The organism is Sphingobacterium sp. JB170 (genome assembly GCF_900163865.1).
Taxonomy (GTDB): Bacteria; Bacteroidota; Bacteroidia; order Sphingobacteriales; family Sphingobacteriaceae; genus Sphingobacterium.
Map to the genome: position 1 here is coordinate 1 of NZ_FUKU01000057.1, position 115,343 is coordinate 115,343.

Here is a 115,343-nt window from a genome sequence, read left to right on the forward strand (position 1 = left end):
CAAATAATAGAACCGAAATCCGACTATTCGATATACCTTAATCCTGCTGTTCAAAACCGTCCCTCCCTCGCGGAGTGGTGCAAAGGTAACAAAACATAAACCCTATTTCCAAATCAAAAGCCAAACATTGTTTAACAACAAACGCAAGAACCTGAAAACCTGAACAATATTTTTCTGAAAAACACGTGCTAAACAGGCAATCTAGTGTCGATCTTTACCGGTCCTGCTTAATATTAGGCAAAAACCCTGTGACCGCTCCGATCAAAGGAAGGAAAGCGCACACCTGAAAAACATACGTTATACTCGTCTGGTCTGCCAGCCAACCTAATATTGCGGATCCAATTCCGCCCATTCCAAAGGCAAAACCAAAAAATAAACCAGCGATTGTACCGACACGACCTGGAACTAGGTCCGTCGCATAGACCAAAATAGCAGAAAAAGCGGAGGATATAATAAAACCAATGATTACAGCAAGTACAACCGTACCGGTAAGCCCAACATGCGGTAGCATCAGCGTAAACGGGGCGGCCCCCAAAATCGATACCCAAATAATTAATTTACGACCGTAGCGATCTCCTAAAGGACCACCCAATATGGTACCTCCGGCAACCGCAGCGAGAAATGCAAACAAATAGTATTGCGATTGCTGAACGTCGACTCCAAATTTCTCAATCACATAAAATGTAAAATAACTCGTCATCGAGGCCATGTAAAAATACTTCGAAAAAATAAGCACTAGAAGAATGCCTATCGAAATCGTAATTTTTCGTTTACTTAACAATGGGCCATTAGATTCTACGCGTGCTTTATCTTTCCTTAAATGAACATTCCTACCATACCACCTACCAACGAGAGATAACATTGCAATTCCTAGTACAGCAAATAAACAAAACCAACGAATATAGCTTTGCCCATGTGGAATAATAATCAACGCAGCCAGAAGTGGCCCAATTGCACTACCAGCATTCCCTCCTACTTGGAATATAGATTGGGCCAGACCTTTTTTACCTCCCGAAGCGAGTTGGGCAACACGCGAGGCTTCGGGGTGAAAGATCGACGAACCGATTCCAACCAGCGCTACAGCACATAGAATCATTAAAAAGCTAGGTGCTAATGACAAGAAAAACAACCCTAGTAATGTAAGGGTCATCCCTAGTGCCAGAGACATCGGACTTGCCTTTTTATCGGTATAATGCCCAACAAATGGCTGCAAAATAGATGCCGAGAGTTGAAAAACCAAGGTAATAATTCCGACCTGTGTAAAACTTAAGTTAAAACCATTTTTTAACATCGGATATATTGAAGGAATCACAGATTGCATGAGATCGTTCAGCATATGGCCAAAACTAATTGCAAACAGGATACTATAAACAGTAGCGTTAACGCGTGGATTTCCGGATGTAGGTATTGGTGTTGATGTTTTCATATTAAATAGAAAGAAACGGTTTAGGTGGGTTAAATATGTTCAATAATTGACCCTAGAGCGGTCCGGGCTCGTGCGACATCACTATCTTTAATCGCGTTGTAAAGTTCTTCGTGCGAGCCGTGCGTCTGAATAAACACCGAAGTATCAACGTAGAGTTGAATAAAAGCACGCTGCATATGCTTACACGATTCGCTATACAATTCAGCCAAAATACTATTTCCGCACGCATTGGCAATTTGTTGGTGAAACTCGATATCTGCGGCTATGCATTGTGGAAGCTCACCTGCATCCGCTCTGCGTTTTCGCTGTGCCAAGCAGCTACCAATATTCTCTACATCAGCAGATGTACGGTTCAAAGCAGCTTTCTCCACTATACGTCCTTCTAGCAGATAACGTACTTCAAGCAATTCATCCAAATTAGCACCGCGGAACGCACGAGTCAACTCTTCGCTCCCTTCGTTACTCAAGACAAAAGTTCCCTTACCTTGACGTGCCTCGACGTAACCGCCGTTGGCTAAAATCCGGATTGCCTCTCGCACACTCGAACGGCCCACCCCAAAGATATGCATGAGCTCCGGCTCAGTTGGAAGTTTTGCATCCAAAAGATAGACACCGCCCCTTATTTTTTGCCGAATACGAGTAGCAACCTCTTCGGCTAGTGATGTTTTTTTAAGCATAATAATTCATCTGATGACATGATGAATTGCGAAGGTAATACAATACTTTGAAAAAATTGTATCAGTCCTAGATAATTTGGTGAGACTCTTTAATAGTGTTCATCACGAAAATACTTTTTGTTTGTCCAATGCCATCAATCTCAGAAAGACGATTCACAAAAAAATCATGAAAATCATCCATGCTAGGCGATACAATCTTCAATACGAAATCAAAATCTCCGCTAATATTATGAAACTCGAGCACTTCTGGAAGTGCTTCAACGCCTTTAATGAATTGCGATGCAATCTTTTTGTTATGTACACTTAAGGCAACCATAACCAGAACCATCAATCCCTTATTTACTAACCGGCGATCGACCACAGCTATGTATTCTTTTATTATCCCATGTGTTTCCATTCGCTTAATCCGTTCGTGTGTAGGTGTGGAGCTCAGATTAATTTGTGCAGCTATTTCTCGAACGCTTAATTTGGCATTACGTTGAACGAGACGTAAAATCTGTTGATCCTTGTCATCGATGAGATAGTTTGTGTTTTCAGTTTGTTCTTTATTGATCATATCATTTAATATTAAAGCAGAACGAATTTCTAAAAAAGGTCTACATAAACATTCATTTGTCCTAAAAATAAATAAAAATACAAAACGTATGACTATTAAAAGTAATTTTGACGGAAAAATTGGGAATGACAACATCACAAAATAGGATTTTAATTTTAGCGTCGGTAGGTACCTTTGTTGAAGCGTTAGATATCGCAATTATCAATCTTACTATCCCAGCCATCCAAGAGCAATTTGCCATTGACAACGATACGGTTCAATGGTTGCAAACATTGTACGTCCTGTTTTTTGGAGGATTTTTGATCATCGGAGGAAAACTGACCGACCAGATTGGTCGTCGCGCAATGTTTCTTTGGGGTTCCTCCATATTCTTACTTGCTTCCCTTGGCGCCGGTCTTGCTAATGAATTTATCAGCTTGGCTGTATTCCGAGCATTACAAGGATTAGGAGCTGCCTTACTGATGCCGGCATCACTCGCACTAGTTACCCATACTTTCCAAGAACCCAAAGCGCGTAGCCGCGCAATAGGTATATTCAGTTCATTTGCGGCGATCGGCTCAGGAGCCGGGCTATCCGTGGGTGGGCTCATTAGCACGTACTGGAGCTGGCATTGGGTCTTCTTAATTAATGTCCCAATACTAGGACTCACTCTACTAGCCGCGTTAAAGTTTTTACCAAAAGACATCAAACTCACCACGAACAACCCAAGCGATATCTTTTCAGGAATTATATTGGTTCTAGCACTATTATTATTGACATTCGGATTGCACGATCTCATCCACTTTGAAGAGCGCCCATACATCATAACGGGTTGTTTCATTGTTTCGATATTACTAATTAGCATATTCATCCGTAGACTACATACGCATGAAACACCGTTAATTCAACCGCAGATTTTTAATAATACTTCGCTAATTATATCTAACATCTCATTCTTTTTACTTGGCGCGTTGTTTATTGGATTCTTGTTTTTGGTATCATTATTACTCCAAAAAGACTTAAACTACAGCGCTGCATCTGCGGGACTTATGCTCGTGCCTTTTAGTATTCTCTCCGCTTTGATTGCAAAATTTGCTATTCCAACAATTACAGATCGGTTTACGACTCCACAAGTCGGTATTTTAGGAATGGGTTTTATGTTCGCTGGGGCCGCGGCGTTGTTCACTTCGATATACGTCATTCCAGCGCTACCCTTCGTATTACTTGGCGCAGCATGCATCTCGGGGATTGGAATGACCTTATGCTTTACAAGCCTTTCTGTACTAGGCGTAAAAGATGTTGCAAAAGAGAATTATGGAATCGCTTCGAGCCTAACAAGTACAACTTACTTTCTCGGGGCGGGTATCGGGCTTTCCATTATGACCTTGGTTGATAAATTAATACCATCAAATCTTGCCGCAAGTCCAGTAAGTTTAATCGTGCTAGGAAGCTATGCAATGTTTGGAATTGGACTATTAGTATTTCTAAATTATAGCGATAACCGAAAAATATCGCCTGCGCCTTCGCCGGTAAAGCAAGCTGTGTCATCACAGAAAACATCGTAAATGAGAGTAATGCGCATACAACCATATTGCACTGAACTCTTGAAATTACGCTCGAAATACAATATTTGCCGTTTATCTCCGGATACAAGAGAAACCTCGAATTCCATTCATTAACCAACTAGACGTATCCGTAGTGGCATTCGAGCTAGCCGCACTTATTCAATAAGATGTCAACTATGGTAAACACTCTGTCTATTATTTTAGACAGATACCAACCAAACCAGAATAAACACCGCATTGCCGAGTGGAACGATGGAATGTATGGCGTTTAATCAATAAGTAAAGTATAAAACCCGATAAAAATAAATTCAAACAACAAAAAAAGTATTTGCAATATTTCGCGTTCAAGTTTATACACAACGCAATATAACGCATTTGTGTGTTTTTGACACTAATAAGCATCCCTAATCGTATTATGAACCTTTATTCGGAATCCCAAGGCCTACAAATAAAAAATGAAGGAAATTAAAACGGCGCTAAAAAAAGAAGCCCCAAGTCGAGCGACTTGGGGGCTTCTAAACCAATTATTAACCTAAATTATGAACTAGAAAACATCCAAACACTGTGCCAAACAAACTCTAGCAACCATAATTTTTAAATTCTCTTCTAGGGAGTCGGCTATCTTGACAACCACCAACGCGCTAAAAAACAAACCGTTAAGCCTCTTTGTAAGAATATACGTTATAAGGACATAAAACTTTAGAACATAAGAACGCAACCAACGAACCCACAGCGAGTGGAAAGATCAACGCATATCCGTTGGGGGCAGCACTACACATTAAAAAAATAGCCGTACACGGCCCATGAATTGCACCTGAAAGTGTTGCCGCAGCACCAATTAAAGCAAAATTTATGATCAGAAATTCCGTTCCAAAATAAGAGTTGCATAGATAAGCGAACAAAATGCCTAAAAATGCACCGGCCACAATACTCGGCGCAAAAACGCCTCCATCACCACCCGCACCTAATGTCAGCGATGCCGCTAAGGGTTTCAAAAATATAAGAAGTGCGAGGGTTACGGGAACTGCCGTTACAATTTCCGTTGTAGTAAAGGAACTTAACATACTAGCAAGACCATGATAACTATCTCCATATAGCGTAGGAAAAAACAGAATCAGCACTCCTACTGATATTGCACCTAAGTTCACCCGAATAAAATTGCTTTCTATATGCGCAAACCAAGTTTTACAATGTATGACGATTTGTGTGAAATAAGTTGCAAGTAACCCACCAAGCACACCAAGAATGAGCATGTACGGAATGGCTTTCCATTGCCATTTCTCGGCAGGCATACTAATCAAAAATGTGTGATCAAAATAATGCACGAAAACAAGCGACAAGATAGCCGCTACTGTACAACTAAATATCACCGTCTTTTGCATCCTTTTTGCTATGACTTCCATTGCAAATAACCAACCTCCAATAGCACTTCCAAATAAAACAGTAACGCCAGCAACCACGCCAGCGCATATCAACTCCTTTTTAAACGCAAGAGGCGACAATCCTCTTTTATAGGCTTGATTCCCAACGGTCGCAGTTGCGACCACAGTAGACACTTCTATCCCGGTGGAACCGCCAAAAATTACCGTTAAAAAACCGTTAATGTAATGCGAGGGAATTTTAAAAAATGGAAGGTGATCTTTTCGCGTCTCAAGTGTCGTATAGATTTCTTTTATTCCTTTATTTTTCCGATTGCGAAATACATATTTACGCAAAAAATAGATTGCTGTAATTCCCACTGAAGGAAAAATAATAAACAGCAGAGAATTTCGACTACTAACCTCGTTAAATAAGAAATGTTGGGCATACTCGGTGATATGTTTAAGAGAGAATGCTAGTAAGCAGCAGAGTATTGCTACAAGTAATGAAGCTACAGTGAGTTTTGTGTAGCTATAAAAAAGAACTTTCCGACGCATGATTAATACAGTTTGCTCGGCAAAGGTAAGACAAATGCACCCAATAATGGAATATTCCAATATAACTTTGAGCAGATTACATTAAAGTGAACAGCTTCTACTAATGAATAGGTGATCACTTGGAGAGAATGGACCTAACGTGCATTTGTAAGTTAGGTATTATTTCTTGGTCAAACCATGGATTCTTCGATCGCCATATAAAATTTCGCGGCGAGGGGTGCGGTAAAGGAAAATAGTGCGGCAAATATTCCTCCCAGTTCAGTACGGTCTGCGTGAGATTTTTCCTACGATCCTTCTTTAAATAATAGGCTTGCGCATATTGCCCGATTAGAAGCACCAATTCGACTTGTAATAATGATGAAATAACGGCACCATGCCATTGTGGAGCGCACTCAGGCCGCGGCGGTAAATCCCCTTTACCAGCTTTGCCCGGGTAACAGAACCCCATCGGCAAAATCCCAAAATTATCGGTATTATAAAACTCTTCATTTGAAACGCCTAGCCACCGCCGTAACTCTTTCCCACTTAGATCGTCCCAAGGTATGCGCGATTTATGCACCCGTAAGCCCGGAGCTTGTCCTATTATCAGTATTTTAGATCGTTCACCAACTGAAAATACGGGGTTTGCGCCGCAAGGTAGTCGAGATTCGCAAATTCGGCACTGCCCAATCTCTGCAACCAGCTTATCTAATTTCTGAAACATTTAACGTTTAAATTACCTACAAAAAACGACTCTAAGTTAGCCATCATTCTTACAATTCAAAAAAATCAGTCATAACAAACAGCACACAAAATATGTAATAAAGTGTTATTAGGCGCTCGCAACCAGTATTAAGAAGTATCTTTCAGTTAGTTTGAAATTAGGAAAGGAGTTTTTTAAAGTAAAAATGCTCTAAAAAACTCCTTTAATTAAGGTGTATGTTTAATTTACTTTTACGTCATACAACGTTTGATGTATGCTTTTGAGTGTCGCTTCAGGGATCTTAATAACCTTACGATCGTAAGTCATAAGACCATTAGTTTCCACCTCTACATCCGTAGTTTGTGTATAAACAGCTCCTGATAGTCCACGAGAAATCAACGCCGCTACATTCCCAATTACCTCTTTGTAACGATTTTGCAATTCCTCTGGATTCTTAAATGATTGGTAACCCCAGTTATCCTTTTGTTGCCATGTATGTCCATCCACAGGAAGACCTAATCCACCAAACTCGCCTAAAACAAGCGCATACTTATCGCCGAACAGTCTTGCATCCGGCATCGCTGCATCTGGATAGTTGTGGATATCAAGAATATCTCCGACGAAAGCAAAGTTCCCACCACTGGCACTATTAATTACGCGTGACGGGTCATACGCCATTGTCCATTCCGTAATTTCTTTTGTTTTAAACTGTCCCCAAGCCTCATTGAATGGCACCCATACAACGATACTAGGAAAATTATGTAAAGCATCCATTATCGCTTTCCATTCTTTACGGTAATAACCTTCGGATTCCGCAGAACGTTCTTTATCGTGAACACCATTAGTAACTTTACCGGGTTGCATATCCCAGTTATTTCCACCCAAATCACCGGATGGCATATCGGCCCACACTAATATACCTAGGCTGTCGCAGTGTCTGTACCATGTCGCAGGCTCCACTTTAATATGTTTACGTATCATATTAAAACCCATTTCTTTGGTTTTAACAAGATCAAACTTCAGCGCTTCATCAGAAGGTGCCGTATGTAAACCATCGGGCCACCACCCTTGATCTAGCGGGCCGTATTGAAATAGAAACTCATCATTCAATGCGAGGCGCATAATACCCTGACTATCGGCTTTGCGCTCTATCTTACGCATCGCGAAGTAGCTATCCACTTGATCGACAATTTTACCCTTGCGCAATACCTTCACAGCTAAATCATATAGCTTGGGGCTTGATGGGCTCCACAGCTCCGCGTTCGGAACTGAAAGCTTGGCCGATTCCGCCGCATTTACGGTAATTTCAGAAATTTTCTTCCCTTGATCATATGCCTCAATAAGGAGCTGATCTCCTGATTGAACGGATTCTACGTTCGCAGAAATCTCGAGAACTCCGGCATCAACATTTGGTGTTTGCTTGGTCGATGCGATATAAGTTTCTGGAACATTCTCCAACCAAACTGTTTGCCAAATCCCCGTAACTGGCGTATACCAGATGCCGTGAGGGTCGTTAATTTGCTTTCCGCGCGGCTGAGGGCCATCACTTGTTGGATCCCATACGCGAATAGCAACCTCTTGCTTTTTGCCTTTCTTTATAGCTTGCGTTATATCGAAAGAGAACGGGTCAAATCCACCCTCATGCCGACCGATATGCTCCCCATTTACATAGACATCACATTGCCAGTCAACAGCGCCAAAATGTAATAAAACGCGCCCGCCTTTCTTGTTCTTCTTGCTCAGCTCAATCTCGCTATTATACCACAAGGCCTGATCTTTATTTACGGATTTACCCACGCCCGAGAGTGCCGATTCTACCGCAAAAGGGACTAAGATGTCGCCATCCCAGCTCGTGGGTGTTTCGCTTTGATCTTTGGCTGTAATTTTATACTTCCACAAACCATTGAGGTTTTGCCAATTCCCTTGTCTCTTAAGTTGTGGTCGCGGGTACTCCTGGTGAACGTTGTTGGGATCCAACTGTTCACCCCAACTCGTGAGAATTTTATCACCTGCAGGCTTCCATTGCTGGGCGAAGGTGACCGAAACGGAAGCAGCGATCACACACGCCGCTAACATTGTTTTTTTCATCATAGTCTAGTTATTATATATTTATTTAATTTTACTTTTACTAACGGGCCGAAATTTTTGCGGTTTTAACTCACGATCGAGCATTGCCTTTAGCGTTAAAAATGCAGGGTGTTTTTCATCCCAAATATTTTCCTTCTCAATCAGGCCATTTCTATAGTCAAATAACTCGTATTGTGGTTTATCAGACTGATCTATTTTCTGCCACGCGACAAGCCGATACCGATCGGTGCGTATCGCCCGCCCTAATTTCCCACCTCGTGGAAAGCAGTGATATACGTAGTGGCGCGGTTCCGATGCGTGCCCCTTTAAAAAAGAAGCATAGCTTACCCCATCGATTGGTTGGGGCACAGCAAGCTCAGGCAGCCCGCAAAACTCGGTCAAAGTTGGAAAGATATCGACAGTTTCAATTAAGGCATCGATCTTTTTCCCTTTCAGCTCTGGTACGCGTATCATAAGCGGGATTCTGTTTGCTAATTCATGGTTCACATGTTTTGTCCACATCCCCATCTCCCCCAAAAGATAACCATGGTCTCCCCAAATTACAACAATAGTTTTACTATCCAGACCCGTTTCCTTTAGTTGATGTAGCAATTTTGCTATTTGCTCGTCTACGTAGCTAACCCCGGCATAATAGCCATGAATTAATTTTCTTGTCAATGAGTCGGGAAAGGGATCCGCTTCATTTGCGTTAGGAATTGACAAATATTGCGAAATTTCACCATCACGCTTCACCGCGAAGGGGAGCGAATTAACGGGATTGGTTTGCTGGCTGGGCATCGGGATATCATCTGGGTTATATAGGTCCCAATATTTCTTAGGCACCGTAAATGGTAAATGGGGCCGCGCAAAACCGACCGCTAAAAAGAAAGGCTTCGCGGTCTTAGAAAGTTCCGCCAGACGAGACACCGCTTCATTGGCAACCCGGCCGTCAGCGTAGGCCTCATCAGCTATATCTAAACACTCCCAAGGCGCTCCCTTTGGCAATACGGAAGCCTCTTCCCAAGAAGCATTTTCAAATAGCGCCTCTTCGCGCGTGGGTCCGCATCTATTTTTTGCAGCATATTCAACTACATTATCGTAGAAATGCGGCGCTGACCAAGACTGTTCATCATTATATGTTCCATGACCTACATGAAAAACTTTGCCTATTGCGGCCGAATAGTAATCATTATTTTTAAAATTCTCGGGCATGGTTACCGCATCGGGGTAGTAATCTCGAAAAGCGCGTCCAAAATCATAAAGACCCGTAGATGTTGAACGGGCGCCAAGTAGTAAGTTGTAGCGCGAGGCGATACATACGGCTTGATTGCTATATGCCCGGTCGAATACTTGTGACTCTCCCGCCAAACGATCCATCGCCGGTGTTTTGGCAAACTCATCATCATAGGCTCCTATTGTTGGACGTAAGTCATCCACGGCAATAAACAGCACATTATACTTCTTTTGTGCCATAACATTACCGGCAATAAAAAAGATAAAAATCAACAAAGAAACTCGTTTGTTCATTACAATAAAATTCAAACCAACGCGCAAGTTATTTAATTTTCTCAGGTTGCAGGTCATACACCGCTTCGGTAATGCCGCTAGGCTTAACTGCTACACGAGCAAACAAAGCACTCGAGGACGCTAGTTGGTCTGCAATATTAATAGATATTGTTAACATTCCAGCCTCTTTTTCCTCACTATTTTGTCTCGCTGTAAAATGTCCCATATCGACAAATTGGGTGTCATTAACCAGTAAACTTACTTCCTCCGGATCGCGTGTTTCATCAAGCTGCTCGATCGTGAAAGTAGCCGTAAGCACATCTCCCTGCAGCACGTATTTCGTGCCGGAAATCACAAAGTATGGTTCAATGTGAAAATCAACATTTGTGTCACCATTTACTTGAACCTCCATCGTATCTGTTGCATGTTTCCATGGACCATTGCCAGGTACGCTAATCAATTTATAAGTACCGTCAAAAAGCGTTGCTTTAAAGGAGCCATCTTGGGTAACATACACATCAATCGGCGTGCGTAAGGCGTATCCATCTTGCCAAAGCTGCAACCGTACAGAATTATTCGTCCCGCGCACGCCGATAGGGTCACCATTATATACAACCTTCCCAGAGAGTGTAGAAGAGGGAGAATCGTAATTATCTTTCCCACAAGACACCAATAGAACGCAAAACGTTGCGAAACGAAATATATTTAAAATCGATTTTTTCATAATGCTATTGATAAGGATTTCTGACCAATTTCGGGTTTTGGTTTATCCAATCTTGATCGATGAAGTTATAGTAATTTTGAAAACGGAAATATCGCGGATATAAGGTGTGGCTGGCTTTTCGTTTTTCAAACACCCATTTGTCGTGATTGGCAGTGCCCGGTGCGTATATCCGGTAAGGAAATAATGCGTAATGTGTCGCCGTTGGCGTATCTTGGCCGCCCCATACTTGGTGTGCTATTCTCCAGCGCTTAAGATCCCAGTAACGATGATCCTCGAATGCAAATTCAACACGGCGCTCCTGAATAATATCGTCCAAGGTAACACTCGTTAATGGACTTATTCCCGCGCGCTCGCGAATTTGATTAATATAGCCCGCTACTTCAGTCTGCGACTTGCCAAGCTCTAGACCTGCTTCAGCAGCGATCATTAGAAATTCGGCATAACGGAAGCGTACAAACCACATATCGCTCCCCCGACCACGCGTTGATGCATCGCGGTTCTCCTCCACAAATTTACGGATGTTAAAACCGGTTTTATTAACAAACTGATCGTTAGATGTCGTTGGACCGTCTTCACTCGTTAAGAGTCCCATCGTCGGATCTTCGGCACCCGGTATACCCGTTTTGACGCGCCACTGCCCATTATCCAAGTAGCGAACGCCGGCTTGATAGGTTATTGTCGTACCCAGGAAATCTGCCCCAGAATAAATAACAGTTCCGTACAACCGAGGGTCTTTGTTTGCAAATACATCTTGTGGATTATCGTAATAGATATATTCTCCGGAAGGGTCTTCTAGTTTTAGTGCGCCATTTCGATCATCGATATATTCAAAATCTTCAACCAGATTTAGAATCGGCGTTACGATATTGGCATCAATATCTCCACGCACTGAAGATGCAATTACATTATTTGCAAACATATGCGTCTGACCAGGATAAATAAAATCCCGTGCCCATATCACTTCGTTGCTGGACTTACTACTAATAGCCTCATAAAAATTACGCCCTTTGTCCTCATTTTTATCGTAAAGCGCATAAGGACTTTGCTGTATGATTTCTTGAGCAGTTTCATAAGCGATTTGAAAAAAACCGTTTGCTTTATCCGCTGGTATTCCAACCTCACCTCCACTCGTTTTTACCTCAGGCGTCCGGTAATTATACTTAGCGATCGAACCGGCATACAACGCAGCGCGTGCTTTTAATGCTAAGGCAGTCCATTTGTTTGCCCGGGCGGAATTGGTATTAGTTGCTTCCGACATTATCTCTGCAATTGCACTACATTCCTCTATTATGTAGTTATATGTCTCTTCCTCTGTCGCGCGCGCAACCTGAAGAGACTCCGGATCTGTTCCTTGTTCATAGTCGTATATTTCATCTCCTACTAGCGGCACACCACCAAGGCTTCGAACCATATTAAAATACGTCCAAGCACGAATAAATCGAGCTTCGCCTTCGTATTTCAACTTGGTTTCATCGGCCAATGTCGACCCTTTCACGCCATGTATAAACTCGTTAACGTTTCGTACTAACCGGTAATCATAAACATACCATAACGAATCCGTATATGTTTGCATATTGTTTGGTCCTCCAGAAGAGAACCCTGCCTCGTCGAGTAATGCAAATGATCCTGGATCCGTTAAATTCTGGGACCAATCCATACGCCCGTAATAATTAGCCAAAACAGATAAAATCATTTTCTCATCTGAATAAACCTGTTCCTCGCCGAGAATCGATTCTGATTCGCGATCCAAAAATTTGGAGCATGCTGATATCCCAACTAGCATCCCAAGTATTAATATATATTTAATTGCGCTCTTCATGGTTAAAATGTTATGTTTAGACCAACATTCACTACTCTATTGGTCGGATATTGAATTCCCGATTCGCTTGTGAGTTCCGGATCAATCTTCATTTCGCCGAGGTTATCGATGCTGAACAAGTTCTGCATCATCGAATAGACGCGAAGGTTTTTTATTCCCCAGCGTTCTGTTAACTTTGAAGGTAAGGTATAGCCGATTTGTAGATTTCTTAATTTAAGATAGGTCACATTTTCGACCCAGAAGTCACTATGCCAATAGTTACTATGATTTTGATTGCCCCGAATCAAAGTTGGAAACTCTCCCGGGATAAGTTCACTATTTGGATCCGTTATATCGCTAAGCATCCACTGGTTTTCCATGTAATAAGCTGCATTATTCCCTCCATCATGGAAGGGCAGCATCCCTTCAAAATTTGCGCGGTAGGACGCAAATGAGGCGCCGGTAAAATCCATAGCCACGTCGAACCCTTTGTACTGGACGCCCAAATTCAAAGCAAAGTTCAAGTACGGAAGACCAACATCTCCTTCACCCTCACCCTGATCACCCTCTCGATACCCGATAGGACGTTGATCCAACTCATTAATAACCTTGTCTCCGTTAACATCATCGTATTTTATATCTCCTGGTCGAAGTGTTGTATTACCTTGTCTATCGTTGTCCACATCGTAGTTTTGAATCTCTTCCCAATTTTGAAATTGACCTATTGCATGGTATCCCCAATTAATATAGGCATAGCGGTCGGTAATCGAATTACGATATGTATCCCACGAATTTCCAAACCGCGGCTTATATTGTCGTCCATCCAGCTGTCTCGCATAAGTGAAATTCCCACCAACAAAATAATTAACCTCGTGTATATTACTGCTCCACTTGATGCTTCCATCCACGCCACGGTGCACATCGGAATTTAAATTTTCATAAGGGAGTCCAAACCCAACTTCTTCAGGAATGAGAATATCGTTACGCGAGGCTGGCAGTCCGGTACGTTTACGATTAAAATAGTCCACGGCTCCGGAAAGCTTCCCGCCGAGTAGGGCAAAATCAAGTCCGACGTTAAAGCTGTTTGCGCGTATCCAAGAGAGAGTTTTAACGGGCAACCCGCGCGGCTGCGACCCCACCACGTAGTTACCATCGATAGCCGCTCCACCAGTATTATACGTATAGCCCGGCATAAAGCCAAATGCGTAATAATCCCAGTCGTCCAGATTGTCGTCGCCTAGCACCCCGTAGGACGCCCGTAGCTTCAGTTCACTGAAAGTGTTTCCCACAAAGGAATCGGTGATAAACGATTCTTGTGCCAGGCGCCACCCAGCTGAAACCGAAGGAAAGAACCCCCATCGGCTTCCGGGAGGAAATTTCCACGAGCCGTCGTAACGACCAGCGAACTCGACAAGGTATTTACCGTCGTAATCATAATTTACTCTCCCGGCAAAGCCAGCTCGTGCCTGCGTGTTCAATCCGTCGTCATTAAATTGGTCCATCGTTTGAAAATAGATTAGGGACAAGCGGTTTGAGGCGGGGCGATCATGCATCCAAAACCCTGGTTCTTCACGCGTAATCGCTTCGGCTGCCACGAGCGCGGTCAGGTTATTCTTCCCGAAACTTTTCGCATAGTTCAGCGTACCCTGGTAACTAATCTCTTCAATTTGGCGAACATCACGCTCGCGCCACGGGTTGTCCATGCTAAATACGACGGGATAGGTGTCGGTTTCTTCATCGTAACCATACAGTTTGTAAGTAAATTCCTGATTATCCATTCGCTTATTCGACAGATAATATCCTACAAGTCCACGAAGCTTCAGATCCTTGGTAATTTCATATTCAGCATTAAAATTCAATTGCATCACACGAAAGGCTTCGGTATACTCACCTGAAAGATCGTAGTTTAGCATCCCAAAGTTAGTCTCCGTGTTGGATGCGGTACGTGCGGGATACAATGGGTTATCGTTAGCAAAGGGACGTGCTGTGGGCAGATTACGATAGGTCGCAAACAATGCTTGCCACGTATCATCGGCCCCTGGCACTCCCGGCTGTCGACGCTTTTCGATACGGCCATTGAGATTCGCTCCAATCTTCAATCGATCGGAGATATCCGCTTCAATATTCATTTGTACGTTTGTACGGTTGAATCCACCGTAGTTCCGAATTATTGATTTTTGATCGAGATGACCGGCACTAATGTAGTAATTGATATTCTCCGACCCACCGCTGGCTGCACCAGAAATATAGGTCTGCGGACTCGTTCCTAAAATATAGTCGTACCAATCAAATGGACGATATCCTTTTTCGGTCCCTTCTTCCCATTTTTGAAGATCATCCATCGTATACTGCGGATCACTCACACCCAAGATGGCGTCCGATTGAATATAGCTCTTTATATACGTTGTAGCACTTGCCGGCCGTGGGTACCGAAACATATTTTGCCAACCGTAGTACGAATTGATCGAGAATTGACTCTGCTCTCCCCGCTTACCTTTCTTTGTGGTGACCACCACTACGCCGTTGGCCGCGCGGACACCATATATTGCGGCCGAGGCATCCTTGAGAACCGAGATTGATTCGATGTCGTTAAAATCGATGTTATTAAACTGTCCGGCATCCTTTTGTACGCCGTCAATTACGTAGAGCGGATCCCCCATGTTACGAATATTGATACTTGTCGATGCTCCGGGACGGCCGTCTGCCATTCTGCTGTTTACCCCCGCAATCTTACCAACAAGAGCACCCGAGGTCGTTGTTGCTACCGAACGAGATAAATCATCGGCCCCAACCGAAGAAATCGCGCCGGTGACCGATTCTTTCTTTTGCGTACCGTAGCCGACGACTACGACTTCATCGAGGCTCGCATCCTGGGACTGAAGGATTACCTCAATCTTATCGCCCGAAGGGGTGACCTGTTGAGTAACAAATCCGACCGACCGAAATACAATTACCGCGTTCGGCTCCGTCAAGGTCAACGTGAAATTGCCGTCAACATCGGTCGTCGTCCCCGCGGTCGGGTGATCTTTGGGCTCTACAGTCACGCCTTGAAGCGGTTTCCCAGAGGCGTCCTTAACCGTCCCCTGTAGATTTTGTTGCTCCTGCAAAATAATCTTTGATGCTCCATACCGGACGGGGGAAGCAATTGCCGAACTTGCAACTCCTGTCACAAACAAGCCGCAGAGCAACATACTGGGTAAGCGCCAAGAATGAATTGAAGTAACTCTCATTAGGTAAAAGTTTAGTTGTTTATAATCGATATCCAAAGTTAATTCTCTAGGCAGGCAAAATATTCCCAAAACGTCTCAATTTATCGCCAAATTGTATCACGCATTTTTAACCATCAGGTGTCATTGATTCTTAAAACCCGCGATGCTGGCTGCATGTAGCAGTTACAGCTGTATATTGCCTCATAGAATAGAATAATAACGCTCGCGTGCCATCTATCAATCGGAGCCGTTGTTAACCAAAATGTAGTATAGAATGTTTAATTTGCTGCTTATAACATCCGTAAACAGGAACTGACTGAAACAAAAACATCGAAATGCATCACCTGATAGGAACAAGAACCAGAAACAAGCGCCTATGGTCCGCTATACCCGACTTATTGTATATTGTTTTGTTTATCTGCGGACTAAGTAACAATGCACAATCAAATACACCAGCCCTTTATTTTCAGAAATACGGTGTTGATCAAGGTCTTTCTAATAACGCCATTCTTTGTAGCGTACTGGATAAAGATGGTTTCTTATGGTTTGGGAGCAAAGACGGATTGAACCGTTTTGATGGTTATGAATTCAAACATTACTACGCCTCGGCAGATAGCCTAACGGGTTTAGGTAGCAACTTCATTCATGCGTTGCACGTAGATCAGAAAAAGAATATATGGGTAGGAACCGACCAAGGGATGTATATTTTTTACCCACATTTAGATTCCTTCCGCCCTTTTCGCGGAGGCCAACAGGGGGAGGTTCTAGACATCACCGCTGACAAGCAGGGACAGGTTTGGTACATTGCTGAAAACAAACTATTTAGTTATAATATGCAAAACGACACGATCGTTCAACATAGCCGTAGGTCCGACTTGACCGCCTCTGCGCTATCGCTCGATGAAAACGGGACGCTGTGGCTCGGGGCACTAGGGCTCATAAAGAATGTGACTACGGGAAAAGTATACCCGCTAGATGATGCGACGCGCGGGGATCAATGGATCGAAGACATTTATACGGATCAACAAGGTATCCTATGGGTTGGAACGACAAAAAATGGCTTATATAAATTCGATCCGAAATCCGAGAAGATCAGCAACCCTTTACCCCGGCTGCCGATCGGTCAATTTTATATACGCGACATTATTCAATCGGATTCCCAAACGCTATGGATCGCCAGTGAAAGTGGTCTCATTGTTTACAATAAACAAAACGGAAGTTTCCAGCAGCTGCTCCACGAGGATGATCACCCTTGGAGTCTGTCGGATAATGCTGTATACACGGTCTGCAGCGATCAGCAGGGCGGAATCTGGATAGGTACGTTTTTCGGGGGGCTAAATTATTACCATCCGCAGCATAATGTGTTTAGAAAATTCTTCCATCGCTACGCCAGCTCGTCAATATCGGCGCACGCTGTACGCGAGTTTGTGGAAGATCGGCAAGGGAATATGTGGATCGGATCGGAAGATAATGGCCTAAGCCACTGGAACAAGAAGACAAATAAATTCACGCAAGTCCGGAACATCTCGCACAGTAACGTCCACGGTTTGTGCTTAGTGGGTGACACGCTGCTTGTGGGCACCTTCGATCAGGGCATGGACTGCATCGATGTAAACTCGGGACAGCGTATCGCTCATTTTGAAATCGCTAATGCAGAGTATGGGCTGGGAAGCAATTTTATTGTACACATTCTGCAAACCCGCGCAGGTCGAGTTTTTCTGGCTACCGCCCATGGGCTATATGAGTTCATTCCCGGATCGAACAAATTTATTCCAATTCGCCAAGTCCCCGACCATATATTTTATACTTCAATTTTTGAAGACAAGAAGGGAAAGCTATGGCTATCAACCTGGCGGGATGGACTTTTCACGCTAGACCCGAAAACCGGACGATCGGAAGTGTTCACCCACCAGACCAACAACTCGCTATCCTTAAATAGTAACCGAGTCAACCGTGTCTTTCAAACTAGAAATGGTGATATATGGATCGCGACCGAAAATGGACTTGCCCGCTGGAGCAGCGATGGAAAGCCTATTCGCCGAATCACCACCGACGATGGGTTACCGAGCAACCTTATTTTAACTCTCCAAGAAGATGATTCAGGAAAACTATGGATTAGCACTAGCAGAGGCTTGGTATGTATGAATCCGAACACCCTGCGCATGCAAACTTTCACGAAATCCTCGGGACTATTGAGCTTGCAATTCAACTACAATTCGAGTTTCATCGATCGTCAAGGGAACTTCTATTACGGATCAGCAGGTGGATTTATTCGCTTTCACCCCGACTCTCTTTCGGCATTCTATCCCTCGAAAATAAGATCTAACCTTCTAATTACCGGAATTAGCGTGCTGCAACGTGAATTGCGCGTGGGAGCAGCGGGGTCAAAAATAGCGGAAGCGGTACCATACCTCGCGAAGTTAAAATTACCGCATGATGAATCAACCATAACATTGGATTTCTCAGCGATGAACTATGTATCTGCTAAGGAAGTACAATATAAATATATGCTAGGGGGTTACGATTTGCAGTGGACCACACTCAGAGGGAGCCATACGGCACACTTCACAAAAATTCCACCCGGAAACTACACCTTCCGTGTACAAGCCTTAAATAGTGTGGGGGAACCTATTTCCGATGAGCGGACCCTGGCGATACAAATCAGCCCGCCCTTTTGGGCAAGTATTCCTGCCTACATTTGCTATTGGTTATCGGCCGGCTTCTTAATTTACTACCTAGCAAACTCTTTCGACCGAAAAATAAAAGAGAAAAACAGACGACAATTAGAGGCCGCAACTGTGGAACGCGAACGCGAACTTTATCAAGCGAAAATGAACTTCTTCACCCAGATAGCGCACGACATTAAGACGCCTCTGACGCTAATTAAGGCTCCCCTAGAGCGGCTTATCTCGCGCGGAGAGGCAAATGAACGTACCGAACGCTTATTAAACACGATGCATCGCAATACCGAGCAGCTTGTTGAACTAACGAACCAGTTATTAGATTTTCGCAAAATCGAAAGTAGCGAACACAGTTTAAGCCTTTCAACGCACGATCTATCCTACTTTGTAACCGAACGCTTAAAAGATTATCAACCTGCATTTGAGCAGCGAGAACTATTACTCTCTTACACCGCTAACGAGCCGCTTATCGCCCGCGTGGATATCGAAGTGGTCGAGAAAATTTTCGACAACTTGATGACCAATGCCTTAAAGTATGCCGGGCGCAAGGTATGGGTGGAGCTCTCGTATGAAAAGCAAACCCAAGCATTTAATATTCAAGTTACAAATGATGGTCCCCAGTTAACGAATGAGTCCATCGGACTAATTTTTAAACCATTTCATCGAGAAGCTAATGCGCCAGGCATTAAAGGTGTTGGCCTCGGTCTAGCCCTCGCACATTCTTTTGCGCAACTGCATGGTGGAACATTAAAATTTCTAGAAAATTCAGAAAAATTGAATATATTCGTTCTGCGCATACCAACCAATGGGATCTATGATTAATATTATACATAACAAGCCGACGATATTGGTAGCAGATGACCATCTTGAGATTTTAAACTTTATTGCCGATGATTTGGGCGATGAATATCATATTGTTAAAGCTACCGACGGCAGAAAAGCACTTAAACAGTTACAAATACAAGATATCGATCTCATTGTAAGTGACGTGATGATGCCAGACATCGACGGCTATGAACTATGTGCACGCCTCAAGGAAGACCCCAAACACAACCACATCCCCTTTATCATCCTTACGGCAAAAAACAGTCTACAGTCTAAAATTGAAGGACTGGAATATGGCGCAGATGCGTATATCGAAAAACCATTTTCGCCGAGCTTTTTACAAGCTCAAATTGCAAGCCTATTACGTAATCGTCGCAATATGAAGGCACACTACCGAGAAAGTACTATACAGCCACTCGCATTGGACCCGACCGAACTTAACAAAGCTGATCAAGACTTCTTAGATAAGCTCAATAGCTTTATTCTAAAAAACATCAATGAACAAAGTCTATGCGTAGATTTTTTGGCCGACCGCATGCACATGAGCCGACCGACATTGTATCGGAAAATAAAAGCACTATCGGACTTATCTCCCAACGAGCTCATTAATCTTACTAGGCTAAAAAAAGCCGCTATCCTTCTACGTGAAGGTAACCACAAGGTATATGAGGTCTCCAGTATGGTTGGATTTAGTTCCTCCTCACACTTCATTCGAAATTTCCAAAAACAATTTGGCGTCAGCCCTAAAGGCTGGGGCGAACAGCACCGAGAATTTCATATTATTTCCTAGCGACGTTCTTGGAATATGTATAAAAGGTAAAATGCTTTTATTTTATAATCTTTCCACTGCGCGCGGGAATTTAAATCGGTAATACCCGCGATTTCCAAGAAAATATATCGACATTTCTAATATTGTACTATGCAATAGTTTTGCTAGATTAGGTCAACTTTTTATTTTTGTAAAAAACAAACTATCACGATCAAAATTTTATGGACGAGCTTATCGCCTATTTATCTGGTATATCACCGGTATTGGCTGCTTTCTACGCAACTGTATTTACTTGGGCCCTTACCGCCCTAGGCGCCGCTGTCGTATTTCTCTCAAAAACCATGAATCGCAATTTCATGGACACGATGTTAGGTTTCACCGGAGGGGTAATGGTTGCAGCTAGTATATGGAGCTTATTAATTCCCGCTATCGACCTCACGCCTGGCGAAGGCTTCAGCCAAGTGGTACCTGCTATTATCGGATTTTTAATGGGAGCGGGTTTCCTTTTTATGCTCGATAAAGTCCTTCCACATTTCCACGTAAATTTCCAAAAAGTCGAAGGCGTGAAATCCCCGTGGCAAAAAACGACACTACTCGTGCTCGCTATTACGCTACACAACATTCCCGAAGGCTTAGCTGTTGGAGTTCTTTTTGGCGCCGTTGGCGCAGGCATTCCTGAAGCAAGTATCGGTGGAGCTGTTGCTTTAGCATTAGGTATAGGACTTCAAAATTTCCCTGAAGGGATCGCTGTCGCTATGCCGCTCCGTCGTATGGGGATGTCACGACGAAAGAGTTTCTTTTATGGACAAAGCTCGGCACTGGTCGAACCCGCAGCTGCTGTGATTGGAGCACTGGCCGTCGGCTTTTTCACACCAATCCTGCCCTATGCATTAGCTTTTGCCGCGGGCGCAATGATATTCGTGGTGGTTGAAGAAGTCATCCCTGAGGGGCAACAAAATGAAAACTCCGACTGGTCAACATTAGGATTTATCGGCGGATTTATTGTTATGATGACCATGGATGTCGTGCTTGGATAAACAGTTAATCACGACTCGTAGATTGGACATATTTAAGCAAAAAAAATCCTGAAGCGGGGAACTTCAGGATTTTCTTACTAACCAATTATTAATTAACCTAAATTATGAAAAAAATTACTCTTACTGTATTCTTACATCTAAAACGGGGCTCACAGCACAATATTATAAACGAGCCCTCCCTTTAACATATTTTAACAGACTAAAGCATGAATTATCGCTACATGCTACATGCAACAAGCCTGTAAAAACGGGCAATTGGCGATATTAATAATACACAAGCGAGCGTGTCATTTTAGGGAATCAAGGTAAAAAGAATGTGAGATCAATTTAAATTGCTAGCCTTCGGAGAACTATCCCCCCCCTCACAGCGCAGCATCATCAAATGCTCTAAAAACGGCACAAGTACGCTACTATCCCAAAAAATGTATTTTTTGTTCCCGGCTTTTAAAAAAAATATATAACTTTGAGCCCTGTTCCCCTCCCCGGGGAGCATAATTTTCATAAGCATATAATGGCCGCTCAGCACGGCCATTATTATTTTTTAAGAAAAAGTTTCTCTTCCTGTTTAAACAACCTCAATTTTTATGTCACAGAAATATATGACAAAAATAGCAACTGGATCAGCAAAACAATGGACAAAATAATCGTTATTCCAACCAGCTTCGATTCAATAGGAATGTTGTTATATTTCTTTATAATTCTTGTTAGCATCTTATTTGTTAAGCTAAGCTATTTGTTCGAAAGTACTGTTTTACTCGCACTATTCCTGGTCCATACTTTCATAGCGTAAAAATACAAACATTTATTTAAATTTCATAAACTATTGAATGCGTTCTCTACAAATTAAAAAGAATTATTAAGATGTTTAAACACCTTAAATCGTAAATAAATCAATATAAACACGCAAACTAAGCCTCTTAAAATCTACAAAAAACGCCAAACAAAAAAAACACACTAACTTATTGATATAATTACATTTATAAGTATTGAACCCAAAAAACACACCGACTTCTATATTAAAAACAGATCTTCGATAATTTTTAGAAATATGCAAGTAATTAAGAGACTAATATTTTATAATCAAATACTACGGATATAAAAAACACAAATTTAACACCAATACAAAAGAAAAAATCAGAAAACGCAAATTATACCAAGAAACCGTAAGTTGAACGTGGGGAATAATGCTGCCGATTTGAAAATGTATGCACCCACACTCTCAAATCGGCATTAGAGAGCACGGGGCATCCACTTTTCTTAACTAAACAACAAATATGAAAAAAGCAGACTGCACCTTGCAGCCTTCGTTCCTTCCAAAATTAAAATACTACGCGTGTGAGGAGATTTGGTTGTTCCAATCCACATAGGTTTATTATTTTGTAGCTCTTAAAAAAACAAACCATTTTATGATAAAATCGTATTTATTTAAGTATTTCACTACAACATCTATAAAGATAGTATTTACTTTTTATAAAACAAATACCATAAGATAGATTTTAATCAACAATGTAAAATTCCCTAAAAAACATGTTTATACATATGCATTACCAACTGCTTCATATTCTAATAGCGGATATCGAGCTATAAATTTTCGTTTCAATCCTATAATAATTAAATTTACGGATATGAAACTTATCATCTTTGATTTAGACGGAACGTTAATCAACACATTAGAAGATTTAGCAAATAGCGGCAACTATGCCCTCGCCAAGTATAACCTCCCTACCCACGTGGGCGCGCAATACAAACATTTTATCGGGAACGGTATCGATAAATTAATTGAGCGCATCCTACCGATCGAGGAAAGAAATCGTGAAAAAATCGCGCTGGTCAAGGAAACATTCATCGCACATTATAACAAGCATGCGCAAGACACGACCCAGGTTTATCCAGGCATACTCGAGCTGTTAACCTACCTTCGTGAAAACAACTTTAAAATTAGTGTCGCTACAAACAAATATCACGATGCCGCCTTAACGCTGGTAACCAAATATTTCCCGACAGTGGATTTTGACTTGGTATTGGGCCATCGCGAAAACTTTCCAGCGAAGCCTGATCCGGCAATCGTAGAGCAAACGCTCCAAACCTTAGCGATAAAAAAAGAAAACTGCTATTATCTTGGAGATTCGGATGTAGACATGCTTACCGCCGGCCGAGCTGGCGTTAAAGCGATAGGCGTTACATGGGGATTTAGATCGGAACAAGAGCTCCGAGAAAGTGGTGCTGATTTTATCATCAACTCTCCACAAGAACTACACAAAATCATAAAATAGTTATCCACATACCTAAATTATGATACCCAGCTTATTTACAGGTAACTACGGGATTAAAAGCACATATCTATAGGGGCTTCGTGTCGTTTTTACACTACAATATGGTCAACTTATTTTGGTATTCCATTACAAATGGCGACATTTGTGTCATCATAATTTAGGTTTATAATTGGTTAGTTAAAGGTTTTCATTCTCCCCGTTTGAAAACCTTTTTTTATGGTTATACAGCGCCATTAAACAAACAAAAACGGACCCTAAGGCCCGTTTTCGCTAACTACATCTATGAAAAAAATCAACTTATTATACATTATAATACTGCTCCCATCCTTTTGCAGGAGGAGGCCCAACTAATAAACTATTTGCAAATCTGTCATTGACGATTTCTTTGCGCACAGGATCGAATGTTATTTTCGCATTTAATCGCTGCGCTAGTACTCCTAGGCAGAAAACCTGACTTAACGGTCCGGCTATATCAAAAGACGACCTGGTCTTTTCTTCCCCCTTACACGCTTTTAGGAAGTTAGCGAAATGGTTTGAAGGTGTTTCAGGAACTTCTGGAAGTTTTCCGGCCAACGCATTCGCCCGTTGCTCTGGTATAATCGAAAGTGTACTTGCATGCGAACCACCTTTAAATGTCAAATCTTTGGAATAGATTATTTTACCTGGATTGAGCTTCGCAGGTTCAATCTCACCAGTACTCGGTGCAGGAATATTTGGATCTAAACCAGAAACACCGTACCCCTCTGGAATTGGCGGCAAATTATCAACACCATCATACCAGTTAATATCGACCGCTGGCATATTTTTACGCTTTGGAAAATGAAACTTCAGTGTCGAAGACATCGGAAAGAAAAAGGAATTGTGCCCTTCCAAATAAGTCGCATCAATTTGTGTTGGCAATCCTAGAGCAAGAAACTCATGGGCTGTATCTAAAATATGTGCCCCCCAATCCCCTAATGCACCCATTCCAAAATCGAACCAACAGCGCCATTGCCCATTCACAAAATCTTTGTTATAGTCATGCCCCATGGTTTGCATTTGCCATATATCCCAGTCTAAAGTCTCTGGAATTCGATCTGGATACGGGAACCCTTTTATATTTGTATCCCATCCGTGCCAGCGCCGTGCGATGTTCATATGTGCATCGATACGATGAACATCTTTTATAATGCCCGCCTCTTGCCAAGCTTTAAATTGAAAATAATTGGCTTCCGAATGTCCCTGATTTCCCATTTGTGTAACTACTTTGGGGAATTTTGCCGCCTTTTGCATCATCAGCTCTACTTCAAAGAAAGTCCGTGCCATTGGTTTCTCCACGTAAACATGTTTCCCTTGATCAATCGCCGTCATCGTGATTGCAAAATGGGAAAAATCGGGTGTTCCAACGGTCACCGCCTCGAACTGGTTACCCATGGTGTCGAACATCTTACGGAAATCTTGAAAATGTGGCGCATCGGGAAACATTTTAATAATTTCTTGCGTATGAGGTGCGTCCATATCAACATCACACAAGGCGACTATATTACACAGACCTGTCTTATATAGGGCTTTTATAATCTCTCCTCCGCGAAAACCAATACCGATACAGGCGAGATTTACGCGTTCATTGGGTTTTGCCATCGCAACTTTACCGAGCGCTGAATTAGCTAATAGTGTCGCTCCCCCCAACATCGCTGTACGATTGATAAAGCTTCGACGTGATAAATAATGGTTCATGGTTTTTAATCGTTTAATTTTTCGGTGCTATTTCAGTTTTTTTACTTTTATACTACGGAACGAAACTTGGTCTCCATGGTCTTGAAGAAGAATATGACCTTGCTTCGCTTCACCGAAGTTCTCCCAATCTTTGTACTTACTGATCGCGACAATGTCTTTATATTCTTTACTTCCTCGTTGATAGCTAACCATCAGTTCTCCATTTAAGTAATGTTCTACTTTATTATCTGGCGTGACGACAACCCGACCTCTATTCCATACTCCGATTTTGCGGCGTGGGCGTTTGTTCCGATTGGAAGTAATTAAATCGTACAAAGAGGCGAGTGTGCGGTTACCATCACGCCCCATTTTAGCATCGGGGTGACGTTCATCATCTAAGACTTGATATTCAAGCCCAATTGCTGACCCCTTTGTTTTCTCTTGAAGCGTTACAAAATATTTCACACCACTATTGGCTCCTTCAGTCAGTTTAAACTCAAAAGAAAGATCAAATGCTGCATACTGATCTTGCGTGATGATATCGCCGCCGTTTGTGGACTCTGCTCCGTCAGACTTCTCCACGCGAATAACTCCATCTTCGACGGTCCATCCTTTTTTCGGAAATTCCCCAGTTTTCACGCCTTTCCAGCCTTTAGACGTTTTTCCGTCGAAAAGTAGCTTTACGCCCGATTGTTTTTCGGTAGCACTCAGTTCATTCTCCTTTAAGTTAACAATATATACGTCTTTAGGAAAAGGCGTAGCTTTCAGGTTTTCGGTTTGAATACGAACGTCTTTAAAATACACCTTCTTGCCATCAAGCTCATCTGGAATACTGTGCACTTGGAGACCGATAAACCCCTCACGATCTATGGTATCGATAACATACGCCGTGGGAACGCCATTTAAGAAAGTACGCATTTCATCGCCAATAGCTTCAATTCGTACGTGATTGTATTGCTCAGGCTTATAAGCTGTTTTCGCATTTTGATTTAAATCTAATGGATACAGCCATAGTCGACGTGCTTCGTCATAGATTCCGCCAGACCAGGCACGCGAAGAGGGATCAATTTCGACTTGTCGGCCAAACACCCTACCTAACCCATTATTCCCTGCCGGGTCTATATGGCTTCTTGTTTGTACCCCGGAATTAGTTTTATCCCCTTCGAGCTTCACTTCAAGTTCTAATATAAAGTCGCCGTAGTCTTTTTCTGTAATTAAAAACGAATTAGGCGTCCCTTTTGTCATCCGACCAACGATAACACCGTCTTCGATGGTGTAGGGTGCTTTCCCTCCCACAGACTTCCATCCATCCAATGTTTTACCATCGAAAAGATTCGTCCAATTAGCGCTCGATTTTTGCGCCGATGCTGGAACCAACAGTGCAAGCACCATTCCTGCAGTGGTCACAACCTTAACAAATGCGTTCAGATTTTTCATGTTTGATTATGTTGTGTTTAAATTAGTATTATTCCCTTTATTAACAGTCCTCGGTCTATACGATGAAACTACAGCATATCTGATGCGTATTATTATCCAAGCCGGCGTCCGTTAAAAAAACCTAATGTTTCTGGTTTATAAATACGACTGAGTCGCTTATACAATAATATCGATTATTTAATGTGATAACGACAGAAAGCACGTATAATTACGAAAACGTTTTAGTATTTAGCAAGCAAAAAACAACATGCGAAGATGGGAAAAAAGCTCGGCCGCCAAATAAATAATAGCTTATATTATGAAAGAGAGATTGGAAAAGAATTCGAGTAGGATAGTCGAAAACACCGATAGAGAGTCAAATAAGGCTTTTGTAAAGAAACGCTCGTCTGTGAAGGCAGAAGCCCGCCCATCAACTCTACAGTGGGCGGGTAGTCACTATTTATCCAGTGTGATACGCATATTGATATAGTCTTACGACTTTTCGACTGGTACTTGCTGCCCGTCTAACTGACTAAACACTGAATTTTGAGAGACAAATTCGGGCACAATACCTTTGAGGCGACGGACAAGCTCGAGTGCGTTTGAGTCCGCACTACCATGCTCACTCGCAACATAATCACACAACCCTTCAAGCCGGATTCGCTTTTCAATGATGTCCGCTGAGGAAACCTTTGCGATCATAATTTTGGGGTGATGCGTCTTTATTGTATTTTCGTTGTTAGCCAATAATTCCTCATAGATTTTCTCGCCAGGACGTAATCCAACGATCTTGATATCGATTTCTTGTGGATATCGGTATCCTTTTAGCTTAATCATTCGCAGCGCTAGATCCATGATTTTTACAGATTTACCCATATCGAATACAAAAATCTCACTGCCTTTACCCATTGCTCCTGCTTCCAACACAAGCTGGCATGCCTCCGGAATGGTCATAAAATAACGAGTAATATCCGCATGGGTAAGCGTTAACGGGCCACCCCGCTCCATTTGTTTTTCAAAAAGCGGTATTACCGACCCGTTGGATCCTAATACATTACCGAAACGGGTAATGATGAAACTAGTCGATGAACGTTCTGAACAGGAATTGATATAAATCTCTGCAGCACGCTTGGTCGCTCCCATAACGTTTGTTGGGTTCACCGCTTTATCGGTAGAGATCATCACAAACTTATAGACATTGTGTTCCATGGCTAGATCTGCCATAATACGACTACCGTATATGTTTGTCCAGATCGCCTCGTAAGGATTCGACTCCATCAGCGGGACATGTTTATAAGCTGCGGCGTGGAATACCACATCTGGCTTATACTTTTCAAATATTCGGCGCATAAAAATCTTATCGCGTACGTCGCCAACGATAAAATGGGCCTGATCCGGATTTGATGTATGAATGGTTTGTTGCACGTCATAGAGGGCGGACTCGGCCTGATCCAAAAAAACGATTTTACCGTATGGCAGGGCCGCGATTTGACGCGCAAGCTCACTGCCGATCGAACCAGCCGCCCCTGTCACTAGGATCGCCCTTCCTTTCAGCTCCTGCTCGACAACAGGATTGTCAAGCTTAATTGGTTTTCTACCTAATAGATCTTCTATTCGAAGCTTACGAATCTGCCGTCTACCACCACCACTGAGCAACGAACGCCCCGGCTGCATGATTTGCAGTTCCAAATCTAACTTCTGGAAGTGGTCAGTCACCCGTGCAAGTCGTTCTGGATCGCTATTTTCGACTGCAATAATCACTTCATCGACATCATGCTTTTTTATATAAGCTTCGTCAATACCCGATATGTGTACGATCGGTAACCCACGCGAATTTTTACCGATGCGATTCTTTTTATCTTCAACAAACGCAATGACCTTATTCTTAGCCCGGATATCATCTTGCAACATCGCAAAGGCAACAAGACCGGGGCGCGAAGCCCCAAATATCAATACATGCTTACTTTTACGTTTCGTAAAAAAGAGCATTTCATAAATCTGCCTATAGGCGACCCTCGCTGCAACTAGAATCACCATAGTGAAAAAACCGTGCGTGAAGATCAGTGAATAAGAAAGGTGAAGATATTGCGCCCCGATAGAACCGGTTGGAATCAGCGAGCGCAAAACAAGGTTAGCCCCAAAGAGCATCATGCAGGCAAGCCAGATCGTTTTGAATATTCGTGTGGCTTCACTAAGTCCCGTGTGACGAACGATATCTTTATAGGTCTTCATCCATAGAAATGCAAAGAGATAAGCAACTAAAATGACGATTGATTTTTTAACCATCAGTTCTACATTGAAATTCCCTGCGAAACTATTTACGATAAAATGTGATGCTAGGTAACAGCAAAACACGATTATCATGTCGATTAACAAGATTACCCACCGGGGATTATCTTTCCGCAACTTTCTTTTCAACAAGCTTAAATCCATTTGTGGATAAACGTTTTTATATATAGATTAAAATATTAACCCTACTAAATAATATAGTGTTAACTACGAGAACAACTATCTTGCCACCTTATCTTTTGTTTATTCTGCAGAAAACAAGGCCTGTGGATATGCACCCTGCTCGACAAGTTTTGCTAATTGCGCCATAACATAAGGCTTATCTTCTGGATAAGTTACTCCGAACCATTGAGCGTCAGTAGGAATTAGCTTAAAATCTGCCGTCCCATCGTGAACCATATTGTCTGGAATAGAGGGAATAAAATACTCGGCTTTAGGATTATCTTGGTTCTGCGCTACAAAATTCGGAAATCCAGCTTTTGCAACATCAAGTACAATCGGATGAAAGCCCCAGAAATTCATGGAAACGGGGGTTGCGTCTTCCAACGGGTACTCTTGTTCATCTTCCTTATAAACAATCTGTCCATCCTTACCACGATAGATATTTGTACGTTCGGTTACGCTAAGCATATGCCCGTTCTCGTCTACCTGACATACACCACGTGAAACATATCCAAAATCCGACAACGTATTACCGACACGAAAACCAACCAATGCCATTTTTTTATCACTCACTTCTGTGGTGAGGAAATCGGCCATCTTTTTAAAAGCGTCATATCCATAGAAATCGTCGGCATTGATTACGCAGAAAGGACCGTCGATATGCTCAGCAGCACTCATTACAGCGTGCGCCGTTCCCCACGGCTTCTGACGTTCGATAACCTTGTCAATACCGAATTTCGTTAAATCAAAATCTTGAAACGCATATGCGAGCTCAATTTTTCCTCGCAATTTATCTTCAAATAGGTCCTTCATTACTTCTTGGTATTCTTCACGAATTACAAATACCACTTTACCAAACCCAGCTTTTATAGCATCAAATATTGAATAGTCAATTATCCGTTCGCCATTAGGACCAAACCCATCTACTTGTTTTGCTGATCCATAACGACTAGCAAGGCCTGCGGCTAATATTACTAATGTCGGTTTATTCATTACTTATATTTATTTTTTTTGATTAATAATTACATTTCGATCACTTGCGACACAGTGTATCATATAAGATACAATCCGTCCTAAATGTTCCGCACAACGTTAGGTTAAAATTAGGGATAGATTTCAAACGAGGCTTTGCAATGTGACTAATTGTACAATAACAATCATTGACAAGAGGAACACTAACCATAACGATCGCTCAACAAATGGTATATTGTTATATTTATGTATCAATTTATTCATCTTCATTATCTGTATATTGTCTTTTCATCTACGCGACTCCCATTAAGAAAGTCTAATCGAATGTCCCTATTTTGGCAATAAGTATGCCGAAACATTGTAAATTTCCACCTTTTAATGTTATCGGAATATTATTTTTTTCACAACAAATTGCGCTTTGGTTTACAAAGATAGCAAAAGGAATAAATATCACAGACTCGAGATAAACATCTTTGATTTGTAAATAAACGTTAAAAAAACACTAATTGTGTAAATAAAGTGTCACAAATAGCAATTGCGTGCGAAAACAGCGCACAAAACGCTTATATTTGAACTATCATAATTTAGGTTTATAATTGGTTAGTTAAAGGTTTTCATTCTCCCCGTTTGAAAACCTTTTTTTTTGTGAAACAATGCTCACACACGACTAAACTCTCTTTAAGAACACATATCGCCCCTTTTTCGTGTTTTTGGAGGCAAACAAACCTCCAAATAACATTTTATAAATCACGTGTCGCTATAATCCCATCCATACTCCTGAAGAACTATGTTGTACGTACCGTTTGGTATACCAAAGCGATTATTCAGGATTATCGTCTTTTTGCAGCAAATATCGATAGATCAATCCTCCTACAACCGCACCAGCTATTGGAGCAACCCAAAACAGCCAAAGTTGGCCTAATGCTTCTCCCTGCACAAAAAGTGCCTGTGAAGTAGAACGTGCGGGGTTTACAGAAGTATTCGTAATTGGTATAGAGATCAGATGTATCAGTGTCAATGCCAATCCAATTGCTACCCCTGCAAATTTACCATTCGCGTACTTATCGGTAGCTCCTAATATTACAATCAGAAAAAATGCAGTTAAAACAAATTCAGCAGTAAAAGCTGCGGCCAGACTAAAGCTTCTACCGGCATACCCTGGCATCTCGTAAAAATTAGTAGCAAAAGCTCCTGGACCTTCTCTTGAAAATGCGTCGGCACCACTCAAAATAAAATACAAAACTGCCGCTGCTGCGGTTGCTCCCAATACTTGAGATCCTATATAAGGCAACAACTGCTTTGCCTCAAATCGCCCGCTGGCAAATAAGCCAAAAGAAACAGCGGGATTAAAATGCCCTCCGGATATATGACCAACAGCATAGGCCATTGTCAATACCGTTAGACCGAATGCTAGAGAAACTCCAAGCAAACCGATCCCCACCTCTGGAATACCCGCTGCGAAAACTGCACTACCACAGCCCCCTAGTACTAGCCAAAATGTACCAAAAAATTCTGCAAAATACTTTTTCATAATAATTATAATATAAGTTAGTATACTAATATATGATTTTTCATCTAATTATTCGACCTGCAGCCTCCTAAATCAAATCACCCCGTGCGCTTTTCAATTTAATTAAATTCAAATGTACGACTACGCACCTACAGCAGAGCCGATAAGCTTAACTGCAAAACCGTTTTTTACCAACGAGTTCTGCGTTAATCTTCGAAGTATTTTTATTGGAAATTTATTTTAGAGTGATCCACGAGCCATGTTCATTCACCCAGTCCGTCACTGCAACTGGAACATCCGTACATAAATAGTCACTCCCTAGGGCGACACCAAGAAGAAAATCCTCAACCGAATGCCCCGGCCAAAGGCTAACGGTGAATCCTTCCTTTTTAGCCTTATCTACCATCTTTTTATTGGTGCCATGCACACTGCACCCCAATCTTGTTATGCCTAATTTTTTCGCTTCTTCAAGCACATTCTCGGATAGGCCTTCCCCGCGAATCAGAAGCATTTCTACTTGCGGATACTTGTCACCTAAATATTTAAGTGGCCGGGTATCAAACGATGTCATGAGGTATTCGGATCCCTCGGGCATATTGGCATACACCTTTTGGTAAAGCATATCACAATACCGCTCAAGCAGCTCGGGTTCATACAATGGGGACTTCGTTTTCATCTCAAACTCGACATAAAGACCCGATTTAGAATTAAAAAATTCGATTACCTCGTCTGCGGTGGGGATGGGATTTCCTTTCTTGGTACGCAGCGCCTTAATCTCGTTTAAAGTAGAAGTTTCAACGGACCCCTCAATGCCTAACACCCGCTTAAAATCAGCATCATGAAAAACAACCAGGTGGTTGTCTTTGGTAATACGTATATCGATTTCATAACCGCGCAGCCCTTTTTCATACACCTGACGAAATGCTTGCATGGTGTTTTCGTCGTATTCTAATTTACCACCACGGTGTGCAAAAATTTTCACTGCCGCTTGCTGCGCTACAACAAGTGTAGCACTGCTCAATAATAACGCTAAACACGCGACAAGGCGTATCATATTCGTTCTTTTTTTCATAGGTATTTTATTCTTTTTCTGGTCTAAGTCTCTTTAATTTGCAGTGCAGCACCTAAAAATAATAAAAAATTTCGGCAAAGTAATACAAAACCCGAGCGTCACTAGCAAAAGTCACAATTCCTTAATACAACGAACAAATAATATAACCTACTTTTCCAGGAATCTCGGATTGTTTTCTTAATTTTTGTGTAAGTTTGATCAGAAAAAACAACAAGCAAAAGATTATGTTTCCATCAGTAGATTTTACTAAAACTAAAGCATACAGCTACCTAGCAGATCATTATATCACCATCAATGAAAAATCATTAAAGGACCTTTTTGCAGAGGACCCTTCACGTTTTGAAAAATTTTCCCTGCAGTTTGAGGACATCTTATTGGACTTCTCAAAAAATCGCATTGACGACCAAACCATGGCACTTCTTGTGCAGTTAGCCAAAGAATGCAAACTTGACGAGGCGATCGCGGCAATGTTTGCCGCCGAAAAGATAAATGTTACCGAAGACAGACAGGTATTACACACGGCGCTGCGTAATCAATCGAAAAAGGCTATCATCGTTGACGGTGAAGATATCATGCCAAAAGTAAATGCCGTCCTTGCACATATGAAAGAATTTACTGCGCAAATTCTATCAGGTGAATGGAAAGGCTATACCGGCGAAGCAATTACAGATGTGGTAAACATCGGTATTGGAGGGTCCGATCTAGGCCCGGTAATGGTCACCGAGTCACTCAAGGCGTATAAAACGCGTCTTGAAATGCATTTCGTTTCAAACGTCGACGGAACGCATATTGCCGAGACACTGAAAGGTTTGAACCCCGAAACCACGCTCTTTCTAATTGCATCGAAGACTTTCACAACCCAGGAAACAATGGCTAATGCACATTCAGCGAAAGATTGGTTCCTAAAATCGGGCGCATCGCATACGGATGTTGCTAAGCACTTTGTTGCTTTAAGCACCAATACCCAGGGTGTTGCAGATTTTGGTATCGACACAAGCAATATGTTTGAGTTCTGGGATTGGGTTGGCGGGCGTTACTCGTTATGGTCCGCAATAGGCCTTTCTATTTCATTAGGCATTGGCTATGATAATTTTGAGGAGTTACTAAAAGGCGCTAATAAAGCCGATGAACATTTTAAAAATTCGGAATTCGAGAAAAACATCCCTGTTGTACTTGGTTTACTAGGGATATGGTACAATAACTTCTTTGACGCAGAGAGTCACGCAATATTGCCCTACGATCAATACCTACATCGTTTTGCGGCATACTTCCAACAAGGCGACATGGAGAGCAATGGCAAATATGTGGACCGCAATGGCAACCGTGTCGACTATCAGACAGGACCAGTGATCTGGGGAGAGCCGGGCACCAATGGGCAGCATGCATTCTACCAACTTATCCACCAGGGCACGAAGCTTATCCCTTGTGACTTTATCGCGCCAGCAATTTCGCACAATCCGATAGGCAACCACCATCAATTACTATTATCGAATTTCTTTGCGCAAACCGAAGCGCTTATGAATGGTAAGTCCGAAGAAGTTGTGATCGCGGAGTTAAAAAGGGCATCCAAGAATGATGATGAAATCCAGAAGCTAAAAAATTTCAAGGTTTTTGAAGGTAACCGTCCGAGCAACTCATTTTTGCTCAAGAAGATTACGCCCGATACGTTAGGCACACTCATCGCACTATACGAACATAAAATATTTGTACAGGGCGTCATCTGGAATGTATTCAGTTTCGACCAATGGGGTGTTGAGCTGGGAAAACAACTCGCTGGACAGATATTACCCGAACTCGCTTCTTCAGAAACCGTTAACGGACATGATTCCTCAACCAACGGACTGATTAACGCCTACAAAGCATGGCGCTAAGCGCACACTATTAATTTAAGGAACAAGTAAAGCCAGGCTCCACGCGGAACTTGGCTTTTTTTATGTACGCACCAAATCTAACTTCCTTTTTTCGCGTATAGTAAAAGTCGTTTAAAAACATAAATTGCAGGGTACTTTTTGAAATGCTGACGTATACGTGCAAGGAACTCATCTTTAAGTTCTTTTATCACTTCATCACTGAGCCGCTGAGTATACGGGAGCAAGGCACTTCCTGCGATAAAATCATAAAGTTCAGACTCACTACTCGCGATTATCGGATACACCTTAACGGAAACCTGTATATCTTGCATATGGTTATCAAAAAGGAGCTGCGCATACTTATCGATAGATAACACCGGAGTTTCCTTTTTAAATCCATCCAAAAATGACCTAAAGGGCTCTTCTGCTACTAAGCTGAGAAGGATCTTGTTCAACAGGTTTTCATTCTGCACGGGCATCTGAATAGCAAGTTGTCCGCCAGGAGCTAACAGATCGATTACCTTAGGCAGCAACAATTCATGACTATCGATCCATTGCAACGCGGCATTACTAAACACCAGGTCATAGCGATCCCTACGGGCGATTGCATCTTGGATATTTGCAAGTTCAAATCGTAATCCACGCGTCTGGTAGCGCGAAGACTTGGCAAGCATTTGCGGCGAGGAATCTATTCCTAGGAGGTTCGAATTTGGCAATGTTTTTTGTAGGATGGCCGTCTGTTCACCAGTCCCACATCCTAAATCAATACCCTTGATCCGCTCACGAAGCTCAAGAAGTGCTAATAGATCGTAGAATGGCTTATAGCGGACATCTTTATATCGATTGTATTGTTCTGGCTTCCATTCCATAGATTTTTATTTTTAGATTAATAACCGTACTTATTCTTCCATTTGCCTTTTAACGACTCGCGCAATTTTATTTCCGTAGCGTTATGTCCAGGATCGTAGAGCAGTGTACCGCTTAGTCTATCTGGCAAGAACTCCTGCTCGACGAAGTTCCCGGGGTAAGCGTGGGAATACTTGTAGTCGGTTCCATAATCGAGCTCCTTCATGAGCTTCGTTGGTGCGTTACGAAGGTGCAGGGGCACGGGTAGATCACCCGTCTTTTTCACCAACGCCTGCGCTTTATTGATCGCCTCGTAGGATGCATTACTTTTAGAGCACGAGGCTAAATAGGTCACCGCCTGCGAAAGAATTATCCTCGACTCGGGATTTCCAATTACTTTTACCGCCTGAAAGCAGTTATTCGCTAGAAGCAGGGCATTTGGATTGGCATTTCCAATATCTTCCGATGCGAGAATAAGGAGTCGACGCGCAATAAAGGTAGGGTCCTCACCACCTTCAATCATTCGAGCCAACCAGTATAAAGCCGCATTGGGATCACTTCCGCGAATAGACTTGATAAATGCGGATATGATATCATAATGCTGCTCACCTGTTTTATCATATAACGCCATATTCTGCTGAACTTGCTTTAAGACAAATTCATTTGTAATCGGCTTTTTTTGATTCAGGCTAGCGTTGACCACAAGCTCGAATATGCCAAGCAGTTTCCGCGCATCCCCACCCGAAAGTCGAAAGAGCGCTTCGTATTCTTGAATTTCAACAGGATGCTCGTGCAGAAATGGATCTTTTGCGCGTGCTTGATCGATGATAGTGCGCAAATCTTCCTCGGTTAGGTGTTCTAAGATATATACCTGAGAGCGGGATAAAAGAGCGGATATCACTTCAAAGGAAGGGTTTTCCGTTGTCGCGCCAATTAACGTGACTAGCCCCCGCTCAACCGCGCCGAGTAATGAGTCTTGCTGCGACTTGGAAAAACGGTGAATTTCATCGATAAACAATATAGGCTGTTCTGCATTAAAATTGCGTAGCTTTTCGGCTTTGTCGATTACTTCTCGAATATCCTTGACCCCAGATTGAATCGCACTGAGGGAAAACACGGGGCGTTCGAGCTGCCCGGCAATTAATAAGGCAAGCGTCGTTTTTCCGACTCCCGGTGGACCCCAAAGAATCATCGAAGGAATATTCTTTTGTTCAATTGCATCACGAAGCACGGCTCCGGGTCCTACGATATGCTGTTGACCGATAAAATCTTCGAGCGATTTAGGACGCATTCGCTCGGCTAATGGGATTACTGTTGCCATAGCACAAATATAATCATTCAAAAACAAAGCTTTTGGTTCTGCAACCACGTAGTAGGCTATCAAAAGATACACTCGGACTAATCCCGGTAAAACACGGAGGCTGTGCGCGCGCCTGCCTGATAAAAGAAATAGAAGTCCACTGGAGATAGAGACGTTATGAAAGAAGTTTTGTATTTTTAGCCAACATATTTTGCAACAACAAACAACAATCTCAGCATGAAAAAAAGATTTTTAACGCTATTCGCCGCAGGAGTCATCTTTGTCTCCTTTAATGAAGCTTCGGCGCAGCTGCAACTCCCGCAAGCAAGCAGCACGACGAAAATTGAACAGGCTATCGGCATAAAAAACGTAACGCTCGTTTATCAACGACCGAACCTCAAGCAAAGGCAAGCCTTTGGTGGACTAGCACCGTACGACCAAGTATGGCGTACAGGCGCCAATAACATACCTGTGCTTACATTTGAAGAAGAAGTGACTATCGGACAGGACAAAGTTCCTGCCGGCTCGTACGGTCTGTTCACGATTCCAAGAGAAAATGGAAACTGGACGATCATACTAAGCAGTAATCCAAAACAATGGGGTGCATATGAATATAAGCAAGAAGAAGACTTTCTTCGTTTTGATGTAAAGGCGCAGCCGTTAAACGACCAAGTAGAGACTTTCACGATGGCTTTTGAAAACGTCACGCCACAGGGTGCTGACCTAAGCGTCGCTTGGGATAAGTCCAAAGCGTCGTTTCACATTGCAGTGGATCAATCCAAAGAAATAATCGCCGCTATTGATCAAGCGATGCTCGGAGAGAAAAAACCGTACTTCCAGGCTGCGCAGTACTATTTCGTTAACAACCTAGACATCAACAAAGCACTCGAATGGGCTGCTAAAGCCGACGAGGGGAATTCCACTGCGCCCTACATTAAATACTGGAGAGCGCAAATTCAGCTTAAAGCAGGCGACAAAGCGGGCGCCATAGAAACCGCTACCCAGGGGCTCGAAATGGCTACTGCGGCTGACAATCAAGAGTATGTTAAATTAAACACGCAGGTGTTAAACCAGGCCAAGTAGGGGTTCGTTAGGATTTACTTTTACAAAATATTTGCAGAGGGCACCATTACGTGGTTTGCCCTCTTTTTTATCCTTTTAGAGCTTGAAAAAGAATTTCTACCGGATGAAAGGCACGCTCGGCTACCCCTTCTTTTATCTGATGGCGGCAAGACGTACCGGGCGCCGCAATAATAGAGCCCTCGGGCCGAGCCTTGATCGCTGGGTAGAGCACTAAGTTTCCAATTTTCTGCGAGATGATGTAATGTTCCTTCTCGTATCCAAATGAGCCAGCCATCCCGCAGCATCCTGAAGGAATAATTTCGACGCTATAATTTATCGGTAATGCGAGCGCTGCAGCTACCTTGTCCTGCAGCCCCCATGCTTTTTGCTGACAGTGTCCGTGCAGCATGATGTGCTTGGAACCCGTGGTAAACTGATCACTACTGATGTTCCCCTGTTCCATTTGCAAACTTATAAATTCCTCTATGGTGAGCGCGCGGGTTGCTAATACATTTGCCTTGTCCAGCAAGCTTTCCTCGACCAGATCGACATATTCGTCGCGGAAGCTCAGTATTGCCGAGGGCTCTATACCAACTAAAAAAACCGTATCATCAATTAACTCCGAAAATAACCGTACCTGCTTGTTGGCCAGCTTCTGCGCCTTCAACAGGAACCCTTTGGATATAAGCGCGCGGCCACTGACCGGGTGTTTAATAATTTGCACCGCAAAACCCAGACGCTCGAGCAGCTCAACAGCCATTTTACCGATCTCCACGTCGTTGTAATTGGTAAACTCATCGACGAAAAGGTAGACGCTTTTTTGCCCTTTGGAATACCGTTTTCCTTTGCGTGCAGAAAACCAGGCGCGCAGGCTTGTGCGCGCTACCTGCGGCAATTTCCGCTGGGGAGCGAAACCAATAGTCCCATTGATTGCCCGAGCGATCCAACCGATGCGCCTGAGCGCGTTGTATAACGGGGCAACAGGTGCTAATAGTGCTTGTACACGATCGATGTGTCCAATGAGCCAGCTTCTGAGTGGCACACCATTTTCCTGATAGTACGCTTGTTGAAAATCGCCTTTAATTTTCGCCATATCCACATTGGACGGGCATTCTGACTTACAACCTTTACAGCTTATACACAGGTCCAAAACTTCTTTTATTTGGGGGTGATCCAGCGGATTGGCATTATTGGAGTTGTATAGCACCTCGCGCAAAATATTTGCGCGCGCTCGCGTGGTATCTTTTTCATCGAGCGTTGCCATGTAACTCGGACACATCGTCCCACCCACACGGTGTGTTTTTCGACAATCGCCCGAACCATTACACTGCTCTATATGCTGGAGAATATTCTGCTGACCATAGCGGTAAACCGAACGAATTTCGCGCGCGGGCGCACGCTGATAGCGCAGCGAACTATCCATAGGCGGGGTATCCACAATTTTGTTTGGGTTAAATATCCCGCCCGGATCCCATGCCCGTTTAATATCCTTTAGCAGCCCATAATTATGCATCCCGATCATGGTGGCTATAAATTCCCCGCGCAGACGACCATCGCCATGCTCCCCGCTTAGCGAGCCGCGATATTTCTTCACTAAATGGGCAACCTCGGTAGCCACCGTTCTAAACTGAGCACGTCCCTGGTTAGTTTTGAGATTGAGAATAGGTCGCAGGTGCAATTCACCGGTTGCCGCATGCGCATAATGCACGGTATATAAACCTTTTTTTGCAAGTAAGTCGTCGAGCTCCGCGATATACTCGGGAAGGTCCTTCACGTCTACCGCCGTATCTTCGATCACCGAGACCGGTTTGTCATCCCCTGGGACGTTACTAAGTAGACCGAGCCCTGCCTTTCGTAGACTCCACACCTGCTTTTTTTGTGCGCCTGTGACCAAAGGAAAATGATAGCCCAACTCCTTGCTTCGCAAGTCTTGCTCCAGGGCTGCAGCTTTACGCTGCACCGTTGCAAGGTCTACCCCATCAAACTCAATGACTAATATCGCCGCGGGATTACCCAATACAAAAAAGCGGTTGTTACGCTGCTCGAGATTATCCTTGGTCCGCTCAAGGATATGGTGATCAATCAACTCGCAAACCAGTGGTTTATGCTCTAGGGCCACGATATTTGCCTGCAAGGCTTCCTGAACACTGTGAAAATGAATACAAAGAAGAGCGGATGGATCTACTGGTTTTGGAAGTACGCCGAGCTTAATTTCGGTGATCAGCGCGAGTGTTCCTTCGGAGCCACACAGCAGCTTACAAAAGTTAAACGGCTGGGCACCCGCAATAAAGGGGTCGCTTTCTAAGAGTAGATCCAGCGCAAATCCTGTATTGCGGCGTGGGATCGTCCTTTTAGGGAACTCGTTGCGTATTTGCTGCTGATTGTCGAAATTTGAAAGCATCGAGCGGATATGGCGATAAAGTGCTCCTTCTAAACTCTGTAGTGCACACTTGTCGATAAAATCATCGAAAGTTAAGGCCGAAAAGGATACCTGCGTGCCATCGGACAGCAGCGCGGTTATCTCCAGGGTATGGTCGCGCGTACTGCCATATACGAGCGAATTGGATCCACACGAGTTATTTCCTACCATACCGCCAATCATTGCCCGGTTTGCGGTTGAGGTTTCTGGTCCGAAATACAAATCGCGCTCAGCCAGGAACATATTCAGTTCATCACGGATAACGCCAGGTTCTACGCGCACCCACCCTTGTTGTTCATTTAGCTCCAGAATTTTTGTGAAATGACGCGAAACATCCACGACGATTCCTGCGCCAACCACCTGCCCGGCGAGGGAGGTTCCTGCGGCTCGAGGAATTAAGGATACTTGATGTAGATTTGCAAATTCGATAAGCTTTTTCAGATCGCCCGACCCCTTTGGCATAGCCACGGCAAGTGGCATCTGGTGATAGGCCGAAGCATCCGTAGCGTATATGGTACGCATTGCCTGATCCCAGTGGAGCTCGCCAGCCAGCTGCTCCGCTAACACGTTCAACGCTCTTTCCATCGCTTAGGAGTTGCTACTGCTTGCCTGCACCCTTAATCTGATCGGTATAGGTGCTCTCAAAGATTCTGTCGGCGTTGTTTACTTCGAAGCCATCACGCCGGTGTTTAGCCTTAATTTCGGATTCGGGAAGGTCTTTGTACTTGGGTAAAACCCCACGTTCGGCGAATTCGACATAGCTTCCAGCAATCTCGAGTTTCACCCCATCGGCGAAAGACGCCTCATACAGGGCCGATATGGTGCTACTTTGACGCAACAAACCGTCGTCACTTGTTTTTATCTTCCCCCCTGCGCTATTGAGTTTTATGCCTATACTTTCTAAAAAGGCATTAAATTCTTCAAGTGTATTGTACCCCTGTTTGAGCTCGTGGATACTAATGGTGTAGTGGTTTAAATAATAGCGGTTATAAATTACCCACGCGGCATATTCACTCTCTTGAAGCAGCTGTTTGTAGTCCGCTGAGGTCGGCAATTCCCAGAGTGGGTGTTGGAGAAAAGCTGCCACCTGCTTGCCATCATTGAGATCTAGTGCGTTGAGTGGGTCGGTGGTTATTTTAGCAGTATACTGACTTATTATCTGCTGGGCAGCTTCGCTAAGAGCCGTCACGATCAGCTCGGACACAAAGATCCGGGGGTACCCCTCTTCTGGTGGAGAATACCAGTATGCATCGAGCTTCTTACCCTCAAAGTGATAAGCATCTTCGCGCTTATAGCCATAGGCGAGAAAAATCTTTTCAAACGAGGCTATCCCCAGGTGATCTACGCCTAGCGTGCGGAAAGCAATATGATCGTTTACAATGTCTTGCTGCGTAGAGATCACGCCGCGATCGAGGAGTTCATCGGTGATGCGGGACACATCTTTCACATTGCGGCTGTAGTGGTCGAACAAGTCGTTTAGCACGATATCTAATGGATTTTGCTGATCGAAATGCATAATCAAAAATTTAGAGGTTCACTGGTTCTAATTTACAAAATGATTCGCAGAAACTAAACAAATAACATACAATATTCTCTAAAACGAATATCCAACAGAATAAGAGCCGATTTACAAGCCCTCATTTAGAAGCCTCTCCAGTTCATCGGGCGAGAGATTCATATTGACGTTCCCGTCTTGGGCTAGAGATATCTCACCTGTTTCTTCGGAAACAATTACGGATATTGCCTCGGACACTTCTGTCACACCAATGGCAGCGCGGTGGCGTAGCCCAAATTGAGGCGGAAGGTCATCACTATCGGAAATCGGCAATACACTGCTAGCCGTCATAATCCGGAAATCTACAATTACCACGGCACCGTCATGGAGCGGGCTATTTTTGAAAAAAATCGCTTCCAACAACCGTTTGGAAACTGGCGCGTCAATATATTCACCGCTCGTCTGGTAGTACTCTTCATCGAAATAACGCGAGAAGACTAACAGCGCACCGGTTCGCGATTTGGACATGCTTCGGCATGCATCAATGATAGGTTTTAGGCGCTCACTATTGTCAACATGACTGGTCTTCTTATTACCCAGAAATGACCAAAACACTTTCTTTCGGCGCAGCGAAATATTTTTACCAATATGGATCAAAAACCTACGGATCTCTTGCTGAAACACCACAATTAAGGCAATGGATCCCACCGAGATAAAACCACCGAAGATCTCTGTCAACAGGCGCATCTCCATTTGCTTGACGACTAAAAATACGCCATAAAATAAGGCAACGCCAATTAAAATATTAACCGCAATTGTGCCTTTAATGAGCGAATAAATGTAGTATATGATAATCGCGACCAGCAAGATATCAATGATATCGAGCAAACGAAAGCCATTTACGATATTGGGATCAAATTTTTCCATGTGCTAGTTGACTGCAATTTAGCAAAAATAGGCGATGTTTTTCTTCCGCGCGAATTAAATTATCGATAGATGCTATTTAAGGGGCGGAAAATGCACGATGCGCCCGCTACAGCGAGCGGGTATAAGCGAAAACATGGATTCAGAAACCAGGAAAATTAAATATATTTGTAGAAACAATCAAAAGTTTATCAAAATGACAAAATTATCCGTCAACATCAATAAAATAGCCACGTTGCGCAATTCTAGAGGTGGGAATGTCCCAAACTTGCTTTCGGTTGCCTTAGACTGTGAAAGATTCGGTGCGCAGGGAATCACTGTGCACCCGCGTCCCGACGAACGACACATTCGCTATCAGGATGTGTACGATCTAAAAGCTGAGATTGCCACCGAGTTTAACATCGAGGGAAACTGCCAAGAGCAAAAATTTATCGACCTAGTTCTTGCTAACAAACCCACCCAAGTCACATTAGTCCCCGATGCACTCGGACAGATTACCTCGAACCACGGCTGGGATACGATCACCAACAAGCGCTATCTCCAAGAGACGGTCAAGCGCTTCAAAGACCAAGGTATTCGTGTCTCGATATTTGTTGACCCGGATGAACAGATGATCGAAGCCGCTGCGGAGACTGGAACCGATCGGGTGGAACTGTACACCGAAAGCTATGCCACAAATTATACGACTGACGCTCAGAAAGCTATTGAACCATACGTCAAGGCCGCGCAAAAAGCGCAGCAGGTCGGATTAGGGCTCAATGCAGGGCACGATCTAGATTTAAATAATTTAAGCTATTTCAGCAAACATATCCCGGGCTTACTAGAAGTCAGTATTGGTCACGCGTTAATTGCTGACGCGCTATACTTAGGGCTCCCAGAAACAATAGAACATTATTTAGCAGCCTTGAGGTCGTAAATAATGATCCACGCCGCTTAAGATAATTCCGTCATATTTAATTAGGGAAGCTACTTTGAGTACGCACGCGGCGCATTAATAAAGCAGGGGCAGAAATCTTTACGAGTTCTGCCCCTTGCTTTATTGATTTATCCACTAAAAGTTATTAGTGGATCCCTTTAAAGATTCTATTCCATCTAATTTTCGAAAGGAATGTACCATCTTTATCCCAGCTCATCCAGGTGAAAAGTGCTTTCCCTACGATATGATCTTCGGGCACAAATCCCCAGCCACGTGAATCCAGGGAGTTGTGACGGTTATCCCCCATCATCCAATAGTAATTCTGTTTGAACGTATATGTTTTAGCTGGCGCACCGTTGATATAATAATCCTCGCCTTTCTTTTCAAAACTGTTGCCTTCGTAATCACGTATCACCCGTCCGTACAATGGAGCCGTAAGTGAATCTAGTGAGATTGTCGCTCCGGCTGCAGGGATTAATATCGGTCCAAAGTTATCGTAGTTCCAATTAAAATGCTTATTGTGTGGATATGTCGTCCCTTGACTCTCTTCCGGGCTAAGTACGCCCGACTCTACACGCTGCACGTTGCTCCAGGAGCGCACAACTTCCGCTTCTTGGGCCGTCATATGTAGCTGATACACGCCTGGTTGTCCTTGTGCATATTCGATACGCATATCTTTCAGTCGCTCTGGGTTCAAACCCGACTGATCGGTGAACACGTAGTAATCCATCTGCATTTCCTCTGGAATCTGAGCTGTCTCGCCGTTTATATATAGTATAGCATTCGCCATCGATACTTTGTCTCCAGGCATACCCACGCAGCGTTTGATATAGTTTTCACGTTTATCTATTGGGCGCGTGGTTATAGTAAACTGATTATTTACCACATCCGCACCGTACTCTCGGACAAGGTCACTATAGGTTTGCTCCTGTGCTTCGAGCGCCACCGTATCACCGGCAGGAAAGTTAAATACAACAACGTCGTTACGTTTGATGTTTTGAAATCCTGGAAGACGCTTGTAAGGAAGTTTAACAATCTCCGAATATGCTTTGCCGCCTGTAATCGGCATGGTATGGTGGGCAAATGGAAAGGCAATGGGTGTCATGGGTACGCGCGGGCCGTAATTCAACTTGCTCACAAACAGAAAATCACCTACAAGCAGGCTTCGCTCCATCGATCCGGTAGGAATCATGTAGGCCTCAATTAAAAAGCCACGTATTAGTGTTGCTGCTACCGTTGCAAAGATGATGGCATCTGCCCACTCGCGCCCCACCGACTTGTGATAAGGATATTTCTTACTAAACTCCTCGGTATTAGCGGGTCCCAAATATTTAACATCTTTATCATGGCCCCAAAGCGGAAGGAAAATAAAAGGCAGGACGATTGCTACGGCTGTTTCCCAAAATCTTCTTTTGCCGAACGATTTTAAAAAATCTAAATACAGACCATAAAATACAAATATGTTGACAATAGGAACGATCAACAGAATTACCCACCATTTGGGGCGACTGGTAAGTTCTGCCATCACATACTCTCGGTAGAATGGGATGATTGCTTCCCAGCCTTGTTTGCCTGCTTTCTTATACAGTAACCACAACCCATATAAGGAGGCGATTGTTGTTACGGTAAAAATGATATACCACATATTATATTATTAGAATGTCAAAAAATTATAAGTCCTTGCTAATTTATTCAAATGCTCACAAGGGAAGCGCTATACATTAAAATCGAAAATATCGGTTACTTGATAAAACCCTTGTTTGCCGACCAACCATTCCGAGGCAACAACCGCACCAAGTGCGAATCCTGCTCGCGAATGCGCGGTATGCTTAAATTCTAACTGATCCACTTCGGAGCTGTACAATACCGTGTGGGTTCCGGGAACCTCCTCTATTCGGTTGCTCTCGATGAGCAGCTCGCTAGCTCCCGGTATGACTTCCGGACCATCGTCAGCGACACTGTTCACCCATTTCTGTTTATTATCGAGCCCTTCGATAATTCCTTCAGCAATGGTTATCGCTGTACCGCTGGGCGCATCAAGTTTATGAATATGATGGATCTCTTCTACTTGAACATCATACTGTTTGTACGGGTTCATCACTTTGGCTAGCAGTTTATTGATATGGAAAAAGATATTCACACCGATACTGAAGTTTGACCCATAAAGCAAAGCATGCCCATCTTGCATACACCTAGCTTTGATGTCTTCGAGCTGGTCGTACCATCCCGTCGTACCCACAACAACAGGAAGATCAGCCTGAAAACACAGGTTAATGTTATCGATTGCCGCCGCCGGTTCACTAAAATCGATCGCCACATCGGCCTGTTGTAGCTGCTGCGCTGTTACGGACTCCCGATTATCCTTATCGATGACAAGAAGAATTTCGTGGCCACGTTTGGTCGCAAACTTTTCAATCAGTTGCCCCATTTTCCCGTATCCTAAAAGCACTATTTTCATAATTATGTCTTGGTTATTGTTAGTTCAAGTTCATCGTTAGCTTAACTCCCGGAGTTACGCCATAGCCGCCAAGAAAACTACGGTTGGCATAACTATTTGAAGGCAGTAAAGTCGGGCTAACTTTCATCGTAATGGCCGTACCTATATCCCATCGATTCTTAAGCATCGAATCGACATAGGCCTCCACCACATTCAACCCCCACCAGCCGGCCGTCACTAATATGGTTAAATCGCGGTTTCGGCGAGCATAATCTTTCTGCTTAACCAGCCCTTCAATGGACCGGTAATTCTGCAAATCGGGATCTTGAAAACCTTCATTATTGTTCTCTACCCGATAGGCCAGCTCATTCAGAAACTTGGTGTAATACCAATGCCAATAATCGAAAACCAGGTAAGCACCCACAAATCCACCATAAATGACAGGCACTTTTACCCACCACAATCCTTTATTGGTGTGCTGTCCCCATCCAGGCAGAATCAACGACCGCTTCCACGCAACACGCGAAAGGCGCTCTATTTCTAGTCGCGCCGAATCCTTTTTTATTCCGTTGTAATAATATTTTTCCTGTTCCTTTTCAGCCGCTACGCGTGCCCTACGCTCCTTACGCGTTTCCTTTACCGTGTCTTGCTCGGCAAGTACGGAGTCGGCTTTAACGGTATCTGCCGCTATACTATCGACTGGGGTGGCAACGGGCTCCATTTGTGCGGTATCGACTTGATCCGGCTGTTGCGCAAGCACCATGCAATGCAGACCGGCAACAAAAAATAGTAACAGTATGTAGCGCATTACCAGTCTAATAACTCTAGGATACGACTAAGGTCATCTTCGCTATCGAATGGAATCTCAATAGCGCCTTTACCTTTGCTATTTTTAAGGCTCAACCTGACGCGCGTTGAAAATCGCGAAGCAAGATCGTCCTCAATCTTCTGATACTGAAAGTCGAGCTGCTTGCCTACAGGGTGTTTCTTAGGCTTACTTTGTTCTTGGATATTACGCACCAGTATTTCGGTCATCCTTACCGAAAGACCTTTATCAATAATCTCCTGAAACACGAACAGCTGCTTATCGATTTCACCGACATTAATCAATGCCCGGGCATGCCCCATCGAAATCTGTCCGTCGCGAATCCCGGCCTGTATGATTGGTGGAAGCTTCAAAAGGCGTAAGTAGTTCGTTACGGTAGAACGGTTTTTGCTGACACGCTCTCCGAGCTGCTCCTGTTTGAGGTTGCACTCTTCAATCATGCGCTGAAAACTCAAAGCGACTTCAATCGCATTTAAGTTTTCGCGTTGTATATTCTCAATTAGCGCCATCTCGAGCATCTGCTGATCGTTCGCCGTACGAACATAGGCAGGCACGTCTTCAATGCCCGCCATCTTGCAGGCACGTAAACGGCGCTCTCCACTAATTAACTGATATTCATTTTTACCGACCTGACGGACAGTGATTGGTTGTATAAGTCCCTGCGTAACGATCGAATCAGCTAGTTCTTGCATAGACTGTTCATCGAAATCCGATCGTGGTTGAAAAGGGTTCACCGCGATTTCGCTGAGCTTAATAAAGTTGATGCTTCCCGCAGCGGTCTTTGTCGTCTCTACTGTTGCAGGCGCTGCCGGCTGCTTACCTTTAGAAACTTCGATATCATCCGACTGTAACAAAGCGCCTAAGCCTTTCCCTAACCCCGTTTTTCTCTGTATTGCCATATTATACTGTTGCTGTTTGCGATTTCTCGATTGCCATGCCATTTTTCTGCAAAATCTCGCGCGCTAGATTCAAGTAATTGATCGCTCCTTTACAGGAAGCATCGTGCATAATTACCGAAATACCAAAGCTTGGCGCTTCACTCAAACGGGTGTTCCGCTGAATGATCGTATCAAAAACGAGATCTGCAAAATGTGTACGTACTTCTTCGACTACTTGATTGGACAGGCGTAGACGCACATCGTACATCGTTAGCAAGATACCCTCGATCTCCAGTGCAGTATTTAATCGCGACTGAACAATCTTTATTGTGTTGAGCAATTTACCTAACCCTTCCAGCGCAAAATATTCACACTGCACCGGAATGATAACCGAATCGGATGCCGTTAGCGCGTTGATGGTAATTAGCCCAAGCGATGGCGAACAGTCGATGATCACAAAGTCATAATCGTCTTTCACCTCGGCTAACATCTTCATCATCTTGAACTCACGTTCTTCCATGTTGATCATCTCGATCTCGGCTCCCACTAGATCAATGTGCGCGGGTAGTAAATCTAAGTTCGGTGTTTCGGTCGGCTGAATCGCATCACGCGGATCTAAATCATTCACCAGACACTCATACACACTGGATTTTATGGCGCGCGGATCAAAGCCAATGCCCGAAGTCGAGTTTGCTTGAGGATCTGCATCAACAAGTAACGTCTTGTGTTCAAGAACAGCTAAACTCGCTGCCAGGTTGATCGACGTTGTTGTTTTACCTACACCACCCTTTTGATTGGCAATTGCTATTATTTTTCCCATGAGCTTGAAATCGTTTCTAAATCTAACTATCAATGATTGCCATCGTCCCCTAAATTAATCCAAAGTTACATTTCCCATTCAAAGGAAATGCTTAAATGATGTTAAATTAGTACTTTTGACAATAAGCCCTTTTATCACCGACTAAGGTTGCTAAGATACAAAAAATAGCATTACCTCTCAATATGCGTGCGTGGGTTTTTAAAGCAAATGACATCAAATGAACTTAATAATTTCTGGCACCAATAGAGAAAAAAGCAACTCTTTAAAAATTGCGAATTACTACTTAGAACAGCTTCATACCAAAGGGGACGATCAATGGGAAATACTTTCACTAAAAGACGTCCCACACATGCTCGCCTTCACGGACTTATACGGCAAGCGTAGCCCGGCTTTCGAGCCAATTCAAGCGCGGATTTCTGAGGCCCGAAAATTCATATTTATTGTCCCAGAATATAACGGTAGCTTCCCCGGTATTTTAAAAACTTTTGTTGACGCGTGCGCTTTCCCGGCATCCTTTTTCCACAAGAAAGCCGCACTTGTCGGTCTTTCCTCGGGGAAATACGGAAATATTCGCGGGATCGACCATTTTACGGGTGTTTGTAACTATATGCGCATGCATGTGTTGCCTTTAAAAATACATTTACCGCAAGTCCAAAATGAATTGGATGCTGCCGGACAACTCCCTGACGAGCTAACCAAAAAGTTTGTCAACGAGCAGATCGACGAAATCATCCGTTTCTAATAATAGGGCACGCATTTAGTTCGTGCCTTCATTTTTATTTCACTGAATCCATACCGGGACCTTTAACGACAAAAATACGCGGACAAACCCCACATTGATTCCGTTAAAAAAACTATTAATTCTACAGAAAATATAGTATTATTTTGCTTAAAAATAAGCAAAATATTCAAGTTAATTTTACTATTAACGTAACGAATGCTTTACCATAACCAAGCGTTATACCCCATAAAAATTGAGCATTTTAATGTCAGTCCAATTATACTCATATTTGTTTTATGCCAAATTCAAACAACCCAAACGAATCTATGAGTGCTGCCGCTCGCATGAGCAAGCAGGTAAAAACATTAGCTATATTATGTATAATACTATTGATTATTATACCCGTAATACTTTACACAAATAAAGCGGTCCTTCGTGAAGGCAAAATGGCGGATACTGCTGGCAAAATAACAAGGGTTCCGACAGATTTCCAGATCCCTAATTTCGAGGATTCACCCGAAGGGAAACTAGCGGCTTACGGCTACGATTTAATTACGCAAACCTACGCTCTTTTAGGTCCGGGCAGCAAGCTTGCGGTCTCGGGCAACAGCCTCTCGTGCACCAGTTGCCATTTAAATGGCGGTACCAAACCCTACGCAGCTCCATATATCGGCCTTACAGGGCTATTCCCGATCTATATTGGCAGAGAAAATAAAATAGAATCGCTAGAAGAGCGCATAAACGGATGTTTTGAGCGCAGCATGAACGGCAAGCCGCTTGAGGTGAACAGCCTAGAAATGCGCGCGATGCTCAGCTACATTAAACACCTCAGCAAAGATGTCCCCGTAGGCACACGTTTAGCCGGTCAAGGTTTCGTGGATTTAAAAGCACCAAACCGCGCTGCAGATTTGGAACACGGCGCGAGCATCTATAAAAATGTTTGTGCGAGCTGCCATGGCGGAGGCGGCGAGGGACTTCGCGGATCTCCCGGAAATAGAGAAGGCGGCTACATCTATCCCCAACTTTGGGGCAGCGATACCTACAACGATGGTGCAGGAATGTCGCGTATCTTAACAGCCGCTAAATTTATCAAAGGGAATATGCCCCTTGGGGTGCGCCACGATGCACCACAACTCAGCGATGAGGAAGCCTACGACGTAGCCGGATACATCAATAGTCATCCGCGCGCCGAAAAAACAGGAAAGCAATTTGATTACCCTGATCTTTCTAAAAAACCGAAGGATGCCCCGTACCCACCCTACAAGGATAACATCACGACCCTCCAGCACAAGTACGGCCCCTTTGACTTTGAATCGTAATACATATTTAGACACATAAACAAAAACAAAATGAAACAAAAAATCATTATCGCTGCATTCATACTATTGGCGAGCATTACCATGCACGCGCAGGCACAAGATCCCGTAGCGAAAAACAAGTCTTATACGGGTGCGCGAGCAACGGGGAACACCTATCATGTAATTTATCAATTGGATTCGGGATCGCCGGAGATTATTAAAAAGGCCATTCGAAATATTAAAAACTTATTAAATGACCCGCGCCTTGAAGGAAAATTAGAAGTCGAACTTGTAGCATTTTCAGACGGAACAGAAGCCTTCCGCAAAGAGAGCGAGTACGAGCAGGGCATTAAAGATCTACTCGATCAAGGCGTGCTGATCGTACAATGCATGAATACCCTGAAAGAGCGCAAGATCGACAAAAGCGAACTCTACGATTTCCTTGCCTATACGCCCTCAGGCAATGGCGAGCTCGTAATTCGCGCTGCACAAGGATGGGCCATCGTTAAACCTTAATCACAAAACATGAAAATCTTAAATAAAACGACCTTATTAAATTTTCTCTTACTGCTAATCTGCACGCCATTAGTACCGCTGAAAGCGCAAGACCCACACCGTTTTGATCCACCATGGAACACGCCTCCTGAATCCACGGTCAACTTCACCATTGCAGGCATAAACAACGTGCCGGACCTCCATGGAGATATTGTAGCCCCACAACTTGTCGTATTTTTTGCAGGCAACCAATTCATGTGTATCGATGAATTGATCGCGGGCTTTAAAAAGGAAAACCCACAAATCGAACGTGTCTTTGTAGAGACGCTCCCTCCTGGCATCTTGGCGCGTCAAATCAAAGGAGGCTCACTTACTATTGGGAATTTACGCATCACACACAAACCCGACATTTTTGCTGCTGGCAAGGGACTTATCTCCTCAATGCGTGATTATTTCAGTCAGACAGAAACCTATACCTATAACGGATTAAGTTTAATGGTCGCCAAGGGAAATCCCAAGAAAGTTACCAAGCTGACCGATCTAGCGGCCAAGAACCTTCGTGTATCGATGCCAAACCCAGCCTGGGAGGGAATAGGCGCACAAATCGAAAGCGCCTATAAAAAAGCGGGGGGAGAGCAGTTACGGCAAACTATTATGGAGCATAAAACGAACGATGGAACAACCTATCTAACGCGCATCCATCACCGTGAAAGCCCTTTACGTGTACTACTCAATGAGAGCGATGTCGCCCCCGTCTGGACCTCCGAAATCGTATATCAAAAACTAATTGGGCATCCTGTTGAGGAGGTTAAAATTGATCCTCAGCAAAATATCCGTGCAGAATATGTGGCCGCTCGAATGAAAGATGCCCCGCGCCCCGAGGCTGCCGATCTATTTATCGCGTATATGGTTTCCGATCAGGCCAAGGCAATCTACCGGAAATATGGATTTCAAACCGAATGAGGCTAGAATGCATTATTTTGACTAATATTGACCATGATAAACGCCGACTTCAAAATAATGGTCTTCATCTCTGCCGCTCGACACCAGAATTTCACACGTGCTGCCAAGGAGTTGAACATATCCCAACCGGCCGTAACCAAGAATATCCAAGAATTGGAATCGCAGGCCGGGGGGAATCTTTTTGAACGGAATGGGCACAGCATTAGCCTGACCAAAGCTGGGAAATTGCTACTTGAGTATGCCTTGAAGATTACCGCAGCGTACGAAGCGTTCAACTGCGAATTGGGCCTCATGAAGGGCGTGCTTACCGGGGAGCTGCGGCTTGGCGCTAGCACGACACTCTCGCACTTCATTCTCCCCGATATATTAGCGGCCTTCCACTTAGCGTACCCCAGTATCAGTATGAATGTACTGCACGGTAATTCACGGAAAATCGAAGATTTGGTGGCAAGGCATGTCATCGATCTTGGGGTCGTGGAAGGCCTCTCCGACAATCCCGCGCTGAAATATGAAATGTTTTTAAAAGATGAAATAGTTCTAGTCACGCGTGCGGGAAACCCGAAGATAAATGCGATCGAGAACAACCCTGCACAGGAACTTTTAAATATCGAGTTTGTACTTCGGGAACAGGGGTCGGGCACGAATGAGATTATCCGTCGCGCAGTCACTCATGCAGGTATTGCCTGGCAGGATCTATATGTCAAAGTACATTTAGCAAGTACCGAAAGCATCAAGCGTTTCTTGCTTGCGACCGACTGCTTTTCTTTTTTGTCCATACACGCTGTTGCCAAAGAAATTCACAACCGTGAACTTGTTTTAGTGGAGGTTAGTAATTTCATTATGGAACGTAACTTTTATTTCGTGCGCCCTCATGGTGTGATTGGCCATCTTCCTGAAGCTTTCCGGCAATTCGCCCTCGAGCGTTTCGCTAAAAACGGCTTTTTCAACCTCTCGTAAGCGACCTAGCGCACGACGGTGATTTGTCAATAAACTTCGTAACAAAATATGTGCTTGCCGACGAGGCCAAGCTTTGTCTATATGGTTATGTCACCGCTTGCCGATCCCCAACCAATTCGCTATCTATTAAAATCACGACGAAAAATAACTACCGCTGATCGGTGATAATATTATTTAAAAGTTGCTCTACATTTTGGCGAAAAGCAACTGCGTTCTCTTTGTATTCCCCTAAAGTGTGTTTGTGTTCTTCATAGTGAAACATGCTCCATTCGCCGTTGTTGTACTCTAAGGCTGTTAAATTCTCAATCCAGTCTCCCGAATTTAGATACACACAGCTTCCTTTTTTCGTTTCTACAGTACGTATTTGCGGCTGGTGAATGTGTCCACAAATCACGTAGTCGTATAAGTTCTCAATTGCAAGGTGTGAAGCTGTCTCCTCGAAATCAGTAATAAAACGGACCGCCTTCTTCACGGAGTTTTTGATTTGCTTAGAAAGCGAATATTTCTCCCGTCCAATGCCTAGAAGCATCCAATTTATAATATTATTCAGCTGAATTAATCGATCATAACCCCAACCACCAAGTTTTGCTAACCATTTCGTATGCTGAATTGAAGCGTCGAACACATCCCCGTGAAAGATCCACACTTTCTTGCCGTTTAATTCCAGTAAAAGTCTATTTGTTAAAGCAATGTTGCCAAACTGCATTTTACCAAATTTACGCAACATCTCATCATGGTTTCCCGTTATGTATGTGACCTCACAATCTTGATAGGCGAGGTCTAAAATATGTTTCAATACACCTAAGTGTGATTCTGGAAAATAACTTTTCCTGAATTGCCAGATATCAATGATATCACCGTTCAAAACCAGCTTTTTTGGATTAATAGATGACAAATATTGCATGAGCTCGCGGGAGCGGCATCCATATGTTCCAAGATGCACGTCTGAGATTACAACTAGTTCAACGTCTCGCTTCATATCGGTTTTTTTCAAAGTACGATAATCTATATTAATACATCATTACTGCATAATTAACAAATTATCAAGTTTTTAATGATCCTTGTATACGGAATATACAAATTAAATTACGGACAATATCACATGATGATTCACGATCTATTGAACACAATTTGCACCATACTTCGAAGAGAAGTACAGACGATAGTACGGGATGCGCTGAGGCTCGCCAATCGAGCATTTTAACGGGCGGCAGACGGCTCAAAGTGCAATGAATCGAAGACCGAAGCCATGACAATAGAGCGGCTAAGGATTCCCCACCACATAACCGAGCATATAATCTTGGAATTTCTCATAGTAAACTTGGAACGAGGTTACTACACCATCTTTTGTAAGCTCAAGGGTAATCACGCCCTGTGGTTTGTAGACAAAAGGCAAGATACGCATGTCATTCAAGAATGAAACGCCTTTGTTACCTTGTAATTTATAGACGGCTTCTTTAGCGCACCAACAAGCGTAAAGCTGTTCAACAGCGCTCTCACCGATGAAGCTTAGCTCCTGCTTAGAGAGAAATTTTTCTTTTATGCGCAGGATTTTATCTTTAATAATCTCCAAATCGATGCCACACGGACCTTGGCTGGAAATGAGCACACCTGCATAATCGTACGAGTGCGTTAACGAAATCTCGAAAGAAAAATCAGGAAGAAAAGGTTTACCATTTTCATCCGAAGGACATGCGATATATCGATCAGTGCGCAGCAGATAGCGAAGAAGCACACGCGTAGCCAGCCAATGCAGCGTACGCTTCCCTTTACGCAGACGTTCAAGTTTGTCAACCTCTGCGGCATTTAGCTGCAAGTTTGCTAGGAGCTGTTCTGCCGTTTCGTCGATTTTCCATATTGCAAACTTCGTTTGCGCATTGAGTTCCCTAAGATATACTAATGCCATAACTAAATGTAAGAAGTTAATAGCGAACTTACAAAATCGTATGATGGGTAGGGTTTACACGCGCCTATCATCCTGTTGGGTATAAATTGATTTTTACGTGGCAGCCAGGGCTACAGCAACAACCACAAAACATTACAATTTAAAATATGAATAACAAGATCCTCTTACCAAACTCCTTATATACAACCAGATGCATATGTAGAAACTTTCGCTTGCCGTGAATGCTGGTTTTTACTGTACCTTGCGGCATATCCAATTGCTCGGCAAGCTCTCTGTATTTGTACCCTTCCAATTATTGCAAAAAAGTTCAGCATTTTCTTTAGGTCATTTATCCGTGGCTCTCGCAAAATCATCTGAAACAAATTTACCGTCTACGGTATTTGAGGAGACCGGCTCTTGGCAATCGCCATTTTTAAAAGAAATACCTGAAAGCTTTCATACGGGGTTCGCTTTTGCATTTTGCGATATTTGTTTTTGTACACGTTCTCCATAATTACATAAAGCCATGCCACCAGTTTTGGGTTTTTAATATCTTTGTCCAGATAACCTAACAAGCGAACCGTAGTCTCTTACACTAGCTGCCGAAGACGATTTTAGGTGCCCCAAATTAAAGTTGTCTGAATAGAAGCAATAGTGTATTTTTGAAATCTTGTTTTAACCAAAAATCAGAACAAGGATTTTGACATCGTAACATGATATTATCAGACAAGAGAATTCTAGAAGAGATTGAAAAAGGATCGATCATTATTGAGCCCTTTGATCGAAAATGTTTAGGTACAAATTCCTACGACGTGCACTTAAGTAAGTACTTAGCGACGTATACAAGCGAGATATTAGATGCGAAGAAACATAATGAGATCGCGCATTTCGAGATACCTGAAGGAGGATATGTATTGCAACCCGGAATGCTATATTTAGGCGTTACCGTCGAATATACGGAAACCCACAGCCACGTCCCTTTTCTGGAGGGTAAGTCCAGCACCGGTCGCCTAGGAATTGATATCCATGCGACAGCCGGTAAAGGTGATGTAGGTTTTTGCAACACATGGACATTAGAAATTTCGGTCGCTCATCCTGTGCGAATTTATGCAGGAATGCCGATTGGTCAGTTGATTTACTTTGTGGTAGAAGGCGATATTGAAACACTCTATAACACCAAAGGCAACGCAAAGTATAACAACAAAACTATCCGTCCGGTCGAAAGTATGATGTGGAAGAATAGTTTCTAACTTTCGTTTTGACTACACGAAACAAGGCGTTAAAGAACAATCTCTAGCGCCTTGTTTATTTTTGAAAATTCTAGTCGTCGCAATTAGCCACCGAACTCCATTAAATAAGACTTTAAGAATTCGTCTAGATCTCCATCTAATACTGCTTGCGTATTAGATGTCTCTTGACTTGTACGTAAGTCTTTGATAAGTTTATAGGGGTGAAGAACATAATTACGGATCTGTGAGCCCCATTCAATCTTTTTCTTTGATCCTTCAATGATGGCCGTCGCTTCGCGGCGCTTACGCATTTCAATTTCATACAATTGGGACTTCAATAAACGCATTGCATTCTCTTTGTTCTGCAGTTGTGAGCGTGATTCTTGGTTTTTGATAATGATTCCGGTAGGCTTGTGATGCAGTCGAACAGCAGTTTCCACTTTATTCACATTTTGCCCGCCAGCTCCTCCCGAACGGAAGGTATCCCATTCCACTTCCGCGTCTTTCACTTCAATTTGAATGTTATCGTCGACAAGGGGGTAGACATAAACTGAGGCGAATGATGTATGCCGCTTTGCATTCGAATCAAATGGAGAAATACGTACTAGCCGATGGACTCCATTCTCGCCTTTAAGATATCCATAAGCGAAATTGCCCGAAATCTGCAGGGTCACCGTTTTAATTCCTGCCACTTCTCCCTCTTGGTAATCCTGCTCTGAGACCTTGCAGCCGTGCTTTTCACCCCACATGATGTACATACGCATGAGCATAGACGCCCAGTCACAGGATTCTGTACCACCTGCGCCCGCAGTAATTTGCAGAATCGCATCCAGTTGGTCCTCCTCGGCCGACAGCATATTTTTGAATTCGAGTTCTTCTACTTCGATTAAAGCTTTTTGATAATGCTCCTCCGCCTCCTGTTGCGTGGCGTCACCAGACTGTACAAATTCATACATCGTTTCAGCATCCTCGACAAGGGACGAAATACGATCGAACTGATCCGTCCAGATCTTTAAATTTTGGATCTCATGTAGCAGTTTTTCGGCACTTTTGGGATCATCCCAAAAGTCAGGTTGCACGCTAATAGCTGTTCGAGACGCTATTTCTTCTTTTTTGACATCGATGTCAAAGATGCCTCCTCAGGGACATAACGCGGTCCCTCAAGTCTTGTAGTTGTTCTTTGGTCATCTCCAAAAGTAAAGATTATCTACTAATATTGAGAGAAAAACCTTCTCGCGATAAAAGTATGTTCTCCACAATCCGGAACAGAGATCATTTGAGTTGCTACTCAGGAGGATTTTGTGTCTGCCGGGGAAATGGTGGCTTAGGGTACAGCTCTTTGGGATTTCCAGGCTTCTTCGTGTCCATATGTTTATATTATAATGGTGGTCATAGAAAATAAGATGACACAAAAACATCTGTCATCTTATTTTGCTAAAAAGATAAATCCATCTCCTAATTTATCGGCGGGGTAGTCGGCATCGGCTGGCCGAGGGTATCGGTGCTGTCACGACGCATGGTATCAAGCGGGTCAACGCCATCAATTGGTTCTTCCATATCATCCATCCGTTCTGTGCCGTTGTTCTCTGGGTTTCCGCAAGCAAAAAACATACAGCAAAAAGTTATCGCTATTGCGTAAAATAATTTTCTTTTCATGGCTCTTCTTTTTAGTTTAAACCTCTATTTATAATAACGTGCCGCAAAAGTTGCCGACGCACACCATATGAACCATTTAACTTCTATTTCGTTTCAAATTTTGTCAAAAAATTTTTTTTATCCTGTTGGTAAATAGGCGGTTTAAACGAATAACGGGTTTTAACAGTGCCTCTAACAGGTATTTTCAAGTAAATTATTCGCTTTAGAGAATGCCCTTTAGAATTTGAACTAATTCTTTCACCAAAAGCAAGTCTGTCGGTCGTAAAATTAAAAGGCATAAAGATTATTCGCTTTTAAACGAGCATCAAATGTCCCAGCATTTTCGGGCGCCGGTATTGGCCTCAGTCTAGTCAGACGCGTCGTAGAGCGCCTAGATGGAACATTAAGGCTAGAAAGCGAGTTTAGGGTCGGAAAACCAATAGTCCTTCTTTTAGCCAACGCGGATTTCGATGTCAATGAGCTCAAATATTAAATTTGTCCTAAAACTGATCGACCGCCATATGGGTTATTTTCACATCGCTTGCTGTGCCCTTCGGAATTGTCCAAGCGAAGTATACCCGATCGTTTACGACTTCCATTTGAGGGAAACCCGTCTTGCGGTCTGCGGACACCGTATCAATTTTAACGGGCCTTCCTTTCATACCGTCTGTCCCTATTTTTTGTGCGTACAGAAAGGTTTCTGTACCCGTTGAGGCCATCCAACTGACAAGCGCTTGTTCAGCGTTCAGGAGCACAAGATCCACTCGACCAATTGGCACACCCTGGCTAACCGAAATAGGCTCGCTAAATGTGGCCCCTGCGTCAGCGGAAAATGACACATTAACCTTTGGTTCACCATTCGCACCGGTGAACCAAGCTACCGCCAAATCGTCCTGGTAAGCGTCAACTTTAGGACCGTTTACCGGACAGCCATTAATTTTCCATCCGTCCAGATGTATTGGCCGGGGTTCCGTCCACTGCTCACCTATTTTACGAGTAATTACGATATCTCGTATGTTATCGATTGTGCAGTCCCGATACAGTACAACGGGACCACTGGCGGTCAATGCTGCGGTGGTTTGACAACAAGTACAAGCCATCTGATCGAGCACAATCTCATTGCTTATTTGTCCTTTTAGATTAATCTCAGCAGCCCGCACATTCATACCGTGCCGACCGTGATGATTATGATTGTGACTATGGTCCTGACCACTCTGCATCATCCTTCCGTCGAGCCAAGTAATGAAAAAGGACGTATCTGTTAAGGCTAGCATTGACACAAACCCATGTTCGGTCGCGGTCTCGTCTGTATTCAACCGTTCAAACGTTCTTACTGGCTTGGTCATATCATGCACGCCGAATTTTATATCATAAGCCATACGATGATCTGCCTCAACATTCTGTAGAAAATGCGCGAGGATATAATCACCATTCACTGCTATTGTAGGATAGTCTGCCCAGTTAACGAACCATTCATCGCTACTGGCGAGGGTTAACGGCGGTTGTAGAACATTATCACTAATTTCTGCGATCTTCAGCTGCGCTTCGCGCTTATTGGATACCGTATCGACCCAACTCATATATAATTTCTCCCCTACAGCGCGAAGGTTAGGAAGTGTAACATTTGGAATGGTCATAAATTCTGCTGGGCTTTCATGAACAGAATTTTTCACTTCGCTATCACTACACGAGGTCAATAACAGTACAGCCGTGTACGTTAAGCAGTATATATGGTTTATTATTTTCATCTTGTTTTTCATTTTTAATATCCTTCTGTTTGCTCCATCCCACTTGCGGAGATCTCAGCGGCAGGGATCGGGTAAATCATTTGTGGAGAAAAGGGTGCGACACTCAAGTTTCTCGTATTTAAGCCTGTGTTCACATGATCCGCATCGGGTCGAATGACCGCCCTACCCGTCCTTAATAAATCGTATATTTCATGTCCTTCTAAAGCAAGCTCTTTGCGCCGTTCATTATAAATACGCGCTAGCAATGCATCCCCAGCTTCGAATGCCTTATCTTTCTGAAAATCACCTGTTCGGTTGGCGATTAAAGCATTCAAATAGACAAGCGCCTGTTTTTCTCCGCCAGCTGCACCGTTGGCACAGGCTTCAGCGGCAATCAGAAAAACCTCAGAAAGACGTATTACCGGGATATTATGTACGCTGAGGCCGGCAGCTCCGCTGCGGTTGACGTATTTAAGGAACGAATGCTTCTGCCCTTCTTTATCCTGAGCCAAGAACGCGGCGCGGGGATCCCCCGAATAGGTTTCCAACAGGTTGACAAAAGTAGTCGTAGCTAACACGTCACCCTGACCACCCCGATTAAAGTCAAATTGCGCGCCTAGACCATTACTACCAGCGGAGTTATCCTCATTTACGCTTAGCTCAAAGATGGACTCGGAATTAAAGTCGCGAAAGTTATAATTCTGCCTCGACATTAACCGTGACTCGGGTAGCACCAAAAATACTTTTTGTGCCTCGGCGAGCGCATTAGCCCAGTCCTGTTTATACAGGTATACACGAGCGCGGAGAGCATAAATAGCGGTCCGATCTATGTATTTGGGATCATCATCGCTGTCCGTTTTAGTCGTAAAAAACGATTCGGCAAGCTGAAAATCGGAGAGTATCTGGTTAAATGTTTGCTCCAGGGTACTCCGATCGGTTACTTCGCTCTGTGGAGCCAGCTTTAGGGGGAGCCCCTGGGAGGCGCCACCATCTTTTATCCAGGGATACGCAAAAGTACGTGCTAAATCAAAATAGACCATGGCGCGCAAGGCATACGCCTGCGCTTTTACTCTTCGGGCAAGCAGCGGGTCACCTTCGGCTTGATCGATATAAGTAACAATGAGGTTGAGATTGCCTATTATCTTGTAGCACTGCTGCCACAAATCTGCCGCGGAACCATTGTTGTTAGCACTCTCTTCGTAGCGGTATTCGATTTGTTCGTAGTTTCGGGGATTATATATAGTCTGTACGAAGCGAAAATCGGGGCTCTTCACCGCAGCTCGCTTTTGTAAAAGGCGTCCCAGGTAGTTTGGCGAAGAGATCTCATTATACGACCCGCTTAACAAGCGATCCAATTTATCGACCGAGCCGGTGACCAAATCCTCCGAAATTACATCGTCCGGCGTTTGGTTCAAAAAATCTTTGTCGCAACTCGTGCTAAGCAAGCTGACAAGTAATATCGTATAAGTAAAAAATCTGTACATAGTCCGTAAGTTCTAATCGGTTAAATACTAAACTGTATCCCTAGCATGAAGCTACGGGCCGTTGGTGTTTGAAATAAATTCACGCCACTTACAACCGCTTCGGGATCATAATCATTAAGTTCCGTCCATAGCAACAAGTTATCCCCCTGCACATAGATTTTGGCTGCGCGCAGGTATCTGTTTGTTGGGATATTATATCCAATGCGTAGATTGCGGAGCTTCAAATAATCACCACTATGGAGGTGGCGCGTGGAGACATCGTTGGAAAAACTGCTGTTACCATTGATGCGTATGGGTACGCTGGCATTGGCATTAAATGGCGTCCATGGATCGAGCTGCGCCTGCGTACTGGTAAACTGCGGATAAAACCCATCGTCATCGCGCTTAAAGGCTGTTCGGTCGTAGGCTTTCGCCCCTATGCCATAGGTAAATAGCACCGAAATATCCCATTTCTTATATCGAAAATCGCTGGAAATCCCCCCGTGTACTTTTTGCAGTGCGCTGCCAAATACGCCAAAACCGGCCTGCTGCGCATCCGTTGTTATCGCCCCGGTACGCTTCCCTTCTTCAAGAACATAGTACTCGGCAAGTCCATTTTTATCACTCACGCCCGCGTATTCGCGCAAATAAAATGAATTAAAGCTCTCGCCTACTTTTGTTATTATTGGATTTTGACCATTGGCAGCATCGTATGTGGGTATAATGTCTGCGCTAAGTTTGGTAATTTCATTGCTTAGCAGTGCCGCTCTCACTCCCACGTTCCAGTGCAAATCAGGGGTGTTAAAGGGCGAGTAGCGAAGCGAGAGTTCCCATCCTTGGTTAACCATTTGTCCATAATTTCGTAACTGGTTGCTAAAACCGGTGGTCAGCGATACGGGCACGTTTAACAGCAAGTCGTCGGTCGTCTTGTGGTAATATTCAGCGGTAAAATCAATTTTTTCACCTATACGCATATCGACCCCGATATTTCCATTCCGGCTTAGCTCCCAAGAAAGATCTGGGTTGGCAATCTGCCCGTAGGATAGCCCAGACTGTTGCGCGTAGCTTTTGCCCGCTGTTGTAAAGAATGCCAGCGAGGCATAATACTCAGATGGTAAATTCCCGTTGGTGCCGTAGCTACCTCTAATCTTCAAGAATGAAATAGGAGAATCCACGAGAAACGGTTCCTGGGAAAGCACCCAGCCCCCTGATACAGACCAAAAAGTTCCCCACCGTGAATTTACGCCAAAACGCGAAGAGCCATCTTTACGCAGACTCGCCGAAAGGTAATAGGTATCCTTAAGTGCATAATTCACTCTACTGAAATACGATAAAAGCGAATAATCTTCGGACTTGCCATTCCAGGACCATAAAGTTCCGATACTGCTCGAGGACAAGAGTTCACTATCAAGGATATCGTATCCCGAATTATTGATCGATTTCATATTCGACTGCTGCGATTCAAAACCAAGCAGGGCGTCAATTTGATGTGCTGCAAAATGTTTCTTGTATACCAGCTGGCTAGAGGAAGTCGTCTGCAGAACCTGCCCCTGGGCAACGTACAGTACACCATTCCACTCCCCACCTCCAGCACCGAACTCTTTATTGTCGTAAAGCGATTCATCTAAACTTTGATGGTCGAGACCAAATGTTGACTTAAATGTAAAATCGTAGGGTAAGGCGAGTTCGAGAAATGCATTTCCGCGCAGACGCACGTCTTTGTTTAGGTACTCCCCAACCTGAATCACGCCGATCGGGTTTGCATTTTTTTCTATCTGATTGGGTAGATCGGCAATACCCATGTATCCATTTTCATCCCAGATCGGTGCCGCTTGTGGAAGTACCCGGGCCATATATAGCGGATTGAGCCCGCCTACATAATCGCCATCATACTGTCCCGAATTTCGCTTGGAACTAGCCACCGAGAGATTGGCCCCGATCGAAAGCCACGTTTTCGCCTGATTCTGCAAATTAAGACGTGCCGACTTACGATCCAGATCGGCACGGATTAGTGTACCTTTTTGGTTTAGATAGTCGCCCGAGAGATAAAACTTGGAGAATTCCCCGCCACCACTAGCGGACATGGAATAACGCTGGTTCACACCCGTACGGTAAATAGCATCGAGCCAATCGGAGTTTACAAGTTCCGAGCCGTAAACCGCGCGGTAATCTTTTTGCGCTTTGGCTTGGTACTGCCCGTACAAAGCTGGGTCATTGTATACCCTAAAGTACTCTGCATTTTGTTCGTTCTGAATATAACTGTTGAGCTGGCCCATCTCCCACAGGTCTTTAAACGCTTCGTTGGTGATGGTCTTCTCACCGGTGAGGTTGCTCAATACGCCTGTTTGAGCGGTAAAATCAAGCTGCGTTTCGCCTCGCTGTCCCTGCTTTGTCGTGATCACGATCACACCATTCCCCGCGCGCGAGCCGTACAGGGATGCCGCAGCGGCATCCTTGAGAACCGTAACACTTTCAATATCAGCAGGATTAATCGAAACAAGAGGATTGACATTGGTCACCGCACCATTGCCTCCAATTCGCGAGTTGTTATCTGCATTCATGACGATGCCGTCAAGTACATATAACGGTTCACGCAAACCACTGATCGATCCCACTCCTCGTATCTGCACGTTAGAAGCACCGCCAGGTTGTCCAGTTGTATAGATGTTTACACCTGAGGCGTTCCCCTGTAGCGCCGTTTCAAAGCTCGCGGCGGCCGTTTTGCTTAGCGCTTCGCTGCGCAAGTGTTGCATCGATCCGGTAAATGCTCTGCGCGAAGATGCGCCGTAAGCGGTAATAACGAGCTCATCGAGCTGGTTGGCTTGTTGGTACAATATCACACGCATAAATTCTTGATCATCTACGGTAAATTCTTGAGACTTGTACCCTAGGCTGGACACCAGCAGCGTCTCACCGGGTTTGCTTGGTATGAAATAACGCCCCTGCGCATCGGTTTGCCAGCTGGCCAATGGGTTATTCTTACTTTGTATCGTTGCACCACCTATCGGAATACCACCGTTATCCTGTACAACTCCCCTTAGCCCTGTCTGTTGAGCTAATGCTGTATTTCTAATCAGAAATAGGGTTACCAGCATCATTATCGTGCCTGTAGCACCATAACGTTTATAAAACGCCTGCATAAATTCAGATTTATGTATCCTTAGTAGCCGGCCAATGATAAAATAAATTCAGCGCGAGTGTGCTAAGGAGATACCTGTATAAAAAAGTTTAACATAGTAATGGATCATCGTCAATCAGCCCCGCGAGCGAGAACCAATTATGTCCTAAAGAAGAATGTTATGCAGCCCTAGGGGGCATATAAGTAGTTGAGTGGAAATTAAACTTGTAATTGGAACTGAGGTAACCAAGGGTGTGACCTTCGACCATTAGGGGGCAAACGAAGTTTAACGACAAACAATCAATCCAATCGATTTGCAAAATACTGTAATCGACAAAATTTGTTGACCCATGATCAGATTTTTCTTTCGCTCTCGCTTCGGCCATCTTTTGGGCAAGATAACATTTACCGTCACAGTGCAACATCGGTTTATCTTTGTTGACACAGAAGTACTCGGTAATCTGCTGAATGTTCGTAAGATAAAAGAAAACAGGGATGAATGGTTTACTGAGAACAACCATTGCCATGATTAAAAGAAATAATCTCCCGAATTTCATAATCTGCTTTCGATACGCGACAAATCTAACTATTCATCTCCTTAAAACAAAGAGAGATTCCAGAATTTGGACAAAAAAGGTAGAAGCCGAATCGAAAAAAAGCAAAGAGCCAAGAAAAACATCTCGGCTCTTACACACATTTTAAACACACACTATTACTCTGGTTTTTGATACTTTAATATCTGTCCATTTTCCAAAAGGCTTTTTTCAAGCGTAGGGTAATCAATTTTTTGAACGGTGGTTTTTTCGTCAATTGCCTGCACCGCCGCGATGGCGGCACTTTCTCCTAAAAGCATGAATACAGGCTCCATCCGGATGGAACCGAAAGCGATATGCGAGGACGATAGCGACACCGGCACCAATAGATTTGTACATTCCGAACGTTTTGGCGTGATGGATTTGTAAGAAACTGGATAGGGTTTAAATCCACCGATCTCTACATTTCCTTCATTTTTAACCATCCCGTTTACAACCAAACGGTTAACGTTATGGCTATCCATATTATAGGCCGCCATACCAATCGGATCGCTCACCACCTGTTTTCCTGTCACATTATCTTCAGTCATGACATACTCACCTACCATACGTCGACCTTCACGAATATATAGCTGTGGAGTGAAGTTATTATTATCAACATATTCATCTTTAGGATATCCCCATTTAGAGACAAAATCGCGGAGCTCCGCAGGCACACGATCGTCGCTCACATAAAAGTAAAGCAACCCTTTGGTGTATTCAAGATGCTTTTCGAATATCTTTTTACGCTCGGCAAAAGATGCCTCTGGCCAGTTATGATTCTCACCGATCATATCGGTGGAAAACGCCCCACGGTTGTTCACATCCGTTTTGCGACCAGGCATTTTAGTCCAAATGAAGTAACTACTGATCTTACGGTCATTAGGCTGCGCTTGAAATAAACGTATCAGAAGCTCATATTTTTTAGCATCATAATTTTTAGGTTTCGTAATGGGAATCATATTCTCCACACTGTCGGTCAAACATATGCGGAAGTTATAAGCTTGCACCCCTTTATCTCCTGTTCCATTTTCGACAAACTGTTTATCACTGATCCCCCAAAGAAAACCACTGGTCGTGTCTGCTGGAATTTTGTACGGGCTGACATTGTCTGGAAATTGATGGTAGCCGGAGGTCTTCCGGTAAACCGGCAGGTGAAATCCGCTGTACGTTTCATTATACTTGCTGTTGTCTTCTCTGCCTACGGTATAAGAAATTCCTGCTATGGCGAGCAAATCCCCCTCGTAGGAGCAGTCTAGGAATATTTCGCCTGTAATCTCCTGCTTTTTTAAGCTCGAACCGAGCGTATTGACCAAAGTCACTGATTTGATTGTTGTATTTTCCTTATCAACGCTTTGAATTCTTTTGTTCATGATGATGGGCACATTTGCCTCCTTTATGTAATCATCAAAGACTTTCGAAGCGGCGCTGGGTTCAAATTGCCACGTCTCCGCTTCTCCATATATCGCTCCAAGTCGCTTATAAAATTCGCGTGACAAACCACCAATAACGAATTTATTACCGATATCTGTCTGACCAAGACCACCAGAGGATAAACCACCGATATGAGTATCAGTAGCAATTAACACAACCGTTTTCCCCATTTTTGCAGCGGTATGTGCGGCAACAACACCTGCGGAGGTTGCTCCATATATTACAATATCATAATGTTTAGTTGCGGATTCAGCAAGTGATGCCATTGGCACCAGCAAGCAGCTCAAGTATAATAAGATAAATGCTCTCATGTTTATTTTTTTAGTTTTTATCACCAAATGATGGCGTAATTAATAGTTAGGGTTTTGTTCTAATTTCGCGTTAACTTCCATCTCGAGCCTAGGTATTGGCCATAGATAGTCTCGGCTTGCATCATAGGTACGGGTCTCAATAACTCTCATTTTCGCCTGGTTGGAAACGTTATCATAATTAGGCGTGCCATTTTCATCGATGCTCGGGGCTTCGGCCAGGAGCGCACCGCGAATACGCCCACGTAGTTTTCCCGGCATTACCTCATGTGCTATCTCCCAGCGTTTTATATCAAATAAGCGGAGCCCTTCGGCGGCTAATTCGTATTTTCTTTCTTTGCGAACCCTCGAACGTAGTTCCTGTTGTGTCATACCTTCTTTAATCGCAGGCATTTCTACAGAGGGACGTTGGCGCACCAAATTAATTGCATCGTAGACTGATTGATCAATTTGATTTGCCTCGATTTTCGCTTCCGCATAATTCAATAATACCTCAGCATACCTAAATACTATAATGTCGATATCCGATTTCGCTGGTGCATCCCGATCGGCAATATCTGCATATTTACGCCACAGGTACCCCGAAAACGTTGCGTAGGCATTGGTAACATCTGTATTTGACACGCGGGTAGCAGGTGTGGTGTTAAAGTTCCACGTCATCACGCTATCGGGATGTGTTTCGAACATGTAGCCAATAAATTTTGTCTGGGGCAATACAATCGTTTGAGTCAACCGCGGATCTCGATTTTCAAACGGTTTTTTGGGGTTGAACAAATCCGATTTATCGATCGATTTACCATCAATACATTCGTAGGAGTCTACCATCGATTGAACCGGAATTTTTCCAGAGAAACCTTTCGCTAGACGTGAAAAAAACTGATTAGCTATGGCATGCACCTGCAAACCTTCCTCGTATTGAATGCTAAAAATTATCTCATTAGAACGTTCGCCTGCATAAGAGAATAGTTCACCAAAATCGTCGTGTAAAGTATAACTACCGAGATCCATAATCTCTTTTGCTGCAGCGGCGGCTACCTCCCATCGTTGGTTATATAAGGCTACTCTTGACTTTAAGGCGAGCGCCGAGGCAAGATTCACGCGTCCTTTATTGGTGCTGTGGGTATCTTTTAAAAGATAAGGTTTCGCTAAATCTAGTTCCGATAAAATAAAGTCTGTTACCTCCTGTTTGCTAGCACGCGGTGTTTGTGATTCTTCTAATGTTAGCATATTGGTCACTAAAGGCACCCCTCCGTACAGTTCGTTTAGATAGAAATAATAATAGGCTCTAAAAAAATGCACCTCGGCTATGAGCTGGTTAAATTTATTCTCAGGCACAATATCACGGATCGCCTCGGCTTTGTCTAAAATATTATTGCAGCGCGAGATACCCGCATAAAAATGCTGCCATACACCGCTAACGAATGTATTATCGGCATTCCCTACACCGAGTGCGAGCACCTGCATATCGTTGGTATTCCTGTCCCATCCAATATCGGAAGTATAGTCTAAAACAAGGGAGAAAGGTGTTCCAGAAAAAGAATACCATAAACCGTTATAAACGCCCGTTACAGCCATCTCTAGTTCGGCTTCATTGGTTAGAAACGTTTCGTTTGACGGGCTATCTAGGGGATAACGTTCCAAATACTCATCATCACACGATAATATCATTATCCAGAAGATGCTCATTATATATAGAAAATATTTATTTTTCATGGTAATTTGTTTATAGCTTAACATTCAATCCTACGGTATACACTTTCATTTGCGGATACCATGACCCATCACCTACAGGGCCTTCGGGATCATAGCCGTCCCAGTAATTATCGAAAGTAAAGAGATTCTGACCACTAGCATACACCCGAAGCCCTTTGATGTGCTCCTGGGCGCCTTCTGATAGTGGCACGGTGTATCCGATCTGAATATTCTTCACCCGCAGGTATGCGGTACTTTTCATCCAGAATGTGGAGTTTTGAATATTATTAATTTCATTGAATGCTAATCTGGGAAATGCGGCATCGGTATTTTGGGGTGTCCAGCGGTCTTTATGTTGCTGCTGTACCGTCCCGCCTTCATAAAATGGCATGATACCTTGACGATAGAGGTAACCGCTGGCTTTACCGACTCCTTGTAAAAATAACGACAAATCGACTCCTTTAAAAGCGAGATCAATATTCGTACTGTAGGTATAACGAGGCAGGTGACTACCCATGATGATCTCATCTTGATTGTCGATCTTACCATCCTCATTTTGGTCTTTGTATTTTAAGTCTCCGGGGGCGACAGAACCAAATTGCTTGGCATGGTTTTCCACATCTGCCGGATCTGTAAAGTAGCCAATAGCCTCATACCCGTACAAGGAGTTCATGGGATATCCTTCATGATTTACTTGAAGACCTGTCCGCTGAACTCCACGCATGTCGAGGACTTTATTTTTAACATCCGATAAGTTGACGGTTAGACCGTACTTAAATTCGTCAATCTGATCACGGTAGGTCGCTGCAAGCTCCCATCCTTTATTCTCCATTATGCCCGCATTTTGATACGGCGCACCTAAACCGATAGACTTTGGTATGTCTAATTGAAGCAGTATGTCCGTTGTTTTGCGATAGAAATAATCTGCGGTGATATTCAATTTCGACCATAGCGTAAGGTCTAGCCCAAGGTCAGTTACTGTTGTTGTCTCCCATCGAATTCCCGGATTTGCCATCGTATTCAGGGATGCACCCGTATATATGCGATCGTCGAAGGTGTAGTTATTGTTACCAATTGAAACGAAAGCTGCAAATGGGTAAAGACCTATATCTTGGTTTCCGAGCTTTCCCCATGATCCTCGAATCTTCATGTCGCTTATCACATGCGATAAAGGGGCCATAAAGGGTTCTTGTGACACGCGCCAACCGGCGGAGAAGGAAGGGAAGAAAGAATATTTGTTTTGCGTTGCAAAACGAGATGATCCGTCATAACGCGCATTTGCTTCAAATAGATATTTCTCTTTGTAATTATAGTTTATACGTCCGAAAAAGGAACGCAAAGACCAGTGAGAAGCGTTACCTCCTGTACGTTCATTTTCCCTGTTACCCGCGTCAATCTCTTGAAAGTTGGGAAGCGGAAATACTTCTCTATATGCCGAAAGTTCATTGTTTTTTTGATCTTCCTGCTGATATCCGCCAAGTATCGTTAATTGATGGTTCTGCGCAATCTGTTTGTCAAATGTAATGACTGCTCGTATATTGTTATACCAAAAATGTTCGTAGCTTTCCGAGAGCGAATTCAACGTTGGTTTTGCATAACTTTCTGTACCATCCCAGTTGTACGTTTGTATGATGTCGGCAAATTTTTTGTTGTGTGCCGTTTGAAATTTCGGAGAATAAACGAGGTTTACTTTCAACCAATCGACGGGCTGATACTTTAAATCTAAGTTCGCAATAGAGGATATAGGCTGTACCTGATTTAATCCACCGATTTTGGCTTTCGCCATAGGATTATCTCCATTCCAGCCCTCACCATATTGTCCATTGGTAAAAATTCCCGGTTGGTTTGCTGGAATACGACGCATCCAATGGAGTATATTTGACGTCCCTGATGCAGGCTCGGTAAGGTCGCTCCGCAAAAGAAAGAGGTCCATTGCTGCGCTCCATTTTTCACTGATTTTTAAGTCTGTGTTTAAACGAAGGCTGTAACGCTTAAAATTCGTGTTGTCAATTATACCATCTTGATCTATGTAGTTTAACGATCCGAATACTTTAAGACGATCGGTTGAAGAGCTAATCCCTAGATGGTGATTTTGCATAAATCCACTAGATTTCATCGTTAGTTTTTGCCAATCGGTATCGGGATAACGATCGGGGTCGGTCTGCCGTCCCGATGCATATTCGGCGATCGCTGCATCGGTGTATAAAGGGTCGCGCCCGGTATTGGTGTACGCTTCATTGATCAGGGTCATGTGCTCCAGCCCGTCGACAAAATCCGTATGGTCGGTTGGCAACTGCCATCCACCGTATGTTCCATAATCGACTTGTACTCCGGGCGTTTTAGCACGTTTTGTTGTAACTAATATTACACCTCCAGCGGCGCGAGAACCATAAATAGCCGCCGAGGAAGCATCCTTCAGAACCGAAACACTTTCGATATCATTGGGATCGACATTGTTGATACTCGCCTCCACTCCATCAACAAGTACCAGCGGCCCCATCCCACTCCCCAGCGTGCCTACCCCACGAATCAATAGGTTTCCCGCGTCACGGCCTGGCTGCCCGGACTGCTGCCGAACAGTCAACCCTGGCACCAAGCCTTGCAATGCGGCAGAGGCTTGCCCCACAGGCCTTTTCGCGATCTCCTCGCCCTGTACAGCGGAGACGGACCCGGTTAGGTTTACTTTTTTCTGTACACCATACCCCACAACGACTACTTCGGAAAGCTCGTCACTGCTCATCGTTAGGGCAACATTTAATTCAGTCCTGTCAGCAACCAATACTTCTTGGGACCGGTACCCTACGAAGCTAAAGACCAAAGTGCTTGCCGGTGGTACCTGCAGGGAGTAGTTCCCTTTGTCATCTGAGAGCGTGCCATTAACCGTTCCTTTTATTAAAATGCTAACGCCCGTGAGCGCTTGTCCGGCCTGATCGACTACCGAACCGTTCACCGTCTGTTGAAACGACGCACCGGCGTCGGTGTTCGAGCGCTTTGACCGCTTTGGCCGAACAATAACCGTTTGATCGTCTATGATGTAGGCTAGCGCGGGTTGTTTATCAAAAATTGCGATCAACACGTCCGCTAAGGCATCCTGGCGACTTTCAATCGTTACTGGAACGGCCTGCTTGCGCAGTAACCTGGGGTTGTACAAAAAATCATAGGAGGTTTGCTTTTTGATCTCCTTGAGTACATTTTCCAACGACATATCTTTCGCTTGCAATGTCAAATGCTGGCCCTTTAAGTCGTAGGCTTGTAGTTGAATTACCAATGCAAAAAATGCGATCGCTACGAATTGTATTCTCATAATAATCCTGTTTCGTATGAGTGGATATGCATATCGCCTGAACAGACGCATTCCAACATTATGATAATAATCCATATATTTGAATGTATTTTTGGGTAAATAATTAAGTTAAAATGTAGTAGTTTGAATTTGATTGATGAGACCAAAATTAACGCCGGGTTCCGTCGTCATCGGAATCCGGTCTTTTGGAGATCACCGCTCGTATTAACGCGTAACCATAATCCTCCTTCCTTTAATTTCAAAATGCACGCTTTCGGTTAACGATATCTTTCGAAGTATGTCAGTTATTCCATCCGACTTTGAGAGTGACCCTGTGAATGATATATTCTCCATATCGTCTAAATAGATAATCTCTACATCGTACCAGCGGGCTAACTGAAGCATGACTGCTGCTAGCGGGCTATTCTCATAGATAAATTTCCCATCTTTCCACGAGACAAAATGCCGCGCATCTACGCGTAGCTTCTCAAACTTCCGTCCTTCCGTGATTAGCTGTTCATTCGGCTGCAATGGTATCTGTTTCTGGTTACCACCTCGGTCGTCTACAATACTGACTAAAACGGAACCCTCTAAGAGTGTTGTTGTCATTTTCGACTCATTGGGATACGCGTTAATATTGAATTTCGTTCCTCTTACGATCGTTTGCTGATTTTTGGAAGTTACAATGAAAGGCTTCTTGGGATCTGAGGCAACCTCAAAAAAACCTTCTCCGGAGAGTTCTACCTCCCGACGAGTTTCCAAAAATGCGACAGGAAAACGTATCGTTGACGCAGCATTAAGCCATACGGTAGAATGATCCGGTAATAGTATGGTATATTGCTTACCACGCGGCGTGGTGATGGTATTAAATTTGGCTTGGCCTGGTGATACATCGCTGTTATCGGCCTGATAGACCAGCGTACCATCCGCCTGTTTAGTAATCATAATACCTGCTCGCGATACACGCTGCCCAGCTTGAAGGCTATCTAATTTTATGATGCTGCCATCGGCGAGGGTCAATATTGCCTGATTGACTGAATTAGCCTGTTGTTGCATAGTTCGTTCGGTCACCCTATTTCCTACTGGAATGTATTTGTTCGCAAGGTATATCCCTACCCCAAGGAGCACCGCGAGGCAAGCAGCGCCCAAAGCAATCTTTTTAAAGCCAACAACGTTCGTTTTTTTTCGGGATGGATCTAGATTTTTCCACACCTGAGCCAGGTGTCGGTGGGCGAGCTCGGTATCAAAATGATGATCACTGCTACGCGTTTGATTATACCACTTCTCCACCAAGCGAGATTCCTGTTCGGTACTTTTTCCATTGACGTACCGTTCTAATATTTCTTTGGTATTTAAATTTTGCTTTCTTTTCAAGGTCTTCCCTTTCAGGGTGTAATGTAGTTTAATAGGAAGACAATCGTAAGCGCTGTAGGGGGGTGAAAAATTTTAAAATTAAATTCCGATCATGAAAATCGACAGGATTACAACGCCGAAACGAAGACGAAGTATGCGAAGAGCACCCTTAACGTGGCTCCTAACGCTCTGCTCTGTTATTTGTAGATGTATGGCTATTTCTTTATGTGATAGGCCTTCTTTTCGACTAAGCTCGAACACTCTCTTCATTTTTGGCGGCAGCGATGCAATTTCTGCATCGATCAATTCGGCTAACATTTTTTCTCGTACCAGGTGATCGGTATCAGATTTAAAATCTATAAGAAACGCAGAAAAAGTGGAAATGTAGTCCTGATAGCGCTGGTCTTTTAGCTTGAGATTGATTATTCGATTTCGAACCGATTGAAACAAATACGAAGATAAAGCTCCAGTAATCAGAAGATCTGCTCGGTTTTTCCAAAGATTCATAAAGATGTCCTGAACAATATCTTTTGCGCTATCCTGATCTCGAAGCTGTTTGATAGCGTGACTGTATAATACCCCGCTATATCTAAGATAGATCGCCTCAAAAGCAACAACATCCCCTTGCCTGAGTTTATGCAGTAGAGCGTGTTCGTCTATAATTGGTTCTTGGGCCATCAAAGGTAATTTCGAGTTAAATTACATATTATTTAGGATAATAGGTATCCCGCCGTAAAATTTAAAGAAAAGGTAATATAGCCTCATACAGAAGAAACATCACTACGCACGTCCCCTGTTAAATGAACAATAAAATGATTGCAATTGGGGAATATTGGCTATAGCCCAGCCTTTACTTTTTTAACCATTGTCCTCTACGTGGTGACTCTTGCGTAACATAAGCACAAATACAGCTAGGACCAACGGACAGCAATGGCCAGACGTACCGCTTTATTGCCCGCGTAACCGCGGGTGCACGAAACAACAAAAAAAGACAATGCGTATTAGTGCAATTTAAAAATTGTTTTGCAGATATACCTAACCAACCAGACTGCGTAAATACGTTCCATAACCACTTTTCACGAGTGTTTCTGCGATCGCTAAGAGCTGCTTTTCGTCAATATATCCCATACGATATGCAACCTCTTCAATGGCGCCAATTTTCATTCCTTGACGCTCTTCAATCACCTGTACAAACTGCCCCGCCTGCATGAGCGATTGTATCGTCCCTGTATCAAGCCAAGCGGTCCCTCGATTAAAGACGCGCACCTTTAATTTACCGCGTTTCAAATATTCTTTATTGACATCTGTGATTTCGAGCTCCCCACGGGTTGAAGGAGTGATTGACCTAGCAATTTCTACCACATCGTTGTCGTAGAAATACAGGCCGGGAACCGCGTAATTTGACTTCGGAAATTGGGGTTTCTCGTCGATGGAAATCACAAGATTGCTTTCATCGAACTCCACCACACCGTACCGCTCGGGGTCCTGCACCTGGTACGCAAAAATACAGCCTCCGTCGATCTCAATGCACGATTGCAAAAGCTGGGATAGCCCCGACCCATAGAAAATATTATCACCTAATATTAATGCTACTTTATCGCCCGCTATAAAATCTGCAGCTAATACAAATGCCTGCGCTAAACCTTCGGGAGCGGGCTGTTCTTTGTACGTAAAGGTGCATCCAAGGCGTGAGCCATCACCCAGCAACCTTTGGAAATTAGGCAAATCCTCGGGTGTGGAGATGATCATGATATCGTTAATCCCCGCTAGCATGAGGGTGGATAGCGGGTAGTAGATCATCGGCTTATCATAAACGGGCATCAACTGCTTGGATACAGTTAATGTTAGGGGGTACAATCGTGTGCCTGATCCGCCGGCTAATATTATTCCTTTCATACACTATCTTATTTGAGTATCGCTATTTAATTGGGCTAAACAAAGTGCTAAACTATCGCGCCAGTGTGGAACGGCAATTCCCCGAGCGCGTATTTTGGTCGTATCTAATACAGCGTACGCTGGCCGCCGGGCCGCAGTGGGGTACTGCGCTGTCGATATCGGGGTGATCGCACATTCGGCCCCACTTATCTCCTTAATTGCACAAGCAAAGTCATACCACGAAATAGCACCTTGATTACTGTAGTTGTATATACCGTTCTCCCATTTGGTAGCCTCAAGGAGGTGAACAATTGCCACAGCTAGATCTTGGGCATACGTTGGTGCGCCGATCTGATCATCAACGACCGAAATGGCATCGCGCTCACCAAGCAGGCGTAACATGGTATTCACAAAATTACTACCAGTCAGGGAATACACCCAAGACGTACGGATAATCATATACTGCGGCGCCCATTTCTGAATAGCGTATTCACCTAAAAGCTTCGTTTTGCCATATACATTTATCGGATTTACAGGGGCATTCTCAGACTGTGGTGCGATCGCTGTTCCGTCGAATACATAATCTGTCGAAACGCCAATCATGCGTGCACCATGCAGGCGACAGTACTGAGCGATCTCTTCGCAAGCGAGATGATTGATCCTGTCGGCGAGTGCGGCCTCTGATTCGGCTTTATCCACCGCGGTATAGGCAGCTGCATGTATAATGATATCAGGCTGGTACATGCCTAACATGTCCTGCAAAATCTCCGTATGTTCAAGCGGCAGTTGCTTCCTGGAGAGGAAAAAGGACTGTATATCATCACGCTGCTCAAGTATCGATTTAAGAGCGGTACCGAGCTGTCCGCTAGTTCCTGTAACCAGTATCTTCATGGTGCCTGCTTTTACTTTGTTATTTCCAATTAAAAACCTTTTTACTACCAAAAACCTCTTCAAACGTGGGTAATATTTTATCTTTCTCAGAGATTTTCAGCACACTGTTATCGAGCTTCCAATCGATCCCTAATGCGGGATCGTCGAACTGAACTCCGCATTCGGATTCCTTGTTGTAAATGTTATCACATTTGTAAAAAAACGTAGCCGTATCACTCAATACAACAAATCCGTGAAGGAATCCTCGTGGGATAAAAACCTGCAGATTATTTTCGGCGCTAAGTTCAATTGCTTCATGCTGACCAAATGTGGGAGAATCCGCACGGGCATCGACTATAACATCAAGCACTTTACCTTCGAGCACACGCACGATTTTTGCCTGAGCATGCCCGCCTGCCTGGGCGTGCAACCCACGAAGAACCCCTTTAGTAGAAAAAGATTGGTTATCCTGCACAAAATTCACCTGTAAGCCCGTTAGCTGAGTGAACTTCTGCGAATTGAAACTTTCGAAAAAGTAACCTCTAGAATCACCAATCTTTGTGGGTTCAAGTATATAACAATCTTGTAGTTTAGTTTGTGTCGCTTTCATTTTAGTATTTATATGGCTTGCAGTGATAACCACACGAATAGCAAGCCTTGGGGTATTACTTTTTATATTGTTTTTGATAGTATTGTTGATACTGCCCAGAAGTTACGTGCTCAAGCCAGGCTTTATTGCTTAAAAACCAATCGATGGTCAGCCCTAAGCCTTCTTCGAAACTGACTGACGGAGCATAGCCCAACTGACGATGAATCTTACCTGCGTCGATGGCATATCGTAAATCGTGACCCGGCCGATCTTTGACAAAAGTAATAAGCTTTTGTGATGTTCCTGGTTCGCGCGCCAATTTTTCATCCATCTGTCGGCAGAGTTCTTCGACCAATTGAATGTTCTGCCATTCATTAAAACCACCCACATTATACGATTCTCCGTTGTTTCCTTTATGGTACACAAGATCTATCGCTCGGGCATGATCGATCACGTACAACCAGTCGCGCGTGTACTTGCCATTTCCGTATATCGGGATCGGCTTGTTGCTCAAAATATTGTTAATACACAGCGGTATAAGCTTTTCGGGGAAATGGTTAGGACCGTAATTATTCGAGCAGTTGGTGAGCACTACAGGTAAACCGTAGGTATCGTGGTACGCTCGAACAAAATGATCGGAGGATGCCTTGGATGCCGAATAAGGCGAATGAGGATCATATGCGGACGTTTCGGTAAACAGTCCCGTTTCTCCTAAGCTGCCGTATACTTCATCGGTCGAAACATGGTGAAAACGTTTACCGTCGAAATCGTTCTGCCAAATATCTTTTGCCGCATTGAGCAAATTTACCGTACCAATCACGTTGGTCGTTACAAAGGAAAGAGGGCTTTCTATCGAGCGATCGACATGCGATTCGGCGGCTAAGTGAATAATTCCATCGGGCCTGTAGGTACGAAATAAGGCTAAGATATGCGCGGCATCGGTGATATCTGCTTTAACAAACGTATAATTCGGTGCTTGTTGCACGTCAAGCAAATTCTCCAAATTCCCCGCATATGTCAATGCATCGAGATTGATAATATGGTTATCCGGATACTTACGAACAAATTCTCGCACGACGTGCGAGCCTATAAACCCGGCTCCTCCGGTGATTAGTATAACTTTTTTATTCATAAAGTTTAGTTTCGGTAGGTAACTAAAATTACAAAGGCCACCCGTACTTCTAACACTGAAAAACAAATATAGTTAAAACGATCGTCTATGCTAAAATAGTTACCACCCCCTCTTTGTGCCACAACCCGTGTCGCCCGTTTTGATTAGACGAAAATTACGAAATGGGCATGTTTTATAGCGCACCAAAAGAACACATTATCAATTGTTACGAATATAACGAAAGAAACATCAGAAAAATTAAACGTTAAAACTTTCTTTTATTTAGTTGGGTATCAAGTAAAATAGGAAGAGTAATTTCAAAAAAACAACCATAAACATCTGAAAACAAGAACAATAAAAATACGACCAATATAATTACACAAATAATTTCGCTTCGGAATAAACATAATAACGAAATATAACATCTTTATTTACCTTCACTTATTTACGTTTTATAAACAAAATGTTTTATATATTTACATTATGCTTCGAACGAAGTTAAATGCTAACTAATTAATAACACGCTGTTGACCTTAAGTTAATAAGACGATTCTAATGTTGCCCCTACTAAAAACCAAGTACTGAGTAAATGAATAACGAACCGTATTAACAATTTCAACTGCGTGACATATCTACATTATTATGAATAAACCAACCATTGGTCGGTTGAGGCTGCTCTGCTATAGCCTCTCGACTTTACTAATCTTTTTTTTTCTTTCCTGTCGTGACGACGAGGAAAGGGGGGAACAAACCCCACATAACCCTGCCAATCCCATTGTATTAACAAGCTTTTATCCGCTTGAGGGTGGCGCTCGAGAAAAGATTCTATTAGATGGGGAAAATTTTGGTACCGATGCGAGTAAAATTAAAGTCTACTTTAACAACGCCAAAGCATCCGTCATTTCTTCTAGTGGGGAAAGGATCTACGCCATCGTACCCCGCCTTCCGGGGGCGAACCCAAAAATTTCGGTGGTCATCGATGGAGATTCTGTAATTTACAAGGACGCCTTCACTTATCATACCCAGGCGCAGGTGAGTACCGTTACCGGAAATGGAGAAACGGAATTTAAACCGGGGGCGCTCTCAGCAGCGCAAGTATATGGCAAATATTTAGAGCTAGACGCCGAGGGAAACATATTTATGTCTTGGCGTGATGGTGGAACTTTTGGTGTGGCGCGGATTAATGAAAAACAGAACCTTGTCACCCCTTTGATCGAGGCCATCAAGGACGAGCTCGTTCTTTACGCAAACGGGTTAACGGTCGACCGAGCCACGGGGATGCTAACGGCTGCCCATGAATCGGTGAAAGAGGTCTTATTTACCTTCGACCCGCGGGAGGCATGGTACCCTCGTCAGCGTAATATAAAATTCTCTAAATCGGATCTAACGTCCATCGTTGATGCCGATCGATACAACAACTTTGTGACTTTCTGCCCCTATGATGGCTACCTCTACACGCGCTTTCGGGATGGCAAAATCGCCAAAATACATCCAGAAACTTTAGAAGCAACCATTGTCCATCAGGGCCCATATGGCTCCCAATACGGGCAGGCTATCAACCCCGCCAAACCATGGCTTTTATACATGACGCTACACTCAAACGCAACGCCTACGGAATTCAAACAAGGTATTTCAGTCTTAGACCTGCGTGACCCTGATGGATCTGGCGGATTCAAACGGCTTAACGCACCGGGTGGCAGCGGCTTCCGTGACGGACCGCTGGAAGATGCGTTATTCAACTATCCAAAAGACATAAAGTTTGACAACGACGGAAACATGTTTGTCGCAGACTATGGAAACCATTGCATCCGCATGGTATCGGCAGACAACATTGTAACTACTGTCGCGGGACAACCCGGTAATGCAGGCTACGAAGATGGTGGACCGGTAGAGTCCATGTTCAAGAACCCATGGGGCGTTGCCGTCAACGAGCAGGGCGATATCTATATTGCCGATTGGGGGAACGCACGAATTCGCAAACTAGTTATCGAATAATTAACCGAAAAACATAATGAGAATCATTCAAATTTTATGTCTACTGCCTTTGTTATGCTTCACGCTCACAAGAGCTATGGCGCAAGAAACAGAGCCCAAGCAGGTAAACCTTGAAGGTACGATTACGAGCGACTCTGGTGAACCGCTCGCGAACGTTACGATATATATCAAAGATAAACCCGATGGCGGTACTTCCTCTTCAGCGGAAGGAAAATTCTCCCTACACGTCACCTACGGCGACAAGATCGTGTTTAATTCGGTCGGTTACGACCCTACGGAACATCTCGCTGTTGAATCGGTAGACAATTTAACAATTGTCCTTAGCGAAACAAGCGCTGCCATTGACGAAGTAATTGTCGTTGGACTAGGGAACGAGCAGCGTAAAATCAGTTCTGTAGGAGCGATTACGACAGTTTCTACCAAAGATCTTCAGTCACCCGCAGCATCCATTTCCAACCTGTTAGGTGGGAGAGCGGCAGGTGTAATTTCACTCCAAGGCAGTGGGGAGCCGGGTGCAAATATTGCCGACTTTTGGGTACGTGGTATCGGAACCTTTGGCGCAAATAGCAGCGCGCTGGTACTGATCGACGGGTTAGAAGGTGATTTAAACACAATTGATCCAGCAGATATCGAGAGTTTCTCGATACTTAAAGATGCCTCGGCAACGGCTGTTTACGGTGTTCGTGGCGCTAATGGTGTGGTGCTTGTAACCACCAAAAAAGGTTTAGTGGACAAAATTCAAATCACCGGACGGGTTAACAGTACCCTGTCCCGGTTAAATCGTCTCCCGAAATACCTTGACGCTTATGATTATGCGCTACTGGCTAACGAAGCAAACATTGGACGCAACGATGGGCCGCTATACAGTGAAACCGAAATGGGAATCATTCGCGATGGACTGGACCCAGATATGTACCCGAACGTGAATTGGCAGGACGAAATTCTAAATGAAAATTTTTGGCGTCAGAGCTATTACGCGAGCGGACGCGGCGGTAGTGAAGTAGCCCGTTATTTCCTGAGTTTAGGTGGAAACAGCGAGACTGCAGCGTATAAAGTCGATGAAAATAGCGTTTACAGCTCGAATGTAGGCTACAACACCTACAATTACCGTATCAACTTAGACATCAATCTTACCAAGACAACGAAAGTTTATTTAGGATCAGACGGACACCTTGCACAGCTAAAACAACCGGGAATAGCAGATACCAAATACATTTGGGATGCGCAGTCCAGACTATCGCCATTAGCCCTTCCTACTCAATATTCAAACGGACTATACCCTGCGTTAGGTGAAAATGGCCGGTCTTCGCCCTACGTAATGATCAACCGCACGGGTAAAGCGCTAGATGAAACATACAAGGGAAAATCAACCTTGGCTTTAAACCAGGATCTTTCAGGCGTGTTAGACGGCTTAAAATTTCGCGCACAAGCGGCCTATGATATCCACAGCTTTTTCCAGGAACGAAGACGTGTTCAACCCGCTCTGTATCTTGCGCAAGGAAGGGATTACAACGGCGAGCTTATCATGCAGGAAGTCGTGCAAGAACAAAAAGCCTCCTACTACAAAATGACCCAACAATACCGTAAATACCATTTTGAATCCGTTGTTAACTACGACAAGAAATTTGGAGAAGATCACCGCACATCGGCACTTTTATATTATTACCTTAGTGACGCTAAATTCACCGAAGATGCGGTCAGCAATCTGGAAGCCATCCCGCTACGCTATCAGGGTGTGTCCAGCCGTTTTACATATGGATTTCGAGATACGTACTTATTAGATGTAAACTTTGGCTATACAGGATCCGAAAACTTTCAGCCGGGCAAACAGTATGGTTTCTTTCCTTCGGTTGCTGTCGGCTGGGTTCCGACCGGTTATAAGTTCTTGCAGGAAAACGCGCCATGGTTAAATTATTTCAAAATTAGAGCTTCCTACGGTACGGTCGGGAATGATAGAATCAGTAGTATCCGTTTCCCCTACCTCACCAAGGTAAACGTCGGTAATGGCAATATCTGGGGTGTCCCGGGACTAGAGACGATCAATGAAACCCGAATCGGCGCCGACAACCTCGAATGGGAAAGAGCGATAAAATCAAACTTAGGGATTGAAGGAAAACTCTTTAACAACAGACTGGATTTCGTGATCGATTTTTTCAAAGATCAACGTAATGGCATTTTCCAACAACGTGTCCAGGTCCCCGAATATGTTGGTGTTATTTCCAATCCTTTTGCAAACGTAGGGAAAATGAAAAGCGTGGGTGCTGATGGAAACGTGAGTTACAAAACACTTGTTTCACCGGACTTCGACTTTACCCTACGCGGAAACTTTACATATTCAAAAAACACCGTGCAGAACTGGGAACAGGCATACCTCGAATATCCTTACCTGGAATACAACGGCTATCCCCACAAATCCATTCGCGGGTATCAAGCCATCGGACTGTTTGCCAACGAAGATGATATCAAATATAGCCCGCAGCAGACTTTCGGAGCGGTGATGCCAGGCGACATCAAGTATAAAGATGTGAACGGCGATGGTTTGATCGATAAGCTTGATATGGTACCGCTATCGCATAGCAACTACCCGCTATTAATGTTTGGGTTTGGTGGCGAGTTTCGTTACAAAGACTTATCATTAGGCGTGCTTTTCAAAGGCACCGGAAAGACATCGTTTTTCTACGGCGGCATGGGCTATGCGCCGTTCTCTAATGGCGTCGAAGGAAATGTTCTTTCGATGGTTGGCGACCCACAAAACCGGTGGATTCCAATGGACTACGCCCTAGAAAACGGCATAGATCCAGCGCTTGCAGAAAATCCAAATGCGCGCTTTCCACGACTGCAGTATGGCGCCAACACGAATAACAACCAAACTTCTACATTTTGGCAGGGCGATTCTCGGTACATTCGACTGCAGGAAGTGACCCTAAGTTATCATATCAGTCCTAATTTCCTAAAAAGGGCAGGTATTAATTCTATGGATTTACAATTCATAGGTAACAACCTTTATATATGGGATAAAGTGAAAATTTTTGATCCAGAACAAGCAGCAGATAATGGCCGTGTGTATCCAATACCAACGACATATTCTTTACAGGTATATTTAAATCTTTAACCAGCCTAAAGACAAAAACATGACAACCTCAATAATAAAACGCATAATAGGAGCAGCTTTGATCATCCAGCTGCTGGCAGTGGTTTCATCGTGCAAAGATTATCTCAACATTGATGAATACTTTGACGATGAATTTAATATAGATTCAGCTTTTTCCAATGCACGTAACATTGAAGCTTATATGTGGGGCGCGGCCGAAATGTTCCCTGACGAATCACAGACCGTCCGCCTTGGGTTTACCCCTGGTCCGATGGCCACCGATGAAGGCTTCAACGGACTCACGGGGGGTGGAAGTAACAATGTTTATTACGGGATGGATTTTGCTACCGGCCGTATTACCTCTGACTTTTTTGGCGATAGCTCTCCAAATCTTAATCAATGGGGAAGGTATTATAAAATCATCCGCAAATGTAATACGATCCTTCAGAATCTAGATACACCACGCGATCTTAGCACGGAAGCACGCCTACGTGTCGAGGGGTATACCCGCTTTATTCGCGCTTACGCCTACTACAATATTTTAGTCGACTATGGCCCGCCGATCTTACTTGGAGACGAGGTGGTAAATACCAATGAGCCTATCGAATATTACGATCGCACCCGGGCGACGTATGATGAAGCTATGAATTATACTTGCGAAGAGTTCGAGAAGGCTGCTAAACTCCTGCCCCCGGAAGTATCCTTACTGGACTTCGGGCGCCCAACACAAGGCGCGGCCTATGCACTTATTGCTCGGTTGAGGCTCATACACGCGAGTCCTCTTTTTAATGGTGGGCCGGTAGCAAGTTCCTATTTTGGCAACTGGAAACGAAAAACTGACGATCAGTATTACGTGAGCCAACAATATGATGATAGCCGCTGGGCTGTTGCTGCCGCAGCAGCGAGAAGAGTGATGGATCTCGGGAGATATCGTCTTTATACGGTACCCAAAGATGATAGCACCCCCGAGCTGCCAGACGGCGTAACTTCCGATCCTAGCTTTTATAGCGAATACCCCAATGGTGCTACTGGAATCGACCACTTTAAATCGTATTCCGATATATTCACCGGGGAAGCGGTTGCCGCAATCAACACCGAGCTTATCTGGGGAAGAAACACCAATTACTTGAACACTACAATCAACCAAGGAGCTTTTCCACCGTCGCTCGGCGGATGGGGCCGTTTCTGTGTGACGCAAAAAGTTGTCGATGCCTACCTAATGGATGACGGTCGCACTAAGGAGCAGGCTGCTAGCGATGGGTATTATTCCGAAACGGGATTCACAAGCGAGCCGCGTAATTTTTCAGGATATCCACTAAATTCGGGTGTTTATAATATGTACGCCAATCGTGAAATGCGTTTCTATGCGTCGGTAGGCTTCAACGAAGCGGTGTGGCAAGCGCTCTCCAGCACCTCAATTAACAACTATACAGCAAAGTATTACTACCAAGATGCCGATGGTCGTGGCGGCGTGAACGCGTCCTCGCCAAATTACCCAATCACCGGGTACGTAATAAAAAAATACAACCATCCGATGGACGGAATATCTGGAACAGGATCGCGCTTTGTAAATAAAGCCTATTCTATTATAAGGTATGCCGAAATTTTGCTTTCTTATGCTGAGGCCTTAAACAACCTACAAGGTAGCCACACGGTAACCCTTGGTGAGAAACAGTATACGATGTCCCGAAATACCGAAGAGATTAAAAGCGCTTTCAACCAAGTACGTTATCGCGCCGGTCTTCCGGGATTATCTTCGGCACAGCTGGGTAACACTGCGGAGATCCAAAAGCAGATTGAGCGCGAACGCATGGTAGAATTTCTGTGGGAAAATAGACGTTTCTATGATGTCCGTCGATGGGGAATTTACGAACAGACCGAACGCGAACCAATCCGCGGAATGAATCCCGATGGAGCGACCAAAGAATCATATTACCAACGTGTCATTCCGGGCTCTTCGTCGTTCCTCACGCGAACCGTAGACAAGAAACTCATTTGGGTACCGATTCCACGGGCAGAATTGAGACGGCTGCCATCATTGGATCAAAATCCTGGATATTAGGTTAACTCATAAAACAGAAAAAGATGAAACGAAGATATATAGCATTTCTCGCCTTTGCCACGTTATTCTCCGCCTGCAAGGACAACGAGATTTTCGAAAGGGAGATGTACAAAAATGTAGTGGCGCTCATCAGCACCAATTACTACAACACTTTTGAAGAAGTGGTTCCGCTGACCGGCGAAGAAGCAACAGGATACATTGTTGCTTCGGTCGGGGGCACGCATACCCCGACAAAGGACCTAGTCATCGAGGTACAGGAGGATCAGGCTCCTTTAGACGCATACAATTGGGCCCTATTTGACGCTGATGAACGCCTATATGCCAAGATGTTACCGCCGGACAAATACGAGATTGCGGACTATAAGATACAAATCAATGCCGGCGAGCGTACTGGAAGAACTATGGTCACGATACGCCCGGACGGCTTATCTCCAGATTCAACCTATTTTATTGGCTTAAAAGCCAGTGACGTATCTGGCGTAGAGTTAAACCCCGATAAAAACACAATCCTCTATCAGGTGCTTATCAAGAACGATTATGCATCGCAGGCACAGGAAAACTTTTATTCCATGACAGGTATCCTCGACTCGATGGTCACTGCTGGAAATAAAGAGATGTTCCCCTTGTCGCGCACCACTTCGCGCATTATTGCAGGCAATGAATCCTTCGAACGCAATGAGGAGGATATTTATAAAACCTCCATCACCCTGCAAGTAAACGAAGGCGGTAGCGTGACGATAGAACCTTACGGCGACATTCAGGTGAGACAGATAAACGATGACCCCAACTACCCAAACACATACGAATTGCAAGAAATATTTGGGCGCAAATTCAACGTGTTCCTGCTATGTTATGAATATACGATTGGAGAAACGACACACTTGATGCAGGAACGGCTTGAAATCCAAGTGAAATAGCAAAACCAAGTCGATGTTATTTAGGTGCCGCATTGTGAAAATCAATGCGGCACCTAATATTTTTATGCCTATATGTATATGACAAAAAAGCGAAGGCCATTACCGATTTGCACCTCATCGTGCACAAACCGGTTCAATAACTATCTACGAATCTTCCAATAGTGTTGAAAGGAGCTCATCTAAACAAATCGTGGCATAGGTCGACTCTTGATCAGAGTAGGCATACGGCAGAATCAAATGATTATTATGAATAATCTGGCCGCATGAATAAAGTACATTGGGCACATAACCGTTACGCTCCTCTTCACTGGCAAAGAGCAGTGGCTTTTTCAATTTCCCGATAACTTTTCGCGGATCCTCCAAATCCAGCAACAAAGCGCCAATTGAATATTCGCGCATAGGGCCTACCGAGTGTGTGATAACTAGCCACCCTTTCGGGGTTTCTAGCGGTGAGCCGCAGTTCCCGACTTGTATGAACTCCCATGGATACTCCGGCTCCACAAGTAGCTCTATTTCTTGTTGCCAGTTGGTTAGCGTGTCTGAAAAAGCAATATAACTGTTCTCTCCCCCCTCTCGGCACAGCATTGCATACTTGCCTTTTATCTTCCTGGGAAATAACGCGCCGCCTTTGCCCACAATTTTCCCGTTGATGGGCTGCATTTTGAAAGTCACAAAATCTTTAGTCGAGAGCAGCTTAGGAAGTATCGACCGCCCATCGTACGCCGTATAAGTAGCATAATTGGTGACCGCACCTTTATCACTAATGAAGCGAACAAAACGGGCGTCTTCAATCCCATTTTTTTCGGTATCGCTGATGGGGAAAATAACGCGTTCGGAAACTGATGTATCGAGCGAATAGCTGATTTCATAATGGGAAGATGCCAGCCACAATATCTGTTGCATGAGCACCTGGCTGTCGTGACTTAGCTCATTCTCTGTTTTTAGCTGTTTAACAAAAAGAACGAGTTCATCGTAGATAAACGTTTCGGTAAATTTCTCATCGATCAGCCGATAAATTTCATCCTCGGGCTGATGAAGCTGTACGAGCTTTTCAAAAAAATCAACTTTCTTATAGCGGTAGTTTTTAATATGCTTTGGCTTTTCCAGAAGCACGCCCACTTCATCCATGCGGATATCTAAATTCTTATCGATTACCGCTGAACGAAACACGATGGATGAAAGATGCCCCTCGCCTACCGCACGAAAGCTCAATAGTACGCGCCGTTCGGTTTCTTGTATTTGTGATTGGTCTGGGGAGAGGACGATTGAGGGGTTAAAATATGCGGCTGCTTCTATCGAATACTCCATCGTGAAATACGAGCCGATCAGCATGCGATCCACATTGGAAAGCTCCTCATTATTTATACCCAGATTCTTGAGTACGGGTACCACGAGTTTGAAGTTTCGTTCAAGCACGTTGAGCAGGGATCGGTGGCGACGGGCATAATTCCGTAGAATCTGCGAGAGGAGGGCTGATTTATCTTCCTCGGATAGCCCTAACACGCGGCCTACAATTGTCTTTATTCTATCGGGGCCCAAGTTAAAACGCCGCGCAAGCACGCGGTCCATTTTAGGTTTAAAAAAAATATTCTTGCGATTAACTGTTATTCCCATAGATTATAGCGTTTTCAAACATAGATTTTTTAGAAAACATATATGCGCGCAAGTTGTTCGCACAAATTTATCTTTATTTTTTTTTAGTGAAACTTTATTGCTGACGACCATGTTCTATATATAGAATACTAGAAAGTGTCTTTATATTTTTATACAACAAAATGAGAATCGTCATAATAGGAAGCTATCCACCCAGAAAATGCGGAATTGCAACATTCACCCATGATTTATACCAGTCCCTTACCTTGCAGCAGCAAGATGTTGAGATCTGCGCAGTGATGGATGGTACAGAAAATGATTTCCCCCGCGAAGTTACTTGCCGCATATCCAGGGATATTGAAGCAGATTACATAAACAGTGCTAAGGTGATCAACAGTCGAAATTATGACTGCTGTATCATCCAACATGAATTCGGCATTTTTGGTAATAGTGCGGGTGATTTTATTTTATTATTGGCCGAAAAACTAAAAATTCCAATAATTACAAATCTGCATACGGTTTTAGAAACACCAAACAGAACGGAACACGTTGTCTTAAAAAAACTTGCAGCATTGAGCAGTATAGTCACAGTTATGACCTATCGCGCTATTACGATGTTAAAAACCGTTTATGATATTTCTCCATTAAAAATTAGGATGGTTCCGCACGGTATTCCGGAATTCACAATTACGTCCAAACAAGCAAGGGAAAAACTAGGGTTAGAAAACAAGAAAGTGATGCTTTCTTTTGGCCTACTAGGGCCCAGCAAAGGGTATGAAGTGGCAATTCAGGCAGTGGCAAAGGTTGTCGATAAGGATTTCGTATATATCATCTTGGGAGCTACGCATCCTAACGTACTGTTACATGAAGGCGAAGCCTACAAAGATCGGTTAACAAAACTCACGGCTGATTTGAATTTAGAACGGCGTGTAACCTTTGTCAACGAATATGCGAGTGAGGAGCTACTACAGACTTACTTGAAAGCCTGCGATATTTATGTAACACCGTATCCAAACGTTAATCAAATGAGTAGCGGAACGCTGACATTCGCGCTCGGGGCAGGAGCCGCCGTGCTATCAACCCCGTATTGGTATGCGCAGGACCTTCTGGCCGAAGGAAGAGGCGGTTTGTTTGATTTTAATGATGCAAATGGACTCGCTCGCTCCATCAATGCATTACTTACTAACAACGAACAAATGAATAGCTATCGCCAAAAAGCCGCCGCCTTTGGAGAAACAATCTCCTGGAGAAATATAGCTAAAATGCAGATTGCATTGATAAGGTCCCTGATGATGGAGCGAAAAAAGACTTCCCAAAAAATACGTAATCTAAAAAGATTTGAGCTCAGAAGCAAGGCCAACGGCGGGACCGTGCGTTTCTCCGCGGGAAAGATCGGCGAAGATAGGAGATCAACGATTTGAAACCCGAGCCAAGCACAAAACGTCTAGCACTTTTTTTTGAACAACATCCCGCGCTGGACATCAGCTACCTTGAACGGCTAAGTTCTCCAACAGGTATCTATCAACATGGAAGTTTTAATATACCTAACTATCATCATGGCTATTGTTTAGATGATAACAGCCGAGCATTGTTATTGTTGGTTAAAGCGGAGGGAATAAGTACATCGTTTCTAAATCACCCGCTTTTAAGCACATACTTATCCTTTATCTTTTTTGCGCAAAATGAGGATGGTACTTTTAAAAATTTCATGTCTTTTGATCTTAAATTTCTGGAAAATAAGGGATCAGAGGACAGCACCGGGAGGGCCATTTGGGCTATAGGAAGCCTATTGGGAAATGCACATTTTGAATCTTATCATTCTATTTCAAGAGAAATTTTCGATAGATCGCTGGATCGCCTGCTAGATTTTCGTTCCCCGCGTGCGGTGGGATATTGCTTACTGGGCATACTGAAGTTCATCGAAGCAAACCCATTGGATTCCCATGCGAGGAATGTTGCCCATGCCCTTGCAGATTTTCTAGAAGCCGAGTTCGACGCGTGCGATGGTCATAATTGGCCTTGGTTTGAAGAAATTATATCGTACGATAACGCAATATTACCCCTTGCCATGTTACGAGCAGGACGGATTATGAAAAATCAGCGGTGGACAGAAATCGGCTTCACAGCTTTTACGTTCCTGGACACCGTTCTGTTTAGTAACGGGCAGCTATCGATGATTGGAAACCAGGGCTGGTATCCAAAAGGTGGCGAAGTTAGTCGCTCGGGCCAACAACCAATCGAAGTACCCAGCATCATGTTACTTTACCGGGAATTATATCGTCTAGAAAGCAATCCGATCCATTTAGCGAAGATGCAAAGGGCATTCTTATGGTATCTAGGAGAAAATGACCAAGAACTGTCTGTTTTCAACCCTAGCCAAAAATCCTGTTATGACGGTCTTGAAGAGTACGGAGTCAATAAGAACCAGGGCGCAGAGAGTAATATTGCCTTTTGGACGGCCTATATACTTGCCAAGGGAATCGACACATTATGCGCAGACTGCTCCGTTAAAACAAAAGCTATTATCAACAAACCTTTGTAGCCTTGCTCAATAAACAGTTAACTATGGCAAAGTTAGAACGATATAATCAGAAAAGAAACTTCGAAAACACCAATGAACCCCAAGCAAACCCGAAGAAAAAGGCTTCAAAGAAGCCTTCTTTTACCGTGCAGCGACACCATGCCTCCAGACTTCATTACGATTTCCGTCTGGAGGTTGATGGCGTGCTAAAAAGCTGGGCCGTTCCAAAAGGTCCGTCATTAAATCCAAAAGACCGCAGGCTTGCTGTGCAGGTCGAAGATCATCCGCTAAGCTACGGAAGTTTTGAGGGAGCGATTCCCAAAGGAAACTATGGTGCTGGAACCGTTACTATTTTTGACAGCGGAACCTTCGACTATGAGGAGAGCAAAAACGAAAAGGAATTTTTAAGCCAGTGGAAAGAGGGCTCAATTAAATTTACTCTACATGGAAAAATTCTTCAGGGCGGTTTTGCTTTAGTTCGCATGAAAACCGATGAACCCGACAATTGGCTATTGATAAAACACAAAGACGATTATGCTGTTGATAAAGCTTTTGATGCAGAAGAGCTCATCGCGCCAATTATTAAAAAAGAAGGGATAGATTTCAAAGAAAAAAAGGTGGCTAAGAAAAATGCCGCAGCGAACACAAAAAAGGCAAGCAATCCGGAGGAACTTCGGCCGATGCTTGCAAAATTAAGCAGTAGCCTTCCGAGCGATTCGGGATGGATATTTGAGCAAAAATACGACGGATTTAGGGCGCTCGCGGTTATTGAAAACGGGAACATTAAAATTGTTTCCAGAAATAACAAAAGTTTAAACGTAAAATTCCCGAGTCTACGCAAAGAATTGGAGGCCTTAAAACGGGATGCCGTATTAGACGGGGAAATCGTTATCGAAGATAAAAATGGAAAATCTTATTTTCAGCTTCTTCAGTCGGGAGAGCCTATCGCTAAAAATCTTCGACTTTGCTACTACGTCTTTGACCTTTTAAGGCTGGATGGCAACGATCTTCGCGATTTTCCGCTCTCCGAACGTAAGGAATTATTAAAACTGTTCTTAAAAAAAGCCAGTCTTAAATTAACCATCTATGTCAAGAGCTTGTCAATGAAATCTAACAAGCTGATGGACCACGCAAAAAAAATGGGTTGGGAAGGCGTCATCGCAAAGACGAATGACAGCCCCTACCTAGCCGGCAAGCGGGGCGACTTCTGGCAAAAGATTAAAGGACGAAACACACAGGAAGCTATTATTTGCGGTTATACCGCTCCACAAGGAAGTCGGGCACATTTTGGAGCGCTGGTGCTGGGCATAATGAACGGGGGGCGGTTGATCTATATCGGCAACTGTGGAACGGGCTTTAACGACGCCGCAATCAAAGATCTACATAGTAAGATGATCAAATTAGTACGTCGCACTAAGCCATTATCAAAGGGCGTAAAGGTTGCAAAAGAAAGCCAAGTAACATGGCTCGCGCCAAAACTTACTTGCGAGGTGTATTACGCAGAATGGACGAGCGACAAACATTTGAGACATCCTGTTTTCAAAGTTCTTCGTGAGGATAAAAGCCCAGAGAACACGCAGATCGAATTACATCAAACAATCAACAATATGGAAAAGGAACGGAATATAACATATGGAAGAAAAACGGTTTCCTTAACAAATCAAAACAAAATATACTGGCCGCACGGCGATATCAAAAAAGGCGATATGTTGGCCTATTACGAAACTGTCGCGACGCATATTCTTCCCTACCTGAAGGATAAACCCATATCGATGAACCGTTTTCCGAATGGTATTAACGGACAAAGTTTTTTTCAAAAAGATGTAGCGCCAGATCAGCTTCCAAGTTGGATTAAAACGACGAAGGTACACTCTGAAAGTGGGAACAAGATGATTGATTATATGTTATGTAATGACGAAGCTAGTCTGCTCTTTATTGCTAATCTAGGTTCTATAGAAATTAACCCTTGGCTGGCGAGCTACAAGAAACCCGAAAAGCCACAATTCGCCGTGCTTGACTTAGATCCCAATGGTGCAGAATTCGACGAAGTCATAGCAGTGGCATTATCGACCCACAAAATTCTGGAAAAAGCGAATGTACCCGCATTTATAAAGACCTCAGGATCTTCTGGATTGCACATTTACATGAATGTTAATCAAAAATACGACTTTGAGATCGTTCGCGATTTCGTGCAACTCATTGCCGAAATGGTTAATCAGCAACATCCAGATACCACCAGTCTAGTGCGCGATCCTAAAAAACGAAAAAAGTTGATCTATCTGGACTATTTACAAAATAAAAAAGGACAAACTATCGTGGCCCCCTATAGTGTACGCCCTAAGCCCGGCGCAACCGTCAGTGCGCCCTTAGGTTGGAAAGAAATCAATAAAACGCTGCGTATTGCAGATCACGATATTTTCACGATGCCTGAACGTATAAAAAATGTGACGGATCCTTGGAAAAAAATTTGGGAAAGTCCTGTAAATATAAAAAAAGCGCTTTCCTTTTTAAGCTAAGCTGACTTTTAATTTTGCTGACAGCCAGCCCCCTAAGTACGACATTAATCTTAGTGATGATTGCTGATCTTTTAGATCATATATGGGGTTCGCAGAATCATCAATAGGCTCGAATCGGAATCCAACTCTTACTCTTGCGCGTGTACCCTCCACATAGGCCTTCTAAAAAGGCGTAAATAACAAAATATACGAAAATCGTCTCTGGAGACTATATCTCAATCTTACAGTGAAAAGGGGCACGAAGTGGACCTCGTATGTTTTGACTGCGAATAAAAAAATCCCTCCCTCCGCGCTTTAGCAACGAGGCTTCGCGGATTGTATGGGTAAATAACTCGCGTCTGACCGCATCACTTATCATTCCCGAGCTAATACTCGTTATTCGAGTCACCCAGTTTGTAATGTCTTCAAAATTACATGTGAACCCTATTGGATCGAAACTTTTTACGTTTTATAATGTTCTTAAATTATGAGGGAATGGAGCTTGTCCCCATTCTGATGCAGGTGTCCGCCTGAGATTGGAGGTTTGATCCCTTCGGCGAGATCGAAAAGTTAATAAGACGCAATTTACTGTTTAAAAATTGGCATTAATTTCAGGAGTATTACATCGTAAAGACGAAATATGAATACAAAACGAACATTTGGGGCCTTTTTTAGTATACTAGGTATTATAGGCTTAATTTATATTGCTTTTCAGCTTATCAAGAGAACTACTACTCCCTCAATATTCGCTATTCTAGCAATAGCTGTGGTAATTTCCTTGCTTACCGGTATCGGATGTTTAATAAAAAACAAAAAAAATCGCCCAAATAAACGCCGATAGATATACTGTTTATCAAAGAAGATGCTAGAGTTTGTTCTCCGATCGAATATTTTGAACGCATTCGACTCGAGCGCGTCAACCAATTCCCATTTTATTCCACTTTCTATATTCACAATGGAGCATACATAACCAATAAATCTTTTCTGAGGTTGAATTATTGTTTCCGTTCGCGGAAGAAGAAATAGGATGACAGCAACGTAGCATTGACCAACACAGAGAATGCATTTGATAGAATAATTGGCCACTCTTGTCGCAATATACCGTAGATAACCCATGTAGATACGCCTGCCAAGAGGACGGTAATCATAAGCGGAGATAGATTTTCAACATCGCGTTCTTTGAGAACTTTTATAAGTTGCGGGACCATCGACACAGATGTTAATATTCCGGCCACAATCCCAATTATCATTTCCATATGTAGAAAAATAAATATTTAATTACCTTCCTCCTCGCTCATTAACGATCAGGGTCTTTACATGCGAGGCAAATATTTCAGCCTATGCCTTCAACTTGGAAAGAACAGCCGGACCGCGATATGTCGCCACCAAATCTGGTATTCGAGGTCTTGCCGAATCGTTTCGCAAAGAAGTTAATCCGTATAATTTACGCATCTGTTTAATTGCACCTGGCTCTGTTGGAAGCGATATGCAGCCCTCCTCGCCTAAGGGGAGAAGGAAGCACAGAGCAAACTAGAAATGCTAAACGCTGGAGCAATGTAATGGATAAAAGACAATACTATCGGGCAGCCATGAAGACATTATAAATAATAACCATCTCTTATATATGCACAACACAAACCGAAATGTTGTAAATCTAATTGGGGCGCATGGCGGGTAATAGCTTTAAAATGGAGACAACTTTCTTCAGCTCGACTCCCAATAATTATAACACGCAGAGGATCAAATAGTGAAACTACCATTATATAATTTTAAGCTAGACTCGCTTTTAGCTTGGCCAGCAAATCCGAGGCTTTGGTATTTTCGACATTGATCTTGCGTATTGTTGCCCGCTTACCAGAACTTTTCTGTTTGATAATCTTCAGTAGCTCTTTGGAATACTCATTCTTAAATTTGGTTATGTCAAATTCCTTGCTATTAGATTTTATCAGCTTAAGCGCCATGTCCATTTCGGCTTTCGAGATCTTGGCGCTACTGGGCACCGTTAGCTCGGAGGGATCGCGAATTTCTTCTTCAAAACGGATCTTGTTTAGGATAAGCATGTTGTTTGAAGGCTTGAGGACCACTAAATTCTCTACACTGCGCATCACAAAAGAACCTAGTCCTGCTGTTTTGCTCTTTTCCAGGGCCTTTAGCAACAGCTGATAGGCTTTGGTGCCCGATTTCTGAGGCTCGAGGTAGTAGGGCGTATCGAAATAGATGCTGTCGATTTCCTCGAGCTTTACGAATGACTGCAGGTTTATCATTTTATTCTTTTCTGGCATTGCCTCCTCAAAGTCTGCATCTTCGAGCACTACATATTTATCTTTCAGCAAAAAGCCCTTCACAATATTATCCCACGGCACCTCTTTTCCCGTATTCTCGTTAACGCGCTTGTATTTGATATTCGCATGATCTTTCCGATCAAGCATGTCTAAATCAAGACTGCTTGTTTGTGTTGCGCTATATATCTTAATGGGAATATTCACGAGTCCAAACCCAATAGCTCCCGTCCAAATTGCTCTCATAATCTGTCATCTTGTTACCTATACAACAATAAAACAATGCAATAGTTCGTTTTACGACCAAAAGCCTTGAAAGCCGCATTTAGAACCTACAAAAAATATATAAATCCCTTAACGACGCCTCCGCCGATAGCCGGGGCTATTACAGTAGACGAGCCGAGCCCGCTATTGCTTAACAACTTTTCAATAGAGGTCATTTATAGATTTCGTTAATGGTTACCAATAGCACTAATCAACTCGCCTTTTCGCATTCCGTGCCGCCCGTTGAGTCCGTTTTTTTTGCTGGCCTCAGGATCATTCACTATGCGCGCTGCTTGCTCATGCCTTTCTCGCGAAGCGCTTCATACTTCGCATCATTTTTAATTCGATTGCCGTGATCTTTTGTCATAATATTCACTTTTATACATCCAGCGCGCTGAGTTTGCTGCTACTCTCTTATAACAAAATTTGGAGGCAGAAGGTTTGAAGAATTAGCAGGAGTCTGGATCGCGGCAAAATAGAAACGCCCCTAACATACTGCTTGAGCTAGTCTGCTAGGGGCGGTGGCGTAACTATCTTTCCCTTATTCTATATGTCGAGAACGAATCCGGGACAATTAGTTCTCGATATCAGTTAGAAAAATCGCTTTTGCTTCCTGGTCATCAAAACTCTCAATTTCGTTTAAGAGTTTCTTTTTCATCTTCTTTACGATATTTTTATAGCTGGGATCACTGTACACGTTGTGCATCTCGCGCGGGTCCTGTTTCATATCGAACAACTCCCAATTCTCCACACGCTTATAGTATCGAATAAGCTTGTAGCGATCATCAGCCACCCCAAAATGGGGGCTTACGGCATGCTCACCATTCTCAAAATAATGGTAAAAAAGATTCTTACGATGTTCCGAATTGGGTTTATTGAGCACGTGCACAAACGACTTCCCTTGCATATCTACGGGAACTTTCACCGAAGCAAGCTCGAGGAGTGTTGGAGCAATATCGGCATTAACGACTTTGGCGGATAATGTTGAATGTGGTTTTATTTTCCCAGGGTATTTCATTAGGAACGGTGTGCGGAAGGATTCCTCATACATCCAGCGTTTATCAAACCAGCCGTGCTCACCCATATAGAACCCTTGATCGGAAAGGTAAATCACAATGGTATTGTCCGTTAGATTTTTCTCCTCTAGATAATCTAACACCCGGCCAATATTTCTATCCATCGATTCGGCGGTATTTAGGTAATCGATCATGTAACGTTTAAATTTCCATTCCGCTAGCGCTTTACCGGTTAATTTTTTTGATTCCAGTTCCTGATATATCGGCCGATAATAAGCGATGTATTTATCGCGTTGCTCGGGGTTCATACGTTTGAAGTTCCCATCAGCCATCATCGCCTCTAGTGTAGGAAACATCTTCAGGTCATATCCCATCAGCATATCTTTGTCTATGGACATCTCTTGCTGCTTAGCAGCATCACGCGAGGCATAATCGTCGTAAAAAGTCGCTGGAATTTCAAAGTCCACCGAATCGAATTTCCCAAAATCCTGCGGATCCGGCATCCATGTTCTGTGCGTCGCTTTATGCCCCAACACTAAACAAAAAGGCTCTGTGCTCTCCTGCTGATCGAGCCATCCGAGCGCTTTGTCCGTAATGATACTCGAAACATAACCTTCGGTCAACTCGCGTCCCTCTTTACGAGAGAATACGGGGTTGAAATATGTCCCCTGACCGACCAATACGTCGAAATAATTAAATCCCTGCAACTTTTCGCCTAGGTGAATCTTACCCACCCATGCCGTATTGTACCCAGCGCTCTGAAGCTGCTTGACGAATGAATCTTGGCTGAAGTCAAACTCCGATGTTTCATTATCACGAAAACCATTTTTATGGCTATACTTCCCTGTGAGCAGGGTTGCTCTACTAGGACCACAAATCGAATTGTTCACATAAGCGTGAGAGAACAGTGCTCCTTCGTTTGCTATCCGGTCGATGTTCGGCGTTTTAGCGTACTTGGACCCATAGGCGCCTATAGTTTGGTAGGCATGGTCATCGGAAACAATGATCACCACGTTGGGTCTCTTCTGTGCCAAGAGCGAATAGTTAACGCTTAGCAAGGCAAGGTATAGTATAATGTATTTTTTAAGCATAGTTCTTCCTGTTTGGCTCTTAATTGCCGTAATTCTGATCTGTTAAAACGAAACCTCCATGGATATTGAGCTCGTTACGCGGTATAGGCATAGCATGTTTCTTTACACAAAATAGGCTTTTATCTTTCCTTTATGGGGCCGCTAAGCATCGTAAAAGAATCGACTAGGAGATTTTAACATCTTTAATGTCAAACATAATCCAAAACTAAGAAATAATTTAAATGATATCAAGTATTTGTTTTGACCCCGTTGCGATCGAAATGGCTATCAACGTCAGGCTAGGTCTTCCACATATCGTTCATCTACCTGTACAAACCTCGCGAAAAATAATGCCCGTAACGTATAATGCACAAAAATCAATAAGTCAGATAAATATTGAATTGAGCACTTTCTAGATACGGATTCGAGTACCGCAAAAACGGTAAAATAAGTACAAACTAGCGTCTTACGTAAGTCATCACACAATACTTTAAAAACTATTTCGTAAATTTATTGCGAAACGATTTTCGAGCCAATATTAAATCCCGCGTATAGCCCCGTATGAATATAAGCCATACGCTTACACGCAGCGAATGTGGAAATTTCACATCGCGAATTAAAATTAAAGCAAATGCAAAAAAAACAGCGCAAAGAGGTTTCAGGGCCTATTCGTGATAAGGAAAGAACTAAAAAGAAATTGATTGCGACAATCGGTAAAATTTTAGCTGAATATTCTTATTCGGAATTAACAATATCTCGTATTGCAACTGTATCAAACCTGAATCCGAAATTAATTTATCTGTACTTCGGTGGTCTTGATCAAATTATCCGAGCTTATTTAGAAGATCGCGGCGCTGCCACTGCTCTATCAGCGAAGGTAGCACTGAATATATTAGATCACCCCAATGATATCGTGGCTGAAGATATTGCCTTTTTCTTGGAAAAACAATTTGCGGAACTCATAGAAGACAAAGAATGGCAAGCTATTTTACATTGGGGCTTGGTCACTAAAAACCGGTATGTAAAAAAACTAATCGATGAACGAAATGCGCGTATCGATGCCATAGCCGATACTTTTAAAAAGAGCAAGGATCCAAATCTGCAATATTCTGAAAGCGCCGCCGAAATGGCAATCGTGGCCGCGGGTGCACGATTCCTGAGTATGCGCTCCAAAAACGAGGACACGTTCTTAGGGTTAGATATGACAGATGAGAACGACCGTGAGCGTATCTCCCGCGCAATTGACAAAATCATCACCGCAGAAAAGAATAGCCCGCTACATTAATCGTTCATACGATATTATAACAGGTTTATTTTCGGCCATAGGGATGCAACGCGAAGCACCTACTTATTTTTCCTTGCGCTCTGTAAATTCACAATTCTCGCAGGAGTTACTTACCTCACTGCGAATTGGTCGCATTTTTGCCTTGACTAAAATCTTTTCACTCGCTTATTTTACCTCACCTTGCGCACCTCGACGGGTTAAATGAGGCGGGTCATAAGCTAATAGGAGACCCATTAATTGATTAATAGACGCAACATTATGAATAGCAAAATCGAAGAGTTCTTTAAAAATGAAAAACGATGGAATGCTGAATTCCTCCTATTACGGGAGATTATCAGGGAAAACGAAGCTTTAGCGGAAGATTTTAAATGGATGCATCCCTGCTATACCCTCGGCTCTAAAAATATCGTACTCATCCACGGATTTAAAGAATATTGCGCGCTGCTTTTCCATAAAGGTTCTTTATTAACCGATCCGCATCAAATTTTAGTGCAACAAACCCCAAACGTCCAGGCAGCAAGACAGCTTCGTTTTACCAATACGGAACAGATAATACTTCAGGCATCGATCATTCAAGCGTATATTGCCCAAGCAATCCTGATCGAACAATCGGGCAAAAAAGTGACCTTAAAAAAGGCTATCGACTACCCTGTGCCGCCGGAATTTGAGCGGGCATTACAACAGGACAACGAGTTAAAAGAAGCATTTTCCGCATTAACACCTGGAAGGCAAAAAGGCTATCTATTCTATTTTCATCAGGCCAAGCAATCGCAAACGCGCGAAAAACGAATCGAAAAATATTATGAGAAAATCCTGAAAGGAATGGGTCTCGACGATTAAGCGCCTCATAAGTAAAGACGATCAGTTAAAAAAATCGCAATCTAAAAGCAAAGCCAAAACCTCATTTGATAAATCAATAAATTTGAAGGATTAACAATAAATTAACGAGTTTTAATTCAGCGACAGTGAGAATCGCGTGTGACTTTGGGTACTATTTATCCGCGAATGGAGCTTACTACTAAAAGCACACTTATAATCACAAGCCCCCAATACACGTAGCTATAGAATGAATCGCTTTTTAATCGGTGGTTGAGCGCCCGCCCAAAAAATATTGCAGGAATGGTCGTCAACAGCGATATGCCAAAATAGCTACCCACTTCACTGGTAATAAAACCTTTGGAATAATACGCCAGGACACTTACAATGCTTACGGGTAAAAAGTAGGCCTGGAGCGTCGCTCTGAACTGGGGCGCACTCCATTTTCTAAGATTGCCGTAAACCACTAGTGGCGGCCCGTTCAGACCATAAGCCCCTCCTAATACACCGGAAAGAAATCCACATGCAGCTAACCAGCGTTTTGATTTTTCGTTTTTGATCGCTGCGGGTTTACCTATCAGTGAGTATATCGCATATAGTGATAATAGTATACCAAGAACTATTTTGATAAGCTGTTCGTTCCCATAGATAAGAATGAGCAGTCCAAATGGTATCCCCAATAGCGCATATAAAATCAGCCACTTGGCACTATTAAAATGAATTTTTCGGTGGTCTTGAATAACAATTATAAGCGCAATGACTGCCGAGAGCATAACCGAGAGCGGAACCGCAGTTTGTGGTGGCATAAATAGCAGAAAAAGCGGAACAGCGATAAGCGATTCTCCAAAGCCTAGTGTCGATCGAACAAAAGATGCTAAAAAACTAATGAGTAGAACAAATAGTATGGTAATTGTCATGTGCGTTGAAGATCCTATCGTTTTCCTTGACAAGCATTAAATCGATATCAATACTCTAAAAAGTAAAAGTAGCAAAAGCTATTGGCATTGTAAATTTATACCGCACGAGATAAATATTGATTTAAGCAACGATCCCTTCCAATCTGGCTAGTTGCCGTTTTATTTCCTGCCCTTCGCTATTAATTTAACATTAATATCCCTATGTTAGCTTGATGAGAACAAAAACTGTAGCTATAGTAGGATGCGGTAAGCTTGCGAACATCGTTGTTCAGGCAAAAGCTAAAGGACTGTTAACCGATTATGAGATTATTGGCACCTATTCCCGGACTTTTGACAAGGCGAAACTGCTCGCAGAAAATGTGAATTCCGTGAGCAAGGCTCACTGCACGGCTTGCCACTCGATTGATGAACTGTTCGCGCTGAAGCCAAATTATATCGTTGAAACAGCCTCCCCTGCTTCCTTACGCGAAATCGCGCTTCCGGCACTGAAGAACGGATCTTCTATTGTCACACTTTCCATTGGCGCGCTGGCAGATGCCAACTTTTACAACCAAGTTGCCCAAACAGCGATGGAATATGGTGCACGTGTACACCTGGCCTCGGGCGCAATTGGTGGGTTCGATGTCTTACGCACGGTGTCGCTCATGGAAGCCAGCCAAGTCACGTTCGAAACCAAGAAAGGACCCAACTCGCTAAAAAACACCGACGTCTATCACGAAGATCTGCAGAACGAAGCGCGTGAAGTATTTAACGGCAACGCAATTGATGCAATTGCCCTCTTCCCTACGCGCGTAAATGTCGCTGTCGCCGCTGCACTTGCATCCACGGGGCCCGAAAACATCAACGTCTCGATAAACTCTCAGCCGGAGTTTGTAGGCGACAAACACCGCATCGAAATAGAAAGCGAACAAATCCATGCGGTAATCGACGTATACAGTAAAACGGCGCAAATTGCCGGGTGGAGTATTGTAAATACCCTACGTAATATTACTTCACCTATTGCTTTTTAACATAACACGCAATATTTGCGAGCACTTTTTCGCTCAGCCTATCGAAAGCTTGAGTCGTGCGGCCACTGGAGACGTTCATACATTCCACATTGGGATGGTTTAAAAACTCTTGGCCTCCTAACGCGCCTAGGGTGTCACAATATACACGGTTATCTCCAGTGAGCCATTTGCTGAAAGGCTCTGGATCCCATGCGGGAGATAACCCTGTATTGAAAAGTATTTTTCGATTTCCTAAATGTTGAAATTCGTCCTGATGCAGTAAGATTACGTTTTTATTTAGGCATGTGATGACAACCTCGCTTTGTGCAAGTAGTGCATCAAGAGGTAAATATTTATATCCTTTATCTTCGGATTCAGGTTTTCTTGTTCTCGAAAAATAGGAGATCTTCGCGCCAAAAAAATATAAAGCATCAGCGACCATACCTCCAGATTTCCCCAATCCTACTAGCCCTACTTTTAGTCCCGTAATTTCGCGAGGCGTGCCGCTCCACGGTTCGCGCGGCGTTCCATCAGCGCGGTTACCAAAACCATGTAGACATCGCACAAGTTCGCTCACTACATATTCTACGACGCCTTCGTCACCATAATCACGAATTCCCGTGACTTCAATGCCGCGAGAGTTTGCATAGTGAATATCAACGTTGGCACTTTCTGCAGAATATAGCGAGCAGCACATGCCAATGTATTTTACATTCGGGCAGTCCTGAAGGGCCTCACGTCCAAGGTATGTTGTGTAACTCAACAATACCGCATCAGCATCTCCGATACGCGCTATTATTTCTTCTACGCTAGTAGGAACATTGTCGTATGTCGTTACATTTTCCGCAAAAGTCTCAAGTTCAGTTTCCGCCGACGGAGTCAAATTCAATGGTTCTATTGCGACAAGCTTTTTGAAAATCATATTCAACTTATTTATGTTACGCCCTTAATCCGCCATTTATTAGCGAGCAGCGAGCGTTAATCCTTGTTTGTGATTAATACAAATTACGAAATGACAATTATAGCCTTTTTTTCGTTAATACGGCGGGATTCCAAGAAAACAGGAATATAAAGCGCGCGAAAAAAATATACACAGGCTATCAGTATGCAGGGGCGTTGAAAAATTAAACTCCGATTTTCAAAAAACGAATCTCCCGGGCGTGTATGCATGTGGCGATAATACAGGAATGATGCGCTCCATAGCAAATTCAGTTGCCCAAAGATCGTTAACCGGCGCCGTGGTGAACAAAGAACTTATCGACGAAGCGTTTTAGCCAGCTATACGTAGCGCGTTCATAATTCCAAAATCACGAATTAGTGACTACTTGTTTCCTTTTTACAAAGTTCGTGCATACTGCGGCGCATCGTTTACGGCATTAAAGAACAACATACATGCTTACAAATCGCGGATTGCTTAACCCACGATTTGTACGCGTGTATGGATTGTGCATCAACCTATGCTAGCTGATACCTGCTGCTAATGGCAATCCTATTCCACGCATTAATTCCAATTACACTCATAACAATTTCCGCAATTTGATTTTCGCTAAATAGCGCTAACGCTTTTTCATACGTTTGATCAGAGAGGCCTTCGCGATTAATTAAGGTGATTTCTTCTGTGATCGTAAGGACTAGTTTTTCCTCTTCGGAGAACACGGCCCCAGCTTCACGCCACGCGCTTAATAGGAAAATACGTCGATTAGTTTCCCCTTTTTCTAATGCTTCTTTGCTATGCATATCGATACAATATGCACAACCATTAATTTGTGAAGCTCGAATTTTAATAAAATTCTTGAGCGTTGTGGAGATTGTAACGTTAGAAAGATAGGTTTCAAGCCCCATCATTGCACTTAATGCTTGAGGCTCTCTCTGGGTGATGTTAACACGTTTTTGCATTTTATTCTTTTTTTAAATGTTATACAAAGATGGCAACTAGTACCCATAAGAAACTTAAACTAATTTAAGAAAGGCCGTCAAATGCCCGGGGCTGCATTTAAATACGAAAAATATTACATGGCAAGTCCAGTTTTTAGTAGACTACCGAGCGGTACGCCTTTTTCGAATTTCGCTCAAATATTCAGGTGTAAATCCAAGATAAGAGGCGATTAGGTATTGGGGAACCCGTTGAACAAATTCCGGGTACTTGTTTTCTAATTGGTAATAGAATTCTTCCTTGGATAGCGAGAAAAGGTATTTAACTCTCATTTGGCTGGCGGCATATGCCCTTTGATAAACAAAACGAAAATAACGTTCCATGAAAGGAAACCGCTCGAGAAGCTTCTCTTGATCGCTCCAACTTATATACAATAGTTCGGATTTTTCAACCGCCTGTATGTAAAATGCGGTGGTCGAGCGGCGCTCGAAGGCAGTGTTGTCGGTAAGCCACCATGTTTCTATCGCAAATTCCGTAGTTTGTTCGCCGCCCCTTTCGTGTATAAAAAATTTACGCAACAAACCTTTAGCGACAAAATAGTGATAGTTACAAATTTCATCTTCTTGTAATAAATTTTGTTTTTTAGCGACTGTCGTAGACTTGAAGAATAGAAGAAGTTCAGCAAAGTCTTCATCGTTTATTTGAACAAATTTTTCCAAATGATTTCTTAGGGTCTGGGGCATATTTATGTTCATCTATGACTCAAAGATAATAATTATCTATCACGAGGGAGATTTCATCAAATTGATTACACGCTAGACACTCGGCGGCAAATTTTCGATAAATAATTGCGTAACTTTGTAACAAACAGAAAGATCATGTCTATATCAAATGAATCGGAACTTCTCGGAATGAAAAGAGTAAGTGCTGCCGTAGCCCAAACGCTAAAAAAAATGCGCGAGCTCACTAAGCCTGGCATGAGCACCCAAGAGCTTGATGATTATGGAGCACGATTGTTAAGGGAACTTGGTGCAAAATCGGCACCCAATCTGACGTATGGTTTCCCCGGATGGACCTGTATTAGCGTCAATAAGGAGTTTTGTCATGGCATTCCTTCACACCAGACCATAATAAATCAGGGTGATTTAATCAATATTGACGTTTCTGCCGAACTCGACGGCTTTTGGGCAGACAACGGGGCCTCCTTCATCGTTGGTGAAGACGTACACCAACACCAAAAACTAGTGGAAGCTTCCAAAGAAATTTTGCAAAAAGCGATTTACCAGATCAAGGGCGGAGTAAAAATTGCAGATATTGGACATATCATGGAAACAGAAGCCAGAAAAAGGGGATTTAGCGTTATCAAAAACCTCGGTGGCCATGGAGTGGGCAGAAGCTTGCATGAAGCACCCGATGAACTTTTAAACTATAAAAACCGGTTTGATCAGCGCCGTTTTAAGAAAAATTCGATTGTTGCCATAGAAACATTTATCGCTACGGCTTCTACGTATGCTGTGGAGACGGGTGATGGGTGGACGATGGTCGGCAATAAGGGTGGATATATGGCGCAGCATGAGCATACTATCATGGTCACCGACGGCATACCTATCCTATTAACCGAAGCGAACGAGCTTTGGAATTAACGCCCCCGTTCAGCGCCAGCGATACGCTAAATGACTTGAGGCTACTGAGACATCAAGGCATTCAACTGGTCCCCGAATTTCGCCGATGCGTAATTTGCAAACCCGGTATGGTGGAAACGAATTTTTCCTTTTTTATCTAAAACAACCGTTGTGGGTAACGTCCCCGAGAAAATTGATTGGGGGATAGTGCTGTGAGCTCGATACAGGGGCAGCGCGGAGTTTTCTTTACGCAAGTATTCTTTTGCTGCGACCTGGTTGTTATCCTCATTAATCGTTAAAAAGAAAATATCGGGATGATCTCTATATTTTGCGTAAAGCGTCTCGATGGAAGGAAATTCGGCTCTACAAGGGGGACACCAGGAAGCCCAGAAATTAATAAACACGACCTTGCCCCGCAAAGAGGATGTATTTTGAACCGTTCCGTTTTCATCTAAAAAGCTAAAATCGACACTAACCTGCTGCGCATGCACTGACTCCTTTTGGTTGATACTGGCATTAAATAGTCCCGTTTTCATCAACTGAGCAAGCAAGAAGGATTTTGCATCGGGGCTGACCAGCATCACCCCGAGTGCGATAATCATTACTATCGAAAAGCCATTTTTTCGAAGGTACTGCAAGAACCTATTAGATGCTTTTTTAACGCTTGAGACCTCCTTATCGTTCGACATTAATTCTATTATTTTCAATCATTTATTCACTCTCCACGAGTTCCTTTAATGAGGTCAAAATTTGGGGGTCCGCGTAATCTCTTCCACCCTCCATTCGTGCTGCGATGGCTCCTTTTTTGTCAAGGATAACCGTCGTCGGTATGGCATTTCCTAAATAGTCCGGCGGAATATCTCCCGTTGGAATGTATACCGGTAGATCGTAACTATTCTCCTGCATAAAGGCTGAAGACTCCTCCATCTTGCTATCCACGTCTACCATTAAAAAAACGATGTTGTCGTTGTCCTTGAAGGAGCTCCGTAACTTGTTAATCGAAGGCAGCTCTTCGATACACGGGGGACACCATGTCGCCCAGAAGTTGATAAATACAACTTTACCTTTTAAAGAACTTAACGAGACGGATTTCCCTTCTTGGTCCGTAAAAGAAACATCGGACACAGCCGGTGCGGGTACTTCTTGCTGCACCTCACCTTCCTGCTGAGTCGTGGTTTGGTCTTCATCGGTTTTATTTTCATCATCCTTTTGCGCGTTGCCGCAGCCAGCCATCATGGCGACTACGATAAAGAAAATTCCCAAACGAGTTATCAAATTTTTAAACTGAATTTGCATAATATGTGCTTTAAATTATTTTTTAATTTCGTGTTTACTGCTTTTATATCCTTTACGCCCTCTGTAGGCAATCGGTCGTGCCAGCGATGACAGGGGAGATCAATAAAAATGCCGCGAGCATAAAGAAATATCCATTACAATTTACGTACCCCTGTGTGCCCCCCCATCTTTCCTGCTAAATTAGTTTTAATCGCCATGGGATGCAAATGATAAGGTTATAATTACGTTATATTTATATTCACCGAATTAGCCAGCGTAAAACGTTGAAATTCGCTTTTTTAAAAACCTGCCCATTACCGGCGCCAGTCCGGAAGATTCGTTACCTTGTCTGCTGGTAGTTCGCTGTTTTTCAGGAAAACGAATTGAAATCAATTATATAAAGGAGTACATAGAAAAAATCTATATTTTTGGATCTTGGAATCTCTACGGATAAAATGGTAAACAAAAGATTGTCTATTAACGACATTGCAAAAAAATTAGAAATTGCAAAGTCAACGGTGTCGGCGATTATAAACGGCAAGGGCGACGAGCGTCGGATCAGTAAAGAACTGCAGTTAAAAGTTTTAGCCTATGTTGAAGAAGTTGGCTTCCATCCACATCATCTAGCAAAAAGTTTAGCGACCGGCCGCAGCAGCAGTATTGGACTGGTCGTGGAAGATATTTCCGACTCCTTTTTTGGCCCGATCGCACTGATGATTGAGACGCTGGCAAAAAGTTACGGTTACCGCGTTATGTACAGTAGTACGTTGGGCGATACGAATACGGCTAATGAGATAATTGAAATATTTCGACGCAGCCAGCTAGACGGGTACATTATTGCGCCGACCAAAGGGATCGAAAAAGTCGTCACGGAAATGATCGGCGAGGGAATTCCAGTGGTACTCTTTGATAGAGACCCGGTAAAAGGTGTCAATTTTGTGGGAACTAACAATAAAAGTGCTACCATCGAAGCCTGCACCCATCTTTACGAACGTGGATTTCGCAAGATCGGTTTTGTTACGCTCGCATCTACCCAAAGCCAGATGCATGATCGACTATCGGGCTACCAGGAAGCGATGGCCGACTGGGGTATTGCCCCTAATATCGTTTATATCCCTTTCCAGGAAAGCAAAAAAGAGAAGAAAAAACATATTGAAAGGTTCCTTGAAAATAAGAACGAATTGGACGCCGTTATTTTTGCCACCAACTATCTCTGCATCGCAGGGCTGGAAGTGATCAATAACCTCTACAACAGACGAGGTTCCCGGCTCGCGATAGTCTCTTTTGATGACCATGAAGCGTTTGCTTTAGTCTCCCCTACCATTACCGCGATACAGCAGCCCCTTGAAGAACTAAGTAAACATATTATTGAACTCTTAATACAGCAAATCAAAAGTCCTACTGGGAAACAGTCGCACCACGTAGAATTACCTTCGGTAATTAAACAACGAGAATCATCACAAAAATGATCGATTCGCGCAAGCCTACCAAATCTTTATGGTCTAACCAAGACTCCCTCCACGGCCTATGGTAAAGGGTCAAGGTTTGTCGGGTTAGCTGGATCATATATCGCAACGCCAACCTTCGAATCGGCACATCCATAATATAGGAACCACTTTTTCTTATAGTAGACCAGTCCTTCAATAAACACGGTACCGTCGATATACTGACCGCTCTTTTCGAAAGCTTCCATCGGCCGAAGAAACGGAATGTCCATACGCTGTAACACCTTTGTAGGGTCATTGCTATCAAACAATACTTGGCCCGCTGAATAAGTCCCCTTGTTAAAGCGCTGGTCACCTTTTTCAGGGTGGTTCTTGCCGTTGTATAAAAGGAGAATGCCTTTATCAGTTTTTATTGCCGGCGGCCCGCATTCTGTTAATGCGCTATCGAAGTAACCTTCGCGCGGAGAAATGAAAGCATGAAGCTCTCCGTTTTCATCCACAACAGGGTCCCAGTCGACCAGGTTATCAGATGTAGCACCGTATACGCCGTGCTCACCCCAATACATCCAGTATTTGCCGTTAACTTTAGCTATCACCTGCTTGTCGCCTACCAACTCGGTGACAATAGATGCGGATTTATGGGGTCGATCGACTAGTCCCGGTATTACGGTTGATCTAGAAAAGATCGGCCCTTGTTTATCCCACGTCTTAAGGTCTTTGGAAAAAGCCACCCCCAGACGAGGCACTTCCCGGTTCCATTGCGTATAGAACATGACATACTGCCCCTCGGACGTTTCAGCAATACGCGGATCCTCTGTTCCTCCTGGCCATTCAAATGCTTGTTGGCTATCCTTGTCCGGATAAAACACAGGGGTGCTTTGGCGGGAAAAACTTATCCCATCGGCGCTCGCAGCAAGACCTAAACGCGAGGTTCTATGACCGATTTTTATACCCGTTTTATCTTCTGCGCGGTAAAGTACATATATGCTATCACCTTTTACCACCGCTGCGGGGTTGAACGTATCGTTCGCTTCCCAATGCACCGAGTCACCGCTCATTGGATCCAAAAAAGCAGTTGTGCTATCTGGCTCAATCACCGGATTCGCGCCCTGTGGTCGTGCAAAGCCGCCCATCACCCAGTCTGGAGCAACATGTTGCTCTTTGTCTTGCTGCTCGGAACGACAACTGACCAAGTTCAGCATGAGACCAATTAGGGCCGCTGCCGTTGATAATTTTGTGAAATTTTTCATATCGAATCCAATATTAGGAGAGTTTAGTACATAATTCAACGTTTAAGAACCGGTTTTTCTTCTCAAAAATGAAACAACTATAATCGCGCGGACAGCTTGCGGGAAATTCCATAATTGTTTAATAGTTGCACATCTTAAGATATCTCTTCTAGGGTCTTCCCCTTTGTTTCAGGCATAAAACGCACAAATATAAAAGAGGCTACCACCATTAGCGCATAGAAAAGAAACACGTAATAACCGCCTAGTACACTTCCCTCTACGATAACTGGGAATACCCAGGATATAATGGCTGCGAACACCCAATGTGTAGTACTACCCAGCGAAGATCCCTGCGCGCGTACTTCGTTGGGAAATATTTCCGCAAGAAACACCCAAATAACTGCTCCCTGAGAGAGCGCAAAAGATGCTATAAAACCGATGATATAATACAAAAGAAACTCCGAGTTCACCCCCTTCAAACCGAACGCTGCAAGGATTAAGAATATGAACATTCCGACCGCGCCCATCGATAGAAGCTTTTTACGTCCAAAACGGTCGATGATACTCATACCAACTAGGGTAAAAACAAGGTTCGTTCCACCAATAAAAATCGGCTGAATATAGGACAGTTCTGCGGTAAATCCAGCCATATCAAAAATCCGCGGTGCGTAATATAAAATCGCATTAATGCCGGTCATTTGATTAAAAAAAGCAAGCATGACTGCAAAAAATATCGGCTTGGCGTACTTGGACTGAAACAAGTTAACGGATGTTTTTGGCGAATTTGTATGGTCGCTCGCGATCATAAAAGGTTCGTCTAAACGCGAGAAACTACTACGTGCCCTTTCGATTTGTCCGTTCTGTAGCAACCAGCGTGGGCTTTCGGGAATTAACTTAAGCAGCAGCACAAACAGCAGCGCCGGAACGGCCATAATGCCGAGCATATATCGCCAGGCGTCCCCGCCGAAGGACAGAAAGAGAAAATTAGTCAGATAAGCCGTAAAAATCCCGGTAACGATCATGATCTGGAATGTTCCGGTGAGCTTCCCGCGATCTTTAGCGGGCGCTATTTCCGAAGTATATACAGGTCCTACCACCGAACTTACCCCGACGGCCAACCCTCCCAAGAAACGGAAGAGCAAAAACATCTCCCATATGGAGGCTACTGCGCAGCCTAATGCAGATAATAGGTATAAACAAGCTACAAAGTATAATACAGGTTTACGACCATATCTATCCGCAATCTTCCCCGCAATTATAGCGCCTATGATTGTACCTATCAGTGAGATCGATACGGTGAGCCCATGGCGCATGGCGTCCAAATGCCACATCTTCTGGATAATCTGTTCAGCCCCAGAAATTACGGCAGTTTCAAATCCGAATAAAAAGCCGCCTAATGAGGCTATAAGTGTAAATTTCCAAACTGGCTTCATATGTTCAACGGTTCAAAAGTTAGTCCTAAAAATAGATTACATTCATCAAATGAAGCCACTTCCAAATTCTGCTCGAGCGACGATTGAAGATCTTCAAAGAAAAGGGAATTGGCCTTTGCGATGCTCCCACCAATTACTATCAAATCGGGAGCCAATGGAGCGAGGTACTGCTTGATAAACTCCCTAAGGTTAGCCGTCAAATAATCAAATGCATCCCGCCTTTGCTCCTCCAGACCACTAGTCTGCACCAAATCTTTAATATTATCAACAGAAATTCTACCAAATTTTTCTTTCAAGTGCCCAATCATTCCGCGCGTAGAAATGACATCTTCGACGATCCCTCCTTGGAAAGGCGCTGATCCGTAATTCAAATCCTCAATCCGGCCGTTTACATATATCGAAGAGCCTAATCCCGTGCCTAGGGTCAAGCCTATTATGCGTTTTTGTTCAAGTTTACGGAAATAAACCTCGCCGAGTAAAAAAGCAGCTGCATCGTTGTAAAAGCACACCGATTCCGGCGCAATACCAATTATATCAGCGAAAAACTCGCGCAAATTAAAATTGAGGATAGCTTGATATTTATTCATTCCATCCATGCGCGAAATACCATTCTCATAGTCAAATGGGCCAGGACAAGAAACAATTACTTTACTAGGTTTGCTAGGATTGCTCGATAAGGTCATGTGAAGGATTTCTTGAATTTCGCGAAGAATCTGAGCGCGGGAACCGTTACTATCGACGGGGCAACGGAAATAAGATTCTTCTACGACGCGTTCTTCCTCACGGTCAACGAGCGCCGAGGAACAATGGGTCCCTCCTAAATCAATGCATAATACTTTAGTCGTTATAGACATATAATCTAAAATTGGTGGTAACAAAGGTTTAGCAAAACCGGTTTCGCTTAGAAACAAATATAAAGCTATTAATCTAATATCAAATTTTTTTTATCTTTTTATGCTGCGCAATCTTTATTATCCAGTTTTAGATATGTGCTAGGGATAACCTCGTACTGGAAATACACTTGCCCCTATAGGCTATAGGTATCAAGTCTACGCTTTGACCACAAATGAAAGTGTTTCAAGCTGGTTCTAGCGCACCGCTCAATATGGGGGCTGCTTTATAAATAAAAAATGGTCATAATTTTCATTTCGCCGAAATATTGGGGCTCGTGAATTTTATGACCATTTTTAAATATGGATCGAAAAAACGCGCAGGTTAGGGATCTAACGGTTCATCTGGATCAATTGTCATTGATTCAACTTTGGGCTTAAATTCGAGCACAACATCGCTCATTCTTTTACCTAGTTCGTAAGGCACATACCCCAGCTCTTTTATGCAGCGATCGGCCATACCTACAACCGCATCGATGTGCACCTTGCTGCTGGTAACCATGGCAAACTGATCTTGTGGAAAACCATAACGAAACATTATTCTTGCCGTATTCCTTAGGTTCGTGGTGGTGTGGCGTGCATGCGGGTCAAGTATGATCGCCTCTTGCGGAACAAGTAAATTTTCGATGAGGTAGCGCTTCATCTCGATAGCCTCAATATACGGGGTCTTATAAGGGTGAACACGCCCACCGGATAACACGATAAAGGGTGCTTGGCCATCAAAGTAGGCTCTGGCAGCCATCCGTGCTCTTAACATCCCGCCAGGACTTATCGGCTGATCGTACTTCGAGGGTCCTGCGCCTAGTACAAGCAGCAAGCTGTACGGATAGTCCTGAAAGTTTGTCGTTTTTATCGCTGTCAAGGCTTTTGAATTTTCCCCCTCCATGATGGGTTCTAGCTGCGCGGCATCCATGCGCTCGTTTACTTCCAACAGGCGCACCGCCGTGAGTATGGTCATAAATGCAGCTTGATGGGGTGTGGGACTGTCTTTTAATACATCTTGACGCACATCTTGTAACAGGCCTAAATATGGTTTCTTACTTGTATCAAATGAAATCGAATCGATCCGGGGATAATTGGGCTTTGCTCCGCCAGCATATACATCGATCACGTAATTGGTGTACCGCATATCTTGCTTGATGGCCTTAACAAAATAAGCTTTAGGATCGCTCTGGGTTGCACTGCCATAGGCGCCCGAAGTGATTAGCGCGGTCTGCACTAAACCCTGAAGTTCTTTATCAGAGTCAAAACGCTTAGCCATAAATTCATGTAATGATTCCATTTCAGCGTCGCTCCACTTGAATGCCGCAAGAAAACAAGCTAAATCTTCACACTCCTGGGCGCCCGCGTAACGCTCCGCGCGCGAAACTAGAAGCGCCTGTATTGCAGGATCGGAAAATATGTTTTCTCTTATTTCAGTGTTTTTAAAAAGGAGACAACTCGCCAAATAATTTTTCGACAATACCCAATCTTGTGGTGTCTGGGGCTTATGGTCGCCTTGTGCAAAAGAGAGATGCGCGAAGCAGGTTCCTACGATCATAATGATGAAAAATTTTATTATTTTCTGCATATTTTAGTATTATACTTTCAACGATTACTTAGGCATTAGAGTTTAAGGCTCTTTTGAAACCCCGGATGAAGACCACGCTATCATCCAGGGCTCATATTATAAATATCCGGCAAAGTGGGCGGCGCGTTTACCTTGCTGGCAAACACGTCACTCCCAAACTTTTAGTAACCCGCGTTCTGATACATCTTTTCGGGATTCAATTTATACTCATCGAACGGGATCGGGTAGTATCTATCTTTGGCTGATATATTCGAAATCTTTCCATTGCCGTAGTCAGCTTGACTTTTTGTCTTGAAATAAGAAACAAGGCCCTCTGCATCGTAGTTACGAATAAGGTCGAACCAGCGCTGGTTTTCAAATGCCAGCTCAACACGCCTTTCGTGTAGAATAGCATCTTTCAATGTCGGATATTTCGATTTGTATGCGGAATTTGTTACCGACTCTTGGTAACTCGGTAAGCCGGCACGCTCGCGCACCTGGTTTAAAAGTGCGATAGCTTCAGCATCTTTACCCAAGTGTAATTTCGCCTCCGCTAACAACAGCATCACGTCAGCATACCGAATTAAGATCCAGTCGTTTCCTCCGCGGCCTTCCGTCCCAGCACCATCACTCACATCTCTAAACTTGGTTATAAACCAATCGTTTACTTGTGCATCGCTCGCAAATTTCACAGAAAACTCTTTACGCGTGTCATTGGGTTCGTAGTCTTTCACTAGATCTACCTTAGCTACTTGTCCGGATCCCGTCGATTTGAATTGTGAGTTTATTGTTTCCCCACGCGCTTGGTAATTACGCGCGATACTCGAGCTGTATTTGGGATCACCCTGCAAATACTGAATTTGGAAGACAAGCTCTTCACATTTGTTTTTCTCTCCGACAGCAAACACTTCGCTGTACGGTATCTCCGATAATTTACCGAAAGCGCGCATTTGATAAGATGCCGTTAGGTGTTCTTCGGCCTTGGTATAATTTGTTTGGCTGTCACCTTCTATCGTAGAGCCCATTGTTAAATACACCTTCCCGAGAATAGCATGTATGGCAGCCTTGGAAACTCGACCAACAACATATTCATGTTGCGTGTTTGGCAGGTCACTTTGAAGCGCTTCTGTTAAATCTTTCACAATCTGCGCGTAAACGACAGACTCTTTTTCACGAAAAGCAACTTCTTCACCTTGCTCTTTACTGGTAATTTCCACGGTAGCAAGCGGAATATCTCCGAATTTGCGCACCATATCGAAATACAAATACGCGCGAATAAATTTAGCTTCAGCTTTATAACGCTCCTTTAAAGCCTCATCGGTGAAGGTTACTTTATCTACATGCGTTAATAATACATTACAACGAGAGATGGCATCATACATCGTCGTCCAATGTGTTTTCAGGTTCGAATTACTTGGAAGAATTGAAAAATCGTTGAACTGAAATGGTTCTCCGGCGTTCGATTGATTATCGTTGCGGCCCGCGTTGTCCGAACGCTCTTCATTATAAAGTGTGCTGCCCTCTCCGACGCTACTTCCCGAGCGCAATCCTTCGTATAAACCGTTCAGGCCCAAAAGCACATCGTTTTCTGTTTGAAAATAATTTTCAATGGTTACCGCATTTGGATCTTCCTGATTCAAAAAATCTTTCGAGCAAGAAGTTAGTGCAAATAACGCTATGGGTATTAAGTATCTTTTTTTCATGATTATCGATTTTAGAGACTAACTTTTAAACCTAAATTGAATGATCTAACCAGTGGATACAGACCGTAATCGACGCCAGGAGTTAAGTTACCACGTTGGTCATAATCGGGTTCCGGGTTATATCCTTTATATTTTGTGATTGTAAACGGATTATCAACGCTAGCATAGATGCGTAGACCCGATAGCGACCATTTATTTACCACCTCGGATGGCAGCGTATATCCCACCATAAAGTTTGTCATGCGCAAGAATGAACCATCTTGCAAGTAAAAACTAGAAAGCCGGGTGGAGTTGCTTTGCGTCCCGCCACGTGAAGCGCGGTATACTTCGCCGTTTCCAGGGTTTTCAGGCGAGCGGTAGCGTTGTGCTACGTCCGCGTACTGGTTGCCCGAGCCTTCCATATTGTACAGGTAGTAATCGTAACCGTCGAGGACCTGGTTTCCTTGCGATCCGTTGAACGAAGCACGGATATCGAATCCTTTGTACTGTGCGTCGAATGCAAAACCGTACGTAAAATCGGGATGCGGATTACCGATGATACGTTTATCGTCGTCATTCACAATACCGTTTCCGTCGACATCTTCAAAGTATAGGTCACCTGGTTGTAGTGGTGTCGATGAGGCGGCTGAAGGAGCCACTGATTGGTAGTTGCTTTCATTAGCAACGCCTAAGACTTTAAAACCGTAGAACATACCGATCGGGCTACCCTCTTGGGTAATGTGTGTTAGGTAAGAACGTTCCGCGCCATTTGTAAGGATTGTGGAAGCTCCCCCAAGGTCAAGCACCTTATTGCGATTGATATTGATGTTTCCGCTAAAGCCTAAACGAAAATCTTGGCGGCGGATAATCGCGGCATCCAGTTGTACATCAAACCCTTTGTTTTGTACTTTGGAGTCCGGCATGTTAGTCAAGATTGAAGTTGCTCCGGTAACGGCCGTGATAGGCTGATTGAAGAGTAGATCCGTTGACTTACTGATGTAGAAGTTTGTCATCACATTTACCCGGTTACCCAAGATCCCAAAATCCAGACCGACGTTTGTTTGTGCCGTCTTTTCCCAACTTAAATTTGGATCACGAAGATTGTCGGGGTAGTAACCCGTCTGCACCTTATCGCCGATGATTACACCAGTCGGCGTATTGTAAGTTGTAATCGCCGCATAATCACCTATGTTATTATTTCCACTCATTCCCCAGCTGGCGCGAAGCTTCAATGATGAGCCTTCACCTAACCAAGCATTGTAGAAATCCTCGTTAGATAATGTCCAACCCCCAGAAACGGAAGGAAAAGCTCCCCATTTACTGTTCGGACCGAAGCGTGATGAAGCGTCACGACGGTAAGATGCTGATAGGAAATATTTGGAATCGTAACTATAATTAACCCGCCCGAAATAGGACATCATGGTTGTTGTACGCTTGTAGGTATCACCAACGAGTAGTTCGAAATCTGATGGATCCGCTCCTTTGTTGGTCACCTCCTCGATAGCATCATTTTGGAATCCACGCGCACGAACGCCCACATTATCGTGGTCTGTTTGCTGCGCCGAATAACCGAGTAGGCCCATGATATTATGCTTCTCGCCGAACGTTTTGTTGTAGTTCAAGGTCGCCTCGACGAGTTTATCGAGTGAGCTCCTTGTAATCGCATCTGCGTACGCTGCAGTCTTAGCATTTTCGCTGTACGGTTCATAGTTACCACTAGAAATACTTGTAGGACGGTAGTAATCGTACTTCTCATCATAAGTAGATAGCCCGCCGTTGATCTTCAAGTTTAGTCCCTCTATTAATTTGAAGTCAGCGAAAGCATTGTATAAACCTCTTTTACCACGGCGCTCATTTTTAATCTTTGACACGTAGGCC

At 43.6% G+C, this 115,343-nt stretch carries 87 protein-coding genes (1 of these 87 running past the window's edge); 28 read left to right on the forward strand and 59 right to left on the reverse strand.

What is annotated here, in order from left to right:
* Positions 1 to 214: 214 nt before the first annotated feature.
* The 3 genes from FM107_RS14370 to FM107_RS14380 form a co-directional block, all read right to left on the reverse strand.
* Positions 215 to 1,426 (reverse strand): MFS transporter, encoded by a 1,212-nt coding sequence (locus tag FM107_RS14370; RefSeq protein WP_086949179.1) that lies wholly within the window; start codon positions 1,424 to 1,426, stop codon positions 215 to 217.
* A gap of 29 nt (positions 1,427 to 1,455) precedes the next feature.
* Positions 1,456 to 2,103, reverse strand: coding sequence for a FadR/GntR family transcriptional regulator (locus tag FM107_RS14375; RefSeq protein WP_086949180.1), 648 nt, complete (start codon positions 2,101 to 2,103; stop codon positions 1,456 to 1,458).
* Between the two features lie 67 nt (positions 2,104 to 2,170).
* A complete protein-coding gene (locus FM107_RS14380) occupies positions 2,171 to 2,659 on the reverse strand; it encodes an Lrp/AsnC family transcriptional regulator (RefSeq protein WP_086949181.1) in 489 nt (162 codons plus the stop codon).
* A 125-nt stretch (positions 2,660 to 2,784) separates the two neighbouring features.
* On the opposite strand from FM107_RS14380, the gene FM107_RS14385 reads away from it, so the two are divergent.
* Entirely contained in the window at positions 2,785 to 4,203 is a 1,419-nt protein-coding gene (locus tag FM107_RS14385) for an MFS transporter (RefSeq protein ID WP_086949182.1), read from the forward strand.
* 656 nt (positions 4,204 to 4,859) lie between these two features.
* Here FM107_RS14385 and FM107_RS14390 read toward each other — a convergent pair.
* The 7 genes from FM107_RS14390 to FM107_RS14420 form a co-directional block, all read right to left on the reverse strand.
* Positions 4,860 to 6,119 carry a chloride channel protein gene (locus FM107_RS14390; protein WP_086949183.1) on the reverse strand — a complete coding sequence of 420 codons (1,260 nt, stop codon included), beginning with the start codon at positions 6,117 to 6,119 and terminating at the stop codon, positions 4,860 to 4,862.
* Positions 6,120 to 6,234: 115 nt separating this feature from the next.
* A complete protein-coding gene (locus tag FM107_RS14395) occupies positions 6,235 to 6,822 on the reverse strand; it encodes a uracil-DNA glycosylase family protein (protein WP_086949184.1) in 588 nt (195 codons plus the stop codon).
* 219 nt (positions 6,823 to 7,041) lie between these two features.
* Positions 7,042 to 8,892 (reverse strand): glycoside hydrolase family 2 protein, encoded by a 1,851-nt coding sequence (locus tag FM107_RS14400; protein ID WP_306298663.1) that lies wholly within the window; start codon positions 8,890 to 8,892, stop codon positions 7,042 to 7,044.
* Between the two features lie 18 nt (positions 8,893 to 8,910).
* Positions 8,911 to 10,395: a sulfatase gene (locus FM107_RS14405; RefSeq protein ID WP_179204500.1), complete on the reverse strand. Its 1,485-nt coding sequence runs from the start codon at positions 10,393 to 10,395 to the stop codon at positions 8,911 to 8,913.
* Positions 10,396 to 10,423: 28 nt separating this feature from the next.
* Positions 10,424 to 11,098, reverse strand: a complete 675-nt coding sequence (locus FM107_RS14410; protein ID WP_086949187.1) for a DUF3823 domain-containing protein — start codon at positions 11,096 to 11,098, stop codon at positions 10,424 to 10,426.
* Between the two features lie 4 nt (positions 11,099 to 11,102).
* A complete protein-coding gene (locus tag FM107_RS14415; protein ID WP_086949188.1) occupies positions 11,103 to 12,917 on the reverse strand; it encodes a RagB/SusD family nutrient uptake outer membrane protein in 1,815 nt (604 codons plus the stop codon).
* 2 nt (positions 12,918 to 12,919) lie between these two features.
* Positions 12,920 to 16,126, reverse strand: a complete 3,207-nt coding sequence (locus FM107_RS14420) for a TonB-dependent receptor (RefSeq protein WP_218779009.1) — start codon at positions 16,124 to 16,126, stop codon at positions 12,920 to 12,922.
* Between the two features lie 314 nt (positions 16,127 to 16,440).
* Between FM107_RS14420 and FM107_RS14425 the strand changes: the two genes are divergently transcribed.
* From FM107_RS14425 to FM107_RS14445, 4 genes are all read left to right on the forward strand, one after another.
* Entirely contained in the window at positions 16,441 to 19,608 is a 3,168-nt protein-coding gene (locus tag FM107_RS14425; protein ID WP_086949190.1) for a two-component regulator propeller domain-containing protein, read from the forward strand.
* Complete coding sequence (locus FM107_RS14430) at positions 19,601 to 20,401, forward strand: response regulator (RefSeq protein WP_256959555.1); 801 nt, start codon at positions 19,601 to 19,603, stop codon at positions 20,399 to 20,401. Before FM107_RS14425 ends, FM107_RS14430 begins: the two co-directional genes overlap by 8 nt.
* A gap of 200 nt (positions 20,402 to 20,601) precedes the next feature.
* Complete coding sequence (locus FM107_RS14435; protein WP_086949192.1) at positions 20,602 to 21,417, forward strand: ZIP family metal transporter; 816 nt, start codon at positions 20,602 to 20,604, stop codon at positions 21,415 to 21,417.
* 1,625 nt (positions 21,418 to 23,042) lie between these two features.
* On the forward strand, positions 23,043 to 23,690 hold the full coding sequence (locus tag FM107_RS14445) for an HAD family hydrolase (RefSeq protein ID WP_086949194.1): 648 nt from the start codon (positions 23,043 to 23,045) through the stop codon (positions 23,688 to 23,690).
* Positions 23,691 to 23,990: 300 nt separating this feature from the next.
* On the opposite strand, the gene FM107_RS14450 is transcribed toward FM107_RS14445, so the two are convergent.
* From FM107_RS14450 to FM107_RS14475, 6 genes are all read right to left on the reverse strand, one after another.
* Positions 23,991 to 25,406 carry a Gfo/Idh/MocA family oxidoreductase gene (locus tag FM107_RS14450; protein ID WP_086949195.1) on the reverse strand — a complete coding sequence of 472 codons (1,416 nt, stop codon included), beginning with the start codon at positions 25,404 to 25,406 and terminating at the stop codon, positions 23,991 to 23,993.
* A 27-nt stretch (positions 25,407 to 25,433) separates the two neighbouring features.
* Entirely contained in the window at positions 25,434 to 26,822 is a 1,389-nt protein-coding gene (locus FM107_RS14455; RefSeq protein WP_086949196.1) for a DUF1080 domain-containing protein, read from the reverse strand.
* 471 nt (positions 26,823 to 27,293) lie between these two features.
* Positions 27,294 to 29,234: a nucleoside-diphosphate sugar epimerase/dehydratase gene (locus tag FM107_RS14460; protein ID WP_086949197.1), complete on the reverse strand. Its 1,941-nt coding sequence runs from the start codon at positions 29,232 to 29,234 to the stop codon at positions 27,294 to 27,296.
* Between the two features lie 99 nt (positions 29,235 to 29,333).
* Positions 29,334 to 30,245 (reverse strand): sugar phosphate nucleotidyltransferase, encoded by a 912-nt coding sequence (locus FM107_RS14465; protein WP_086949198.1) that lies wholly within the window; start codon positions 30,243 to 30,245, stop codon positions 29,334 to 29,336.
* A gap of 799 nt (positions 30,246 to 31,044) precedes the next feature.
* Entirely contained in the window at positions 31,045 to 31,755 is a 711-nt protein-coding gene (aqpZ, locus tag FM107_RS14470) for an aquaporin Z (RefSeq protein ID WP_086949199.1), read from the reverse strand.
* A 214-nt stretch (positions 31,756 to 31,969) separates the two neighbouring features.
* Positions 31,970 to 32,806, reverse strand: a complete 837-nt coding sequence (locus FM107_RS14475; RefSeq protein WP_086949200.1) for a glycerophosphodiester phosphodiesterase — start codon at positions 32,804 to 32,806, stop codon at positions 31,970 to 31,972.
* Positions 32,807 to 33,030: 224 nt separating this feature from the next.
* On the opposite strand from FM107_RS14475, the gene pgi reads away from it, so the two are divergent.
* Complete coding sequence (pgi, locus tag FM107_RS14480; RefSeq protein WP_086949393.1) at positions 33,031 to 34,677, forward strand: glucose-6-phosphate isomerase; 1,647 nt, start codon at positions 33,031 to 33,033, stop codon at positions 34,675 to 34,677.
* Between the two features lie 77 nt (positions 34,678 to 34,754).
* Here the strand turns inward: pgi and FM107_RS14485 are convergent, their stop codons facing one another.
* Together FM107_RS14485 and FM107_RS14490 are read right to left on the reverse strand one after the other, a co-directional pair.
* Positions 34,755 to 35,525 carry a methyltransferase domain-containing protein gene (locus tag FM107_RS14485; protein ID WP_086949201.1) on the reverse strand — a complete coding sequence of 257 codons (771 nt, stop codon included), beginning with the start codon at positions 35,523 to 35,525 and terminating at the stop codon, positions 34,755 to 34,757.
* A 17-nt stretch (positions 35,526 to 35,542) separates the two neighbouring features.
* Positions 35,543 to 36,823: a replication-associated recombination protein A gene (locus FM107_RS14490; RefSeq protein ID WP_086949202.1), complete on the reverse strand. Its 1,281-nt coding sequence runs from the start codon at positions 36,821 to 36,823 to the stop codon at positions 35,543 to 35,545.
* 216 nt (positions 36,824 to 37,039) lie between these two features.
* Here FM107_RS14490 and FM107_RS14495 point away from each other — a divergent pair, with 216 nt between their 5' ends.
* Positions 37,040 to 37,885: a DUF2911 domain-containing protein gene (locus FM107_RS14495; protein ID WP_086949203.1), complete on the forward strand. Its 846-nt coding sequence runs from the start codon at positions 37,040 to 37,042 to the stop codon at positions 37,883 to 37,885.
* A 67-nt stretch (positions 37,886 to 37,952) separates the two neighbouring features.
* Here FM107_RS14495 and FM107_RS14500 read toward each other — a convergent pair whose 3' ends face one another.
* From FM107_RS14500 to cdaA, 3 genes are all read right to left on the reverse strand, one after another.
* Positions 37,953 to 40,868, reverse strand: a complete 2,916-nt coding sequence (locus FM107_RS14500; protein ID WP_086949204.1) for an FAD-binding and (Fe-S)-binding domain-containing protein — start codon at positions 40,866 to 40,868, stop codon at positions 37,953 to 37,955.
* A 13-nt stretch (positions 40,869 to 40,881) separates the two neighbouring features.
* Positions 40,882 to 41,799 (reverse strand): DUF1338 domain-containing protein, encoded by a 918-nt coding sequence (locus FM107_RS14505; RefSeq protein ID WP_086949205.1) that lies wholly within the window; start codon positions 41,797 to 41,799, stop codon positions 40,882 to 40,884.
* A 111-nt stretch (positions 41,800 to 41,910) separates the two neighbouring features.
* Positions 41,911 to 42,705 (reverse strand): diadenylate cyclase CdaA, encoded by a 795-nt coding sequence (cdaA, locus tag FM107_RS14510; protein WP_086949206.1) that lies wholly within the window; start codon positions 42,703 to 42,705, stop codon positions 41,911 to 41,913.
* A gap of 193 nt (positions 42,706 to 42,898) precedes the next feature.
* On the opposite strand from cdaA, the gene FM107_RS14515 reads away from it, so the two are divergent.
* Complete coding sequence (locus FM107_RS14515; protein WP_086949394.1) at positions 42,899 to 43,618, forward strand: pyridoxine 5'-phosphate synthase; 720 nt, start codon at positions 42,899 to 42,901, stop codon at positions 43,616 to 43,618.
* Positions 43,619 to 43,763: 145 nt separating this feature from the next.
* On the opposite strand, the gene lepB is transcribed toward FM107_RS14515, so the two are convergent.
* The 5 genes from lepB to FM107_RS14540 all read right to left on the reverse strand — a co-directional run bounded on the left by lepB (position 43,764) and on the right by FM107_RS14540 (position 48,579).
* Complete coding sequence (lepB, locus tag FM107_RS14520) at positions 43,764 to 45,263, reverse strand: signal peptidase I (RefSeq protein ID WP_086949207.1); 1,500 nt, start codon at positions 45,261 to 45,263, stop codon at positions 43,764 to 43,766.
* A gap of 69 nt (positions 45,264 to 45,332) precedes the next feature.
* The gene (gene dapB / locus FM107_RS14525) at positions 45,333 to 46,076 is read right to left on the reverse strand and encodes a 4-hydroxy-tetrahydrodipicolinate reductase (protein WP_086949208.1); all 744 of its coding nucleotides are present in this window, start codon (positions 46,074 to 46,076) and stop codon (positions 45,333 to 45,335) included.
* A 19-nt stretch (positions 46,077 to 46,095) separates the two neighbouring features.
* Entirely contained in the window at positions 46,096 to 46,863 is a 768-nt protein-coding gene (locus FM107_RS14530) for a DUF5683 domain-containing protein (RefSeq protein WP_143559500.1), read from the reverse strand.
* Positions 46,863 to 47,780, reverse strand: a complete 918-nt coding sequence (locus FM107_RS14535; RefSeq protein WP_086949395.1) for a ParB/RepB/Spo0J family partition protein — start codon at positions 47,778 to 47,780, stop codon at positions 46,863 to 46,865. Before FM107_RS14535 ends, FM107_RS14530 begins: the two co-directional genes overlap by 1 nt.
* 1 nt (position 47,781) lies before the next feature.
* Positions 47,782 to 48,579, reverse strand: a complete 798-nt coding sequence (locus FM107_RS14540; protein WP_086949210.1) for a ParA family protein — start codon at positions 48,577 to 48,579, stop codon at positions 47,782 to 47,784.
* Positions 48,580 to 48,796: 217 nt separating this feature from the next.
* Between FM107_RS14540 and FM107_RS14545 the strand changes: the two genes are divergently transcribed.
* The 5 genes from FM107_RS14545 to FM107_RS14565 all read left to right on the forward strand — a co-directional run bounded on the left by FM107_RS14545 (position 48,797) and on the right by FM107_RS14565 (position 53,013).
* Positions 48,797 to 49,321 (forward strand): NADPH-dependent FMN reductase, encoded by a 525-nt coding sequence (locus FM107_RS14545; RefSeq protein WP_086949211.1) that lies wholly within the window; start codon positions 48,797 to 48,799, stop codon positions 49,319 to 49,321.
* Positions 49,322 to 49,596: 275 nt separating this feature from the next.
* Positions 49,597 to 50,619, forward strand: coding sequence for a c-type cytochrome (locus FM107_RS14550; RefSeq protein ID WP_256959557.1), 1,023 nt, complete (start codon positions 49,597 to 49,599; stop codon positions 50,617 to 50,619).
* A gap of 30 nt (positions 50,620 to 50,649) precedes the next feature.
* The gene (locus FM107_RS14555; protein WP_086949212.1) at positions 50,650 to 51,114 is read left to right on the forward strand and encodes a DsrE family protein; all 465 of its coding nucleotides are present in this window, start codon (positions 50,650 to 50,652) and stop codon (positions 51,112 to 51,114) included.
* Positions 51,115 to 51,123: 9 nt separating this feature from the next.
* A complete protein-coding gene (locus FM107_RS14560) occupies positions 51,124 to 52,056 on the forward strand; it encodes a substrate-binding domain-containing protein (protein ID WP_086949213.1) in 933 nt (310 codons plus the stop codon).
* Positions 52,057 to 52,089: 33 nt separating this feature from the next.
* Positions 52,090 to 53,013 (forward strand): LysR substrate-binding domain-containing protein, encoded by a 924-nt coding sequence (locus tag FM107_RS14565; RefSeq protein ID WP_086949214.1) that lies wholly within the window; start codon positions 52,090 to 52,092, stop codon positions 53,011 to 53,013.
* Between the two features lie 148 nt (positions 53,014 to 53,161).
* Here the strand turns inward: FM107_RS14565 and FM107_RS14570 are convergent, their stop codons facing one another.
* Together FM107_RS14570 and FM107_RS14575 are read right to left on the reverse strand one after the other, a co-directional pair.
* Complete coding sequence (locus tag FM107_RS14570; protein WP_086949215.1) at positions 53,162 to 53,992, reverse strand: UDP-2,3-diacylglucosamine diphosphatase; 831 nt, start codon at positions 53,990 to 53,992, stop codon at positions 53,162 to 53,164.
* Between the two features lie 285 nt (positions 53,993 to 54,277).
* Positions 54,278 to 54,919: a 4'-phosphopantetheinyl transferase superfamily protein gene (locus tag FM107_RS14575; protein WP_086949216.1), complete on the reverse strand. Its 642-nt coding sequence runs from the start codon at positions 54,917 to 54,919 to the stop codon at positions 54,278 to 54,280.
* Positions 54,920 to 55,611: 692 nt separating this feature from the next.
* Here FM107_RS14575 and dcd point away from each other — a divergent pair.
* Entirely contained in the window at positions 55,612 to 56,148 is a 537-nt protein-coding gene (gene dcd, locus FM107_RS14585) for a dCTP deaminase (protein ID WP_086949218.1), read from the forward strand.
* Between the two features lie 83 nt (positions 56,149 to 56,231).
* On the opposite strand, the gene prfB is transcribed toward dcd, so the two are convergent.
* The 15 genes from prfB to rfbB form a co-directional block, all read right to left on the reverse strand.
* Positions 56,232 to 57,315 (reverse strand): peptide chain release factor 2 gene (prfB, locus tag FM107_RS14590; protein WP_143559501.1). Its coding sequence is split into 2 segments (ribosomal slippage): positions 56,232 to 57,254 and positions 57,256 to 57,315, totalling 1,083 coding nucleotides; the frame shifts between segments, so codons are not numbered across the junction.
* 267 nt (positions 57,316 to 57,582) lie between these two features.
* Positions 57,583 to 57,783, reverse strand: coding sequence for a hypothetical protein (locus FM107_RS19400; RefSeq protein WP_143559502.1), 201 nt, complete (start codon positions 57,781 to 57,783; stop codon positions 57,583 to 57,585).
* A gap of 479 nt (positions 57,784 to 58,262) precedes the next feature.
* Positions 58,263 to 59,510 (reverse strand): hypothetical protein, encoded by a 1,248-nt coding sequence (locus FM107_RS14600; RefSeq protein WP_143559503.1) that lies wholly within the window; start codon positions 59,508 to 59,510, stop codon positions 58,263 to 58,265.
* A 14-nt stretch (positions 59,511 to 59,524) separates the two neighbouring features.
* A complete protein-coding gene (locus tag FM107_RS14605) occupies positions 59,525 to 60,973 on the reverse strand; it encodes a RagB/SusD family nutrient uptake outer membrane protein (RefSeq protein WP_086949221.1) in 1,449 nt (482 codons plus the stop codon).
* A 20-nt stretch (positions 60,974 to 60,993) separates the two neighbouring features.
* The gene (locus tag FM107_RS14610; RefSeq protein ID WP_086949222.1) at positions 60,994 to 64,092 is read right to left on the reverse strand and encodes a SusC/RagA family TonB-linked outer membrane protein; all 3,099 of its coding nucleotides are present in this window, start codon (positions 64,090 to 64,092) and stop codon (positions 60,994 to 60,996) included.
* 157 nt (positions 64,093 to 64,249) lie between these two features.
* Positions 64,250 to 64,597 carry a hypothetical protein gene (locus tag FM107_RS14615; RefSeq protein WP_143559504.1) on the reverse strand — a complete coding sequence of 116 codons (348 nt, stop codon included), beginning with the start codon at positions 64,595 to 64,597 and terminating at the stop codon, positions 64,250 to 64,252.
* A gap of 185 nt (positions 64,598 to 64,782) precedes the next feature.
* Positions 64,783 to 66,387, reverse strand: a complete 1,605-nt coding sequence (locus FM107_RS14620) for an FAD-dependent oxidoreductase (RefSeq protein ID WP_218779010.1) — start codon at positions 66,385 to 66,387, stop codon at positions 64,783 to 64,785.
* 39 nt (positions 66,388 to 66,426) lie between these two features.
* Positions 66,427 to 68,097: a RagB/SusD family nutrient uptake outer membrane protein gene (locus tag FM107_RS14625; protein ID WP_179204502.1), complete on the reverse strand. Its 1,671-nt coding sequence runs from the start codon at positions 68,095 to 68,097 to the stop codon at positions 66,427 to 66,429.
* Positions 68,098 to 68,107: 10 nt separating this feature from the next.
* Positions 68,108 to 71,380: a TonB-dependent receptor gene (locus FM107_RS14630; RefSeq protein WP_179204503.1), complete on the reverse strand. Its 3,273-nt coding sequence runs from the start codon at positions 71,378 to 71,380 to the stop codon at positions 68,108 to 68,110.
* Between the two features lie 204 nt (positions 71,381 to 71,584).
* Complete coding sequence (locus FM107_RS14635) at positions 71,585 to 72,733, reverse strand: FecR domain-containing protein (RefSeq protein ID WP_086949227.1); 1,149 nt, start codon at positions 72,731 to 72,733, stop codon at positions 71,585 to 71,587.
* 78 nt (positions 72,734 to 72,811) lie between these two features.
* Positions 72,812 to 73,390: an RNA polymerase sigma factor gene (locus tag FM107_RS14640; protein ID WP_086949228.1), complete on the reverse strand. Its 579-nt coding sequence runs from the start codon at positions 73,388 to 73,390 to the stop codon at positions 72,812 to 72,814.
* 357 nt (positions 73,391 to 73,747) lie between these two features.
* Entirely contained in the window at positions 73,748 to 74,608 is an 861-nt protein-coding gene (rfbA, locus tag FM107_RS14645) for a glucose-1-phosphate thymidylyltransferase RfbA (protein ID WP_086949229.1), read from the reverse strand.
* A 3-nt stretch (positions 74,609 to 74,611) separates the two neighbouring features.
* Positions 74,612 to 75,478, reverse strand: coding sequence for a dTDP-4-dehydrorhamnose reductase (rfbD, locus tag FM107_RS14650; protein ID WP_086949397.1), 867 nt, complete (start codon positions 75,476 to 75,478; stop codon positions 74,612 to 74,614).
* A 19-nt stretch (positions 75,479 to 75,497) separates the two neighbouring features.
* On the reverse strand, positions 75,498 to 76,067 hold the full coding sequence (gene rfbC, locus FM107_RS14655; protein WP_086949230.1) for a dTDP-4-dehydrorhamnose 3,5-epimerase: 570 nt from the start codon (positions 76,065 to 76,067) through the stop codon (positions 75,498 to 75,500).
* A gap of 55 nt (positions 76,068 to 76,122) precedes the next feature.
* Positions 76,123 to 77,178 (reverse strand): dTDP-glucose 4,6-dehydratase, encoded by a 1,056-nt coding sequence (gene rfbB, locus FM107_RS14660; protein WP_086949231.1) that lies wholly within the window; start codon positions 77,176 to 77,178, stop codon positions 76,123 to 76,125.
* Between the two features lie 621 nt (positions 77,179 to 77,799).
* Between rfbB and FM107_RS14665 the strand changes: the two genes are divergently transcribed.
* The 4 genes from FM107_RS14665 to FM107_RS14680 are packed head-to-tail and all read left to right on the forward strand — an operon-like array spanning position 77,800 to position 85,222.
* A complete protein-coding gene (locus FM107_RS14665; RefSeq protein ID WP_086949232.1) occupies positions 77,800 to 79,152 on the forward strand; it encodes an IPT/TIG domain-containing protein in 1,353 nt (450 codons plus the stop codon).
* 16 nt (positions 79,153 to 79,168) lie between these two features.
* Positions 79,169 to 82,264, forward strand: coding sequence for a TonB-dependent receptor (locus FM107_RS14670; protein ID WP_086949233.1), 3,096 nt, complete (start codon positions 79,169 to 79,171; stop codon positions 82,262 to 82,264).
* Positions 82,265 to 82,283: 19 nt separating this feature from the next.
* Positions 82,284 to 84,305: a RagB/SusD family nutrient uptake outer membrane protein gene (locus FM107_RS14675; RefSeq protein ID WP_086949234.1), complete on the forward strand. Its 2,022-nt coding sequence runs from the start codon at positions 82,284 to 82,286 to the stop codon at positions 84,303 to 84,305.
* Positions 84,306 to 84,328: 23 nt separating this feature from the next.
* On the forward strand, positions 84,329 to 85,222 hold the full coding sequence (locus FM107_RS14680) for a BT_3044 domain-containing protein (protein WP_086949235.1): 894 nt from the start codon (positions 84,329 to 84,331) through the stop codon (positions 85,220 to 85,222).
* Between the two features lie 144 nt (positions 85,223 to 85,366).
* On the opposite strand, the gene FM107_RS14685 is transcribed toward FM107_RS14680, so the two are convergent.
* On the reverse strand, positions 85,367 to 86,836 hold the full coding sequence (locus tag FM107_RS14685) for a glycoside hydrolase family 130 protein (RefSeq protein ID WP_086949236.1): 1,470 nt from the start codon (positions 86,834 to 86,836) through the stop codon (positions 85,367 to 85,369).
* Between the two features lie 161 nt (positions 86,837 to 86,997).
* On the opposite strand from FM107_RS14685, the gene FM107_RS14690 reads away from it, so the two are divergent.
* Genes FM107_RS14690 through ligD form a run of 3 tightly spaced genes read left to right on the forward strand, consistent with a single transcriptional unit; the run spans position 86,998 to position 91,852 of the window.
* The gene (locus tag FM107_RS14690; protein WP_086949237.1) at positions 86,998 to 88,236 is read left to right on the forward strand and encodes a glycosyltransferase family 4 protein; all 1,239 of its coding nucleotides are present in this window, start codon (positions 86,998 to 87,000) and stop codon (positions 88,234 to 88,236) included.
* Entirely contained in the window at positions 88,233 to 89,357 is a 1,125-nt protein-coding gene (locus tag FM107_RS14695) for a hypothetical protein (RefSeq protein WP_086949238.1), read from the forward strand. The genes FM107_RS14690 and FM107_RS14695 overlap by 4 nt, the downstream gene beginning before the upstream one ends.
* A 23-nt stretch (positions 89,358 to 89,380) precedes the next feature.
* Complete coding sequence (gene ligD, locus FM107_RS14700) at positions 89,381 to 91,852, forward strand: DNA ligase D (protein ID WP_086949239.1); 2,472 nt, start codon at positions 89,381 to 89,383, stop codon at positions 91,850 to 91,852.
* A 974-nt stretch (positions 91,853 to 92,826) separates the two neighbouring features.
* On the opposite strand, the gene FM107_RS14710 is transcribed toward ligD, so the two are convergent.
* Positions 92,827 to 93,087, reverse strand: coding sequence for a SemiSWEET transporter (locus tag FM107_RS14710; RefSeq protein ID WP_086949241.1), 261 nt, complete (start codon positions 93,085 to 93,087; stop codon positions 92,827 to 92,829).
* 74 nt (positions 93,088 to 93,161) lie between these two features.
* On the opposite strand from FM107_RS14710, the gene FM107_RS20270 reads away from it, so the two are divergent.
* Positions 93,162 to 93,365: an SDR family NAD(P)-dependent oxidoreductase gene (locus tag FM107_RS20270; RefSeq protein ID WP_373408003.1), complete on the forward strand. Its 204-nt coding sequence runs from the start codon at positions 93,162 to 93,164 to the stop codon at positions 93,363 to 93,365.
* A gap of 235 nt (positions 93,366 to 93,600) precedes the next feature.
* On the opposite strand, the gene FM107_RS14720 is transcribed toward FM107_RS20270, so the two are convergent.
* Together FM107_RS14720 and FM107_RS14725 are read right to left on the reverse strand one after the other, a co-directional pair.
* Positions 93,601 to 94,356: a Ku protein gene (locus FM107_RS14720; protein ID WP_086949243.1), complete on the reverse strand. Its 756-nt coding sequence runs from the start codon at positions 94,354 to 94,356 to the stop codon at positions 93,601 to 93,603.
* A gap of 592 nt (positions 94,357 to 94,948) precedes the next feature.
* Positions 94,949 to 96,481: a sulfatase gene (locus FM107_RS14725; protein ID WP_086949244.1), complete on the reverse strand. Its 1,533-nt coding sequence runs from the start codon at positions 96,479 to 96,481 to the stop codon at positions 94,949 to 94,951.
* Between the two features lie 221 nt (positions 96,482 to 96,702).
* Here FM107_RS14725 and FM107_RS19555 point away from each other — a divergent pair, with 221 nt between their 5' ends.
* The 3 genes from FM107_RS19555 to FM107_RS14735 all read left to right on the forward strand — a co-directional run bounded on the left by FM107_RS19555 (position 96,703) and on the right by FM107_RS14735 (position 98,585).
* Positions 96,703 to 96,876, forward strand: coding sequence for a hypothetical protein (locus FM107_RS19555; RefSeq protein WP_179204504.1), 174 nt, complete (start codon positions 96,703 to 96,705; stop codon positions 96,874 to 96,876).
* A gap of 215 nt (positions 96,877 to 97,091) precedes the next feature.
* A complete protein-coding gene (locus FM107_RS14730) occupies positions 97,092 to 97,745 on the forward strand; it encodes a TetR/AcrR family transcriptional regulator (protein WP_086949245.1) in 654 nt (217 codons plus the stop codon).
* Positions 97,746 to 98,003: 258 nt separating this feature from the next.
* Positions 98,004 to 98,585: a YdeI family protein gene (locus FM107_RS14735; protein WP_179204505.1), complete on the forward strand. Its 582-nt coding sequence runs from the start codon at positions 98,004 to 98,006 to the stop codon at positions 98,583 to 98,585.
* 155 nt (positions 98,586 to 98,740) lie between these two features.
* Here the strand turns inward: FM107_RS14735 and FM107_RS14740 are convergent, their stop codons facing one another.
* The gene (locus tag FM107_RS14740) at positions 98,741 to 99,478 is read right to left on the reverse strand and encodes a sulfite exporter TauE/SafE family protein (protein WP_086949246.1); all 738 of its coding nucleotides are present in this window, start codon (positions 99,476 to 99,478) and stop codon (positions 98,741 to 98,743) included.
* A 212-nt stretch (positions 99,479 to 99,690) separates the two neighbouring features.
* Between FM107_RS14740 and FM107_RS14745 the strand changes: the two genes are divergently transcribed.
* Positions 99,691 to 100,488: an aspartate dehydrogenase domain-containing protein gene (locus FM107_RS14745; protein ID WP_086949247.1), complete on the forward strand. Its 798-nt coding sequence runs from the start codon at positions 99,691 to 99,693 to the stop codon at positions 100,486 to 100,488.
* Here FM107_RS14745 and FM107_RS14750 read toward each other — a convergent pair.
* The 3 genes from FM107_RS14750 to FM107_RS14760 all read right to left on the reverse strand — a co-directional run bounded on the left by FM107_RS14750 (position 100,475) and on the right by FM107_RS14760 (position 103,095).
* A complete protein-coding gene (locus tag FM107_RS14750) occupies positions 100,475 to 101,389 on the reverse strand; it encodes an NAD(P)-dependent oxidoreductase (protein WP_256959558.1) in 915 nt (304 codons plus the stop codon). The two genes, FM107_RS14745 and FM107_RS14750, sit on opposite strands and share 14 nt — an antisense overlap.
* A gap of 533 nt (positions 101,390 to 101,922) precedes the next feature.
* A complete protein-coding gene (locus FM107_RS14755; RefSeq protein ID WP_086949248.1) occupies positions 101,923 to 102,363 on the reverse strand; it encodes a carboxymuconolactone decarboxylase family protein in 441 nt (146 codons plus the stop codon).
* A 141-nt stretch (positions 102,364 to 102,504) separates the two neighbouring features.
* Complete coding sequence (locus tag FM107_RS14760; protein WP_256959560.1) at positions 102,505 to 103,095, reverse strand: Crp/Fnr family transcriptional regulator; 591 nt, start codon at positions 103,093 to 103,095, stop codon at positions 102,505 to 102,507.
* A gap of 123 nt (positions 103,096 to 103,218) precedes the next feature.
* On the opposite strand from FM107_RS14760, the gene map reads away from it, so the two are divergent.
* Positions 103,219 to 103,983: a type I methionyl aminopeptidase gene (map, locus tag FM107_RS14765; RefSeq protein ID WP_086949250.1), complete on the forward strand. Its 765-nt coding sequence runs from the start codon at positions 103,219 to 103,221 to the stop codon at positions 103,981 to 103,983.
* 41 nt (positions 103,984 to 104,024) lie between these two features.
* Here map and FM107_RS14770 read toward each other — a convergent pair whose 3' ends face one another.
* A complete protein-coding gene (locus FM107_RS14770; protein WP_086949251.1) occupies positions 104,025 to 104,651 on the reverse strand; it encodes a TlpA disulfide reductase family protein in 627 nt (208 codons plus the stop codon).
* 22 nt (positions 104,652 to 104,673) lie between these two features.
* A complete protein-coding gene (locus FM107_RS14775; RefSeq protein WP_086949252.1) occupies positions 104,674 to 105,258 on the reverse strand; it encodes a TlpA disulfide reductase family protein in 585 nt (194 codons plus the stop codon).
* A 434-nt stretch (positions 105,259 to 105,692) separates the two neighbouring features.
* Between FM107_RS14775 and FM107_RS14780 the strand changes: the two genes are divergently transcribed.
* On the forward strand, positions 105,693 to 106,706 hold the full coding sequence (locus FM107_RS14780; protein ID WP_086949253.1) for a LacI family DNA-binding transcriptional regulator: 1,014 nt from the start codon (positions 105,693 to 105,695) through the stop codon (positions 106,704 to 106,706).
* Between the two features lie 56 nt (positions 106,707 to 106,762).
* On the opposite strand, the gene FM107_RS14785 is transcribed toward FM107_RS14780, so the two are convergent.
* From FM107_RS14785 to FM107_RS14810, 6 genes are all read right to left on the reverse strand, one after another.
* A complete protein-coding gene (locus FM107_RS14785; protein WP_256959561.1) occupies positions 106,763 to 107,932 on the reverse strand; it encodes a glycoside hydrolase family 130 protein in 1,170 nt (389 codons plus the stop codon).
* A 134-nt stretch (positions 107,933 to 108,066) separates the two neighbouring features.
* Positions 108,067 to 109,344 (reverse strand): sugar porter family MFS transporter, encoded by a 1,278-nt coding sequence (locus FM107_RS14790; protein ID WP_086949254.1) that lies wholly within the window; start codon positions 109,342 to 109,344, stop codon positions 108,067 to 108,069.
* Positions 109,341 to 110,198: an ROK family protein gene (locus tag FM107_RS14795; RefSeq protein ID WP_086949255.1), complete on the reverse strand. Its 858-nt coding sequence runs from the start codon at positions 110,196 to 110,198 to the stop codon at positions 109,341 to 109,343. Before FM107_RS14795 ends, FM107_RS14790 begins: the two co-directional genes overlap by 4 nt.
* Before the next feature lie 361 nt (positions 110,199 to 110,559).
* Entirely contained in the window at positions 110,560 to 111,804 is a 1,245-nt protein-coding gene (locus FM107_RS14800; protein WP_086949256.1) for a YdcF family protein, read from the reverse strand.
* Positions 111,805 to 111,965: 161 nt separating this feature from the next.
* Entirely contained in the window at positions 111,966 to 113,486 is a 1,521-nt protein-coding gene (locus FM107_RS14805) for a RagB/SusD family nutrient uptake outer membrane protein (RefSeq protein WP_086949257.1), read from the reverse strand.
* Positions 113,487 to 113,497: 11 nt separating this feature from the next.
* On the reverse strand, positions 113,498 to 115,343 hold the 3' portion of the coding sequence (locus tag FM107_RS14810) for a TonB-dependent receptor (protein ID WP_256959562.1). It continues 1,349 nt past the right edge of the window; the window shows 1,846 of its 3,195 coding nt (coding positions 1,350-3,195); its start codon lies off the right edge, out of view; its stop codon occupies positions 113,498 to 113,500.

What these genes read in the sequence shown, in the direction of transcription:
- FM107_RS14370 (WP_086949179.1), bottom strand. Translation starts at nt 1,426, where the DNA reads ATGAAAACATCAACACCAATACCTACATCCGGAAATCCACGCGTTAAC.
- FM107_RS14375 (WP_086949180.1), bottom strand. Translation starts at nt 2,103, where the DNA reads ATGCTTAAAAAAACATCACTAGCCGAAGAGGTTGCTACTCGTATTCGG.
- FM107_RS14380 (WP_086949181.1), bottom strand. Translation starts at nt 2,659, where the DNA reads ATGATCAATAAAGAACAAACTGAAAACACAAACTATCTCATCGATGAC.
- FM107_RS14385 (WP_086949182.1), top strand. Translation starts at nt 2,785, where the DNA reads ATGACAACATCACAAAATAGGATTTTAATTTTAGCGTCGGTAGGTACC.
- FM107_RS14390 (WP_086949183.1), bottom strand. Translation starts at nt 6,119, where the DNA reads ATGCGTCGGAAAGTTCTTTTTTATAGCTACACAAAACTCACTGTAGCT.
- FM107_RS14395 (WP_086949184.1), bottom strand. Translation starts at nt 6,822, where the DNA reads ATGTTTCAGAAATTAGATAAGCTGGTTGCAGAGATTGGGCAGTGCCGA.
- FM107_RS14400 (WP_306298663.1), bottom strand. Translation starts at nt 8,892, where the DNA reads ATGATGAAAAAAACAATGTTAGCGGCGTGTGTGATCGCTGCTTCCGTT.
- FM107_RS14405 (WP_179204500.1), bottom strand. Translation starts at nt 10,395, where the DNA reads ATGAACAAACGAGTTTCTTTGTTGATTTTTATCTTTTTTATTGCCGGT.
- FM107_RS14410 (WP_086949187.1), bottom strand. Translation starts at nt 11,098, where the DNA reads ATGAAAAAATCGATTTTAAATATATTTCGTTTCGCAACGTTTTGCGTT.
- FM107_RS14415 (WP_086949188.1), bottom strand. Translation starts at nt 12,917, where the DNA reads ATGAAGAGCGCAATTAAATATATATTAATACTTGGGATGCTAGTTGGG.
- FM107_RS14420 (WP_218779009.1), bottom strand. Translation starts at nt 16,126, where the DNA reads ATGAGAGTTACTTCAATTCATTCTTGGCGCTTACCCAGTATGTTGCTC.
- FM107_RS14425 (WP_086949190.1), top strand. Translation starts at nt 16,441, where the DNA reads ATGCATCACCTGATAGGAACAAGAACCAGAAACAAGCGCCTATGGTCC.
- FM107_RS14430 (WP_256959555.1), top strand. Translation starts at nt 19,601, where the DNA reads ATGATTAATATTATACATAACAAGCCGACGATATTGGTAGCAGATGAC.
- FM107_RS14435 (WP_086949192.1), top strand. Translation starts at nt 20,602, where the DNA reads ATGGACGAGCTTATCGCCTATTTATCTGGTATATCACCGGTATTGGCT.
- FM107_RS14445 (WP_086949194.1), top strand. Translation starts at nt 23,043, where the DNA reads ATGAAACTTATCATCTTTGATTTAGACGGAACGTTAATCAACACATTA.
- FM107_RS14450 (WP_086949195.1), bottom strand. Translation starts at nt 25,406, where the DNA reads ATGAACCATTATTTATCACGTCGAAGCTTTATCAATCGTACAGCGATG.
- FM107_RS14455 (WP_086949196.1), bottom strand. Translation starts at nt 26,822, where the DNA reads ATGAAAAATCTGAACGCATTTGTTAAGGTTGTGACCACTGCAGGAATG.
- FM107_RS14460 (WP_086949197.1), bottom strand. Translation starts at nt 29,234, where the DNA reads ATGGATTTAAGCTTGTTGAAAAGAAAGTTGCGGAAAGATAATCCCCGG.
- FM107_RS14465 (WP_086949198.1), bottom strand. Translation starts at nt 30,245, where the DNA reads ATGAATAAACCGACATTAGTAATATTAGCCGCAGGCCTTGCTAGTCGT.
- aqpZ (WP_086949199.1), bottom strand. Translation starts at nt 31,755, where the DNA reads ATGAAAAAGTATTTTGCAGAATTTTTTGGTACATTTTGGCTAGTACTA.
- FM107_RS14475 (WP_086949200.1), bottom strand. Translation starts at nt 32,806, where the DNA reads ATGAAAAAAAGAACGAATATGATACGCCTTGTCGCGTGTTTAGCGTTA.
- pgi (WP_086949393.1), top strand. Translation starts at nt 33,031, where the DNA reads ATGTTTCCATCAGTAGATTTTACTAAAACTAAAGCATACAGCTACCTA.
- FM107_RS14485 (WP_086949201.1), bottom strand. Translation starts at nt 35,525, where the DNA reads ATGGAATGGAAGCCAGAACAATACAATCGATATAAAGATGTCCGCTAT.
- FM107_RS14490 (WP_086949202.1), bottom strand. Translation starts at nt 36,823, where the DNA reads ATGGCAACAGTAATCCCATTAGCCGAGCGAATGCGTCCTAAATCGCTC.
- FM107_RS14495 (WP_086949203.1), top strand. Translation starts at nt 37,040, where the DNA reads ATGAAAAAAAGATTTTTAACGCTATTCGCCGCAGGAGTCATCTTTGTC.
- FM107_RS14500 (WP_086949204.1), bottom strand. Translation starts at nt 40,868, where the DNA reads ATGGAAAGAGCGTTGAACGTGTTAGCGGAGCAGCTGGCTGGCGAGCTC.
- FM107_RS14505 (WP_086949205.1), bottom strand. Translation starts at nt 41,799, where the DNA reads ATGCATTTCGATCAGCAAAATCCATTAGATATCGTGCTAAACGACTTG.
- cdaA (WP_086949206.1), bottom strand. Translation starts at nt 42,705, where the DNA reads ATGGAAAAATTTGATCCCAATATCGTAAATGGCTTTCGTTTGCTCGAT.
- FM107_RS14515 (WP_086949394.1), top strand. Translation starts at nt 42,899, where the DNA reads ATGACAAAATTATCCGTCAACATCAATAAAATAGCCACGTTGCGCAAT.
- lepB (WP_086949207.1), bottom strand. Translation starts at nt 45,263, where the DNA reads ATGTGGTATATCATTTTTACCGTAACAACAATCGCCTCCTTATATGGG.
- dapB (WP_086949208.1), bottom strand. Translation starts at nt 46,076, where the DNA reads ATGAAAATAGTGCTTTTAGGATACGGGAAAATGGGGCAACTGATTGAA.
- FM107_RS14530 (WP_143559500.1), bottom strand. Translation starts at nt 46,863, where the DNA reads ATGCGCTACATACTGTTACTATTTTTTGTTGCCGGTCTGCATTGCATG.
- FM107_RS14535 (WP_086949395.1), bottom strand. Translation starts at nt 47,780, where the DNA reads ATGGCAATACAGAGAAAAACGGGGTTAGGGAAAGGCTTAGGCGCTTTG.
- FM107_RS14540 (WP_086949210.1), bottom strand. Translation starts at nt 48,579, where the DNA reads ATGGGAAAAATAATAGCAATTGCCAATCAAAAGGGTGGTGTAGGTAAA.
- FM107_RS14545 (WP_086949211.1), top strand. Translation starts at nt 48,797, where the DNA reads ATGAACTTAATAATTTCTGGCACCAATAGAGAAAAAAGCAACTCTTTA.
- FM107_RS14550 (WP_256959557.1), top strand. Translation starts at nt 49,597, where the DNA reads ATGCCAAATTCAAACAACCCAAACGAATCTATGAGTGCTGCCGCTCGC.
- FM107_RS14555 (WP_086949212.1), top strand. Translation starts at nt 50,650, where the DNA reads ATGAAACAAAAAATCATTATCGCTGCATTCATACTATTGGCGAGCATT.
- FM107_RS14560 (WP_086949213.1), top strand. Translation starts at nt 51,124, where the DNA reads ATGAAAATCTTAAATAAAACGACCTTATTAAATTTTCTCTTACTGCTA.
- FM107_RS14565 (WP_086949214.1), top strand. Translation starts at nt 52,090, where the DNA reads ATGATAAACGCCGACTTCAAAATAATGGTCTTCATCTCTGCCGCTCGA.
- FM107_RS14570 (WP_086949215.1), bottom strand. Translation starts at nt 53,992, where the DNA reads ATGAAGCGAGACGTTGAACTAGTTGTAATCTCAGACGTGCATCTTGGA.
- FM107_RS14575 (WP_086949216.1), bottom strand. Translation starts at nt 54,919, where the DNA reads ATGGCATTAGTATATCTTAGGGAACTCAATGCGCAAACGAAGTTTGCA.
- dcd (WP_086949218.1), top strand. Translation starts at nt 55,612, where the DNA reads ATGATATTATCAGACAAGAGAATTCTAGAAGAGATTGAAAAAGGATCG.
- FM107_RS19400 (WP_143559502.1), bottom strand. Translation starts at nt 57,783, where the DNA reads ATGAAAAGAAAATTATTTTACGCAATAGCGATAACTTTTTGCTGTATG.
- FM107_RS14600 (WP_143559503.1), bottom strand. Translation starts at nt 59,510, where the DNA reads ATGAAAATAATAAACCATATATACTGCTTAACGTACACGGCTGTACTG.
- FM107_RS14605 (WP_086949221.1), bottom strand. Translation starts at nt 60,973, where the DNA reads ATGTACAGATTTTTTACTTATACGATATTACTTGTCAGCTTGCTTAGC.
- FM107_RS14610 (WP_086949222.1), bottom strand. Translation starts at nt 64,092, where the DNA reads ATGCAGGCGTTTTATAAACGTTATGGTGCTACAGGCACGATAATGATG.
- FM107_RS14615 (WP_143559504.1), bottom strand. Translation starts at nt 64,597, where the DNA reads ATGGCAATGGTTGTTCTCAGTAAACCATTCATCCCTGTTTTCTTTTAT.
- FM107_RS14620 (WP_218779010.1), bottom strand. Translation starts at nt 66,387, where the DNA reads ATGAGAGCATTTATCTTATTATACTTGAGCTGCTTGCTGGTGCCAATG.
- FM107_RS14625 (WP_179204502.1), bottom strand. Translation starts at nt 68,097, where the DNA reads ATGAAAAATAAATATTTTCTATATATAATGAGCATCTTCTGGATAATG.
- FM107_RS14630 (WP_179204503.1), bottom strand. Translation starts at nt 71,380, where the DNA reads ATGAGAATACAATTCGTAGCGATCGCATTTTTTGCATTGGTAATTCAA.
- FM107_RS14640 (WP_086949228.1), bottom strand. Translation starts at nt 73,390, where the DNA reads ATGGCCCAAGAACCAATTATAGACGAACACGCTCTACTGCATAAACTC.
- rfbA (WP_086949229.1), bottom strand. Translation starts at nt 74,608, where the DNA reads ATGAAAGGAATAATATTAGCCGGCGGATCAGGCACACGATTGTACCCC.
- rfbD (WP_086949397.1), bottom strand. Translation starts at nt 75,478, where the DNA reads ATGAAGATACTGGTTACAGGAACTAGCGGACAGCTCGGTACCGCTCTT.
- rfbC (WP_086949230.1), bottom strand. Translation starts at nt 76,067, where the DNA reads ATGAAAGCGACACAAACTAAACTACAAGATTGTTATATACTTGAACCC.
- rfbB (WP_086949231.1), bottom strand. Translation starts at nt 77,178, where the DNA reads ATGAATAAAAAAGTTATACTAATCACCGGAGGAGCCGGGTTTATAGGC.
- FM107_RS14665 (WP_086949232.1), top strand. Translation starts at nt 77,800, where the DNA reads ATGAATAAACCAACCATTGGTCGGTTGAGGCTGCTCTGCTATAGCCTC.
- FM107_RS14670 (WP_086949233.1), top strand. Translation starts at nt 79,169, where the DNA reads ATGAGAATCATTCAAATTTTATGTCTACTGCCTTTGTTATGCTTCACG.
- FM107_RS14675 (WP_086949234.1), top strand. Translation starts at nt 82,284, where the DNA reads ATGACAACCTCAATAATAAAACGCATAATAGGAGCAGCTTTGATCATC.
- FM107_RS14680 (WP_086949235.1), top strand. Translation starts at nt 84,329, where the DNA reads ATGAAACGAAGATATATAGCATTTCTCGCCTTTGCCACGTTATTCTCC.
- FM107_RS14685 (WP_086949236.1), bottom strand. Translation starts at nt 86,836, where the DNA reads ATGGGAATAACAGTTAATCGCAAGAATATTTTTTTTAAACCTAAAATG.
- FM107_RS14690 (WP_086949237.1), top strand. Translation starts at nt 86,998, where the DNA reads ATGAGAATCGTCATAATAGGAAGCTATCCACCCAGAAAATGCGGAATT.
- ligD (WP_086949239.1), top strand. Translation starts at nt 89,381, where the DNA reads ATGGCAAAGTTAGAACGATATAATCAGAAAAGAAACTTCGAAAACACC.
- FM107_RS14710 (WP_086949241.1), bottom strand. Translation starts at nt 93,087, where the DNA reads ATGGAAATGATAATTGGGATTGTGGCCGGAATATTAACATCTGTGTCG.
- FM107_RS14720 (WP_086949243.1), bottom strand. Translation starts at nt 94,356, where the DNA reads ATGAGAGCAATTTGGACGGGAGCTATTGGGTTTGGACTCGTGAATATT.
- FM107_RS14725 (WP_086949244.1), bottom strand. Translation starts at nt 96,481, where the DNA reads ATGCTTAAAAAATACATTATACTATACCTTGCCTTGCTAAGCGTTAAC.
- FM107_RS19555 (WP_179204504.1), top strand. Translation starts at nt 96,703, where the DNA reads ATGATATCAAGTATTTGTTTTGACCCCGTTGCGATCGAAATGGCTATC.
- FM107_RS14730 (WP_086949245.1), top strand. Translation starts at nt 97,092, where the DNA reads ATGCAAAAAAAACAGCGCAAAGAGGTTTCAGGGCCTATTCGTGATAAG.
- FM107_RS14735 (WP_179204505.1), top strand. Translation starts at nt 98,004, where the DNA reads ATGAATAGCAAAATCGAAGAGTTCTTTAAAAATGAAAAACGATGGAAT.
- FM107_RS14740 (WP_086949246.1), bottom strand. Translation starts at nt 99,478, where the DNA reads ATGACAATTACCATACTATTTGTTCTACTCATTAGTTTTTTAGCATCT.
- FM107_RS14745 (WP_086949247.1), top strand. Translation starts at nt 99,691, where the DNA reads ATGAGAACAAAAACTGTAGCTATAGTAGGATGCGGTAAGCTTGCGAAC.
- FM107_RS14750 (WP_256959558.1), bottom strand. Translation starts at nt 101,389, where the DNA reads ATGATTTTCAAAAAGCTTGTCGCAATAGAACCATTGAATTTGACTCCG.
- FM107_RS14755 (WP_086949248.1), bottom strand. Translation starts at nt 102,363, where the DNA reads ATGCAAAAACGTGTTAACATCACCCAGAGAGAGCCTCAAGCATTAAGT.
- FM107_RS14760 (WP_256959560.1), bottom strand. Translation starts at nt 103,095, where the DNA reads ATGAACATAAATATGCCCCAGACCCTAAGAAATCATTTGGAAAAATTT.
- map (WP_086949250.1), top strand. Translation starts at nt 103,219, where the DNA reads ATGTCTATATCAAATGAATCGGAACTTCTCGGAATGAAAAGAGTAAGT.
- FM107_RS14770 (WP_086949251.1), bottom strand. Translation starts at nt 104,651, where the DNA reads ATGTCGAACGATAAGGAGGTCTCAAGCGTTAAAAAAGCATCTAATAGG.
- FM107_RS14775 (WP_086949252.1), bottom strand. Translation starts at nt 105,258, where the DNA reads ATGCAAATTCAGTTTAAAAATTTGATAACTCGTTTGGGAATTTTCTTT.
- FM107_RS14780 (WP_086949253.1), top strand. Translation starts at nt 105,693, where the DNA reads ATGGTAAACAAAAGATTGTCTATTAACGACATTGCAAAAAAATTAGAA.
- FM107_RS14785 (WP_256959561.1), bottom strand. Translation starts at nt 107,932, where the DNA reads ATGAAAAATTTCACAAAATTATCAACGGCAGCGGCCCTAATTGGTCTC.
- FM107_RS14790 (WP_086949254.1), bottom strand. Translation starts at nt 109,344, where the DNA reads ATGAAGCCAGTTTGGAAATTTACACTTATAGCCTCATTAGGCGGCTTT.
- FM107_RS14795 (WP_086949255.1), bottom strand. Translation starts at nt 110,198, where the DNA reads ATGTCTATAACGACTAAAGTATTATGCATTGATTTAGGAGGGACCCAT.
- FM107_RS14800 (WP_086949256.1), bottom strand. Translation starts at nt 111,804, where the DNA reads ATGCAGAAAATAATAAAATTTTTCATCATTATGATCGTAGGAACCTGC.
- FM107_RS14805 (WP_086949257.1), bottom strand. Translation starts at nt 113,486, where the DNA reads ATGAAAAAAAGATACTTAATACCCATAGCGTTATTTGCACTAACTTCT.